General features: G+C 63.7%; 107 protein-coding genes, 1 tRNA gene and 1 pseudogene (2 of these 109 running past the window's edge). 49 read left to right on the forward strand and 60 right to left on the reverse strand.

From position 1 onward, the window contains the following. The 7 genes from M8523_RS10860 to M8523_RS10890 all read left to right on the forward strand — a co-directional run. A protein-coding gene (locus M8523_RS10860; protein ID WP_282584884.1) for a PAS domain S-box protein crosses the window boundary here: on the forward strand, positions 1-983 show its 3' end. The gene continues 1,849 nt to the left of window position 1, outside the view; only the last 983 of its 2,832 coding nucleotides appear in the window; its start codon lies beyond the left edge, outside the window; the stop codon is at positions 981-983. Between the two features lie 80 nt (positions 984-1,063). Further along, the gene (locus M8523_RS10865; protein ID WP_282584885.1) at positions 1,064-1,483 is read left to right on the forward strand and encodes a response regulator; all 420 of its coding nucleotides are present in this window, start codon (positions 1,064-1,066) and stop codon (positions 1,481-1,483) included. A 131-nt stretch (positions 1,484-1,614) separates the two neighbouring features. Further along, positions 1,615-2,463, forward strand: a complete 849-nt coding sequence (gene pdxY / locus M8523_RS10870) for a pyridoxal kinase PdxY (RefSeq protein WP_282584886.1) — start codon at positions 1,615-1,617, stop codon at positions 2,461-2,463. A gap of 122 nt (positions 2,464-2,585) precedes the next feature. After that, positions 2,586-2,834 (forward strand): AbrB/MazE/SpoVT family DNA-binding domain-containing protein, encoded by a 249-nt coding sequence (locus M8523_RS10875; RefSeq protein ID WP_282584887.1) that lies wholly within the window; start codon positions 2,586-2,588, stop codon positions 2,832-2,834. Then, on the forward strand, positions 2,827-3,258 hold the full coding sequence (locus tag M8523_RS10880) for a type II toxin-antitoxin system VapC family toxin (RefSeq protein ID WP_282584888.1): 432 nt from the start codon (positions 2,827-2,829) through the stop codon (positions 3,256-3,258). The genes M8523_RS10875 and M8523_RS10880 overlap by 8 nt, the downstream gene beginning before the upstream one ends. An 11-nt stretch (positions 3,259-3,269) precedes the next feature. Beyond that, the gene (locus tag M8523_RS10885) at positions 3,270-4,175 is read left to right on the forward strand and encodes a 50S ribosomal protein L11 methyltransferase (RefSeq protein WP_282584889.1); all 906 of its coding nucleotides are present in this window, start codon (positions 3,270-3,272) and stop codon (positions 4,173-4,175) included. Between the two features lie 65 nt (positions 4,176-4,240). Beyond that, on the forward strand, positions 4,241-5,062 hold the full coding sequence (locus M8523_RS10890; RefSeq protein WP_282584890.1) for a glutamine amidotransferase: 822 nt from the start codon (positions 4,241-4,243) through the stop codon (positions 5,060-5,062). Between the two features lie 140 nt (positions 5,063-5,202). Here the strand turns inward: M8523_RS10890 and M8523_RS10895 are convergent, their stop codons facing one another. The 3 genes from M8523_RS10895 to M8523_RS10905 all read right to left on the reverse strand — a co-directional run bounded on the left by M8523_RS10895 (position 5,203) and on the right by M8523_RS10905 (position 7,679). Continuing rightward, positions 5,203-6,102: a DMT family transporter gene (locus tag M8523_RS10895; protein WP_282584891.1), complete on the reverse strand. Its 900-nt coding sequence runs from the start codon at positions 6,100-6,102 to the stop codon at positions 5,203-5,205. Between the two features lie 424 nt (positions 6,103-6,526). Then, positions 6,527-7,054: a translation initiation factor IF-3 gene (gene infC / locus M8523_RS10900; protein WP_282584892.1), complete on the reverse strand. Its 528-nt coding sequence runs from the start codon at positions 7,052-7,054 to the stop codon at positions 6,527-6,529. 181 nt (positions 7,055-7,235) lie between these two features. Beyond that, positions 7,236-7,679 (reverse strand): DUF3597 domain-containing protein, encoded by a 444-nt coding sequence (locus M8523_RS10905; protein WP_282584893.1) that lies wholly within the window; start codon positions 7,677-7,679, stop codon positions 7,236-7,238. 152 nt (positions 7,680-7,831) lie between these two features. On the opposite strand from M8523_RS10905, the gene zwf reads away from it, so the two are divergent. Then, complete coding sequence (gene zwf / locus M8523_RS10910; protein ID WP_282584894.1) at positions 7,832-9,292, forward strand: glucose-6-phosphate dehydrogenase; 1,461 nt, start codon at positions 7,832-7,834, stop codon at positions 9,290-9,292. On the opposite strand, the gene M8523_RS10915 is transcribed toward zwf, so the two are convergent. The 20 genes from M8523_RS10915 to M8523_RS11010 all read right to left on the reverse strand — a co-directional run bounded on the left by M8523_RS10915 (position 9,293) and on the right by M8523_RS11010 (position 28,835). Then, complete coding sequence (locus M8523_RS10915) at positions 9,293-9,760, reverse strand: DUF6165 family protein (RefSeq protein ID WP_282584895.1); 468 nt, start codon at positions 9,758-9,760, stop codon at positions 9,293-9,295. A 7-nt stretch (positions 9,761-9,767) separates the two neighbouring features. After that, positions 9,768-10,034, reverse strand: coding sequence for a flagellar biosynthesis protein FliQ (gene fliQ, locus M8523_RS10920; protein ID WP_282584896.1), 267 nt, complete (start codon positions 10,032-10,034; stop codon positions 9,768-9,770). Continuing rightward, on the reverse strand, positions 10,031-10,480 hold the full coding sequence (gene flgD, locus M8523_RS10925; protein ID WP_282584897.1) for a flagellar hook assembly protein FlgD: 450 nt from the start codon (positions 10,478-10,480) through the stop codon (positions 10,031-10,033). The genes fliQ and flgD overlap by 4 nt, the downstream gene beginning before the upstream one ends. 38 nt (positions 10,481-10,518) lie before the next feature. Beyond that, positions 10,519-10,926 carry a flagellar biosynthesis repressor FlbT gene (flbT, locus tag M8523_RS10930; protein ID WP_282584898.1) on the reverse strand — a complete coding sequence of 136 codons (408 nt, stop codon included), beginning with the start codon at positions 10,924-10,926 and terminating at the stop codon, positions 10,519-10,521. A gap of 9 nt (positions 10,927-10,935) precedes the next feature. Beyond that, complete coding sequence (gene flaF, locus M8523_RS10935; RefSeq protein ID WP_282584899.1) at positions 10,936-11,283, reverse strand: flagellar biosynthesis regulator FlaF; 348 nt, start codon at positions 11,281-11,283, stop codon at positions 10,936-10,938. Positions 11,284-11,319: 36 nt separating this feature from the next. Beyond that, positions 11,320-12,366: a flagellar hook-associated family protein gene (locus tag M8523_RS10940; RefSeq protein WP_282584900.1), complete on the reverse strand. Its 1,047-nt coding sequence runs from the start codon at positions 12,364-12,366 to the stop codon at positions 11,320-11,322. 10 nt (positions 12,367-12,376) lie between these two features. Beyond that, complete coding sequence (flgK, locus tag M8523_RS10945) at positions 12,377-13,882, reverse strand: flagellar hook-associated protein FlgK (protein ID WP_282584901.1); 1,506 nt, start codon at positions 13,880-13,882, stop codon at positions 12,377-12,379. Between the two features lie 37 nt (positions 13,883-13,919). Next, complete coding sequence (locus M8523_RS10950) at positions 13,920-15,155, reverse strand: flagellar hook protein FlgE (RefSeq protein WP_282584902.1); 1,236 nt, start codon at positions 15,153-15,155, stop codon at positions 13,920-13,922. A gap of 46 nt (positions 15,156-15,201) precedes the next feature. After that, on the reverse strand, positions 15,202-15,819 hold the full coding sequence (locus M8523_RS10955; protein WP_282584903.1) for a transglycosylase SLT domain-containing protein: 618 nt from the start codon (positions 15,817-15,819) through the stop codon (positions 15,202-15,204). Next, positions 15,755-17,470 carry a flagellar hook-length control protein FliK gene (locus M8523_RS10960; RefSeq protein WP_282584904.1) on the reverse strand — a complete coding sequence of 572 codons (1,716 nt, stop codon included), beginning with the start codon at positions 17,468-17,470 and terminating at the stop codon, positions 15,755-15,757. The genes M8523_RS10955 and M8523_RS10960 overlap by 65 nt, the downstream gene beginning before the upstream one ends. Continuing rightward, entirely contained in the window at positions 17,467-18,639 is a 1,173-nt protein-coding gene (locus M8523_RS10965) for a MotC family chemotaxis protein (protein ID WP_282584905.1), read from the reverse strand. Before M8523_RS10965 ends, M8523_RS10960 begins: the two co-directional genes overlap by 4 nt. Next, positions 18,636-19,901, reverse strand: coding sequence for a MotB family protein (locus M8523_RS10970; protein WP_282584906.1), 1,266 nt, complete (start codon positions 19,899-19,901; stop codon positions 18,636-18,638). The genes M8523_RS10965 and M8523_RS10970 overlap by 4 nt, the downstream gene beginning before the upstream one ends. After that, complete coding sequence (locus M8523_RS10975; protein WP_282584907.1) at positions 19,901-20,572, reverse strand: hypothetical protein; 672 nt, start codon at positions 20,570-20,572, stop codon at positions 19,901-19,903. The genes M8523_RS10970 and M8523_RS10975 overlap by 1 nt, the downstream gene beginning before the upstream one ends. Continuing rightward, a complete protein-coding gene (fliF, locus tag M8523_RS10980; RefSeq protein WP_282584908.1) occupies positions 20,569-22,308 on the reverse strand; it encodes a flagellar basal-body MS-ring/collar protein FliF in 1,740 nt (579 codons plus the stop codon). Before fliF ends, M8523_RS10975 begins: the two co-directional genes overlap by 4 nt. Before the next feature lie 101 nt (positions 22,309-22,409). Next, the gene (locus M8523_RS10985) at positions 22,410-23,933 is read right to left on the reverse strand and encodes a CgeB family protein (protein WP_282584909.1); all 1,524 of its coding nucleotides are present in this window, start codon (positions 23,931-23,933) and stop codon (positions 22,410-22,412) included. A gap of 62 nt (positions 23,934-23,995) precedes the next feature. Further along, positions 23,996-25,123: a DegT/DnrJ/EryC1/StrS family aminotransferase gene (locus M8523_RS10990; protein ID WP_282584910.1), complete on the reverse strand. Its 1,128-nt coding sequence runs from the start codon at positions 25,121-25,123 to the stop codon at positions 23,996-23,998. Then, a complete protein-coding gene (locus M8523_RS10995) occupies positions 25,120-25,611 on the reverse strand; it encodes an acyltransferase (RefSeq protein ID WP_282584911.1) in 492 nt (163 codons plus the stop codon). Before M8523_RS10995 ends, M8523_RS10990 begins: the two co-directional genes overlap by 4 nt. Position 25,612: 1 nt before the next feature. Next, positions 25,613-26,779: a DegT/DnrJ/EryC1/StrS family aminotransferase gene (locus M8523_RS11000; protein WP_282584912.1), complete on the reverse strand. Its 1,167-nt coding sequence runs from the start codon at positions 26,777-26,779 to the stop codon at positions 25,613-25,615. Continuing rightward, on the reverse strand, positions 26,776-27,798 hold the full coding sequence (locus tag M8523_RS11005) for an NAD-dependent epimerase/dehydratase family protein (protein WP_282584913.1): 1,023 nt from the start codon (positions 27,796-27,798) through the stop codon (positions 26,776-26,778). Before M8523_RS11005 ends, M8523_RS11000 begins: the two co-directional genes overlap by 4 nt. A gap of 2 nt (positions 27,799-27,800) precedes the next feature. After that, the gene (locus M8523_RS11010) at positions 27,801-28,835 is read right to left on the reverse strand and encodes a Gfo/Idh/MocA family protein (protein ID WP_282584914.1); all 1,035 of its coding nucleotides are present in this window, start codon (positions 28,833-28,835) and stop codon (positions 27,801-27,803) included. Positions 28,836-28,968: 133 nt separating this feature from the next. On the opposite strand from M8523_RS11010, the gene M8523_RS11015 reads away from it, so the two are divergent. Continuing rightward, on the forward strand, positions 28,969-29,619 hold the full coding sequence (locus M8523_RS11015) for an acetyltransferase (RefSeq protein WP_282584915.1): 651 nt from the start codon (positions 28,969-28,971) through the stop codon (positions 29,617-29,619). A gap of 27 nt (positions 29,620-29,646) precedes the next feature. Here the strand turns inward: M8523_RS11015 and M8523_RS11020 are convergent, their stop codons facing one another. Genes M8523_RS11020 through M8523_RS11030 form a run of 3 tightly spaced genes read right to left on the reverse strand, consistent with a single transcriptional unit; the run spans position 29,647 to position 32,736 of the window. Next, positions 29,647-30,621 carry a phytanoyl-CoA dioxygenase family protein gene (locus M8523_RS11020; RefSeq protein WP_282584916.1) on the reverse strand — a complete coding sequence of 325 codons (975 nt, stop codon included), beginning with the start codon at positions 30,619-30,621 and terminating at the stop codon, positions 29,647-29,649. Positions 30,622-30,670: 49 nt separating this feature from the next. Next, complete coding sequence (locus tag M8523_RS11025) at positions 30,671-31,873, reverse strand: DUF5666 domain-containing protein (protein WP_345894241.1); 1,203 nt, start codon at positions 31,871-31,873, stop codon at positions 30,671-30,673. Then, on the reverse strand, positions 31,870-32,736 hold the full coding sequence (locus tag M8523_RS11030) for a DUF6502 family protein (RefSeq protein WP_282584917.1): 867 nt from the start codon (positions 32,734-32,736) through the stop codon (positions 31,870-31,872). Before M8523_RS11030 ends, M8523_RS11025 begins: the two co-directional genes overlap by 4 nt. 153 nt (positions 32,737-32,889) lie before the next feature. Between M8523_RS11030 and M8523_RS11035 the strand changes: the two genes are divergently transcribed. Further along, positions 32,890-33,102: a hypothetical protein gene (locus tag M8523_RS11035; RefSeq protein WP_282584918.1), complete on the forward strand. Its 213-nt coding sequence runs from the start codon at positions 32,890-32,892 to the stop codon at positions 33,100-33,102. On the opposite strand, the gene folK is transcribed toward M8523_RS11035, so the two are convergent. Together folK and folP are read right to left on the reverse strand one after the other, a co-directional pair. Then, the gene (gene folK / locus M8523_RS11040; protein ID WP_282584919.1) at positions 33,091-33,618 is read right to left on the reverse strand and encodes a 2-amino-4-hydroxy-6-hydroxymethyldihydropteridine diphosphokinase; all 528 of its coding nucleotides are present in this window, start codon (positions 33,616-33,618) and stop codon (positions 33,091-33,093) included. The two genes, M8523_RS11035 and folK, sit on opposite strands and share 12 nt — an antisense overlap. Then, entirely contained in the window at positions 33,615-34,457 is an 843-nt protein-coding gene (gene folP / locus M8523_RS11045) for a dihydropteroate synthase (protein ID WP_282584920.1), read from the reverse strand. The genes folK and folP overlap by 4 nt, the downstream gene beginning before the upstream one ends. Positions 34,458-34,900: 443 nt before the next feature. Between folP and M8523_RS11050 the strand changes: the two genes are divergently transcribed. Next, positions 34,901-35,365, forward strand: coding sequence for a peptidoglycan-binding domain-containing protein (locus tag M8523_RS11050; RefSeq protein WP_282584921.1), 465 nt, complete (start codon positions 34,901-34,903; stop codon positions 35,363-35,365). 61 nt (positions 35,366-35,426) lie between these two features. Here M8523_RS11050 and M8523_RS11055 read toward each other — a convergent pair whose 3' ends face one another. Beyond that, positions 35,427-35,630 (reverse strand): DUF1289 domain-containing protein, encoded by a 204-nt coding sequence (locus M8523_RS11055; protein ID WP_282584922.1) that lies wholly within the window; start codon positions 35,628-35,630, stop codon positions 35,427-35,429. Between the two features lie 12 nt (positions 35,631-35,642). Further along, entirely contained in the window at positions 35,643-36,524 is an 882-nt protein-coding gene (locus M8523_RS11060) for a 2OG-Fe(II) oxygenase (protein ID WP_282584923.1), read from the reverse strand. Positions 36,525-36,953: 429 nt separating this feature from the next. Between M8523_RS11060 and zapE the strand changes: the two genes are divergently transcribed. Then, a complete protein-coding gene (gene zapE, locus M8523_RS11065; RefSeq protein ID WP_282584924.1) occupies positions 36,954-38,126 on the forward strand; it encodes a cell division protein ZapE in 1,173 nt (390 codons plus the stop codon). Positions 38,127-38,129: 3 nt separating this feature from the next. Here zapE and M8523_RS11070 read toward each other — a convergent pair whose 3' ends face one another. Together M8523_RS11070 and M8523_RS11075 are read right to left on the reverse strand one after the other, a co-directional pair. After that, entirely contained in the window at positions 38,130-38,741 is a 612-nt protein-coding gene (locus M8523_RS11070) for an extensin family protein (protein WP_282584925.1), read from the reverse strand. A gap of 206 nt (positions 38,742-38,947) precedes the next feature. Then, positions 38,948-39,568, reverse strand: coding sequence for a tyrosine phosphatase family protein (locus M8523_RS11075; protein WP_282584926.1), 621 nt, complete (start codon positions 39,566-39,568; stop codon positions 38,948-38,950). Positions 39,569-39,760: 192 nt separating this feature from the next. Here M8523_RS11075 and M8523_RS11080 point away from each other — a divergent pair, with 192 nt between their 5' ends. Together M8523_RS11080 and M8523_RS11085 are read left to right on the forward strand one after the other, a co-directional pair. Further along, positions 39,761-40,447, forward strand: a complete 687-nt coding sequence (locus tag M8523_RS11080) for a CatB-related O-acetyltransferase (RefSeq protein ID WP_282584927.1) — start codon at positions 39,761-39,763, stop codon at positions 40,445-40,447. Positions 40,448-40,553: 106 nt separating this feature from the next. Next, positions 40,554-41,417, forward strand: a complete 864-nt coding sequence (locus M8523_RS11085; RefSeq protein ID WP_282584928.1) for a glycosyltransferase — start codon at positions 40,554-40,556, stop codon at positions 41,415-41,417. A 228-nt stretch (positions 41,418-41,645) separates the two neighbouring features. On the opposite strand, the gene M8523_RS11090 is transcribed toward M8523_RS11085, so the two are convergent. The 7 genes from M8523_RS11090 to M8523_RS11120 form a co-directional block, all read right to left on the reverse strand. After that, entirely contained in the window at positions 41,646-42,236 is a 591-nt protein-coding gene (locus M8523_RS11090) for a hypothetical protein (RefSeq protein WP_282584929.1), read from the reverse strand. 207 nt (positions 42,237-42,443) lie between these two features. Then, positions 42,444-42,860, reverse strand: coding sequence for a GtrA family protein (locus tag M8523_RS11095; RefSeq protein ID WP_282584930.1), 417 nt, complete (start codon positions 42,858-42,860; stop codon positions 42,444-42,446). Continuing rightward, the gene (locus M8523_RS11100) at positions 42,857-44,140 is read right to left on the reverse strand and encodes an NAD(P)/FAD-dependent oxidoreductase (protein WP_282584931.1); all 1,284 of its coding nucleotides are present in this window, start codon (positions 44,138-44,140) and stop codon (positions 42,857-42,859) included. Before M8523_RS11100 ends, M8523_RS11095 begins: the two co-directional genes overlap by 4 nt. A 4-nt stretch (positions 44,141-44,144) precedes the next feature. Further along, positions 44,145-45,077 carry an NAD-dependent epimerase/dehydratase family protein gene (locus M8523_RS11105; RefSeq protein WP_282584932.1) on the reverse strand — a complete coding sequence of 311 codons (933 nt, stop codon included), beginning with the start codon at positions 45,075-45,077 and terminating at the stop codon, positions 44,145-44,147. Beyond that, complete coding sequence (locus M8523_RS11110; RefSeq protein WP_282584933.1) at positions 45,074-45,811, reverse strand: SDR family NAD(P)-dependent oxidoreductase; 738 nt, start codon at positions 45,809-45,811, stop codon at positions 45,074-45,076. Before M8523_RS11110 ends, M8523_RS11105 begins: the two co-directional genes overlap by 4 nt. A gap of 11 nt (positions 45,812-45,822) precedes the next feature. Further along, complete coding sequence (locus M8523_RS11115) at positions 45,823-47,160, reverse strand: FAD-binding oxidoreductase (RefSeq protein WP_282584934.1); 1,338 nt, start codon at positions 47,158-47,160, stop codon at positions 45,823-45,825. Beyond that, positions 47,157-48,737 (reverse strand): UbiA family prenyltransferase, encoded by a 1,581-nt coding sequence (locus M8523_RS11120; protein WP_282584935.1) that lies wholly within the window; start codon positions 48,735-48,737, stop codon positions 47,157-47,159. Before M8523_RS11120 ends, M8523_RS11115 begins: the two co-directional genes overlap by 4 nt. 373 nt (positions 48,738-49,110) lie before the next feature. Here M8523_RS11120 and M8523_RS11125 point away from each other — a divergent pair, with 373 nt between their 5' ends. The 3 genes from M8523_RS11125 (at position 49,111) to M8523_RS11135 (ending at position 52,755) form a co-directional block, all read left to right on the forward strand. Continuing rightward, complete coding sequence (locus M8523_RS11125) at positions 49,111-50,796, forward strand: hypothetical protein (protein WP_282584936.1); 1,686 nt, start codon at positions 49,111-49,113, stop codon at positions 50,794-50,796. A 51-nt stretch (positions 50,797-50,847) separates the two neighbouring features. After that, on the forward strand, positions 50,848-52,053 hold the full coding sequence (locus M8523_RS11130) for an acyltransferase family protein (protein ID WP_282584937.1): 1,206 nt from the start codon (positions 50,848-50,850) through the stop codon (positions 52,051-52,053). Between the two features lie 372 nt (positions 52,054-52,425). Then, positions 52,426-52,755 (forward strand): hypothetical protein, encoded by a 330-nt coding sequence (locus M8523_RS11135; protein WP_282584938.1) that lies wholly within the window; start codon positions 52,426-52,428, stop codon positions 52,753-52,755. Here the strand turns inward: M8523_RS11135 and M8523_RS11140 are convergent. The 3 genes from M8523_RS11140 to M8523_RS11150 form a co-directional block, all read right to left on the reverse strand. Beyond that, positions 52,727-54,061, reverse strand: coding sequence for a hypothetical protein (locus M8523_RS11140; protein WP_282584939.1), 1,335 nt, complete (start codon positions 54,059-54,061; stop codon positions 52,727-52,729). The genes M8523_RS11135 and M8523_RS11140 overlap by 29 nt on opposite strands. 187 nt (positions 54,062-54,248) lie before the next feature. After that, complete coding sequence (locus M8523_RS11145; protein ID WP_282584940.1) at positions 54,249-55,742, reverse strand: right-handed parallel beta-helix repeat-containing protein; 1,494 nt, start codon at positions 55,740-55,742, stop codon at positions 54,249-54,251. 306 nt (positions 55,743-56,048) lie between these two features. After that, positions 56,049-57,605 carry an O-antigen ligase family protein gene (locus M8523_RS11150; RefSeq protein ID WP_282584941.1) on the reverse strand — a complete coding sequence of 519 codons (1,557 nt, stop codon included), beginning with the start codon at positions 57,603-57,605 and terminating at the stop codon, positions 56,049-56,051. 345 nt (positions 57,606-57,950) lie between these two features. On the opposite strand from M8523_RS11150, the gene M8523_RS11155 reads away from it, so the two are divergent. Both M8523_RS11155 and M8523_RS11160 read left to right on the forward strand, forming a co-directional pair. Continuing rightward, positions 57,951-58,955, forward strand: a complete 1,005-nt coding sequence (locus M8523_RS11155; RefSeq protein ID WP_282585097.1) for a diguanylate cyclase domain-containing protein — start codon at positions 57,951-57,953, stop codon at positions 58,953-58,955. A 78-nt stretch (positions 58,956-59,033) separates the two neighbouring features. Continuing rightward, complete coding sequence (locus M8523_RS11160) at positions 59,034-61,079, forward strand: NAD(+) synthase (RefSeq protein WP_282584942.1); 2,046 nt, start codon at positions 59,034-59,036, stop codon at positions 61,077-61,079. Positions 61,080-61,135: 56 nt separating this feature from the next. Here the strand turns inward: M8523_RS11160 and M8523_RS11165 are convergent, their stop codons facing one another. Continuing rightward, positions 61,136-62,023: a LysR family transcriptional regulator gene (locus M8523_RS11165; RefSeq protein ID WP_282584943.1), complete on the reverse strand. Its 888-nt coding sequence runs from the start codon at positions 62,021-62,023 to the stop codon at positions 61,136-61,138. Positions 62,024-62,126: 103 nt separating this feature from the next. Here M8523_RS11165 and tmpA point away from each other — a divergent pair, with 103 nt between their 5' ends. Together tmpA and tmpB are read left to right on the forward strand one after the other, a co-directional pair. Further along, a complete protein-coding gene (gene tmpA / locus M8523_RS11170; protein WP_282584944.1) occupies positions 62,127-63,284 on the forward strand; it encodes a 2-trimethylaminoethylphosphonate dioxygenase in 1,158 nt (385 codons plus the stop codon). Continuing rightward, positions 63,281-63,868 (forward strand): (R)-1-hydroxy-2-trimethylaminoethylphosphonate oxygenase, encoded by a 588-nt coding sequence (gene tmpB, locus M8523_RS11175; RefSeq protein WP_282584945.1) that lies wholly within the window; start codon positions 63,281-63,283, stop codon positions 63,866-63,868. The genes tmpA and tmpB overlap by 4 nt, the downstream gene beginning before the upstream one ends. Before the next feature lie 36 nt (positions 63,869-63,904). Here the strand turns inward: tmpB and M8523_RS11180 are convergent, their stop codons facing one another. Continuing rightward, the gene (locus M8523_RS11180; RefSeq protein ID WP_282584946.1) at positions 63,905-64,234 is read right to left on the reverse strand and encodes a hypothetical protein; all 330 of its coding nucleotides are present in this window, start codon (positions 64,232-64,234) and stop codon (positions 63,905-63,907) included. Between the two features lie 112 nt (positions 64,235-64,346). On the opposite strand from M8523_RS11180, the gene M8523_RS11185 reads away from it, so the two are divergent. The 3 genes from M8523_RS11185 (at position 64,347) to M8523_RS11195 (ending at position 66,601) form a co-directional block, all read left to right on the forward strand. Further along, entirely contained in the window at positions 64,347-64,886 is a 540-nt protein-coding gene (locus M8523_RS11185) for a Dps family protein (RefSeq protein ID WP_282584947.1), read from the forward strand. A gap of 87 nt (positions 64,887-64,973) precedes the next feature. Beyond that, the gene (locus M8523_RS11190) at positions 64,974-65,879 is read left to right on the forward strand and encodes a PhzF family protein (protein WP_282584948.1); all 906 of its coding nucleotides are present in this window, start codon (positions 64,974-64,976) and stop codon (positions 65,877-65,879) included. Beyond that, a complete protein-coding gene (locus M8523_RS11195; RefSeq protein ID WP_282584949.1) occupies positions 65,876-66,601 on the forward strand; it encodes an NUDIX hydrolase in 726 nt (241 codons plus the stop codon). The genes M8523_RS11190 and M8523_RS11195 overlap by 4 nt, the downstream gene beginning before the upstream one ends. A gap of 36 nt (positions 66,602-66,637) precedes the next feature. On the opposite strand, the gene M8523_RS11200 is transcribed toward M8523_RS11195, so the two are convergent. The 3 genes from M8523_RS11200 to M8523_RS11210 all read right to left on the reverse strand — a co-directional run bounded on the left by M8523_RS11200 (position 66,638) and on the right by M8523_RS11210 (position 68,753). Beyond that, entirely contained in the window at positions 66,638-66,985 is a 348-nt protein-coding gene (locus tag M8523_RS11200) for a hypothetical protein (protein WP_282584950.1), read from the reverse strand. Between the two features lie 72 nt (positions 66,986-67,057). Then, positions 67,058-68,158, reverse strand: coding sequence for a branched-chain amino acid aminotransferase (locus M8523_RS11205; protein WP_282584951.1), 1,101 nt, complete (start codon positions 68,156-68,158; stop codon positions 67,058-67,060). Between the two features lie 130 nt (positions 68,159-68,288). Continuing rightward, on the reverse strand, positions 68,289-68,753 hold the full coding sequence (locus M8523_RS11210) for a DoxX family protein (RefSeq protein ID WP_282584952.1): 465 nt from the start codon (positions 68,751-68,753) through the stop codon (positions 68,289-68,291). Positions 68,754-68,865: 112 nt separating this feature from the next. On the opposite strand from M8523_RS11210, the pseudogene M8523_RS11215 reads away from it, so the two are divergent. The 12 genes and pseudogenes from M8523_RS11215 to M8523_RS11270 all read left to right on the forward strand — a co-directional run bounded on the left by M8523_RS11215 (position 68,866) and on the right by M8523_RS11270 (position 81,305). Continuing rightward, a pseudogene (locus M8523_RS11215) lies at positions 68,866-69,716 on the forward strand (oxidoreductase). A gap of 35 nt (positions 69,717-69,751) precedes the next feature. Next, positions 69,752-70,804, forward strand: coding sequence for a DUF2332 domain-containing protein (locus M8523_RS11220; protein ID WP_282584953.1), 1,053 nt, complete (start codon positions 69,752-69,754; stop codon positions 70,802-70,804). Between the two features lie 91 nt (positions 70,805-70,895). Continuing rightward, positions 70,896-71,660, forward strand: coding sequence for a FadR/GntR family transcriptional regulator (locus M8523_RS11225; protein ID WP_282584954.1), 765 nt, complete (start codon positions 70,896-70,898; stop codon positions 71,658-71,660). 92 nt (positions 71,661-71,752) lie between these two features. Next, a complete protein-coding gene (locus tag M8523_RS11230; RefSeq protein ID WP_282584955.1) occupies positions 71,753-72,721 on the forward strand; it encodes a substrate-binding domain-containing protein in 969 nt (322 codons plus the stop codon). A 66-nt stretch (positions 72,722-72,787) separates the two neighbouring features. Then, the gene (locus M8523_RS11235) at positions 72,788-74,686 is read left to right on the forward strand and encodes a sugar ABC transporter ATP-binding protein (protein ID WP_282584956.1); all 1,899 of its coding nucleotides are present in this window, start codon (positions 72,788-72,790) and stop codon (positions 74,684-74,686) included. A gap of 11 nt (positions 74,687-74,697) precedes the next feature. Next, a complete protein-coding gene (locus M8523_RS11240) occupies positions 74,698-75,684 on the forward strand; it encodes an ABC transporter permease (RefSeq protein ID WP_282584957.1) in 987 nt (328 codons plus the stop codon). Positions 75,685-75,764: 80 nt separating this feature from the next. Further along, positions 75,765-76,754, forward strand: coding sequence for a D-erythronate dehydrogenase (gene denD, locus M8523_RS11245; protein ID WP_282584958.1), 990 nt, complete (start codon positions 75,765-75,767; stop codon positions 76,752-76,754). Positions 76,755-76,807: 53 nt separating this feature from the next. Next, positions 76,808-78,067, forward strand: coding sequence for a 3-oxo-tetronate kinase (otnK, locus tag M8523_RS11250; RefSeq protein ID WP_282584959.1), 1,260 nt, complete (start codon positions 76,808-76,810; stop codon positions 78,065-78,067). Then, the gene (gene otnC / locus M8523_RS11255; protein ID WP_282584960.1) at positions 78,064-78,699 is read left to right on the forward strand and encodes a 3-oxo-tetronate 4-phosphate decarboxylase; all 636 of its coding nucleotides are present in this window, start codon (positions 78,064-78,066) and stop codon (positions 78,697-78,699) included. The genes otnK and otnC overlap by 4 nt, the downstream gene beginning before the upstream one ends. A 5-nt stretch (positions 78,700-78,704) precedes the next feature. Continuing rightward, positions 78,705-79,487 carry a hydroxypyruvate isomerase family protein gene (locus M8523_RS11260; RefSeq protein ID WP_282584961.1) on the forward strand — a complete coding sequence of 261 codons (783 nt, stop codon included), beginning with the start codon at positions 78,705-78,707 and terminating at the stop codon, positions 79,485-79,487. Positions 79,488-79,719: 232 nt separating this feature from the next. Continuing rightward, positions 79,720-80,493, forward strand: a complete 774-nt coding sequence (locus M8523_RS11265) for an SDR family NAD(P)-dependent oxidoreductase (RefSeq protein ID WP_282584962.1) — start codon at positions 79,720-79,722, stop codon at positions 80,491-80,493. Positions 80,494-80,555: 62 nt separating this feature from the next. After that, complete coding sequence (locus M8523_RS11270) at positions 80,556-81,305, forward strand: SDR family oxidoreductase (protein WP_282584963.1); 750 nt, start codon at positions 80,556-80,558, stop codon at positions 81,303-81,305. A gap of 4 nt (positions 81,306-81,309) precedes the next feature. Here the strand turns inward: M8523_RS11270 and M8523_RS11275 are convergent, their stop codons facing one another. Then, positions 81,310-82,833 carry a right-handed parallel beta-helix repeat-containing protein gene (locus tag M8523_RS11275; RefSeq protein ID WP_282584964.1) on the reverse strand — a complete coding sequence of 508 codons (1,524 nt, stop codon included), beginning with the start codon at positions 82,831-82,833 and terminating at the stop codon, positions 81,310-81,312. Between the two features lie 308 nt (positions 82,834-83,141). Between M8523_RS11275 and M8523_RS11280 the strand changes: the two genes are divergently transcribed. After that, entirely contained in the window at positions 83,142-84,323 is a 1,182-nt protein-coding gene (locus M8523_RS11280) for an aldose 1-epimerase family protein (protein WP_282584965.1), read from the forward strand. Between the two features lie 13 nt (positions 84,324-84,336). On the opposite strand, the gene M8523_RS11285 is transcribed toward M8523_RS11280, so the two are convergent. Beyond that, positions 84,337-84,747: a hypothetical protein gene (locus M8523_RS11285; RefSeq protein ID WP_282584966.1), complete on the reverse strand. Its 411-nt coding sequence runs from the start codon at positions 84,745-84,747 to the stop codon at positions 84,337-84,339. Between the two features lie 203 nt (positions 84,748-84,950). Between M8523_RS11285 and M8523_RS11290 the strand changes: the two genes are divergently transcribed. Beyond that, positions 84,951-85,355 (forward strand): host attachment family protein, encoded by a 405-nt coding sequence (locus tag M8523_RS11290; protein ID WP_282584967.1) that lies wholly within the window; start codon positions 84,951-84,953, stop codon positions 85,353-85,355. A gap of 241 nt (positions 85,356-85,596) precedes the next feature. Here M8523_RS11290 and M8523_RS11295 read toward each other — a convergent pair. Both M8523_RS11295 and M8523_RS11300 read right to left on the reverse strand, forming a co-directional pair. Beyond that, positions 85,597-85,672 (reverse strand) — tRNA-Lys (locus M8523_RS11295). Between the two features lie 106 nt (positions 85,673-85,778). Continuing rightward, a complete protein-coding gene (locus tag M8523_RS11300) occupies positions 85,779-87,338 on the reverse strand; it encodes a 2-isopropylmalate synthase (protein WP_282584968.1) in 1,560 nt (519 codons plus the stop codon). A 392-nt stretch (positions 87,339-87,730) separates the two neighbouring features. On the opposite strand from M8523_RS11300, the gene M8523_RS11305 reads away from it, so the two are divergent. Further along, the gene (locus tag M8523_RS11305) at positions 87,731-88,240 is read left to right on the forward strand and encodes an NUDIX domain-containing protein (protein WP_428350320.1); all 510 of its coding nucleotides are present in this window, start codon (positions 87,731-87,733) and stop codon (positions 88,238-88,240) included. 63 nt (positions 88,241-88,303) lie between these two features. Next, positions 88,304-88,981, forward strand: a complete 678-nt coding sequence (locus M8523_RS11310) for a DedA family protein (RefSeq protein WP_282584969.1) — start codon at positions 88,304-88,306, stop codon at positions 88,979-88,981. 182 nt (positions 88,982-89,163) lie between these two features. On the opposite strand, the gene M8523_RS11315 is transcribed toward M8523_RS11310, so the two are convergent. Next, positions 89,164-90,165, reverse strand: coding sequence for an alpha/beta hydrolase (locus M8523_RS11315; RefSeq protein WP_282584970.1), 1,002 nt, complete (start codon positions 90,163-90,165; stop codon positions 89,164-89,166). A 197-nt stretch (positions 90,166-90,362) separates the two neighbouring features. Here M8523_RS11315 and M8523_RS11320 point away from each other — a divergent pair, with 197 nt between their 5' ends. Further along, a complete protein-coding gene (locus M8523_RS11320) occupies positions 90,363-91,481 on the forward strand; it encodes an OpgC family protein (protein ID WP_282584971.1) in 1,119 nt (372 codons plus the stop codon). Between the two features lie 51 nt (positions 91,482-91,532). Here the strand turns inward: M8523_RS11320 and M8523_RS11325 are convergent, their stop codons facing one another. The 5 genes from M8523_RS11325 to M8523_RS11345 all read right to left on the reverse strand — a co-directional run bounded on the left by M8523_RS11325 (position 91,533) and on the right by M8523_RS11345 (position 97,354). Then, complete coding sequence (locus tag M8523_RS11325; RefSeq protein ID WP_282584972.1) at positions 91,533-92,525, reverse strand: ABC transporter ATP-binding protein; 993 nt, start codon at positions 92,523-92,525, stop codon at positions 91,533-91,535. Between the two features lie 109 nt (positions 92,526-92,634). Next, the gene (locus M8523_RS11330; protein ID WP_282584973.1) at positions 92,635-93,645 is read right to left on the reverse strand and encodes an ABC transporter ATP-binding protein; all 1,011 of its coding nucleotides are present in this window, start codon (positions 93,643-93,645) and stop codon (positions 92,635-92,637) included. Beyond that, positions 93,638-94,615 (reverse strand): ABC transporter permease, encoded by a 978-nt coding sequence (locus M8523_RS11335; RefSeq protein WP_282584974.1) that lies wholly within the window; start codon positions 94,613-94,615, stop codon positions 93,638-93,640. The genes M8523_RS11330 and M8523_RS11335 overlap by 8 nt, the downstream gene beginning before the upstream one ends. Then, positions 94,615-95,658 carry an ABC transporter permease gene (locus tag M8523_RS11340; RefSeq protein WP_282584975.1) on the reverse strand — a complete coding sequence of 348 codons (1,044 nt, stop codon included), beginning with the start codon at positions 95,656-95,658 and terminating at the stop codon, positions 94,615-94,617. The genes M8523_RS11335 and M8523_RS11340 overlap by 1 nt, the downstream gene beginning before the upstream one ends. Before the next feature lie 10 nt (positions 95,659-95,668). After that, positions 95,669-97,354 carry an ABC transporter substrate-binding protein gene (locus M8523_RS11345; RefSeq protein WP_282584976.1) on the reverse strand — a complete coding sequence of 562 codons (1,686 nt, stop codon included), beginning with the start codon at positions 97,352-97,354 and terminating at the stop codon, positions 95,669-95,671. 292 nt (positions 97,355-97,646) lie between these two features. Between M8523_RS11345 and rpsT the strand changes: the two genes are divergently transcribed. Together rpsT and M8523_RS11355 are read left to right on the forward strand one after the other, a co-directional pair. Further along, positions 97,647-97,928 carry a 30S ribosomal protein S20 gene (gene rpsT, locus M8523_RS11350; protein ID WP_282584977.1) on the forward strand — a complete coding sequence of 94 codons (282 nt, stop codon included), beginning with the start codon at positions 97,647-97,649 and terminating at the stop codon, positions 97,926-97,928. A gap of 200 nt (positions 97,929-98,128) precedes the next feature. Then, positions 98,129-100,741 (forward strand): PAS domain-containing protein, encoded by a 2,613-nt coding sequence (locus M8523_RS11355; RefSeq protein ID WP_282584978.1) that lies wholly within the window; start codon positions 98,129-98,131, stop codon positions 100,739-100,741. 79 nt (positions 100,742-100,820) lie between these two features. Here the strand turns inward: M8523_RS11355 and M8523_RS11360 are convergent, their stop codons facing one another. From M8523_RS11360 to M8523_RS11370, 3 genes are all read right to left on the reverse strand, one after another. Beyond that, positions 100,821-101,252, reverse strand: coding sequence for a hypothetical protein (locus M8523_RS11360; protein WP_282584979.1), 432 nt, complete (start codon positions 101,250-101,252; stop codon positions 100,821-100,823). 135 nt (positions 101,253-101,387) lie between these two features. Beyond that, positions 101,388-102,569, reverse strand: a complete 1,182-nt coding sequence (locus tag M8523_RS11365) for a GNAT family N-acetyltransferase (RefSeq protein ID WP_282584980.1) — start codon at positions 102,567-102,569, stop codon at positions 101,388-101,390. A 12-nt stretch (positions 102,570-102,581) separates the two neighbouring features. Next, positions 102,582-103,526, reverse strand: a complete 945-nt coding sequence (locus M8523_RS11370; RefSeq protein WP_282584981.1) for a hypothetical protein — start codon at positions 103,524-103,526, stop codon at positions 102,582-102,584. Between the two features lie 252 nt (positions 103,527-103,778). On the opposite strand from M8523_RS11370, the gene M8523_RS11375 reads away from it, so the two are divergent. The 6 genes from M8523_RS11375 to M8523_RS11400 all read left to right on the forward strand — a co-directional run. After that, the gene (locus M8523_RS11375; protein WP_282584982.1) at positions 103,779-104,888 is read left to right on the forward strand and encodes an endo-1,4-beta-xylanase; all 1,110 of its coding nucleotides are present in this window, start codon (positions 103,779-103,781) and stop codon (positions 104,886-104,888) included. Between the two features lie 149 nt (positions 104,889-105,037). Further along, entirely contained in the window at positions 105,038-107,296 is a 2,259-nt protein-coding gene (locus M8523_RS11380) for a GumC family protein (protein ID WP_282584983.1), read from the forward strand. Further along, a complete protein-coding gene (locus tag M8523_RS11385; RefSeq protein WP_282584984.1) occupies positions 107,293-108,582 on the forward strand; it encodes a VpsF family polysaccharide biosynthesis protein in 1,290 nt (429 codons plus the stop codon). Before M8523_RS11380 ends, M8523_RS11385 begins: the two co-directional genes overlap by 4 nt. Beyond that, entirely contained in the window at positions 108,579-109,655 is a 1,077-nt protein-coding gene (locus M8523_RS11390; protein WP_282584985.1) for a glycosyltransferase, read from the forward strand. The genes M8523_RS11385 and M8523_RS11390 overlap by 4 nt, the downstream gene beginning before the upstream one ends. Positions 109,656-109,825: 170 nt before the next feature. Further along, complete coding sequence (locus M8523_RS11395; protein ID WP_282584986.1) at positions 109,826-111,895, forward strand: WecB/TagA/CpsF family glycosyltransferase; 2,070 nt, start codon at positions 109,826-109,828, stop codon at positions 111,893-111,895. A 178-nt stretch (positions 111,896-112,073) separates the two neighbouring features. Then, positions 112,074-112,550, forward strand: partial view of a manganese catalase family protein gene (locus tag M8523_RS11400; protein WP_282584987.1) — the 5' portion only. 447 nt of this gene lie beyond the right edge of the window; 477 of the gene's 924 nt are visible here — the first part of the coding sequence; it begins with the start codon at positions 112,074-112,076; its stop codon lies beyond the right edge, outside the window.

Here is a 112,550-nt window from a genome sequence, read left to right on the forward strand (position 1 = left end):
AAGTGGCTTCGATCTTCGAACGCTTCAGTCAGGCCGACGGCTCGATCACCCGGAGATACGGCGGCACCGGCCTCGGCCTCGCGATCTGTAAGCGACTGGCGGAGTTAATGGGGGGCACCATCGGAGTTGTCTCTGACCTGGGCCGAGGATCGACGTTCTTTGTCGAACTTCCGCTCAGCGTATCCGAAGCGGCGGCGACGCGGCAGGTGGCCCCTGCCGAAGCGACATCAGGGCCTCGGCGCGTGCTTCTCGCGGAGGACAATCCCCTCAATCAGATGATCATCACCGACATGCTGCGGCAACGCGGTCACACGGTCACGGTCGTCGGAGACGGTCAGGCCGCGATTGCCGCCATGGAGGGCGGCGTCTTCGATGTCGTTCTGATGGACGTGCAAATGCCCGTGCTCGATGGCTTTTCAGCCACGCGGGCCATTCGCGCCGCGCAGGCGGCCAGCGGGCATGTGCGAACGCCGATCGTCGGATTGACCGCGAGTGCCATGCATGAGGATCGCGAACGGTGCCGCGACGCAGGCATGGATGTCCATGTCGCGAAGCCGATCGAGTGGCACAGGTTGTTCGCCACGATCGAGGAGTTGATCTATGCAGCTCGAGGCACGGTCGAGACACCGGCCGCCACGGCGGCGGCACCGGGGCCTTTGGCTCTCGACATAGACGTCCTGCATGCGTTGCGCGAGGTGATCGGCGCCGAACGCTTCGCGATAATGCTCGACGCTTTCGTCCTTGAGCTCCAACAGCGCATCGTCGAGCTCGATCACATGGCAGACCCGGATCTCGCCGGCTTGGCCCACGGGTGGACCTCGATGGCGGGCCATTTCGGCTTTACGGAACTCCAGCAAGTCTGTGGCGACGTCGAAATCGCCATCCGGCGGGGCGGGTGCCCGCGCGGCAGCGGCCTGCTGCAATCCGCGGCCCGTCGAGCCATCGCGGCTGCTGCATCGCTGCCACGTTCAAAAGCCGCCTGAAGACTTTCGTCGCGATTCGGGTCTTCGAAAGGAAGCAATGTTACACTTGAGATGATTTGGAGCGAATAAGGGTTCGACCAATGCAGATCGAGGCCTTCCGGCTGTTCGTCATGGTGGATGACAGCGACAATGAGCTCTTCCTCACGAAGTCGATTTTCCAACATAGTTTCCCGAAGATTGCGTTTCTGTGTGAGAAGAACCCGGCCGCCGTCATCGACATTATCGGACGCTACAAAGCCCTCGGGGTCGCAGCCGCGCAGATCTGTCTGCTGATCGACATTCGAATGCCAAAGATGAATGGGTTCGAGCTGATCTATCGCGTTCGGAATGACATCGAGACCTACGATTGCTGTATTGTGATGTTGTCGTCGTCGCGTGCGGCGGACGATCGCGACCATTCCGAAGCCATTGGATCCGACAGCTTCATGGCAAAGCCGTTTTCGGTGCCGAAGCTGAAGGTCGCCATTGCGGAGCGTAAGGTGGCCGAGCGCCTGGTCTGAGTGCGCACGACTGATGCGAGACCTGGGGGATAACAAGGGCGACTTGCGCCGTCGCCGTCCAAGCGCGTAACAGGACCATTCGTCCAGGGACGATCCAGGGTCCCCGGATGGCCAATCTGGCGGTCCCGCGCATGAATATTCTTTCGATCCAATCCCACGTCACTTACGGCCACGTCGGCAACGCAGCCGCGACCTTCCCGATGCAGCGGCTCGGTCACGAGGTCTGGCCGATCCATACGGTGCAATTCTCCAACCATACAGGGTACGGCGCCTGGCGCGGGCAGGTGTTCGATGCCGGGCTGATCGGCGAATGCGTGGCCGGCATGGCGGAGCGCGGCGTTCTTGCCGCCTGCGACGGCGTCCTGTCCGGCTACATGGGGTCGGCCGACACCGGAATTGCCATTCTGCAAGCCGTTGCCACGGTCAAGTCGGAGCATCCCGGCGCCCTCTACTGCTGCGATCCCGTGATCGGCGACATTGGGCGTGGCATTTTCGTGCGGCCCGGCATCGCGGAATTCATGCGCGACAAAGCCGTGCCGGCGGCGGATATCATCACCCCCAATCAATTTGAGCTCGAGCTCTTGTGCGGCGATGCAGTCGCGTCGCGTGAAGCGGTGCGGGCCGGCCTTGCCACCGTCCACGCCTGCGGACCGAAGGCTATTCTGGTCACCTCCTACTTGGGTGAGGATACGCCTGAAGACAGCATCGACCTGTTGGCGTCGAGCCCTGAAGGTCTGTGGCGGGTCAGGACCCCGCGGCTCGACATTTCTGTCAATGGAGCCGGCGATGCCATTGCGGCTCTGTTCTTCGTCCACATGCTGGACACCCGCTCAGTCCCAGAAGCTTTGGCGCGGGCATCAAGTTCGATCTATGGGCTGCTGCGCCGGACAGCGGAAGCAGGATCGAGGGAAATCGCCCTCATTGGCGCTCAGGACGAATTTGTCAATCCAAGCACAATGTTCATGCCTGAAGCGATCTGACAATTCTGAATTTCCGCCATACCGGCACCGTGGCATGAAAATGATCGATTGTTCGTGCCATTATGATACTATTTGGCGCGCTGCGTGATTTGTCTCGCTGCGAAAGCCTAAAGCGATATGCCATGGTCAGAGAAATTGCCAGAATCGCTGAAGGTGGCAGGATTGTCATTCCCGCCAAAATGCGGAAAGCTCTGGGTGTCGACAAGGGCGACGCGCTGTGGCTTGAATTGCACGGCGATGAACTGCGCCTGAAGCCGGCACGCTCCGCGCTGCGGCGCCTTCAGCAGAAACTGCTGGACTATGCCCCGAAGGGCCGGCTTGCGTCTGAGGAACTCGTTGCGGATCGGCGCATCGAGGCCGCGCGTGAATGACCGACGCTATGTTCTCGACGCGTCGGCGCTGCTCTGCCTCCTGTTCCAGGAGCCTGGGGCGGACCGGGTCGAAGAGGTGCTCGACACTGCCGTGATGTCCGCGATGAATTACGCGGAGGTCGTCGCCAAGCTGGCGGACCGCGGTGTGCCGCCCGAGGTGCTCGACCACGATCTGGCTGATCTGGATTTGACGATCTTTCCCGTCGACCGCGAGCTTGCCGAGAAGGCAGGCCGGATCGGCGCCGGTCCGGCCCGTAGCGGGCTGGCCGTCGGCGACAGAATCTGTCTGGCCCTGGCGCAACGCCGTGGCGCCGTGGTTCTGACTGCCGACCGGGGTTGGGCCGCAATCGCGGCCGGTATCGGCGTCGAGGTCGAGGTTTTGCGTCCGGCCAATCGCGGGGTGACGAACCGGCCGGCAACGTGATACCGCAGGCCATGCTCGAAGGCCTCCCGCCCAACAATGCCGCGACCGTGCTGCGTCTCACCTGCAGTGAAGCGCAGGCGCGGACCGCGGCCGACGTCATCGTCGAATTCTTCGATCCGGCAGAGACGGCCGCCGCCGCGTTCGAGGATGAGGACAGTCCTGCCGATCCAAAGCCCTGGGCGCTGGAGGTCTTCTTCGGTCATCCGCCCGACGAGGTCTATGTCCGCGGGCTTCTCGAAGGTGCGGTCGGGGCGGAGTGTGCCCAAGGCGCCGTCTTCGGTCAGGTCGCCGAACGAGATTGGGTCGCCCGCTCGTTGGAAGGCCTGCATGCCGTGCGGGCCGGCCGCTTCCTGGTGCATGGCTCGCATGACCGACCGTTCGTGCGGTCCCATGATGTCGCGCTGGAGATCGAGGCAGCACTCGCCTTCGGGACCGGGCATCACGGCACCACGCGCGGCTGCCTCATCATGTTGGATGGGCTGCTCAAGCGTCGCCGGCCCCATCACGTCCTGGATCTTGGAACCGGCACGGGCGTCTTGGCCATGGCGGCCGCCAAGGTCTTGCACCGCCCGGTCCGCTGCGGCGACATCGACCGGATCGCGGTCGAAGCCGCGGCCGCCAACGCCCGCCAGAACGGGGTGGGGACGAGCGTGCGGCCGGTTGTCTCCGTGGGCACGCGACATGCCACGCTCCGGGCCGGCGCGCCCTACGACTTCATCTTCGCCAACATCCTGGCAAAGCCGTTGCGTCTGTTGGCGCCGGAGATCCGTGCCGTCGCGGCCCAGGATGCTGCATTGATCCTGTCCGGACTGCTGCCGCGCGACGTTCCCGGAATCCTGTCGAGCTATGCGGCCCAAGGCTTCGCGCTTCGCCGCCGCCTGACCCTGGAAGGCTGGTGTACGCTGCTGCTCGGATAAAACGGCACGAAGACTGCATGAGGAGAGCAGGGGCTGCGATGAAACGGGGGAGGTTCGATCGAACGATGTTTCTGAACGCTGACGAATTCAGCCTGTCTCCGCCCTCGCGGAAGCCCGTTCTCATCTTTCTTCATCAGGAGCATTCGTCGCCGGCGAGGATCGGCCGCATGTTGCGGGCGCGGGGCTATCCGTTGGACATCCGGCGACCGCGTTTCGGTGATCCGCTGCCGGCCAGCATGGCGGATCATGCGGGCGCGATCATCTTTGGCGGTCCCATGAGCGCCAACGACCCGGACGATTACATTCGCGCCGAGATCGACTGGATCGGGGTGCCGCTGCGCGACAAGGTTCCCTTCCTGGGCGTCTGTCTCGGGGCGCAAATGTTTGCACGCCATCTCGGTGAGAAGGTCTTTCCGCATGCTGAAGGACGGGTAGAGGTGGGCTATTACCCGATCACGCCGACCGCCGAGGCCGAGCGCATGTTCGGCGACGGCTGCTTTCCCCGCCGCGTCTATCAGTGGCACCGCGAAGGCTTCGATCTGCCACGAAGCGCGTCGCTTCTGGCAACCGGACTCGATTTCGAAGTGCAGGCCTGCCATATCGACGAGCGCGCCTTCGCGCTCCAATTTCATCCCGAGGTCACCTACGCCATGATGTGCGCCTGGACCGTCAAGGGCCATGAGCGCATGGAACTTCCCGGGGCGTGGCCCACGCGGCAGCACCATCTCGACGGGTGGTTCGCGCATGATGGGGCTGTGGCGCGGTGGCTCGACGCCTTCCTGGGCTTTTGGATCACGCGGGGGCGCGAGAGCTCTCGGCCCGGTCACGCTGTCGCGGCCGAGCATGCCTTCGGGGCGAGTGCGCGAGAACCGCTGGAGGTTGGTTGATCAGCGATCGTTCTGGAACTGTATACGCATGCCTTCGGGAGCGCACATCGCGACGTCATTGGAGCGGTTTGGGAGCCTTCCTGACATCATGAGTCAGGAGGCTTATCCATCGCACGTACCTCTCGGCGCACGTTGTCCCATCATGCGATTGGGGCTTCGCAGTGGGGGTCCTGCGGCGCGAGGCGTTCGCGCAGCCACACCAGCGCACCGCTCGCAACGATAAGACCGATGCCGATGCACATCTCGTGGGTCGGTATATCGCCCCAGATCAGCCAGCCCAGCAAAACGGCCCAGATGATCGACGTATAGTGGAACGGCGCCAGCACCGAGGCCTGGGCAAGGCTCAGCGCCTTGTTGATACTGATGAAACAGATCATCGAAATGAACCCGACGAGCAGCATCAGGCCGCAATCCAAAAGGCTGGGCTGAACCCAGGCTCCGAGGCTCGTTACGGCTCCAACGACGGCTGCGCCCATGAATTGCCACGCGACGAGACTGAGCCAATGCGTCTGCCGCAATCCGCGGGTGATGACGATCGCGGTCGCGAACATGAGGGAGCCAGCGAGGGCGATGAACGCGGCCGGAGACAGGGAGGCGCCAGAGGGGTGAAGCGCCACCACGACCCCCGCAAATCCCACAACCACCGCCAGAGCCTTCCAAGGGCCGATCGGCTCCCGCAGCGTCAACATGGCCAGCAGTGTCACCAAGAGGGGAGCCGCGAGATAGAAGGTCATCACGTCGGCGAGGGGAAGGCTGCGAGTTGCGAAATAGAACGCAAAGCTGTCGCCGGCCATGATCAGCACCCGGATCGCGTGGAGACCCAGTTGGTTCGGTCGTCGCAAACTCGCCGGATCGCGGACCAGCATCGGCACGAGAAACAGACCCGCGCCGCAGGAACGGATGAGCATGATCTCGCCCACCGGATAGCCGGTCACCAGCCACTTTCCTAAGGCGTCATTGACGGCGAAAAAGAAAACACCGGCCGAGAACAAGGAGATCGCGAGACTGGTCTGTCGGGATGCGGTCGCTTCAGGTGTCATGCGCCCTCTATAGCGCCTTGCCGTCGCATCCGCGAACCGCAACGGATTCGCAAAACTATTTCGAGAATATTCCGTTTTGATTCCAATTGCACCGGCGATCCGCGACTTTGTAATAGTCCGGGTCACACGGAGAGGAGTCCGCTTCACACATTTTCACGCAGCTGCCGCCGTGGCTCCAAGGGGTCGGCAGCGCATCGACAGGCGTGCCTGGAACGGAGAGGCGCGGATCCTGAACCGTATGGCGATATCCCTGTGCCGAAGCCGAGGATGCCGTCACCGACACAACCATCATCATGAAGATCGCGCGAACCCGTGTCACTGCGTGAGCACTCCACCCCGGATCGGGAGGAGCAGACCCGACATGCATCTGCGCCGCCACTAGATCTTTCAACCCTTGACCAGGCAGTTCCGTTCCGACGCGGGCCTACTTGGGTGCCAGAACCATGACCATCTGCCGGCCTTCCAACGAAGGCTCGGACTCGACCTTGGCGATCGCCAAGGTTTCGGACTTCACCCGATCGAGCAACCGGAACCCGATGTCCTGATGGGCCATTTCGCGGCCGCGAAACCGCAGCGTGATCTTGACCTTGTCACCTTCGTCGAAGAAGCGCTGCACGGCCTTCATCTTCACGTCGTAATCATGCTCGTCGATGCCGGGACGAAGCTTGATTTCCTTCACTTCGACGATCTTCTGCCGCTTCCGTGCCTCGGCCGACTTCTTCTGTTCAAGAAAGCGGAACTTGCCGTAATCCAGAACTTTGCAGACAGGCGGATTTGCGTTGGGCACGATCTCGACGAGGTCGAGGCCGGCCTCTTCGGCCACGCGCTGGGCTTCGAGGATGTCGGTGACGCCGCGGTTCTGCCCGTCCGCGTCGATCAGCTGTACTTCACGTACACGAATGTCACGGTTGATCCGGGGTCCCTCTTTCTGGGGAGCCGCAGTGGCTTTCATAGGTCGACGAATGGGGTCCTCCTGGCGTGATCGCTAACAGCAAACGCGAAACATCCCCGCAGCAGCACTGCGGGGCTCAATTGAGTAAGATTGTCTCACCGCCAGCGCAAGTCAATCCCCTCTCGCAAAGAATGCGGAGGGACCTGCAGAAAATCGGCTGCCGGCCGGACGAATCCGGCGTTCACTTCAGATCGTCGGGGACCTTGCCGCCATTGGCGGCGAGCTTCTGCATGACCTGCTTGTGCAGCCAGATGTTCATGCTGGCCGAATCTTCCATCGAGCCCGAGTAATGGAGTTCCTTCGCAAGTTCCTGACGATTCGAGAGGCTGCTGTCGAGATCGAGAAGCTTCATGAGATCGACGATCGAATGTTGCCAGTCGAGCTTCTGCGACGACTTCGACGCGAGATCTGTCAGCACCGCTCCGACATCGACCGGCGCCTGGGCCGCCGTCCCGCTGGACGCCGGGGGGGTGGCACCGCTTGTCTGCCCCGGTGACGGCGCGGCCGAGCTTGGATTGTTAAACGAGCTGGGGGCTGGCGCGGCAGGCGAGGAAGGCGCGCTCGGCGCCGGCGCGGCGCTGGCATGGTTGAAGATCTTGTTCATGATCGAGCCGAAAATGCTCATGGGGTTTGGTCCTCCTCGTTGCGTTGACCCTTGAACTCCTGAATGCGGCGGTTTGTTACACGCGTGACACCACGCCAGGGTTTGTTGGCATTTGAGCGACGTGAACGATAGAGTTCGTTATCGACCTCATGGTCGCTAGAGGAAGGAACAGAATGACGAGCCGTGTCATCCCGGTCGAGCCGTTCACGTTGGTCGTATTCGGCGGAACCGGCGATTTGTCCCGCCGCAAAATCCTGCCGGCGCTGTTCCACCGGGACGCCGCCGGACAACTCCCCGTAGAAGCCCGCATCATCGGCGTCTCCCGGCGCGTCTTGGACCGGGAAGCCTTCAGGGGCTTCGCCCGGGAGGCCCTGACGGATCACGTGGCCGCCGCGCATCTCGACATGAGCCTGCTTGAGAAATTCCTCGAACGGATCGACTACATTGCGGCCGACGCGACCGAGGACGAGGGATGGAGCCGGCTCGGCACGCTGCTGGAGCAGCGCGACGACATCAAGGTGTTCTATCTGGCGACCACGCCGGAACTCTTCGCGCCGATCTCGAAGCGCCTGGGCTCGCAGGGTCTCGTCGGACGCAACACCCGGATCGTGCTCGAAAAGCCGATCGGTAAGAATTTCCAGTCCGCCCTCGCGGTCAATTCCGAAATCGGCAAGGTCTTTCCTGAGGACAGCATCTATCGGATCGATCATTACCTCGGCAAGGAAACCGTCCAGAACCTGATGGCGTTGCGCTTTGCCAATGCGTTGTTCGAGCCGCTGTGGACAGCCGCGCGCATCGACCACGTCCAAATCTCGGTCGCCGAGGAACTCGGGGTCGAAGGGCGCGCGGGCTATTACGATACGGCCGGAGCCATGCGCGACATGGTGCAGAACCATATCCTCCAGTTGCTCTGTCTCGTCGCCATGGAGCCGCCGACCTCCATTGCCGCGGATTCCGTGCGCGACGAGAAGCTCAAGGTCTTGAAGGCCTTGAAGCCGATCAATACGTCGAATGCGTCGGTCCTGACGGTTCGGGGGCAGTACCGGGCCGGCGCCTCGGCCGGAGGCGCCGTGGCGGGATATCTCGACGAACTCGGCCACCCGAGCACCACCGAGACGTTTGTGGCCATCAAGGCGGAAATCGGCAATTGGCGCTGGAACGGGGTTCCGTTCTACCTGCGGACCGGCAAGCGGCTGCCGTCGCGCGTCTCCGAGATCATGGTGCAGTTCAGGGCCGTGCCGCATTCCGTATTCGACAGCCCGCCCGAGCCGAACCGCCTCGTGATCCGGCTGCAGCCCGATGAGGGCGTCAAGCTTTGGCTGATGATCAAGGATCCGGGACCGGGCGGCATGCGGCTCCAGCACGTCCCGCTCGACATGAGCTTCGCGCAGGCCTTTAGCGTGCGCAATCCCGACGCCTATGAGCGACTGATCCTTGACGTGGTCCGAGGCAACCAGACCCTGTTCATGCGGCGCGACGAGGTGGAGGCGGCCTGGACCTGGATCGATCCGATCATCGAGGCATGGCAGTCCTCGAACGAAGCCCCCAAGCCTTACGTGGCCGGCACCTGGGGCCCGTCGGCGGCTGTCGCCCTCACGGAGCGGGACGGACGCAGCTGGTACGAGGGCGCCTGATCAGGCGCTCGCGGCATAGGACTTCTCTTCGACGATCGAGGCGCCGGTCAAGACATTGATCTCCTTCTTGACGGCGGCGCGGCGGTCATTGGTCTTGTAGACGGCGCGGGCGAGCGCCACGAAGGCCGGGCCGAAATCCCTTGCCTTCTCGCAAGCCCGGATGTCGTCCTCGATCTCCCAGAGCTGTGTGTTGATGCGCATCAGCTCCCCTTCGAGCCGCTGCAATTCGGCATGCTGTGGGAGATGGATCTGGCGGGCGCGGTCGAGGGCGGCGAGTTCATAATGCACGTTGGCGAGGCGGGCGGGGTCGCCGATCCGCTCCGCCTTGATGCGCAGAATCGTGATCTTGTCGATCAACTCGCCGGCGCCGATCTCGACCATAAGGGAGGCGGCCGGGCACGTCTCACGCGACACCGCGATGGGTCCTGCTTCACGCGAGCCGTGATCCTCAGGAGTGTAAGGCATCATTCTACCCTCATCGTCCCGTCTCGATATGCGCATAGACCTCTTCGGTGAAGATGAAGATATGCGACCCGATGAATGTCGCGGTCAGGCTGAGCACGACCAGCACCGCGATGATCTTCGGCACGAAAGTTAGCGTCATTTCCTGAATCTGCGTCAAGGCTTGGAACAGGGCCACGATCAACCCGACCACCATGGCGGCCAGCACGGCCGGGCCGGCCGCCAGCACGACCGTCCAGATCGCGCCTTGGATCAGATTGAGCGCGTCCGCCTCGTTCATGAGCCGGTGCCGGTCGCTGTTCCTGTCGTGGTGCCGCTGACCGTGATCGTGTTGTCGAGCGTGATCTTCGTGCCGTTGGCCAGCGTCGCCTTGGCGGTGCCATCCGTCGCCAAGGCGACGGATTGAACCACGCCCGAGACACTGCTGTTGGACGAGGACGCGATGGTCTTGCCGATCAGGTTCTCGGCCTGAGTGAGCGATGAGGTCGTCAGCAAGGTGCTGAGCTTGCTGTTGGTCTGCACCCCTTGCTCGACATTCGAGAAGGACGCCAGCTGGCTCATATACTGGGTCGGGTCGGTCGGGCTGGTCGGGTCCTGGTTCTTCATCTCCTGGATGAGGAGCTGCAGAAAGGAATTGTAGTCGACGGTCGGGCTCGAAGAACTCGTGCTCGACGCGCTTGATCCAGCCGAGGAGGACGAGGTCGGCGAGGTGACGGGGGTAACCATGGGTGAACCTCGTTAATCGCGCGCGACGGCGCTTCCGCTTAAGATGCTTGCGCGAGCGCGGGCCGTTGCCCGTCGATCAATTGCTGCTCGTTCGGGAGAAGCGACCGGATCACCTTGAGGGCCTCGAAATGGCGCTTCCGGGACACGAGCCCCGAGATGCGGGCCAGACCTTCCAGGATCGTCACATCTCGATAGACACCCGCCATGGCGATGCACTGCTGATCGAAGACCGTGTGATTGATGGCGAGATCGGTCGGTTCCATCAGCATCAGCTGGACGATGTAGTAGAGCTGCCGCATGGGTGTGGTCGCCTCGGCCTCCCCCATGACGTGCGCCTGAAGCAGGAACACGGCATCGTTCAGAAGCTCGATCGAGACCTTGCGGTCCGGCTTCAACACGGCCCCGTTGATGTAGATCTTTTCGTTGGCTCGAAGCGTAATGTGCATCTCTATGCCTTATGCCAATCCGTCCCGGATGATGCCGCAGATGTCGGCTAGCGACGTGAAATCACGCGACTCGCCCGCGGAGATCCGCGTGACTTCCGCAATGACGCCAAGCCCAACCGAAATGAGGTCGGCGCGTAATTCAGGTGGTAGATCGTTGTCGGGGCTGCTCAGCGACTTGATGAAGATGGCCCAAAGCTGCGACACGAATTCGAGTGCTTCGTTCTCCTGCTGCGAATGCGGTTCGCCCTTTGCGGCCGCGTGCAGGAGGTCGACCGCGTGATCGAGCGCGCGCCGCTCGGCGGCACGCGAATCCGTCACACTGTCGGCAAGAATTTCGGAGTAGGAGTATTGATACATTCCGGTCCCACGGCCTTTGGTGTCGAACTCTGTCGATTAGCTCAAGTAGTTGACGAGGCTTAGCTTCTGTAGCTGTGCCGTGACTGAGTACGACGCGTTGAGTTGGGTTTGCAGCTGGGAGAGCTTTGTGGCCAGGTCGTTCTGATCGACGCCTGCCATCGAATCGATCTGCGTCGTGATGATGTCGCTTTGCGCCGACATGGCCGTATTGGCGCTGGTCACGGCATTTTGCGAAATCCCCACGCCCGCCTCCATACTGGTGAGGCCCGACAAGGCGGAGTTGACGAGGGTCACGGCGCTCGAAAGCGCGGCCTGGCTCGCTCCCGAGCCGAAATTGGTGCCGCCGAATTCGGTGATCATCGAATAGGCCTGCGCCAATTGGCGGAACGGCGCCGCATTGGCCGAGACCGATGTAGCGATCGTCTGGTTCGGGTAGATCTCGTTCGCGAGAGGCGTGTCCGACGCCGAGGACCAGGACGTGCTGTAGCCTGTCGTCGAGAACAAAGACGCGAAGCTCCCGTCAAGGAAGCTCTGCATTGCGGTGCTGCTGATGCCATTTGCATTCGCGGACGTCTGCGAGAACCCGAAGGCGCCCGAGAACGCGGTGTCGATGGCCGCCTTGTTGGCGGAGGCTGGCGATTGCACATAGGTGGTCACGGGCTGGACCGCCGTGTTGATGCCGGCAAAGATATACTCGCCCGACACCGATGTATTGAGAGCGCCCGTCAAAGCCGTCAGTGAACTGATGGCGTTTTGCTGCAGCGTCGAGGTGAAGCCGCCATCGCTCGACGCCGTCGTCAGGGCGGCCAGAAACGAGGATGCGTTCGTACGGATCGAATCGAGCGCCGTCGTCGTCGTGGACAATCGGGTCGCCGCCAGCGTGTTGTTGGTCTGATAGGTGGTCAGATTGGCCTGCTGTTGCTGCAGGCTGACCAATTGGCTCGACAGGGATCCGAGCTTCAAACCCACGTCGGCGTGAACGCCGCTCGAGAGCTCGGTCTGAGCATCCGAGAGCTGATTCTGAATCTGCATGACACCTTGGCGGCTCGCCATGGTGATCGAGCTGGAGGACACATAGACCATGACGCGCCTCCTACTGCATGGCCGTGATGAGGGTGCTGAACATCGACTTCACGGTCGACATCAGCTCTGCGGAGGCCGAATACGAATGTTCGAGATCGAGCATGAGCGACAATTGATCATCAAGGTTAACGCCCGTTGAATTCGAGAGGCTCGTGGCCGCCTGCGTCGCGACGGCGGTGGTGCTTGTCGTGGTGGACGTGGCGGTCGATCGAGAGTTTTCGAGCCAGCTCACGGAGGATCCAGCATAGCCGGCGAGCGTTCCCGATGAGGCGCCCCCCGACGCGGGGTCGAAATTTTGGGCGGTCTGGAGGTTGGTCACCAGGCTGTTGAGACGGGTGGCATAAGCCGCCGCCCCAGCGGGGTTGCCATTGTAGGCGGTATTGGTGGGATCACCGACGTTGCCGTCCCGCATATTGGTGAGCGCTCCTCCTTGCGAAGGATCCGCGTTGGCATTGACCTTGATGTTGGCCGCGAGCCCGGTCTGCCCGTTCGTCGGCATCGCGGGCGCACCCGAATAGGTGAACAGGCCTGGAATGGTGGGAGCGCTGCCGCCGGTCTGGTCGCTGTCCGCAAAGGTCGTGATCAGGCTGCTGGCGATTTGGTTCAGCTGGTTCTGGTATTGCACCGTCGTGCTGTCGCGCAGCTGGGCAAAGCCCGCGATGCTGCCGCTCGTCAACGGCATGACCGAGGACGGGCCGGTGATCGGGATCCCGTCCACGATGACGGCGTTGCCGACCGTGTTGTCCGCGAAGGCGGCCGTCGTCTGGAACGACACCTTGTTGGGGGTCCGGTCGAACAAGGTGACACCGCTGTCGGTGTAGATCGACATGCTGCCGTCGATGCCGGTCGTGGTCGTGATGCCCATGTCCGTCGACAGGGATTTCAGGATCGCGTCACGCGTATCGAGAACATCGGTGATGTCGGCACCCGTGGCGGTGCCCTTCACGATTTGCGTATTGACGTCGGTGAACCGGCTCAGCAGCGAATTGACGTTGTCGACCGCGTTCGAAATGTTGCTGTCGGCCTGCCCGCGCACGTTCTGGACCGTCTGAGAGGCTGTGTTCAGATTGGTGGCCAGCGATTGTGCGTCGGACAGGAAGGCCTGCGCGAGCGACGGATTGTCCGGCGCTCCCGCATAGCTGGTCAGGGCGGTGGTCATCGTCGTCAACAGATCGGCCGGGGAAGTACCGATCCGCGTCGTGCTTTTGTCGCTTTCGCTGGTGGCCGCGCTCGTGGTCAGGCTGACTGTCTGTTCGAGCTGGTCGAGACCGTCCGAGAGAGCCTGGGCCGCCTGGGAATCCGATGTCGAACTCAACAGCCGGTTGAACAAGGCCGGGTTGGACGCCCGGGTGACTGTTACGTCCGCGGCGCCGGTCGACGTGGTCGAAAGGCTTGCGATCTTGCGCGAATAATTCGGGTCGTTGACGCCCGCGATGTTTCGCGACAAGGCCGTCGTCGAATTCGCGTTGGCCTGGAGGGCCGCTTGCGCGATGCTGAGAGAGGCGGACAAGCCCATGGTTTAACTCACCTGGCGACCAGCGGACGACCCTGGCTTAGGACGTGTGGATGTTGTTCAGCGTGCCGAGGAGATCTGACGCCGTCTGCAGCACCTTGGAATTGGCCTCGTAGCCGCGCTGCGCCGCGATCATGTCGGTCAGCTCCGTGGCGAGATCGACGGTGGACCCTTCAAGCGAGGACGATTCGATTAGGCCGGTGCCGTTGCTACCCGGCGTCGACACGATCATCGATCCTGAGGCCTTGTTGACCGTATAGGCATCGCCCGAGACGGTCGTCAGCAGGTCGGGGCTCGCCACGTTGGCGAGGGCGACCTGAAAAGCCGACTTGGTGGTGCCGTTGGAGTAGACTTGGTTCACGGTCCCGTCCGGCCCGATCGTGATACTCGACAGCGAGGCGGGGGCCGAGCCATCGATGTTCTTTGCGTTGGTGACGAAGGCACTGTCGAGCTGGGTCGATTTGCTCATGTCGATCGAGATCGTGTTCCCATTGGGCACCGAGAGCGAAATGGGGCTGCCGCTCGAATAAACACCGGTCGCGGGATTGAACGCGAGCGTCTGGGTAGTGAGCGCAGCTGACGAGTATTGGAAGTTGCCGGTGCCCGTCGTGGCCGCATCAGCATGATTGAAAACGGAGACGCTCCAGTCACCGGTCGTATCCGCTTTGGACATATAGACGTCCAACGTGACCGGGGTTCCGAGATTGTCGTAGGCGGTGAGTTGGGTCATCGACGTGTAGGTCGACGATGTAGCATTGGCCGACGGGAGATTGGCGGCCGCCACGACGCTGGCTGACGAATTCAAATTGACCGACAGGGTCGCGGCCGTGGAGGCACTCGCCACCAGCGCCGTGCTGCCTACATTGATGGTTGTTAGCGTTGTACTGCCGGTAGCATACCCCATCAGCGTGTAGCCTGCGGTGTTCTGCAGCGTACCGTCCGTTTGCTTGGTGAAGGAGCCTGCTCGGGTCAGCACCTGGGCTCCCGAACTGTCCTCGCCGACGAAGAAACCGTCGCCCTTGATGGCCAGGTCCGTGGCCGATGTCGTCGACGTGATGGTGCCCTGGTCGGAAATACCATAGCGGACATTGGTGATCACGCCGCCCGACGAATAGTCGCTCGTGCCGGTGTTCCCCAGCAGAGTCTCGAATTCCGTCGAGGCGCGCTTGTAGCCCGTTGTGCTCGAATTGGCGATGTTGTCGCCGATGGTGCCGAGCTTGTTGGCTTGTGCCGCCATGCCGGACACTGCAGTATTGAGGGCGCCGAAAAGACCCATGATGTGTTTCCCGATGTTTGGCCGAGTGTGAGGGGTCGAGCTTGCGTCAGGCTGGCACGGCCGTTGGCTTGCCCTGCGCGCGGGGCTCGCCGCAAAACGTGCGTGCGTTGTCGGTCCAGGCGCCGAAGCCGCTCTTGACCATCTTGCCGATGACGCTGCAGACATATTTCTTCTGGGCGGGATTGTTGTTGGGTCCCGCGTTGTAGCGGGCCACCGCCAGCGTCCATGTCCCTTCGCGCGCGCGCAATTCCTTGAGAAAGCGAGCCGCATAGTCGATGTTGTGCACGGGGTCGAACATCTCGGTGACCGAGCTGAACTTGTCGCCGTGGTATTTGTAGTTGATCTGCATGCAGCCGACGTCGATCAACTTGGCGCCGTTGCGCCGCGCCGTCTCGAAAGCCGCGAGGCCTTGTTCCAGGCTGCCGTTGATTGAGGACCGGCCGTCGATATTCAACGAATAGGGTTGCAAGCCGTTGCGCCCGCCGGTTTCATTGAGGCCGACGGCGTAGAAGACCGCCAGCGGAATGCTGTAGCGCTGGGCCGCTGCCGCGATCTGGCTTTCGCAGGACGCGCCCGCGAAGGCAGAGCCCGTCGAAAGGCTAGAGATAAAGACTGCCGTCCAAACCACGCGCAGGCGGGAGAGAAGGCGTGGCGGTTGGGTCATCGGCGTCGCTCTGGTTGGTGTCCTGGAGGGTCGACCGGTTTTGACCTTGCGCCTGCCGGCCGTTCGAAGAGGTGTCGGACGAAGCGGCGTCCTGACGGCCCGGAGTGTTTTGATTTTGCCCGCCGGTCGAGGCGGAGTCGCCGGAACCGGACGTTTGGCCGAGAGTGCCGATCTGCAGGTTCTCGTGCGAACCCCCCATGGCTTCCACGGCTGCCGTCAGCAAGTGCTTGTCCTTATCGAGCAGGTGCAGCGTGTCCGGATTGCTGACCGCGATGCGGATCTCCATCGTGTCGGCCTGCAGCCGCATCGTGATGGAGACCGGCCCGAGATGGCCCGGATTGAGGTTGATGGTGAGGGTCTTGAGGCTTGACGTTCCCGCCGACTGCGGTGGGCCCGCATCGGCTGAGGCCGTCGTAGTGCCCGCGGAGTGCCGAGCCGCAGTTTCGGCGACGTCCTTGCCGAGCGATTGCAGGGCTGTGACCACCTGCTGGGCGGGCGTTGCCACGACCGACGGGTCGTTTGATGCGGCCGCCACGACGGTCGATGCGAGGAGCTTGTCCTTGCCGCGTTTGCCGGAGGCGCTGTCCGAGGATGCCGGCGACGCCGTGGGGGATGTTTCCGGCGGGGCGGACTTCCCCACCCCCTTCGTGCCGGCCCGCAGGGGTGCGGTCGGGCTGGGACGCGTGCTGGTCTGAGATGCGGGGCGAACCGCCGAAGCCGCCGGGGCGGGGGCTTCGAGGCTTGTCGCGCTTTGCGGCAGCTGAGGGGTCGCCGCCACGGCCGCAGCCTGCGCCGCGTCGGAGGGCGGTTGCGACGATTGCGGTGCTCCGCCGTCCTTCGGCTTTGTGTCGGCTTCAGACTGGGACTGTGCCCCGAGCGCGCCGGTGGCCAGCTCCGAGATCGTAGGCGCCGAGGTATTCGAAGCGGCCCCCGCGCCTGGTGCGGTGCTCGTCCCCGCCATCGGCCCGCTTGTGCCGGAAGCCGCGATGACCACGGCCGCGCTGGAAGACGCCGCCACGGAGTGTGACGCCGCTTCTTCCGTCTCAGTCCGGACCTTGGAGCCGTCGGACGCGCCGGTCGTGGAAGCCAGGGTCGTCGCCGCGGTTTGAAGGCTCGTTCGTCCGTCGGTGCCGGTCGGCTGAGCCGGCAGCGATCCCGCAGTTTGATTGATCGGATTGCCGGAGGAGGCAGCGCGTCCCGGCTGCTGGACGATCGCCTGGAGGGCTGCGGCAACGGTCTCCGAGCCGGCGATCGCCGGGCCAGCCTCGGAGGCCGCGTTCGGTCCAGCCGCCGGAGTCTTTGCCAATTGGGGCACCGCTGGAGCGGTCGGGGTCAGGGCGGCTTGCGCCAGCGCCGAAATATCGAGCGTGGCCGTCCCGGCTGAAGTGGCGGTCGACGCGGGCGGGACCTCGTCGAGCGTCTCGGTGTCCGGCTCGTCGGAGCCGGAATCCGCCCGTGCCCGTTTGCCCGAAAAGGCCTGTCCGACGCTTTCCTGCGAGGATTTCGGATCCGCGACGGTCGGCTGGGTCGCTACGCGGTTGAGCACGCCCGCAAAGGCGGCATTGTCCCCGGGGTTGCTCTTGGCAGGGTCACCCGTTGAGCCTGACGACAAGCTTGGTGGAAGCGCCGTCGCGACGCGAAGGCCGCTCATTTGTCGGCTCCCTTCAACACCTTGTCGCTCGTGTCGAGTGCCGCGCGGGCATGCGCCAGGAGCCGGGCGCTCGGATCGTCGTTGGCGAGATTCGAGTCGCCACCCGTTCCATCGCTGCTGTTCTTGGCGCTCACGATGGTGCCGACCGCGAGCGCGGCATCACGCAAGCTCGCGTCGTCGGCGCTCAGCTTGGATTTGTCGAGCACCGTCAGGCGCGTCAGACCGTCATCCACACGATCGGAGGCTACGAGGACCGCCGCGGAATAGAGGTTGGCGCGTGCCTGATCCGGCGTGCCCTGGGCGGCCAGCGCGTTCGCCTTGTCGGAGGCGAAGCGGGCCGCGTCCGTCCGGCCATTGACGATCGCTGCCTTGGCCATAGCCAGATAAAAGCGGCGCGCCTCGTCGGGCCGCATCTCGCGCACCACGGGATCCATTTTGCTCAGCATCGCCACATCGCCTGCCGTCGCCATTCTCAGCGTCGCGATCGCGAAACGCTCGCGGAAGTTCTCGGCGTAGACGGAGGATCCGAAGCGGTGGAGGTACTGCCGGGACAGGAGGGTCACCTTGTCGATCTGACCCGTGTCCGCCAGCATGAAGATCTGCCGCCGCAAGGCTGCTTCCTCGACCAGTGTGCCAGGCATGAGAAGGCGCGCGAGGTCGAGGAGTTTGTCGGCTTTGTCGGGAGCCTTGCCGGCGATGAGACTTGCCTTGACGAGCGCCAGGTGCCCCCCGAGGGCGTTGGGCAGGCTCTTCGGATCGATCGGGTCTAGCAGCGCCGTCGCGATTTCTTCTTCGCCCTCGCCATACGCCAGGGCGCCCTTGATCAGACGGTCGGTCGCTGGCGTGAGCTTGGCGCGCTCCAGGACGGTGCGGACCACCTCGGGCTTGCCGCCGCTGAGAATGAACAGCACGGCGGCCCGCGAATTGCGGGGATCGCTCCAGGCTTCCGCATCCGCCGACAGAAAGACTTCGGCGATATGGGCCATCAGCTTGCCTTGCGCGGCCTGCGCTGCCGTATTGCCGTGGGCGATCTGATCCTGAAGGCTCTGCAACGTGCGCATCTGGGCATAGGGCGCGTTGATCGATGTCGCATCCTGGTCGGCCCGGGCCGTTGAGAGGGTGCCGACGAGCGCCATGGCGCCAAGGAGCAAGCGAAGGCGTGTCGTCACGGCGTGGTCTCCCGCAGCAGGATCTCGATGCGCCGGTTTTCGGCGCTCCCAGGATCTTTCGGATTCTTGGGCCGGCGGTCCGCGTAGCCCTCGATCCGTTCGATCCGCGCATCGTCGAGGCCGCCTCGGACCAGCATGTAATGCGCCATGTCGGCCCGTGCGGTGGAGAGCCGCCAGTTGTCATAAGTGTCCGACTTGAACGGGCGGTTGTCTGTGAAACCCCGGAGCGTGATCGCGCCTTTCTCGGTCTTCAGCAGGCGGCCGATCTTCGCCATCAGCGCTACGGTCTGTGGCGAGGGCTCGGCCGAGGCGCTGGCAAACATGGCGAAATTGGAGCCGTCCGTGAGGGTGATCACGAGCCCTTCGCTCGTATGACGCACCTCCAGCTTCGGCTCGGGAGCCGGTTTCGCGCCAGGGGGAGTGTCCGATTTGGTGGCGGCTGCGATCCTGGCTTCGAGCGCTGCAACCTGCGCCTTCTCCTGGGGTGTTTCGGCCTGGGTTTTTGCGGTATCCGCCTTCCCGGCAGCGTCAGCCTTCGCGGCAGCATCCAGCTTCCCGGCAGCCCCGGACTTATCGCCTGCCGGTGACTTTGCGGGTTCTGGCGCTTTTGCGCTTGGCTCAGGCGACGGTGCGATCGCGTCGGCAATCTCTTTGGCGAGGGCCGCATCCTGTTTTTCGGAAGAGGCGGCGGCCGGCGGGGCAACCGGTTCGAATGGGTCGCGGTAGGCTTCGCCTCCCTTCAGTCCGACCGCACCGGCGCCTCCCTTTGCTCCATCCGTACTGGCCTTCTTCGACATTTTCGGCTGCGCATCGTTCTTCGCCGCGATTTCGGCCAGGACCGCGTAAGGATCGCGAAACATCTCCGCTTCGTGTTTGGCGGTCTTGTCGGGCTCCTTGTTCTTGTTCTCGGCGGATGCGTTCGACTCGACCGGCTTTTCGGATTCCGCAGCTGTCGATGACTGGGTCGGGCTCTCCTTGGTCTGACCGTTCGCATATTTCATGATGCTCTGCGCGTCGGCCTTGAGGTCCTGCATGCCCTTCGGCTGCGGCGTCGAGTCGACGAGCTGAACCGGATTGAAGTAATGCGCGATCACGGCCTTGGTCTTGTCGCTGGCCGAGATCAGCCACATGACGAGGAAGAAGGCCATCATGGCGGTCATGAAGTCCGCGAAGGCGATCTTCCAGGCGCCGCCGTGGTGGCCTTCCTCGTGGTCCCCTCCGCCCCGCTTGATGATGACGACTTCGTGGTGCCCCTCGCTCATCAGCGTGCTCCCAAGGCGGTGTCGAGTTTGCGGGCCCAGGACCGCAATTGCGAACGGATGCGCGTGTCGCCCATTGTGATCGTGACGTCAGGCGCATGAGCCGCCTCGAACGCGAGAGCCGGTTGCCCTGGATAGGCTTGCCGGATCGCCTCGATCAAATCGTCCGGTCCCGACACCATGATGGCGCCCTGCGGCGGATGGCCGGAGAGAAGCGTGTCCAACGACCCGCGCAGCTGGTCGAGCATCTTGATTTGCGTCGCCTTGCTCAGGAACGGCTCCAACAAAGGCGCCAGCGCCTCGGCGAGACGGGTCTCGAGTTCGGCGAATTTACTGGCGATCAACGTCGCCAAGGCGACGCCTTCCTGCTCCGCCCAATGCTGCCGTGCCTCTGCGAGAGCCGCTGCGTGTTCGGCTTGCAGAGCCTCGATGGTCGCCGACATATCGATCGGCGCTACGGTCTCGGGCAGGATGGCCGGGTCGTCCGGTTCGGGCTCCGGCTCCGATAGATCCGATGGCGCTTCGGTGCCAAATGACAAGCCGTCCTCATCCGCGCCGAACGGCAGGTCGATCGCGAAGGGATCGGGTTCCTCGGTGTCAGAAACGTCCGACAAGAGAGCTGACGGCATCCCCGGGCGGAATTCCGTCAAGTAAAGGCCGATCGGACGCATCATGCGGCGGCTCGCCTATGGATCCATTGCTTCAAGATGGCGGCCGCCTGCCCTTCGTCGAACTCGATCATCTGTTCGAGCCGCTTCTGGGGCGTCCGGCGAGGGCGGCTCGTCAGATCGTCGATGAGGCTGCCGTCGCTGGTGTCCCAGGATGGCGTCATACCGCCTATGGGAGTCAGGCCGCCCATATCCATGGCCGCGAGAGGATTGTCGGCCGCAAGCATGGGGCCCGCGTCGCCAAAGTTCATGCTGCTTGGATCGGGCAGCGCCATGGCGGTCGAGTCCATCCCGAGCATGGGCAGGTCACCGCCCTGCGGCCCCGTCAGCTCGGCCGCGGAGGGCGCCGCCAGCACACGGGTCAGCGGGCGGACCGCGAACAGCAGGATCAGGAGTGTGACTCCCAGGATCATACCGGCATTGATCAGCGTGCCGGATTGGCGCAGCAAGGCGTCCATGAAGCTCGTCGACGGGATGGCTTCCAGATCCTTGCCGGAATCCACGAAGTCGACCGCCATCACCTTGATCGTATCGCCTCTGGGCTTCTCGAACCCGGCCGCCGATGAGGCGAGCTGTTCGATTTCGGCCAGCTTTTCGGGCGGAATCTCACCGCCGGCCTTGAGGCCGAGCGACTGGAGCAGCGCCGTCTTGTTCAGAACCACGGCCACCGACAAGTGCTCGATTGCATAGCCGGCACTGACTGTCGTCACCGTCTTGGACGACACCTCGTAATTGGTGAGGTCTTCCTTCTTGGTATTCTCTTCGTTCGATTGCTTGCCATCGGAGCCGGTCGGCTTGGCCTGCGGCACATTCTGGCCCGCCGTCGTGGGGGTCGCCGACGAGCTGTTCTGCGAGACCTGGGTGTCTTTCACCGAGCGGGTCGACCGTTCGACCCGGCCGTCGGGGTTGTAGGTCGTCTCCGCCACCTGCTTGGTGTCGGTGTTGAGCTTGGCCGCGACGCTGATCTGGATATTGCTGACGCCGAGCGAGGGGGTGAGAGTCTTGCGGATGTTGTCCGCAATGTCGGCGCTGACGGTCTTTTCGAGTTCGAGCATCTTGCCCGGCGCGGCGTTGCCGGTGTCGTCACCCGAGGCCAGCACGGTACCGTCGGTGCTGAGGACCGTCACGGCATCGGCTGTCATTCCCGGAACCGCAGCCGCCACGAGGTGGCGGATCGCGCGGGCCGCATGCGCATCGTCGACGGTCGTGGCGCGGATGAGCACGGAAGCCGTCGCGGGCTGCTTGGTGCGTCGGAACGAACCTTCGTCGGGCAGGACGATATGGACGCGCGCGGCTTTCACGCCGGCCATCGACTGGATGGTGCGCGCCAGTTCCCCTTCGAGCGCCCGGACCCGTGTGATGTCCTGCATGAAGGAGGTCAGCCCGAGCGACCCCATTTTGTCGTAGAGTTCGTAGCCGGCATTGCTGGAATGCGGCAGGCCTTTCTCCGCGAGCAACATGCGGGCCTGGGCGGTCTGCCCGTAGCGCACCATGACGCTCGTCCCATCGGCGCTGACGTCGAAGCCGATATCGGCGTCGCGCAACGCACCGCCGATGCTGCTTACGTCCTGCCGGTCGAGCCCGGCATAGAGCGTCTCCATTGAGGGACGACTGAGATAGTAGCCGGCCACGCCCGTGAGGGCAAAGACCGCGACCCCGATCGCCGCAAGGGCCCCGAGCTTGCGGGGGCCCAGCTGAAGCAGATTGGCCCAAAGCCGCTGCAACTGCTCCATCGCGTTCACTGCTTCCGAACCGAAGTAACCATGCGGCTACTTTGGTCAGTCAAGCTTGCGCGGGGGTTTCGCGATCGCACGGGCGCGATCGTTCGACTCCCGAGAGTGCCTCACGCGGCTGCTTGCAGCCGCTGCGACACCGATCCCGCGCCAGGGCTCGCCCGATTGGCCATGAGCACACGCCGCACGAGGTCACACCATTGGGTGAAATCCTCCTCACCAAGCCAATGAACCGACAGGTGATCGTCGTGCCGCCGCTTCAGAAGGCCGCCCTCCGGCGTCGCTTCATCCGTGCAACCGTCATCGAGGAGCCACAGCACGCGCCGAAGGCCGACATGACGTGACGAGCCGGCCTGCTCTCGCATCGTGGTTTCCAGAGCCGTGTGACCAACGAGGCGCGCGATGAGCATCAACCACGCGATTTCGACAGGATCGAGCATGTTGAGTGCCTCCATCCTGCGCCAGATCACCTGTGCGGCCGTCGGTGCATCTCCCTGGAGGAGGCAGAGGATCGCCATGAGGAAAAACGGCTCGGCCACGTGCTGAGCCCATTGCGAGGCTTCGCCGAGCGCCGCCTCCGCCTCCTTGAGGCCGTGGCCCGTCAGAATGGCATTGCGTGTGGCCCGCAGGCGTGCAGCCATATCGCTGTCCGCTTGCGGCATGGCCATCACGGAGCTGCTCGACGGGGTCGGGGTCATGCCCCGGAACGGTCCATAGCGGCCGATCTGCTGCACCACCTGGCCTGGCTTCAGTTTCAGTCGACATTCGAGCCAATCGAGCATCAACCGCCAGTTGCGCCGCGTGTAGCGGGTCCGCACGAGCGTCGCGCCCGCGTCGCAGACGCGTCGGTATTCGGCGGGAACGCGCGCCAACAAATCGATCTTGGCGAACAATTCGGCCCCGGAGCCGAGCAGGCAGTTCTCCATATCGACGAAGCCGTAGCTCTTCAGCGCGTCGGAATGGGGGGCGAGCAGGACCGCGCCCGAGGCTGGGATTTCGAGATGCTTGCGGACGCCGTAATCGAGCCGCGTCGTGTCGGCGGCGGAAAAATGGCTCTGGTTGAGTACGCGCGCATAGGCTTCGCCCTCGACCACGAACGGCTTGCTCTTGCCCTTCTGATAACCGGGATGCGCATAGATCAGCGTCGGGAAGACGAGCGGGATCTCGGCCAGGAGTTGCGCCCGCCAGGGGTAGAAACCCGGCAGCAGATGCCCACCGAACACGCTGACCGGGATGGTCTTTTCCAGCCCGTAATCGCGATAGATCGCATCGTCGATGAACAGGGGTACGAGATAGCAGGGCCTGTGCCGCAGCTCAGGGAGGTGCTGCCGATAAGCTTCGCTCGACATGAACACGGCATCGATGCCGAGCTCCTCCGCCATGCGCAGCGTCAGGGGCCGCATCGGATCATGCGGATCCGAGTTGAAGTAGAGGAGGCGCGGGATGTTCGGATAAGCGCGCGGGTTGACGATCTGGACCGGCCAGGGCCGCCCCCAGTGCAGCGCATCGGCGATGATGAGATCCGGCCGGAACCGCTCGCAGGTCTCCTGTAGATCGAAATCCATGTCGACCGAAAGGATATCGGCGTGCAGCGCGAGGGTCTCGACCCATTCGTCGACGGCAGAGTTCAGCATCGCCGCGGAATCGGGGTTCAACCGGGGCCGGATGCAAAGAATGCGACGGCGCGCGGTTCCATTCATCGAAGCGGGTCCTGGGAGCCGAAGAAATGCCGGACGGCGGTGATCACCCGATCCTGTTGCCCGCTGCTCATGCCGGCGAAGATCGGCAGAGACAGACCCATGCCGGCGAAATCCTCGGCAACCGGGAAAGCATCCTGGCCGGTGGCCCATTGCTTCAGGCAGGGCTGGCGGTGCAGCGGGACGGGATAGTGCAGGCCGGTCTGGATGCCGGCGGCATCGAGCGCGGTGCGCAGGGCGTCGCGCCGCTCTGTGCGCACGACATAGAGATGGAACACATGATCGCCGTGCCGGGCGCGCGGCAGGCGCAGCGGCAGCTCGCGGAAGGCCGAATCGTAGCGGGCCGCGATCGCCCGCCGCTCGTCGGTCCAGCGGGCCAGGTGGTCGAGCTTGTGGTTGAGAATGAGGCCCTGGATGCCGTCCATCCGGTAGTTGAAGCCGACATGGGCGTGCACATAGCGCTCCGCCTGCCCGTGCTCCCGCAGCATTTTCAGGCTCGCGGCCGCCCCATCGTCATCCGTGATCACGAGGCCGCCTTCGCCGGCGCCGCCGAGGTTCTTGCCGGGATAGAACGAGAAGCAGCCAAAGGCGCCGTGGGTGCCGAGCGCCTTGCCTTCGTAGGAGGCGCCGATCGCCTGGGCCACGTCCTCGATGACGATCAAACCCCGGCGCTGGGCGAAGCGGCGCACCGCCGCCATGTCGGCCGGCTGGCCGTAAAGATGCACGGGGATGATGGCCTTGGCGCCGGCGCCGATTCGGCGTTCGGCATCCGCGATGTCGATCGTTCCGGTGTCGGGCTCGACATCGCAGAAGACCGGCGTGGCCCCCGCATAGATGACGCCCCAAAGTGTGCCGATGAAGCTGTGGGCGGGCACCAGCACCCGGTCGCCCGGGCCGATGCCGGCGGCCAACACGGCCAGATGAAGTGCCGCGCTGCCGGAGCTGACCGCCACCGCGTGACGGGCGCCGAGCAGGCTCGCGATCCGGGTCTCGAACTCCGTCACCCAGGGCCCGAGACAGAAGGCGCTGGCCTCGAACAGCCGTTCGAGGTCGGGCAGGGCCCGTTCGCGGATCTCCCGCCACTGGATGGAAAGATCGGCGAAGGGGACGAAGCTGGTCGCAGTCATGGCGCGGGACCTGAGGAACGAAGCGTTGAACCGATAATGCGGGCCGGAACCCCGGCGACGATCGCGTGCGGTGGCACGTTTTGGGTCACGACAGCCCCGGCTGCGACAAGGGCGTGATGACCGACCGTAATGTCGGGCAGGATGGTGGCGTGGCTGCCGATCGAGGCGCCGCGTTCCACCAGGGTGGGAAGGCAGGTCCAGTCGGCAGCCGTTTGCAGTGTGCCGTCGGGATTGGCGGCGGCGGGAAAGCGGTCATTGGTGAACATCACCCCATGGCCCACGAAGACCTCGTCGGCGATCGTCACGCCCGAACAGATGAAGCTGTGCGACTGGATCTTGCAGTTGCGGCCGATGACGACATCGCTCTGGATTTCGACGAACGTGCCGATCCGTGTTCCCGCGCCGATCTGGCAGCCGTAAAGATTGACGAGATCGGGGTGGTAGACGACCGCACCCGCCTCCATGACGACGTCGGCCTTGATCGGCATGTCAGGCGCCCATCGCCCGGCTGAAGGGTTGCGCCTCGGAGAGGGCTTCCTCAAAAGCATCGATGACGGTGGTCTGTTCGGCTTCGGTCATGCCGTTGAACAAGGGCAGCAGCAGGTGGCTGTCGCGCACGGCCTCGGTGCGGGGCAGCGCGTCGCGCCGCGCCTGCGCCCAGGGGGCTTCCTTGTGGCTCGCCATGACGGCGCGCCGGGTCGCGACGCCACCGTCGAGCATGGCTTGCATGACTGAATCGCGATCGGCATCCGGGGGCAGGCCGATGCAGTAGCTCTGCCAGTTCGAGCGCGCCCAGGCGGGCTCCTGCGGCGCGATCACGCCTGCCACCTCGGCCAGGCGCTGGGTGTAGCGGGCCGCGATGGCGCGGCGTTCCGCCACGATCGCGGGCAGGCGTTTCAACTGCTCCCGCCCGACCGCCGCCTGCATGTCGGTCATGCGGTAATTGAAGCCCGGCACGTCGTAGGTTTCGGTGAGGATGCGGTTCGAGGCATGCCGCAGGAGATCCGACAGGCTCATGCCGTGCTGGCGGAGGAGACGGCAGCGCGCATCGATTGCCGGGTCCCGCGTGGTCACCATGCCGCCCTCGCCGGTGGTGATCACCTTGCGGGGATGGAACGAGAAGCAGGCCGCATCGGAATGCGGGCTGCCGATCTTGGCCCAGTTGTCATCGACCATGACTTCGGCCCCGCTCGCGCAGGCCGCATCCTCGACGAGCTTGAGGCCATGCTTCGCCGCCAGGACGCCGAGCCCCGCGAGGTCGCACGGCATGCCGATCTGATGGACGCACAGGATCGCCACCGTGCGCGGGCCGATCAGGCGCTCGACCGAAGCCACGTCGATGTTGAAGCCCTCGGCCTCGATATCGGCGAAGACCGGCTCGGCTCCGCACATGTGGATCGCATTGGCGGTCGCGATGAAGCTGTGGCTGACCGTGATGACTTCGTGACCCGGCCCGACTCCGACCGCGAGCAGCGCCAGATGCAGCGCCGTGGTGCAATTCGACACCGCGCAGGCATGCGGCGCGCCCACGAAGGCGGCGAATTCGGTCTCGAAGGCCGCGACCTGGGGTCCTTGCGTGAGCCAGCCCGACCGGACGACTGCGGCAGCGGCTTCGGCTTCTTCGTTGCCGACGAAGGGTTTTGTGATCGGGATCATGCGGCGCTCGCGATCGGCATGGCGGTGGCGGTCTCCTCACGCTCGGCCCGCCACCAGCGAACGAGTTCGTGCAATCCTTCGTCGAGCCCGATCGTGGTCTCAAAGCCGAGCAGCCGCTGGGCCTTCTCGGTGGACGCAAGCCGGCGCTCGACCGGATTGATGGCGCGCGGCGGGTGGTGTTCCACGGTGAGATCCGGCCGCCCCATGGTGCGCAGCAGCGCCTCGGCGAGGCCCTTCAGCGACACCTCCCGTCCGGCCGCCACATTGAAGGCGGTCGCATCCGAGGCGGGCGCGAGCGCGGCCAGCACATTGGCGCGGGCGACATCGCGCACTTCCACAAAATCCATCGTCTGCAGACCGTCGCCGAAGATCAGCGGCGGCAGCCCGGCCTCGATGCGTTCCATCCAGCGGATCAGGACTTCCGTATACTTGCCGTGGATGTCCATGCGGGTGCCGTAGACGTTGAAATACCGCAGGGCACAGCTATTCAGCCCATACATGTCGTTGAAGGCGCGCAGCAGGCTTTCGTTCAAGAGCTTGAAGCCGCCATAGAGGGTGCGGTCGGAATAGGGGGCCGCGGCCTCGGTGGTCGGAAATTCCGGTGCGAGGCCGTAGATCGAAGCCGAGGAGGCCGCGACGACCTTCTTGATGCCGTGCGCCACGCAGGATTGCAGAAGATCGAATGTCGCGCCCGCCATCACGTCGAAGGCGTGGCGGGGCTCAGCGGCGCAATGGGTAATGCGGAGAGCCGCCTGATGGAAGACGATATCGCTCTCCGCCACAAGCCGATCGAGGAGCGCGTGATCGCGGATGTCGCCCTCGATGAGGGTCGCACGGTCCGAACCGAGCGCTTGCGCGAGATTCGCGGGCCGGCCGCGCACCATATTGTCGAGGGCCACGATCCGGCAGTCCGCCTCCGCCAGCAGGGCATCGATGATGTGGGACCCGACGAAGCCGGCACCGCCGGTGACCAGAATGCGCTGCCCGGCGAGGGCGAAGGGCTGGGATGGTTCGGACATGTTCACTCCGCCGCAACGGCTCTGAGGGAGGGTTCGGTGCGGCTTCGGACGCGCCGCAGGCTGAGGTCGAGCGCGGCCTGCGCCCATTCGAGGGTGCGGACGATTCTGAGACCCTGACGCCCGTCCATGCGGGAGCGCGTCCGGCCAAGGATCACCTGCCTAAAATGTTCGACGACATCGACAAGCGGTTCGCCGGCGGGCAGGCGGGGCGACAGCACGGAGCCGATGCGGTAGCTCGGCAGGATCTGTTCACGCTTGGCCTGCGGCTGCAGGCTGATGCCGGAATCGTAGATCTTCAACGGCTCGTCGCGGTTGAGATCGTCCCAGACCACCATCTTGGCGCTGCCCCCGACCGCGATGCGCCGCACCTTGACGGGCGACATCCAGCTCAGGTTGAGGTGCGCCACCATGGCGTTGGGGTAGTGCAGGGTGAGGTAGCCGATGTCCGGCACCATCGGGTTGACGTGGCAATAGCCGCTCGCCTCGATCTCCACGGGTTCGGACCCGAACAGGTGGTCGATGATGGAGAGATCGTGCGGCGCAAGGTCCCACAGCACGTTCACGTCGGGTTGGAACAACCCAAGGTTGATGCGCTGCGAATCGTAATAGGAGATCTGCCCCAGCGTCCCCGTGCCCATCAATTCGTTGAGCACCCGCACAACGGGGTGAAACAGGAACGTGTGGTCGACCATCAAGGTCACGCCGGCGGCCTCCGCCTGCTCCACGAGGTCGGCCGCCTGATCGCCGGTGCGGCAGAGCGGCTTCTCCACCAGCACGTGCTTGCCGGCCGCGATGGCCTGAGCGGCCAGCGGATAATGCGACGACACCGGCGTCGCGATGACGACCGCGTCGACCTCGGGCAAGGCGGTCGCGAGGTCGCCATAGACCTGCAATCCTGGATGGGCGGCCCGAAGCCTGGCCTGGGTATCCGGATTCTGATCGACCACGGCCTTGAGATGCAAGTCCGCGTTATTCGACAGCACTCGGAATAGGTTCTTCCCCCAATAACCCATTCCGCACAGGGCAACTTGGATCATTTTTTTATCCGGCAATTCTTACTGCCTGATATTTAAAGGGCTTGGCTTGTCCGAAGCTGTCGGGTGACACTCCTGCCTTCAAGACGCGACGGTGGCATCTGATCTGGATGAATGACGGGGAAAGTGCGATCGAATGGGCGATCTCGTGATCATCGGGGCTGGTGGGAGTTCTCGTGACATCATCGACCTTGTCGGCGACATCAACCGGCACGCTTCCGATGATGGTCAGCGATGGGAGATCCGCGGCCTTCTGGACGACGATCAGAGCAAGCTCGGCCAAATCATCTGCGGCGTTCCAGTCATCGGCTCAATCTCCAAAGCTGCAGACGTGCAGGCTCACCTCGTGGTCGGTATTGCCTCTCATCGCAATCGGCGGGTCAGGAAAGCGGTCGTTGAGCGCTTAGCTCTCGATCCGGCGCGCTATGCGACTTTGGTGCATCCTTCAGCTTCGGTGTCGAGCTGGGCCAGGATCGGCGCCGGAACTGTCGTGCTGCAAAACGTCGTGATCGGTCCGCAAGTCACGCTCGGCCGCCACGTGCTGATCAGCGCAGGCGTTACGATCGGTCATGACACAGCGATTTCAGACTATGTGTCCACGGCGTCTCAGGTTGGCATTGCTGGAGGCGTTGTTATCCGTGAAAGCGTCTACATCGGCATTGGCGCCTGTCTTCGCGAAGGCGTTGAGGTCGGTGAGGGATCCCTCATTGGGATGGGCTCCGTTGTGACCCGTAACGTCGAGGCTGGCCGGACGGTCGTCGGGAATCCGGCGCGGCGCCATTCATAGCTGCCGCTCAAAACGCCACCCGCAAGCTCACTCCCACACCGGCGCCGGCGGCAGGAGGCGGGCAACCATCGGCAGCGACTCTCGCCACAGCAGGCAGTCGCGTTGGCGGTGGAGCAGGGGCTCTGCCAGTTCGCGGATCTGGGCGCGGGAGATGGTGCTCCGCTCACACCGGAAGGGGCGCAGCGGTACGCGATGGAAATAGTTGAAATAGACGGCGCAGCGGTCGTGTGTCGTCGCCGGCTTGCCGCGGTGGTAATGCGAGGCCGTGTCGGCGAACACGACCGTGCCGGTTTTGCCCATGCAGGTCGTGACGTCCCGGTCTATCCGGAAATCGGCCAGCCTACGCTCAAGCTCTTCCTGCGTCAGGATCGGAAACTTTCCCCGGACGGTGCGGTCATGTTGCGGCAGTTTCCGGCGCAGCACCTGCAGCGGGCCGCCGCCCTCGTCCACATCATTGAGATAGACCGCGATCTTCACCATGTGCCGGTCTTCGACGTCGCGGTGCCAGCGCCTTGCCGCCACCTGCCGTCCGTCGGCCTTCGTGAAGAAGATGTTGATCCCGTCGTAGCCGATCGGGACCCCGAGGTAATTTTCGACGATGTCCAACAACCGGTCGTTCAGGCCCCAATAGAAGATCTCGCGGTTCGCCATCACGTCGGCGGCACCAGCCTGGAACGATCGCGCGCGGGTCGGGTCGCGCGTCCCGTCGCTGACGTAGCGCGCATAGAGCGCACGCCCGCGATCGAGAAGCGCGTCCGAACCGGTGAGCCCGAGGGTATCGAGCGAGGTGATGTGGACCCCGGTTCGCTTGAGGTCGGCGACGATCGCGGCATCCGCCGGGCTGAGGTCGGGGACCCGCTCCTTGTGGGCTTCCCGCGCCCGGCCATAGGCGGCACCAGCCCGCGACGCGACAGGGGGCCAAGCGATCAACCGAGATCCGAGATTGGCCGGGACTTCGAGAACTTTGTTGAACGCGACCCTCGCCAAATTCGATCCACTCATGCGTCCCCCATTCACGCGAACCTGGCCCGCAAGCCATCCGATCCGGCCTTCACGGTCGTCTCCCCCCAGGAGGACCACCTGCCGGCCCGGCGCCAGGCGGCCCTCCCGGGCCGCTTACGCCTGGACCACTCGGACCATTAAATCTCCGACCGGCGGACCCGTTCGGTCCAGGACCTCCCAATGGTCCAGTCGGACCTTGACCTCTATTGTCGAACGATGGATCGGGACCTAACCCTCCATCTTTTGGCGAACTTGGCCGCATCCCCGGCGGGTTTCGGCGATGGCCGAATCCTGGCTCTGAGGGCCGGGACAACCCGCCGGTCCTCGCAGGGTCGCTGACAAATTGTAGCGACTCGACATGGATCTGACCATCGGGCTCCACCCGTGCCGAGACAAAGGCCCGTGCTTCAACGGCCTCGTTGGTCAAGGAGGCGCCGTCCGCGACGGGCAAACCGGACGCGAGATCGAGGCTTTGCATGTCGCCGGCCACGTAATCTTCGATCGACAAGCGTGATGGCCGTTGCGCCATGAGGGACAAAAGATCGGCGGCTGCCGTCCCGGCCACAAGCGTCGTCCCGGACAAGCGGCCGGACACCAGAATCCGACGATCGAGGAGCGCAGGATCAAGACCCGCGATCACCTGAGCCCCGATCCTGATCGTTTCATCCGCAGCCTTGTACGGGAAGCCCGCAACCCGGACTTGGCCGCGACGTCGGCGCTCGATCAGGCTGGCCACCACCGTCCCATCATGGCGCCGCAGACCACTGACGGCCACAAAATCCCCCAGCTTCCAGCGCCACCGCGAATGCCTCAGGGTCTCTCCGGGCACGACCGTTTGCCCGAGAATCCGCATCGAGTCCCGCGCCACCGCCTCGACCGGGCCAACAACCTCGCTCAGAGCCACAACAGACCGCGTGTCGAGATGGTCACCTATATGCCGGGCCAGAACCTGGACGACATGCCCAAGCTTCAGGTCAGCCATGCGCGCATGCTGGTCATCGATGTGCACGGCCACCGACTTTGGGAAGGTGATCCGCAGGTCGTTGACCACGATGCTGCCGAACCGCCGGATGGTGCCGACGACACCCGTGCCACCGATGCCGCGGTCTCCATTCAGGTCATCCTGTGGGATGGCGCCAGTGCCGCCGATGCCTCGGTCATCACCGGCCGCCGCCGACCCGGCACGGAGCATCGAAGCCCAGCCCAACAGCCGAAGCAGCCGGCGTCTCGACCACGTTCCGCGCTGCCTCATCCCTCCTGGACCTCGGCCGGATGCGCCGCCGGAGGCTCGATCTGCTGCCCGGTGGGCTCGGCGAAGACGTAGACCCCGAAATTCCAGCGCCAGGAACCGCCGCCATCTGAATCGCAGAGCGTGTGCGCGGCGCGGTTGGCCGTTTGCAGCGACTCGAGGGCCAGTTGCCGCGACGTGTGTTCGAGCTGACGGGCTGCCGCTTCCGACAGACCATCGTAATGCACGGCGCGTTCCAGAAACCGCGGCGACCGGCCTTCGATATTGGCCACAGCAGCCGCAATATGGTCGTGCAGGTTGCGCCCGAAATAATGCATCTGCTGAGGGTCGCCGCCGCGCGGCACGAAGGCCGTATCGAGCAGCCTGACCCGGTCGCGCTCGTCGATGGCCACAACGCCGCGATCGAGCCAGTCGTCGAGAACCGCACGCGGCCGGACGTCTTTGGTCACCATCTCGACCAAGGTGTCGAAGGAGGGCTCGCCGGCCGGGGCCACGCGCGGCAGAGGAAGCGGATGCCCCTGCTCGTCCGTGAAGCTGGAGGCGGCGAGCCAGCAAGCCAGGATCCGGCTCGTCCGGGAGAGGGTGACGGGCGTGGTGCTGACGGGCGCGCCCGACCCGCGCAGACGCCGAACCTCCTTGCGGTGGATCCCGGTCAGAAGGCTCACACGACTGTCTGTCTGGCTCTTTCCCGCCAATCCGAAATCATATTCGGCGACATTGACATAAAGCTCACGTAGGAGATCGGCGATGGCCGGAAACGTGATGCCCTGGCGAATAAAGAGGCGCACAAGCGGGCGTAGCAGCCGCGCAAGAGCGGGTTGCAGCTTTGAAACGTCCAAATCTGGAGGTTGGGTTGGGCCAGTCACAATTTCAGAATAGCGCTCGCATGCGGATGAGACAACATTCGTGGGAATTTTCTCCACGCGGTTGAGGAAGCTGCGCCTCGTGCCAGCCTTGGATGCTTGGCATCGGCGGGCGCATTCAACGGCCTAATTCGACCACCGGGGGGCTCTGACTTCATGCTGACGCTCTTCGGCCTGTTTGCGGTTACGGCCATGCTTGTGACCTATGCGTTCGAGGCGCGCGATCCGATCCTGACGCTCGCTTTCGCGATCGCCTGCGCGCTTGGGTCCCTCTATGGCTTCCTCCAGGGGGCGTGGCCGTTCGGCCTCGTCGAAGCGGTCTGGTCGCTCGTGGCGCTCCGCAAATGGCACGCCCGGTCAAGGCTCTGAGGTGTTCGCGCGAGGTCGCGAAACTTTTTCGACGATCTCGACCCCGGCCGTGCCGACGGTCGCCGCGGCTTCTGCAATCGTCCGGCTGCCGATGCTGTGGCCCGGCCGGATTTCGGCCAGGGGCGTCAACACGAAGGCGCGGTTGAGGATCTCCCGATGCGGCAGGGTAAGGCCGGGAGTCTCCATGGCGAGATCGCCGTAATAGAGGATATCGATATCGATGACGCGCGGGCCCCAGCGGACCGTGGTGGTCCGTCCAAGCTGGGTCTCGATCGACTTGACGGCGCTCAGCAGGTCGTGAGGTGCAAGCCGAGTCCTTCCGACCGCGCAGGCGTTCACGAACCAGTCCTGCTCGACCACATGGCCCCAGGGCGCCGTGCGGTAGAGGGAGGACGGCATCAGATCGAAGACTGTCCCGGTCGACTCCAACAGCGAAAAGGCCTGTTTGATGACGCCGATCTTGTCACCAATGTTGCTGCCGAGACTGAGCCCGACCTCGGCCGGCGCTCCCGTCACAAGCGTGCCTCCGCGATGGCGCGGGTGACGCCGAGGGCGGTGACGTGCGCGGCGACATCATGCACCCGCAGGATCGCGGCGCCCGCCGTTGTGGCCATGACGTGGGCCGCGAGCGTCCCGATCAGCCGGTTCGCCGGATCGTCGCCCACAAAGGGCCGCAGAAATGATTTGCGGGACGCTCCGACCAGGATCGGCAAGCCGAACGTATCGGTCAGGATTTCGAGATTGGCGAGCACCTGGATTTGCTGCTTCTGCGTCTTGCCGAAGCCGATTCCGGGATCGAGGATCAGCCGGTGACGCGGGACACCGGCCTCCGCCGCGATGGCCAGCGAGCGCTCGAAAAACCACCGGATGTCGTCGAGGATGTCGATCGACTCATCGGGCATTTGGCGGTTGTGCATCAGGATGGCCTGCGCGCCGGCAGCCGCTACGACTCCAGCCATCGCGCGATCGCCCTGGAAGCCCCAGATGTCGTTGACGATGGTGGCGCCTTCGGCCAATGCGGCCTGGGCAACCGAGGCTTTCGTGGTGTCGACCGACACCAGAACCGGCACGCGACCTCCGAATGCCTCCGGCAAGCCTTGCAGAACCGGCATCAGACGGCGCAATTCCGTTTCGGCCGAGATCGGCGTAAAGCCCGGACGGGTCGATTCGGCGCCGATGTCGAGGATGTCGGCCCCTTCGGCCACCAAAGCCCGGGCCTGATCGATCGCGCGCTCAGGGTTCATGAATCGGCCGCCGTCCGAGAACGAATCCGGCGTGACATTGAGGATCGCCATGATCCGCACGGGCGTCCGGCCCGTCCGCAGCTGATCGACCTTCGGAACCTCGTGCAGCATAATGGACCCGACCACAAAACGTGCAGGCGCGCCGCACCCCGGTCGCGTTCCTAGCATATTGCAGACGCGTCGCGATCCCGGCGTTCGAGCAAACCGAATGTCCGACATCGTCGGGTCGGAACATCAAGATCGAGCCTGCCGAAATGATCGAGCCGCCTATCCATTCGGAGAGTGCGAGAGGGCAGGGGCGCGCACATGATCGTTAAATTGCGGTTTCAAGGTATTTCAAGTCGTCAAGCCTCGCTATCGACAGGTAGCGAGGCTTTTTCGTGCCTGTCGATGGCGGCCGGGCGACTGGCTCCTGCGGCGAGTCCACCAAGTCTCCATATGGCGCGACTTCGGGTTGGTGACGACGAATGACGCTCAACCGATTGCACATACGGTGATTTTTGCTCCGCCGGGCAACCATCCCCGGCCTTGCTGCATTGCCAACGCAGACGCAGGTGGGAGCGCTGGATGTCTGTGCATGCGGCCTGTGCCTGGCTCGGGCTCGTCGTCGCCCTGTTGCCGCGCGCGGCCATTGCGGGACACGCCTCGGCGCCCGCCTTGACCTTCGACAAAGTCAACGCGGCCGCTTTCTCGCCCTTGCCCGATCCGCCCGCCAAAATCCCCAACCCGAGGTCGTTCGGGCCGCGGTCCTGCTGGATCGGGCGCGATTCTCGCCAGGCGCGATCGATGGCATCGATGGCGACAACTTCCGTAAAGCCGTGGGAGTCTACCAGAAGCAAAAGAGCCTAGACGGGACTGGGCATCTCGATCAGGCGACCTGGGACAAACTCGTGGCCGACTCTGCTCCCGTACTCGTTCGCCGTAAGGTCACGGCCGCAGAAGCCAAGGGACCGTTCGTACGGCGGATCTCGGCCAAGATGGAGGCGCAGGCTAAACTCGCGCGGCTGTCCTACACATGAGCGTAGCTATATCTCAGATGCCCTTTCGTGCGGCCCACTCGCTCCGAAGCAGCCTGACGACTTAACGGTTAGGCAATTCTCGAACGATCGCCCGACGCTCGCGCAGCGACAGACTCGACCAATTCGCGATCTCCTTGGCGGAGCGCCGACACCCGGTGCAAAGCCGGGTGTCCATGTCGAGGGCACAGATCTTCTTGCAGGGATTCAGCTCTTCCTCCTCCCGTCGACGAGCAGCCTTGTCGCGAAACAGGAAGCCAAACTTCATCCCCGGGTCGCTCTATTTGCCGTTAAGCCCGGTCTTTCGCGCGATTTTTGCGAGACTGTTGATGGCGAAGGTCGGCAGGAAGGTTCGTACGGCCGATTTGACGTAGTGGATCGGCTGTTTCTTGTCGAACTCCGTCACGCCCTTCCAGCGCACGAAATTGCTGTAGTCGAAGTCTGAGACGCCCTTATCGGTCGTGTAATAGTACAACGCCATGGAATTGCGCCGCATATGGGGAGGGCATACGACAGGATTCGGATGCCCATGCCAGCTCTTGCCAGCCGTGTAGAAGATAACCATCCGGTTGAACAAGGGCTTGACAGTTGTGACGCACTCAGTCGCGTCTTCGTTCCAGAGTTCCAGGCCGCCGCCGTAGGATGGATCCCAGTCAGGCGAGCAGTAGTAGATCATATTGATCAGCTGGTTCATGTCTTTGTTGGGATGCCGCGAGGCATCGATATGCAGCATCAGGCGGCCGCCATTCCCCGTCGAGTGTAAGCCGCAGCCAAAGTGGTTCGGATCCGGGGCCAAGTGTTTGAATCCCGTCAGACGATCGAGGAAGCTGCAGAAAATCCCCGACTGCAATTGCATCATCATAAAACGGATGTAGTCGGGAAACTTTTCTTCGTCGCTCGTCGCGACCTTCTCGATATGCTTGTCACCGGTATGCTTGGTGTCTCCCGGTCCCGCGAGCGTCCAATCGATGTCGTCGATGCCCGGGAAGCTTTTCCCCAAGCGCATCGCGATATCTCTCGGAAAGAAATCGTCGATCACGACGTGAGGGAAGGGCGCTGCGGTCTTAAAAGACTCATGCAGCTTGTCCGCCAAGGCATTCATCTTTGCTCGTGAGAAGAAAAACAAATCCTCCGCAAGAACGTTTTGAGCATGAATGTTCATCTATCGCACCCAAATCGAGAGTTTGGGACATTCATCTCAGGTGACTAACGGTAAGTCAAGACCACGTAATGCCTGTCAAGCTCAAGGTGTTGGCAAAATTGAAGTTTAGACAATGCGTCTGGGCGGTGGCGAGGGTACCCAAAGATCCTCCATTCTCAATACATGGGTCGTCAACCCGTCTGGCATCAACGAAAGCCTACCGACCCCCCATCCAATGCGGCGTGGATTGCCTTTGGTGTTATTTGTCCTTTCAGTTGAGCGGGATGCTGCTTCAGCGCCTCTGCGGGGGTCTCTCCTGGTGTCAATGATATTGGCCAAGCCTACGCTTCTGCAAACAGGGGCACGTGTTCGGGTTCTGCTGTCCGCTTGACGCGCGACCTGCCACGGGGTCTGTCCCCCGCGTCGATCGATGTCTTTGCGGTGTGATCCTTGAGCCCTTCCGTTGTCGCCAGCTACCGAGCCCGCACCGCCAAGCAGAACTGGACCTTCGATCCCGCCCAGGCCGAGGTGGCGGCGCGGCTTGATGAGGTCGCCGCAGCCGTTGCGGCAGCCGCGCCGGCCAATAAGGCCTCGGCGCTTGGATGGCTGTTCGCCGGACGTAGGGCCGAGGCCCCAAAGGGCCTCTATATTTTCGGCTCCGTCGGGCGCGGCAAGACCATGCTGATGGATCTGTTCTTTTCGCTGGTCGCCATTCGCCGCAAGCGCCGAGTGCACTTTCACGCCTTCATGGCGGATGTGCATGCGCGCATCCACCAGTGGCGGCAGGAAAAGAAGCGGCACGCCGTGAAGGGTGACGACCCGATCGCGCCGGTGGCCGAAGCCCTCGCCCGGGAGGCCTCGCTGCTCTGCTTCGACGAGTTCGCCGTCACCGATATCGCCGATGCCATGATCCTCGGACGGCTGTTCAAGGCGTTGTTCGCGCAGGGTGTGACCGTGGTGGCGACGTCCAATGTGGCGCCGCGCGATCTCTACAAGGATGGGCTCAATAGGGCGCTGTTTCTGCCTTTCATCGACCAGATCGAATCCCGCATGGATGTCGTGCAACTCGATGCCGAGCAGGATTATCGTCTGACCAAGCTCACGCAGGCCGGCACCTGGTTCATGCCCGACGATGCGGAGGCGGAACAGGCGCTCGACCGGCTGTTTCTCAGTCTCACCGGTGTTCCGGAGGGCCGGCCTGTTTCTCTGCCGCTTCTCGGCCGGTTCATCCGGGTTCCGTCAGCGGCCGCGGGGGTAGCGCGTTTCGCCTTCGCAGACCTCATCGAGCAGCCGCTCGGCGCCTCTGATTTTTTGGCAGTCGCGCAGGCCTTTCACACGGTGCTGGTCGACGGCATCCGGGTCATGGCTGCCGGCGAACGCAATGTGGTCAAGCGCTTCATCACCATGATCGACGCCTTCTATGACGGCGGCATCAAGCTGATCGCCTCGGCGGCCGATGTCCCACAGAACCTCTACCGAGCCGAGACTGGCCGCGAGGTCTTCGAATTCGACCGGACGGTATCGCGCCTGATCGAGATGCAGTCGCAGAGCTACCTGGCCCAACCACATCGCGGCGCCTCGCCCTTTCCCTCGGGTGGTACCGGCGGGATCGTCGAGACGTAAACTCTACTGGCAAATCTTGGCATTCCCTTTAGCGCCGCGCGGCTGCAGGTCGAAATGCCAGTGCGTCTCGTGGAAGGAATCGGCGCCGGGGCCGAGCGCTGTGTGGAAGAAGCCGCACCCGCCCGCGCGGGCGGCCCTATCGAAGTCGCGTTCCGTCTCGTCCTTGGGGTTCCCGATCGCCAGATGACGCCCGTTGGCGAAGGCCAGATCGGCGATATCGACCGCGAGTCCCTGGCCATGCGCGCTGATCTTCGCGCCTGGAATGTGATCACGGGTCCGGCATTCGAACCCTGGCCCGGTGCCGATCGCCGTGACGGCGGTGCCGAAGACACCACGGGTCAGTGGCACAAGAAGCGTGCGGAGATAATCGGTGAAGACGAGCGCCGTTGCGCAGGCAAGCGTCGGCCGATCCGGGAAATCGATCGGCAGGCCGCTTGCCGGATCGAGGCCCGTCAATTTCACCGCGTCGGCTACGACGCAGAGAGGCTCGGGTTGGGGCCCCACGCCGGTAGGCTCGAAGATCACGCCGGCCGCCTTCAATTGCGCCTGGCAACTCGGCTCGATGGCCGCCACGGGGGGCGGCGCGACCGCCGGCGTGTTGACGGGGGCCGGCACGACAACGGGCTTCTTCGGCGGCGCCGGGGGCCCCTGTTCCTCTTTCGGTGGTTCGAAAAAGTGTGGGCGTGGCACCGGCAGCGGTGGATCGGGCCTCGGCACGGTCAGATCGGCGCGAGAGGGCGTCGAGGCTCTCGCCGGTTCATGAAGGAAGACCGTGCTGGCCAAGGCCGCAGCCCCTGCGGAGAGAGCCGCTCGCATCCGGCTCAGGGCGTCATCAATCCCAGCTCGCGCGCGCCGACCGCCGCCATGGCGACCTCGTGAGAGCGGGCGTTGGCGTTCATGAAGGTCGCGATCTCGGGTGACCGCGCGAGTTGTCGGGCATAGAGCCGGCCCACGGCAGCGGTAAGTCGTCCATCGCGCCCGAGGCGCTCGTCGGCAAAACCGATCATCCGCGAGTTCGGCCAGGCCTTCTCGCGCGTGGCCAGGATGCGGCCTAAAATCGCGTCCTCATCCTCATGCGGCGCCGCTTGCGCCAGAAGCATCGCCATGGCGGCAGTCGAGCGCGAGATGCCCATATGGCAATGCACCAGCAGATGGAGGTCGTCCCGCGGCTCGGGCTCATGCAGAGCCTGGCCGAATGCCAGGATCGCGTCGACGTGCTCCGGCGTCGGCAACTCCACCGTGCCGCTGGGCTCGATCGCATCGTGGAACCGCAAGGTCATCCGATGGTGCGCGTCGTAGGCGTCGAAATCGGCCGGGTCCGGGACCTCGGGATCGAGAATCGACAGCACATGGGTGACCGCGCGCTGCCCATGGTCGCCAAGTTCGGAGAGGCCGCAGATCGTCAGCAGGGAAATGGGTGGAAGGGGAGCTTCGGTCGGCATGGAGGCGGGTTCCTGGAGTCGGCCGCAGACCTCATAACCCAAAACGAACGCCCCGACCAAACGATCACGCCTTCGCCGCGCCATGCCTCGGCCGAATCCATCATGTAAGTCCACGTGGTGGCGACGAGTGACCCGTGCGATCGTATCCGAAGGGGTGCCTTTTCGACGCGTCCCTGCCATAACGGAAGCATGATGGCAGTGCTCAAAGCCGCCTATACGGCGCTCATTCTCTACCTGATGCGAAGGCGGCAATTCGACAACGTCAAGTTGCGAACCTATTTCCGGAAGCATTATGGGATCGACGTCGGCCTGTATTCCTACGGATGTTTCGACCGCTGGCGGATGCCAGGTCCGTTGCGGGTCGGGCGCTATTGTTCGATCGCCGGCACGGTACGCTCGACCAACAACAACCACCCGATCACGGCCCTGACGACCCACCCCGTCCTCTACGAGCGGAAATTCGGCGGCATCGAGGTCGACCACGAATGGCAGGGCCGGCTCACCATCGGCGACGATGTCTGGATCGGTCACAACGTCGTCATCCTTCCCGGCTGCCAAAACATCGGACGCGGCGCGATCGTGGGAGCGGGATCAATCGTCACCCGGAACGTCGAGCCTTATACGATCGTGGCCGGCAATCCGGCCCGCAAGCTTCGGGACCGGTTCCCTCCGGACCTGATTGCCACGATCGAAGCGAGCCGCTGGTGGGAGCTCGACATCCCGGCTTTGCGGGCTCTGATTCAACAAGACCGCGCGCTCGTTTATCATCCAACCGCTGAGAGCCTCGCGGCCTGGATGGCAGCGGCGCAAGCCCAAGGCAATGGGGAACCGACCGCGCCGGGTACGGTGCGCCGGGAGAGCGACCGAAGTTTGCCTTGAGGGTCCAGATCGGCTACCCCCTTCCGTAAGGTTACAGCCTCGGTCGACGGACCGAGGCTGGTCCCATTTCGGTAGGCTCTGGTGTGCGGAAGTCTCGAGAGGTGTGATGCAGCAACGCGCCAGAGTCGTTCACGTCATTCTCACGCGCTTCAACTGTCGCTTCGTCGACAAGGATTTTCCGGCTCGCACCCAACCCGGTTGGCTCGAGAGCCGCTTCGAGTTGTTCGAGCGGTACTGCCTGCCGACCATGAAGGCGCAGACCGATCAGAATTTCGAGTGGGCAGTCTTCTTTGACGCGCAGACGCCGGACCCCTTCATTCGCCGGGCACGTGAGCTCTTCAAGGATCATCCGAATTTCCACATCCGTTTCCTTGAGGTCTATACGGGGCAGCACCTGAAGGACGATCTGAAGCTCCTGCTGGCGGATCGGTGTGACTGGCTCGTGTCGACGCGACTCGACAATGACGACGGGTTGGGCGCGACCTTTGTCGAACAGGTTCAGCGGCAGGTTGCCGCCGGTCGACGCGAAGCCATCAACTTTGCCAAAGGTTTGCTTCTCGGCCTGAAGGGGCTCTACGTGAGCCGTCAGGCCAGCAATGCGTTTCTGTCGCTGTCTGAGCCGTTCGATGGATTCGAGACGGTTCTGTATTGCCCCCACAAGGAAATGAGCCGGTTCGTGCCGATCCGGGATGTCGAGGCGCCGCCGCTCTGGCTGCAGGTGATCCATGGCGGGAACATTTCCAACAAGCTGCGAGGGCGGCGGATGCTCCGCGCCAAACTGCCCTCCGGCTTCGAATCGGTACCTGAACTCTCGACGCCGACCGTCAAAGAATCGGCCATGGTTGTGTATGTTGAGAACATGACCGTCGCCTTGGTGTGGGCCGCCAGGGACTTCGCGGCGCAGGCCTACCGCCGCCTTCGCGCGCTGTTCAGGAGGCAATCGCCAGATTTGATCAAGCCGGTCCGCTGACGTGGGTCAGATCCGACGCGACTTACTACATGCTCGTGCCCGGGCTTCTTGCACGGGATGCCGGTTGAACGGCCGGGGAAGCGGTTCCTTATGCTCCATTCGTCGGGCGACCCGGCGGTGAGCATCTGCTCATTCAGCCCGCGCGAGCGCTCACTCCAAGCGTTGGCGGGTACCTGCCGAAGCCGGTCGACCTCAACTCTCCAGTGCCATTGCCCGACAGCCCGCGTGTCAAAACATGCGGCAAGCGTAAAAGCGGACCAGGCTTCTTCGCGATCCAAATCCCTGTTGGAGGCTGCCTTCGATGAAGTTATGGCCCCCGGCCTGAGTGATGGTCGGTCCGCCCGTCAAGGTCTGCCAGCCCGCGCCATTGCTGGGCCTGACAAAGGCAATGTGGCCAGACTGCTTGGGGTTCGGGTTTTTATAGGACGCAACGGTAAGTCGTCCCTCGTCCGCCGACGCTTGTGCCTCGCGTTCGCCGGCGAGGGCTCTCCAGCCGAAGGCGTGGCCTAAGTCTCGCAGCCAGTCGGCTTGCGCATTGGCGAGAAGCTGCTGGCCATGCTCCGGCGGACGCAGGATGTAGACGCCAACCCGCATCGCAAGAGCCGCCACGAAAGCGCTGCAATGGGTATGTGCGTCGGTCCCGCCTGGCTTTGCCTTGTTTGCTCGTCCCGTTTCCCAGTCGACATTCCACCCCGACAGCCAAAGATGATCGACCCCACTGGAGTCGAACAGGTCCTCAGGACGCCAGTCGCCGCTGCGGGACGGGTGCCGGCCGCGAGACGACAGACTATGTGCTGCCTCAAGATATGTCGCGATCACGTCGACCCCCCTCAATCCGGTGGGTCTACAAAATCACAGCGCCAGACCGAAGTCTGTGCGACGGCTCACGTTGCAGCCTTGACGGCTTGTGCCGTCCTGGCTGCACTCGGGCGCAAGGAACACCTCCATCTTTCAGCAGGCAGGGAGGTGGCACCAATGGGCATGCTGCGACCGGCGCCCGATTGTTCCTCTCAGCGCAGAAGGGTCTTACGCCGTGCTAAAGGTGAAATATTTGTGCCCGGCATAGCTCGTAACGATCGGGCTTAGCACGCCGATGATATGGGCTGTCGTCTCCACGTGCCACGTATCGTGAAGGGCGGGGAGCAGCCAATCGGCCAGCACGATGCTGACGATCCAGACCTGGACGAGAGCCGCGAGGTTGATGAGGCAGAAGCGCAACGTCTCGGCATGCGCGGCCCGTCCCGATGTTTCGAAGACGAGAACCTTCATGGACAGATAGGCGGTCATCATGCCGACCAGATAGGCCAGCACGATCGACACCTGGTAGCTCAGGACCTGCGAGAACAGGATACGGGCCATGATGTTGCAGGCCGCCGCGAAGCCGCCGCAGAGGGCGAATCGGAGAAACTGCGAAGGAATGAGGGCAATGGCGCGGTCTCTCATACCGGGATCGCCTCAGCCATCATGCGGCCGTAGCGGATGCTTTCCGACACGCCGCGGTCTTCGGGATAGTAATAGCAGGTGTCGGCGATCTGCAGCCCGGCGATCGGGGTCTGGATCGGCGGGAGCTTGTCGCGAAAGTTCGGCTCGCACACCGGCTGGGCGTAGCGCAGACGCCCCACGGTCGAGTCGATCAGGTCGTCGGGTTTGATGTCGGGGGCGATCCGCCGGATGTAGCCGAAGGCCTCCTCGACGAAGCTGGCGTCGTCCCAGCTCCATTTCGGGTTCGTGGTCGGCATGTAATAGGGCACGTAGATCACCGTGTCCTTGACAGGCCGCAGGTTGGAAAATTCGATCAGGCCCGGGATCTCGATCGTGGGGTCGACGATATTGAGCCAGAAATTCTTGGAGACTGAGCGCTTCAGCTTGAGCAGCAGGCACACGACGCCGATGTTGCGGATCGCCGCATAGCGGGCTTTCCAATCCTCCGGCATGTCGGGCACGAGCTTGGCGATGAGCGGGGTCGGCACCGTCGAGATCACCGCATCGGCGGGGTAGGTCTGGCCTCCGGCCTCGACGCCGCTCACGCGGCCGTCGGCAGTCTTGACGAGCGTCGCCGGCGCACCGAGATGCAGCCGCCCCCCCTTTGCCTCGAAAGCTCGAACCAGCGCGTCCACCAGGGTCTGCGTGCCGCCCTCGATGTAGCCGAGTTCCTCCTGGAAGATCGATTTTCGCGAATTGCCGATCCGCTTGACCCGGGTTGCGATCCAGGACGCCGAGATGTCGTCGGCCAGCTCATAGAACTTCAAATGGAAGAGACGCTTCCACAGCGTCTCGTAGACCTCCCGTCCCGATCCGCCTTCGAGCCATTGCCGGGCGGTCAGGTGCTCGATGCCGTCGAAGGTGCGGCGCTTGGTCGTGTAGAACATCTGCAGACCGGTGCGGATCTTCGCCCAAAGGCTAAGATGCGGGAAGGTGAGCAGCGAGATCGGATCGCCCCACGGCCTGATCTTGCCGCCGATATAATAGCCCATCTTGGTCGGGCGCCATTTCATGGCCTCGGCGAGACCGAGTTCCTTCATCAGCGCGAAGGTCGGTGCGTCGGATTTGCAGACGAAATGGTAGAAGCGCTCGATCGAAAGCCCGCCGAAGTCGAGGTGGGCCGCCATGCCCCCCGCTACGCTATCGGCTTCGATGAGGTCGACCGAATGGCCGAGGGTCACGGCGCGATGGGCTGCGGCGAGACCCATGGGGCCTGCACCGATGATCACAAGACGAGCCATGGTCTCAGAAATCCAAAGTGATGGGGGCGTAGCGCGGATCGAGGTAGGTTTCCTCCAACGCGGCCTTCAGAGGCGTCGCGGTCACGCCGAAGCGGGCAGGCCAATCGATGACCGGGAAGGTTTCAGGAATGATCAGCGCTTCAAGTTGCTTGGTCGTGAAGGGAGGATTCTTGTCGACCAGCGCGTAAACCGTGAGCAACAGCCAGAACAGGCGATAGGGAATGTAGACGATCCTGGCCTTGGGTTTCACGATGTCGTGGATGAGCTGGATCAGCGCCCCATAGTCGATCTGCTCGCGACCCGAGATATCGAACGTGCCGGTGGGTTTTGATTCCAGGCAGGAGGCGATGATGCTGGCGAAATCGCCCACATAGAGCGGCTGCCGGATGAAGCGCCCGTTGCCGGGGATCGGGAAGACCGGTGCCTTCTCCATGAAACGACGGAGCCATCCCAGATGCTTGCGGTCGAACCATCCAAACATCAAGGTCGGGCGCAACGCCACATGCGGGATTTCCACCGTGTCGATGAAGCGCTCCTGCGCGGTCTTGCTCTGCGTGTAGAAGTCGTTGGCTTTGGAATTCACGACCGACGACGAGATATGCACGAAATACGGCACATTGTGCTGGCGCATGGCGTCAACGATGCGCTCGGTCGCCCGTACGTTATTGTCGATGAATTCCTTTTCGACGAGACCGCCGATCTGCGCCTGGTTCAGCACCACGGCATCGGCGCCCGCGAAGGCATCCGCCCAGTCGCCCGGCTGCGCCAGATCCGCCTGGATGATCTCCAGGTCGGGATGCATGCGCTTGAGCAGCGGCGTGTTGGTCGGATGCTTGTCGATGCCGATCAGGCGCATGTCGCTGCGAGGCGCGAGGCGCGCGAACAGGTTTTGGCCGACCAGTCCGGCCGCGCCCGTGATGACGATCTTTCGGGTCATATGTTCATACGGTTGAAGATGAAGGTGGGCAGGTGGCGGATGATCAACATGATGAAGCGCCAGTGCCAGGGAGCGTAGAGCACCGGGCCGCCCCGGTCGGCCGCGCGTCGAACCACGGCGGCCACCTGTTCGGGGGTCGCCCACAAAGCTCCCTTGCGGTTGAAACTCTCTGTCATCGGCGTGATCGTCGGACCGGGTTTCACCACGACGACACGCGGTCCCTGACCGGCGAAGCGGTGCGCGAGCCCTTCGACAAGCGTGGCGAGGCCGGCCTTGGCGGCGCCATAGATGAAATTCGCGCGCCTGCCGCGATCGCCGGCGACCGATCCGATCACCACGAGCGAGCCACGGCCGAGCTTCTCGAGCGCGCCCGCCGCGGCCAGGGTCCAGGCGGCGGCCGAGTTGAAGTTGATGCGCAGGATCTCTTCGGCCTGGGCCGGATCCCGTTCGGCCGGCCCCTGATCGCCCAGGATGCCGTAGGCGAGGATGATGTGATCGACGCCGCCGATCTGCGCCACGAAACGTGCAAAATCCGCCTCGATGCCATGCGGATCGGCAAGATCGCGAACCGCGACCTCGGCCTTGGCGGCGCCGCGGATCAGAAGATCGTCCCGGATGGCGAGCAACCGATCCTCCCGCCGCGCCACGAGCAGCAGGTCGGCGCCTTCTTTGGCGTAAAGCCGGGCCGTGGCTTCGGCAATCGCCGAGGTCGCGCCGAGGATGATAACCCGCAAAACCACTCCTCCTATGCGGCAGCCTGCATGCGGCGCCAAAACCGCGACGAGAATTGAGGATCGACGTGGTGCTCAAACGCACCGAGAGCCGGATAGCCGGACCGGAACAGATCCGGCGGCAGGCGCCCATCCTTGGCCGGGTAGAGCCTGCCGCCCGCTTCTCGCACGATGGCGTCGAGCCGATCAAGCAGGGAGAGCGTGTCGGACCCGCGATTGGGAAAATCGAGCGCCAGTGTCGTGCCCTCCCGTGGGAAGGACAAAAGGCCCGGAGAGACGCGATCGCCGAAGGTCTTCAACACGGCCAGAAAAGAACCCTGACCGGCCGCCGCGATGGTTTGGAGCATGGCGCGGGTCGCCTCGCGCGCCGCTGACGGCGGCACGACCGACTGGTATTGGTACATGCCGCGCCGCCCATAGATGCGGTTCCAGTGCCGCAATGCGTCGAGCGGATAGAAGAACGACAGGGCGGGGACGACCGCCTTGCCGGCCTTCATGCGCGAGCGCCAGTTGTAGAGCGTGTTGAATGCCCGGACCGAAAGTCCGTTCAGCGCCAGTTCGGGAAATTCGAAGGGCACCGCCGGCCCGGTCTTGTCGGCGAGCAGGCGCGTGCCGGTCGGTGCATGCCGGCCGCGTGAGAAGATGCCACGGCCGAGGCTCGCGCCAGTGGCCAGGCAATCCACCCAGGCCACGGTGTAATCGAAGCCCGCCTCGCTCTCGGCCGCGATGGCGAAGAAGCCATCGAGATCGTCGAACGGGACGGTTTCGGTGTCCATCAAGGCGCTGCCGGCCGGGATGACCTCAAATTCCACCCAGGTGATGATGCCAGTGAGGCCGAGCCCACCCACCGTGGCGGCGAAAAGACCGGTCGGGTCGTCGGGTGTCAGTTCCCATTCTACACCGTCCGAGCGCAGCAAGCCGAGCCGGCGCACCCAGCACCCGAAGGTGCCCGCGCCGTGATGGTTCTTTCCGTGGACATCGTTTGCCACCGCGCCGCCGAGGGTGACGAAGCGGGTTCCCGGTGTCACAGGAAGAAAATGGCCCGACCGCAGCAGGATCGGCAGCAGCGCGTCGAAGGTCATGCCGGCCTCGGCCCGCATTGTCCGGCGGGCCGGATCGAAGGCGATGCCGCGGTCGAGACCCGTCATGTCGATGACGGTCTGGCCGCCATTGAGGCCACTGTCGCCGTAGGAGCGCCTGGCCCCGATGGCAAGACAGGAGCGGCCCGCTGCGGTGTCTTCCCGAAGCAAGCCCGGCAGATCCTCGCGCCAAAGGGGACGCGCCACGTCCTGGGTTTCGCGAATGACGCGACCCCAGGACAGCACGCCCTCGGTCGGAGCGAAGCGGGTCACAGAGCCAGGAAAAAGAAAACGGCCGTCGCGGCGCCGATCAGGAGACTGGATTTGTCGCGCAGGGCGAAGCTGACCGGATCATCGTTCATCTGTCCTCTATGGGCCAAGAGCCAGATGCGGCCCACCCAAATCGACAGAATAACCGGGATCCCCCACAACATCTTCGGGTGATGATAAACGACCCCGCGCTGGGCTTCCTGGGCGATGAACAGGACCATGATGACAAGGGAGGCGACCGAGCTCGCGACACCCAAGGCGAGTGTCAGGGGCTCATCCTCGACACGATACCCGCGCCGCTCGAGACTGTGGGACACTTTGGAGCCGGCCCGGATGATCTCCGTGTGGCGCTTCGCTATGGCGAGCGACACGAAGAAAAACACCGAAAAGGTCAGCAGCCACTCGGCGAGGGGTTGGCCGAGGAGCGCGATGCCCATCACGAGCCGAGTGGTGAACAGGATGCCGATCACCAGCGTATCGAGCAGCGGAATGCGTTTGAGGCCGAACGAATAGGCCAGGGTCAGCGCCAGATACGAGGCCAGCGCCAGGGCAAAGGCATGCGACAGCAGCAAGGCCCCGATAAAGGCCAGGACGAGCGCACAGCCCGCCATGGTAAACCCGGCTCTGATCGACATGAGCCCGCTCGCCAGCGCACGGTGCTTTTTCGACCAGTGCCGCCGATCCGCCTCCAGATCGGCGATATCGTTCATGAGATAGGTGGCGGAGGTCACCATCAGGAGACAGCAGAGGCCGAGCAGCACATGCAGGATGGCCGACGGATCGGTCCAGCCATGGCTGAGAATGAGAGGCACGAAGATGAGCGCGTTCTTCGACCAGTGATGAACCCGCAAGGCCTTGAGGAGGGGCCGGATGCCGAGGGGCTTCGAGCGGAACTCGGCTTCGATCGGCTTGCCGAGGCGCCGCGCCTCGCTGGCGACGCCCGGCGCCACACCGGCCAGCACGATGCCGCGCGCCTTGGCCCACACGGCGAGGTCCGCTGCGCTATCGCCCGCGTAGACAAAACCATCCGGGAAGGTGCGGTCCAGATAGTCCGCCTTGGCGGCTCCCTTCAGGTTGATCACATCAGAGCCAACCGCGGAGTGAAACAGACCGAGCCGCCGCTCGATCGCCTCGACGATGGTGCGATTGGCGGCCGAGCAGAGGTGAATCTCACGCCCCTTTGTGGCCTCGTCGCGCAACCATTGCACCAGATCCTCACGTAGCGGAAGGTGTTCCGCCGAGAAGGCGATGCGGGACGACAGCCCCGCCTTGAACGCCGCGCGTCCCTGCTGCAGCAGGGGAACGGCTCGGGCCAGCCCCGAAGGATTGGTGAAAAGACCCACGGCGAGATGCTCGTAGAGCGAGTCGGTCAGGATCAATGTGTGATCGAGATCCACGATGAGCGGGTAGATCCGAGAGTCCGGTGACAACACAGACTGGCTTACCTTTTCGTTGCTCTCAAGTGGCTGCATATAAAGCCAGATCCGCCAAGTCTCAAAGCGCAAAAATATCGCACAAATCTGCGCGTGCGCAGAACAGTGTACTATCGTGTTTTGCCATAAAAATAGGCCCGCTGTCAAAACCTCAACCGACTGACGTGGACACCTTCTTGCGAGACAGATTTCGGAAGCGCAAACGACAGCTCGGCCGATTGCATTGAACCGCCACGCCGATTTACCTTGCTGGGCTGGTCTGCCCGGCGCGTGTCACTTCCCCGTCACCCTCTGATGTTGTGCCGATTCGCTGACAGCAGAGTCGGTTGCGTCACCCCGATCGCTGTGGCAAGTCTCGTAACGGAATGAGAGATCGGATGATCCACGTCGAAGACCAAGAAATGTCGTGTCTCACCGATCTCTTGAGTCGCCAAGCAGCCATATTGTCTCTGTGCCGCACCAATCTCTGGGATAAACCCCGTACGTGGCCTCACCTTCGGGTCTCTCGCAGAGAGCAGGCATGACGCCGATACCGTCACGCGTAAGCGGCCGATTGTCTGCGACCCTTACAGAATGGGTTCTTCCCCTCATCGTCTTGGGCCTCGTGTTCGCGGTCACCGTCGGGATCGTCGGTCCGTTCGGAAATTTCCCGCTGAATGACGACTGGTCGTTTGGCAGCACGACGCAGCGCCTATTCGCGACCGGCATCTGGGCTCCGACCAGCTACCCCAGCATGCCTTTGATCACCAACGCGCTTTGGGCGCTGCCGGTGTGCAGTGTCACGGCCTGCAGCTTCGATGATCTCCGCATCGCCACGCTTCTGGCGGCCGTGCTGCTGTTCGTCGCAACCTTCGTGCTGATCCGGTCGCGGGGCTCGGTGGCAGTGGCGATCGTCGCAGCCGCGACGATGATCTTCAATCCTATCGGTTACACACTCTCGTTCACCTTCATGACCGACGTCCTGTTCTGGGCGCTGGTCACCATCAGCGCGATCGTGTTCATCGCGTCGCTCGAACGAGACTCGGTCTTGCTGGCCGTCGTGGGCACCCTGGTGTCCATTGCTGCTACCCTATCCCGCCAACTCGCGTTGGCGGTGCCCTTGGCCTTCGGTCTTGTCTGCCTGTTGCAGGCGGGACCATGGCGGCGCAAGAGCCTCGTCGCGGTCGTCCCGGTCCTCGTTTGCGGCGCCGTGCTGGTGGGCTTCGATCACTGGCTCGTGGCGACCGGCAAGGTTCCGGCGCAGCTGACGGCTCAGTCCGAAGGTATCCTGCAATCCTTTCGGATGCCGGGCCTGCTGGCGAAACGTGTCGCCGAGAATATGGCCACGGCCTATCTCTATATGGGACTGTTCAGCCTGCCGGTATTGCTGCTGACGCGCCGTCCCGATTTCGAGCCGCCGAACGTCTGGCTCCGCCGCGCGCCGCGTCTCCTCGCCTGCGCGGCCGTCGTCCTGACGGTGGCGATCATGGTGGCAGCGCATCGCATCATGCCCTTCGGCAAGAACATCCTGGTGCCCGAGGGGGTGGGGCCCCTCACGTTGCGCGACGCCTTCGTGCTCGGCCTGCCGAACGTCCCGCGTCTGCCCGCGGCGTGGTGGATGGCCGTCACGTTGCTCGGCCTCGTGGGAACCTACGCTCTGGTGGATCGCCTGTCGCTCTTCCTCGTCGCGACCGCCCTCCGCTTCCCGAGGGAGCGCCTGAGGCCGGACGACGCGAGCCCTCTCTTCGCCGTGCTGGCCGTGCTGGCCTACACGACGCCCCTGCTGGCGCTTTCCGCCTACGACCGCTATTTCGTGGCCTTTCTGCCCTTGGCGTTCTTCGTTATCGTGGCGACCGCGAGTCCGGCGCCCGTGATGCGCTTCCGTTTTGGTGCCGCCGCCGCGATCCTTCTCGCGCTTACAGTGTTTTCCGTCCTGGCCCTGCACGATTATTTCGCCTGGAATCGCACCCGTTGGACGGCAATCGCAGACCTGCAGGCCGCCCATGAGGCCTCGCCAGAGACGTTGGACGGCGGCATCGAATATAACGGACTCTTCTCCTACGACCCCTCCTACACGCCGACTCCGAACAAGAGTTTTTGGTGGGTAAAGAATGATGACTACATGATCACCTTCGGCCCGGTCGCGGGGATGACGGTGCTGAAGCAATATCCCTATCGGGCCTACCTGCCGCCGTTCGAGCGATCGATTTTTGTCCTTCATCATTGATGACCGGGATTTTGCCAACGTCGAAGGAGTTCGCCTAGTGGGGCAAGCACGATGACAACCATCCTTCCTATCATCGGCCTCATTCTCATGATGGCGACAAGCTATGCGCTGGCATGGTGTTTTTCCCGGTCGCAGCCGGTAGCCAATCAGGCTGCAAGAACCGGATGCCTCGATGGATTGCGTGGTTATCTCGCTCTGAGCGTCGTCGCGCATCACTTTCTGCGTGTGTGGAACGACGCGCGGTCCGGCAGCATGGTCGCGCCGGATGGAAACATCGTGTTTCAGAACCTCGGACCGACGGCTGTCATGCTGTTCTTCATGATCACGGCCTTCCTGTTCTACAGCAAGATCGTCGCGGCTCGTGGTACGTTGGACTGGCGCGCTCTTTATACGTCCCGGTTCTTTCGGCTGATCCCTGCCTATTGGATCGTCCTCGCCGTCATGCTCATCTTGCTGATGGTGTTGCAGGACTGGAAGCTGCAGGTGTCGCCGTCGCGGTTCTTGTCGGAAGTCGCCCGATGGATGCTGTTCACCTTGCCGGGTGGGCCACCCATCAACGGATACCGGGAGACGGGGAGCCTGCTCGCGGGCGTGATCTGGACGCTCAGATACGAGTGGCTGTTCTATCTTCTGCTTCCGGTCCTGGCCCTCGTCGTGTGGCACTTGGGTCGCACGCAAATCCTTCGCCTCGGCATGCTCGTCGTGGGCGCCCTGGTGACGGCTTTCGGCCCTGCCATCGTTGTGTTCCATTTCTCGTCGGCCTTCGCGCTTCCCTTTCTTCTGGGTATGATCGCCGCCGAATTGAACGGAATCCGGAGTCTCAGGAGCTTCGCCCGTGATTGGCGAGGGACGTTGGCGGGACTCGCCTGCCTTGGCCTCCTCCTCACTTGTGCCCCAGACGAGAGCCTTACGTGGCGCGCCCCCTTCCTGATCGTCTTCTTTCTGACGGTCGTTGCGGGAAATAGCTACTTCGGTCTCCTGGCGCGGCGGCCGAGCATCCTGCTGGGAGACGCGAGCTACAGTATCTATCTCCTCCACGGGCTAGCCTTGAACGCAATGCCTCTCGTCTTCGGGGCAACGATCTACGCGGACGCACAGGGACTGACGGGCTGGCTTCTCCTCCCGCCAATTGCCGCCACGATCGTGGTTCTGGCGATCCTCAACTATCGACTCGTGGAAGCGCCGTTCATCCGAATGGGAAGAGACGTTCTGCGAGCCCGGCGGGAAGCGCCCGTTCTGGCGAAGATCGCGCCTTAAGATCATGCATTTTCGTACTCCCCACCACTCTATGAACCGTCGAGCGCCTTCTCGTCCTCCTCATCTTAGCTCGACTTTGCGCATTTTGCCGGTGTCGCTGGTCCGCCCTGGCGGCCGCCCGCATCCCGTTCCTGATGCTGGTCGGTTGGTTCGCGGCTTCGGGACCTGTGGTGATCGGCCTTGAAGACACCATTGAGCATTGGGCGTCGATGGGTTGCCAAGATCAAGGCCCGTGGCATCTACCGGGACCCCGTAAGGTCGAGCCACGGGCACTTTTTCAAGGCCAGCGGATTGCGCTGGCTGTCGGCCATGCTGCTGGCGCCGGTTTCCTAGACCGGTCGTATCTGGGCGCTCTCTTTCCTCACCGCGCCGATGGCGTCGGTACGCAGGGTCAGGCATAAGACGCTGGTCGACGGCGCCCGCCAGATCATGCTGCAGATCGCCCGCTGGCTTCCGGGCCGCCCCATCGTGATCGTGGCGGACAGCATCTTCTCGGCCATCGATCTGCTGGCCGCTGTGTGGAACCGCGTCAGCGTCGTCACGCGGCTCAGGTTCGATGCTCGCCTGTTCGCGCCCGCGGAACCGCGCGAGGCCGGCGCGATCAGGCGACCACGGCGCAATGCCGAGCGGCTTCCGACATTGGCCCAGCGCCCCCTCGAGCCGCGGATAACGCTCATCGTCCACGATCCACATTACCGATGAAAGTATCAGGTAGCGTCAGGGATATTTGCGACGTCCCATTTCCCGGCGGAAGCCGTATTTCAGAAGGCGGGATAGTGGCCGGCCATATTTCGACCACACAGGCTCGAACACTTGAGCACTGATGTACCTGTTCCGCCCAGGACGGCCCGGTGAGGAATCGCTGCGGCCAGCTCGACAACAGGCGTTGTCCCACCCCATTTGCTGCAATGATAACAAGCAGCAGCGTGGAGAATGCTCTGATCGCTACATGATTAGACGTCGAAAGAAGCAAGAGCGAAATGACAAGACAGCTCGCCCCGAAAAAGAAGTATCGACTACCGACTAAAGGCGCTGTTTCCAATACGGAAGCACCAGGGATTGATCCAACAACGTTCAGCGCGGTCACCAGGACCCACAAGCCAACAACGTAAAATATTTGTGACCTCAACCTTGATTCGACGTGTTGCCTCCAGGCAAATAAAATCAATGTGCTAAATAAAAGGCAAATCAATATCGAGAAATAATGCATTCCGACCCAAGTAGTTACAAGACTGGTTGCCTTAACGCCAACTATAGGCTGAAAAATGGTGCCAGCGATGATGGACTGGACGATCGCCAAACTATGCAGGTCATACGACCTGTTGGAAAACTCGGTTGTTAGGATAGCTAGTAGCTGCACACAAGTCGATAGCGCGAGCAATCCCCCCAAAGAGGCAAAGACAACCGATCGACTCAAAATGCCTTTCGCTATAAATCCCGGTGCAAGCATACACGACGGGACGCCGGTCAATCCGCACAACAATGTCCATGCACAAGCGATACCGAAACGACGCCTAACTATATCTTCATTGAGAAGAAGAACCATTAAAACGCTAAGCGAGCATAACCACTGTATATTTGTCGATGTTAGCCAGACTTCGTAACTTTCGGGCAGAAAGAACCAGCCAGCCAAAAAAAAGAGCGCGAATCCGGGAGCATTAGCTACACCCATCGCCCAGTATGCGAGCTGCATGAACAAAACACCACTGACTATAAACGCCGCGTAAGTGGTCACGTATGGCATCAGATCAACATACGACCTGATGGCGAACCAGCATGCTATTGCATTGATAAGTTGTACAGACCCACGATAATTATAGGTGAGCGCCTGAAGGAAGCTCTTTGAAGCCATGTCAGGCATGAATACGGACCCCTCTTCAGCCCATAACCGCCCATGCAGCATAACTTCAGGCATTTTGGTAAAGGAAAGAATGATGAAGAGCGCGGTCATCAGCATCCATCGTCTGCTGCTTTGGCTAGTGAATGCCACATAGATGCTGTCGAACATACGTCTCCATTCCAGATTATCGCCTACCCGTGCACAAAGCCGCGACTAAGCGTCAATACGCGATTTGCTGGCCACTTACAAACTGTTGCGCTCTGGTTCCTGCTCGGCTGCAAAACGTCAAGAGGGTCGTAGGCATCGTCTCCTTTTTCAGACGCTGCCTACGGCCGACGAATTTCCTAAACTTTTCTTAATTCGAGTAGGCTCCGATGTCGACAGGGACTTTCCTTGTTTTTCCAGTGATATCGGTCGTTGGTGCCTTGGCTGGAGAGCCTGCCCCGATGCCTGCGCTGCCGCCTTTCAGCCTCAGGTCATAAGCGCCATTTGCATTGTCCAGTTTGACAAAGAGCGATGATGGAGTAGGGACAAGAGTAGTCTGTGTGGATGGTTGGCCGGACTTTACCAGCGCCACGGTTATGCTACCCTCCTTGCCGATGAGCTTCGATGTGAATATATTGTGGTCATAGCTTACCCCGGGTTCAGCAACGGCCAGCACTGGAGCAATATTATTTCTAACAAGTATATTGGACGGCAGTGACCCATCTTTTCCATGTGAAATCCACAGCAAGGCCTGCGTTGAGCCGCTTGAAACAACAGTATTATTGATTACCGAGCTGTTTTTTGCACCAAATACAGCAATTCCATTATTCGTATCTGTCACAACAACATTATTCTGGACAATGAGGTTATCCCACTTCCCGTCGAAGATCGAGATGCCTTGCAGGTAGCTGTCTGGGTCATTCAATTTGATGATCTTGTTGTCTTCGATTCGAACGTTCGAGTTCGTTGTATAAGCGCCATTCACAAGGTTCGACCAGCCCTGAATAGCATCAGCATGATATCCGTTTAGCTTGTTGATATTTCCATTCGTAAATGTATTGCCACGAACCGTTATATTGCTATATGTTATGTCGATACCGTCAGTCTGGAAATAATCGACAACGTTGTTGGCGAAAAAATTACTGTCCTTTCCCATCATGGCGCCATTAAATACGTTATAAATCTTGCTGTTGGTCAAGCTAACGCACGAAACTCTTGAGGAAAACGTGGTGAAGTAGGGCTTCAATATCCAGTCTGCATCCGACCAGCCTCTAGTATCGTCAGTTGTAGAAAACGTGTCATTGGAAAACACAACATTATTCGAAATGCCCGTGTAATCACCGTCTCCAACCGTCACTTGTCCGTCCAAAGGTTTCTTCTTGACGTCGGTATTGGTGCTCGGGCTCCCTCCCTGGAATTTTATGCCCTGAAAGACAAACTTGGCAGAACTCACGATGTTCATTTGGCGAATGACGGGGGTTTGGCCCGGTCCGGCCATGACCCAAACGAAATCTGTATTGAAGGAGTTCAGAATCTTGAGTGTGCCGTAGTTTCCACTCATGAGGATGACAACATCACCTGCTTTAATCGGACCTGATGGGTTCACGTCTCCGTACGATTGGTTCTTATTCGACCACGCTTTTGCCGACAGAAGCTTGTTGCTCATTCCGATGACGGCCGTTAGGTTTTTCCAGGGCTTTGCCGCCGACCCATCACCTTGGTCCGAACCTTTTACAGGGTCGACGTAGAAATTGCGGTGACTTGGTTTAATGCTCGGCACTGGGCACCCAGGATAGACTTCAATCGCTTGGGCAATGGCAGGACAAACCGCCATGAACATACCTGCTGCCAGGACTCTTTTCAACAACGCAACCTCCGCATGTTAGATGCCGTGTTATAGAACGTAGTTCTGTCGGCCTCCCTAACGGAATTACGACGTGTTGTAACAATGCTTCAGATATTGAGGCCTTCTGTCCCAGGAACCGCTTTTGAAGCCGGGAGGCACCCCTAGCGTACCTCGTGCATAGGTTAACGGCATGTGTCCAGTCGAGACGCATTCCTAAGCCAATTGGACCCACGTTCGGAATGGTCAAACCTGACAACACTCCCCTCGGTAGATATCTTCGCGGTTCAGACGAGGTGCAGTTGCAGGCGAATCCATTAAGTCCAATCAGGGCGCTCCTGTTCGGTAATTCACTTGCTCTGGTGCAGTGTTTCCGGACGTTGTAACCCGCTGCAGCGCGAAGACAAGCCCGATTAAGATCAATAGTAGCGTATTGTTTTCGGTTTGAGACGTTGTGGTTCGATCGACCGCATACGCAATCAACGCACACCCAATGGCTGCGCCGGTTGCAGCAAGCGGTGATTTATTGGTTATATAGATACGGAAGCTGATCCAGACTGCAACGGCGATCATGCCGAAGAACAGCCCGAACCCAAGCACCCCGTTGTCTAGAAGGAGATTAATCCGGTAGTCGTCCATTGTTGCTTGGCCGCGGCCACCTGTGACGAATTCACCTGCTACGCTCGCTGTACCAAACCCGTGGCCCCACAATGGGCTCTGAAAGATTTTTGGCCATGCAGTCGCCCACTGCTGTACCCTGCCCTGGTCGCTAAGCTGGGTTGTGCCATTCCCGAAAACCATCACATGAAATTTGTTTACAAATGTGACTGCAGCTGCGACGATGGTTACGGTACCGGAAGTTAGAAATAGCGCAATGCCACCAGATAGACTTTCCGGATGTAAACGGATCTTTCGGATTGCCCAAATAATCAAGAAAACGCTTAGAGCCACCATCGAACAGACGTAACCTCCTCGTGATCCTGAGTAGGTCAGCGACAGAAAACCGGCAATAAAGCTGACCAGTCCCAGGAGACGGTGTCGCCCGGAGTCTCCATGAATCAAGAAATAGGCGGCCACAGGCGCTACCATCGCCACCATCTCAGCCCATGACAGCCCAATGCTATATGCCGCGGTCGCGCGATAGATGCCGTCGCGGAATGAACCCGTTTCCGCGCCTGCATACATAGGAGTGTTTTCAATTATGTAGGCACGACTGGACGCCGGAAGGAGCTGAAACATAAACGGCTTCTGGACGTGAAATTCGATGCCGCCGAGCACGAAATCGATGATCATACAAAAAAGCATGACCTTGAGCAGCCCAACGATGTTAGCACCTTTCTCGACGAAAATTATAACGGCGAGGAATGGCAGATACCAAGTCATTGTATACTGAACGAGAACGTTTATGGTTGAGCTGGGAGCGACAGAAACGGGAAACGTCGCCACGATTAGTGCGTAATAACCTGCAGTCATATAGAAAAGTAGAGGTGCTGCCTTTAAGCGGTTAATCAACAGCGTTCTATATTTAGATGAACCGCAGATGGTTATGACAAGTGCGCCAACGAAGATGTAGAGGAAGAAACGCCGAACCGAAATGAAAGGTACACCCGGAATTATGATTGCGAGATAGAATGGAGTACAGACAGTAGCTACGAGGAAAGGGACAAACGAGCGGCGTGCCAGGCGACTAGGAACAGACCGTAGATCTGGCAGAGTCCAGAGCAGGATGAGGCCTGCCAAACCGACAATCCCAAACGGTACGCCGGCGGGGAACAGCACGCAACCGACGCCGACCACAAGACCGATGAACGCCAGGCTCCCCGCGATCAACGTCTTGCGGGCGGCCCAGCCCGTTGTTGCGAGAACGGACGACAGCATGCTCATTCGTGCCTCTCCGGACGCCTCCTGACGTTGCGTCAGATGGCGCGACCATACATAAACGGCACCTCCCGTCCAGCGCGCATGCGATCGGCACCAAACGTGGTTATCGGAATCCTGTCTCCACCGGACCTCGGCAAGAGACTATGGGGCTACCGCTGTTCTCCAAGATTGCGGGATTGCACCGGCCTCTCGATAGGGCATGACGCGGGTTTGGTCGCGCCGAGCGGCTCACAAGCCAATAAATTCACACGTCAGTGCTAGACAACTTAGACTGAGCAATTCAAGCTCGGCTCTCCGCCGAGTGCCAGGACGAAACGCGCGTGATACATCCGAGACTGCCGGCACGTGATGCAGCCTGACGCCGGATCGATGGGGGATGTCGCGACGCTTCATCGCGAAAAACGGTTGCACGAGCAGGCTTTTAGGCTCGTCAACATGGGCGCCTGGGAATGCGACCTTGAGACCGAGCAGCTGGCGTGGACCGATGGCGTCTACCGGCTGTTCGACATCGAGCCCGGCGCGCCGCTGAAGCGATGCCCGATCCTCGAGATGTATTTCGAGGAGTCGCGCCGACAATTGGAGGCGATCCGGGCAGAGGCCATTCGCCTGGGACGCCCATTCGCGCTCGACGTCCGGGTGCGGACGGCCAAAAATGAGAGCCGTTGGCTGCGGATCACGGCCGATGTCGCCTTGGAGCGAGGGCGTCCCGTTCGGCTGTTTGGCGCCAAGCAGGACATCACACGCGAACGGGAGGAATGGGAACGCCTGCGCCACATGGCCGAACGTGATCCGCTGACGGGACTGGCGAATCGCCGCCTCTTCGACGCGCATTTTCGGGAGATGGTCAGCGACGGGATCAACCATGCCTTCGTGTCGGCGCTGGTCCTGATCGATCTCGACCGGTTCAAGCAGGTCAATGACCATCTCGGCCATGCCGCCGGAGACGAGTGCCTGCGTCAGGTGGCGATCCGGCTGCAAAAGGCACTTCCGGATGCCGCGCTGATCGCCCGCCTGGGCGGGGACGAGTTTGCCGTACTGCTTCGAGCGCCGCTCGATGCGGCCGGGATCGCAAGATTGCTGAAGCGGGCGTCCCTCGCATTGTGCCGGCCGCTCGCCTGGAACGGCACTCACATGGACTTCGGCGTCTCGATCGGGGCCGCAGTTCTGCGGCAGCCGCCTGGCTTTAAGCTCTCGAACCTGTTCAACCGCGCGGATGCCGCCCTCTATGCGGCCAAGGCAAAGGGCGGAAACAGCGTCAATATCGATGGGGCCGCCGTGACGGTAAAGCCCTCCCGCTTCGGCCGCGCCCGGATCGATCCGCCGCCGTTGACCGGCGGGCCAGTCATGCCTTGATGTTTTTCGGGCTGCGGGTATCTCGCCCTTGAACAGAGGACGCGTTTCGCGCCATCTCCAGACTGGAGGAGCCATCCGATGAGCTTTCGGTCGATCTATGCCCACGGCTTCGCACGCGTCGCCGCTTGCACCACCTCTGTGGACCTCGCGAACCCGGCCGCGAATGCCGCCACCATTCTGAAAACCTTGCAGGCCTGCCATGCGCGGGGGGTCGCGCTCGCACTTTTTCCGGAACTCGGGGTCTCGGGCTACGCCATCGACGATCTCCTGATGCAGGATACGTTGCTCGCGGCCACAGAAGCCGCACTTGGCACGATCGCGGCGGGTTCGAAGGATCTTCTGCCGTTGATCCTGGTCGGCGCGCCCCTGCGGCATGGGTCGCGGCTCTACAATTGTGCCGTCGCGATCCATCGCGGCGCCATCCTGGGCGTCGTGCCGAAGACGCATCTGCCCAACTACCGGGAGTTCTACGAGCATCGCCACTTCGCCTCCGGCGAAGGCCTGGAAGGCGAAGCGATCGAGATCGGGGGCGCGCTCGTGCCCTTCGGTCCGGACCTCCTTTTCCAGGCGGCGGACCGGCCCGACTTCACGGTGCATGTCGAGATCTGCGAGGATGTCTGGATTCCGATGCCGCCGAGCGGCGTCGGGGCCCTTGCGGGCGCCACCGTGCTGGCGAACCTGTCGGCCAGCAACATCACGGTCGGCAAGGCCGACACCCGCAAGCTGCTCAGCCAATCGCAATCGGCCCGCTGTCTCGCGGCCTATCTTTACGCCGCCGGCGGCCGCGGCGAGTCGACCACCGACCTCGCGTGGGACGGTCAGACATCGATCTTCGAGAATGGCGTCACGCTGGCCGAGAGCCCGCGCTTCCCCGAGGGCGATCAGATGACCGTCGCGGATCTCGACCTCGACCTCTTGCGCCAGGAACGCATCCGGCAGGGAACCTTCGAAGACAACCGGCGCCATTTCGGCATCGGAAGCGGCACGTTTCGAACCGTGACGTTCACGCTCGATCCTCCGCTGACCGATATCGGATTCGAGCGGCACATCGAGCGCTTCCCCTTCGTGCCGGCCGATCCCGCGCGGCTGAACCAGGATTGCTATGAGGCCTACAACATCCAGGTCTCGGGACTGCAGCAGCGGTTGGAGGCAATCAAGACCAACCGCATCGTCATCGGCGTCTCGGGCGGCCTTGACTCGACGCATGCGCTGATCGTCGCCGCCAAGGCCATGGACCGGCTGGGCCTGCCGCGTTCCAACATCCTGGGCTTCACCATGCCGGGCTTCGCCACCGGGGAGGAGACCAAGGGCAATGCCTGGGCCCTGATGCGCGCGCTGGGGATCACGGCGGAGGAACTCGACATCAAGCCGGCCGCCCGGCAGATGCTCGCCGATCTCCGTCATCCCTTCGCGGACGGCAAGCCGGCCTATGACGTCACGTTCGAGAACGTGCAGGCGGGTCTCCGCACCGACTACCTGTTCCGCCTCGCGAACCACAGGGGGGCCATCGTGCTCGGCACGGGCGACCTCTCCGAGCTGGCGCTCGGCTGGTGCACCTACGGGGTCGGCGATCAGATGTCGCATTACAACGTCAATTCCGGCGTGCCGAAGACGCTGATCCAACACCTGATTCGCTGGGTGATCAGCTCGGGCCAGTTCGAGGGCGAGGTCAATGCGACGCTCGACGCGATCCTGTCGACCGAGATCTCGCCCGAACTCGTGCCGGCCGCGGCCGGCGAAAAGCCGCAGAGCACGGAAGCCAAGGTCGGGCCCTATGCGTTGCAGGACTTCAACCTGTTCTACACGCTGCGCCACGGGTTCAAGCCTTCCAAGATCGCCTTCCTGGCCCTGATGGCCTGGGAGGACGTCGAGCGCGGGTCATGGCCACCCGGCTTCCCGGCGGACAAGCGCGGGGCCTATGGGTTGCCGGCCATCCGTCACTGGCTGACCGACTTCCTCAGCCGCTTCTTCGGTTTCAGCCAGTTCAAGCGCTCCGCCATGCCGAACGGCCCCAAGGTCTCGGCCGGCGGTTCCCTTTCGCCGCGCGGCGACTGGCGCGCCCCGTCGGACGGGAATGCGAAAGCCTGGCTCCAGGAGCTGGAGGCCAACGTTCCGAAGGCGTGAGATCGCCCGGCGACGAGGCCAAGCGGTTTGCGAATTCCTCCACGGGCCGACTAGGATCATCCGGTGCTTTGAGGATGAGGCTCCGTGGCCTCGTGCAGCAGCCAATCGAGCAACTCATTTTCGGCGCGGCCGAGACTTCGCCCGGCCGCGTAGGTGACGAAATGGCCGGCCTGGTGGGACAATGCGATTGTCGAGAGCGCGATCAGGCTGCCGTCCGCCAGGGAGGCGCTCGCGAGTGCCTGGGCTCCGAGGAGCACGCCGGATCCATGGCGCGCTGCTTCATAAGCGATGATGAAGCTGTCGCATCGCAGGACTGTCTCCCGCGCGGGTGACAGGCGGGCCGCGGCAAACCAGTCCGGCCACATCTCGCGCGCGCCGGTGACCGAAAGCAGCGGCAATGTCGTCCAATCGCCGCTAGGTCCGATCCTTTCGATGAGGCGCGGCGCGGCCATCGGAAGCAGCCGCTCCATGGTCAACCGATGGCTGCTGCGACCGGGAAACGACCCGGTTCCGAAGCGCAGATCGAAATCGGTCGCGCTTGCTTCATAGTCGGCCGGAACCGACATGGTCGTCAGCGTCAGGCGGATGCGCGGCAGGGCGGCCTGAAGCCGGACCAGCCTGGGCGCGAGCCACAGCGCCATGAAGGAAATCGGGCCACAGAGGGTCAATGTCGCGCGACGGTCCGGTCCGAAGAGGGCTTGCGTGCTGCGGCCCAACGAGCCGAATGCGGCCTGCACGTGCGGCAGATAGGCGGCGCCATCCAGGGTCAGCTCGACGCCTCGGGGAAGGCGCCGGAACAGCGGCCGGCCCAGTTCCGCCTCGAGCAGTTTGATATGCTGACTGACGGCCGCCTGGGTCAGGCCGAGCTCATGTCCGGCCGCGGTGAAGTTCAGGGTTCGCGCGGCGCATTCGAATGAACGGAGCCGGTCGAGGGCAGGAAGCATCTGAGCCAATCATAAGAAAAACATTGTCTCAATCCAGTAATCGATTGTTTGTGTGATGTCTTGCCACAAGGCACAAGAGTCTCATCGATCATGGAGACATCTGATGCGACCTCAATCAGTGAGCGTGACCGGCGGTGGTTCGATCGTGTGGATCACATGGCCGGATGGAATGGAGGCTCGCTTCCATGCGATCTGGCTGCGCGACAATGCGCTCGATGCCGAGACCCGCAGCGCCGGCAACGGCCAGCGTCTGATCACCATCCTCGACGTGCCGGCTTCCACCGCCGTCATGGACGCGAAAATCTCACCGAAGGGCGATCTTGCCGTCACCTTTGGGCCGAATGGGCATCGAACGTCTTTCCCTTCGGCTTGGCTGCGCGACCATGTTTACGACACGTCGAAGGCTGCCGAGCCCGGATGGGTCTCGCCGGAGACCACGGTTTGGGACGCAGGTCTTCAGACAAGCGTGCCGAAAGTCTCCTACGCGGCAGTCGTTCGACAGGCGCCCGTTCTCCGCGATTGGCTCACGGCCGTACGGCGGTATGGCTTCGCGGTCCTGCGGGACGTGCCGCGCGAGACGGGCAGCTTGGCCGAGGTTGTCAAACTCTTCGGGTTCGTTCGCGAGACGAACTACGGCCGCTGGTTCGACGTGCGAGCCGAGGTCGACCCGAACAATCTCGCCTTCACAAACCTCGGCTTGCAAGCGCATACTGACAATCCCTACCGCGACCCCGTACCCACCCTGCAACTGCTCTGCTGCCTGGAAAACACGGTCGAGGGAGGTGAATCGAGCGTGGTCGACGGCTTCATGGTGGCCGAGCGCCTGCGCCGCGAAGACCGTGATGGCTTCGCGCTCCTGACCCGCTTTCCTGTCCGCTTCGACTATGGCGGTCCGGCGGGCATTCGGCTCCGCGCCAAACGTCCGATGATCGAGCTTGGCCCGGATGGGGAAATGATCGCGGTGCGGTTCAACAACCGGTCGGCCGCTCCCTTCACGGACATTCCGTTCGAGGCCATGCCGGCCTTCTACGCCGCCTATCGCCGTTTTGCCGAGATCGTCGAGGACGAGAGCATGCAGGTCACCTTCAAGCTTGAACCGGGCGAACTCTTCATAGTCGACAACACGCGCGTGTTGCACGCCCGCAAAGCCTTTTCGAGTTCCGGTACCCGGTGGCTGCAAGGGTGCTACGCCGACAAGGACGGGCTGCTCTCGACGCTCGCGGCTCTCGAAACCTCAACGACGGATAGGGTCGCGGAATGACCACAACGGTTCTCGATCGCACCACGATCGTCCCCTTCCTGGCGGACATCTTCGAGCGCCGAGGCGCTGAAGACTATCTCGGCGAGCCCGTGACGATGGCCGAACACATGCTGCAGGGCGCGTGGTTCGCCGAACGGGACAAGGCCAACGACGACCTCATCGCCGCGGCGCTGCTGCATGATATCGGTCATTTCACCAGTGAGTTCGGCGCCTATTCGCCCGAGGATACCGAAGACAGGCACCATGACGACGCTGGCGCCGCGATCCTGGCGCCGTTCTTTCCACCTGTGATCACCGAGTGCGTCCGGTTGCACGTCGCGGCCAAACGCTATCTCTGCGCGACCGATCCGCACTATCACGCCAAGCTGTCTCCGGCGTCGGCGCATTCGCTCGAACTGCAGGGCGGCCCGATGAACGAGACCGAGGTGGCGGCCTTCGAGGCCAATCCGTTTTTTCGCGACGCCGTCCAGGTTCGCCGATGGGACGAGGCCGGCAAGGTCGCGGGACTGAAAACCCGTATGTTCCGCGACTACGCGCCCTTGCTGCAAGGTGTCGTCGACCGTCATCTTGGAAGTCGGGGGTGAAGACACTGCCCGACGCGGACCCGGCCGGGCGCGCCGCTACGGTTTTGCGTGCCGTTTGCATGTCAGGCCCGCAGGCGTACAGGCGATGCCCGGGGTCGAGCACGCGGCATGGCCGTCGCTCGACGCGCAAATGACGCAGCCGTTGGTCCACTCCAGGCAGCCCGGATTCTGCCGGCCATATCCTTGAATCGACAGCGGCGACCCTTGTTTCAGGGCCGGCGTCTTGAAGCTATCGGCGCTGGCCGGCGTGAGGCCCATCGCGAGCATCGGGATGAGAAGCAGACGGCGTGCAAAAAGGATCATGGTCCCGGTATAGCCTGAGCGGTCAGCGTCGGCACGGCCGATGTTTCGTTTTCCGGCGTTCATCCTTGTCCATCGGGGTTGCAGCTGAGGAACCTTCCTGCCCGGCGGCGCGTCTGAGGAGCGATGCTACGCCTGATGGACGTGGTGTCGTCCGACCAGCAATGAGGGGGCACATATGGCGACTTCCACCAGCAAGCAGGCGACGGATCAGGATCCGGTCGCGCTCCGCACGCCGAACGACCTTGGGGACAATGCCACGAGCGCGATCGCGGCCGAGGTGAACAAGCTCGTCGCCGACGCTTTCGCGCTTTACGTGAAAACGAAGAATTTTCACTGGCACATGTCCGGGCCGCATTTTCGCGACTATCATCTGATGCTCGACGAGCAGTCGGAGCAGATTTTTGCGACGACCGATCCGTTGGCCGAACGCGTCCGCAAGCTCGGTCAGAAGACCCTTCGGTCGATCGGCAACATCAACGAGATCACACGCGTCAAGAACAACGATGCCGATTTCGTGTCGCCGCTCGACATGCTCAAAGAGCTCTGCGCAGACAACAAGGCGATGGCGGCCAACATGCGCAAAGCGCATGAAATCTGCGACGACCACAAGGACGTTGCCACTGCGAGCCTGCTCGAAGTCTATATCGACGAGACCGAGCGCCGGACGTGGTTCCTGTTCGAGGCGATCCAGGGCGCCGACCCGACGGGCCACTGACCAACGCGTGAGAGGCGTGGCGCTTCCCGCTTGTCCTTTGAACGGCGAGCGTGGAGAAGGGACAGACGATCAATCGGTGACCCTCGCGTGCGCCATTCCTATCATGTCGTAGATGTCTTCACGGATACGGCGCTGGCCGGTAATCCGCTTGCCGTCGTTCTCGATGCCGGGGATATTCCGAGCGATCGCTGCCAAGCCATCGCCCGGGAGTTCAACCTCTCCGAGACCGTGTTCGTGGAAGACCCGCGCGACCCGGTCAACACCGCCAGATTGCGCATTTTCACGCCGATGCGTGAACTCCCGTTTGCCGGGCACCCTACGGTCGGGACTGCAGCACTGCTCGCGCTGCTACGGGCGCCTGAAATCCTTCTCCGGCAAGATCTCTCCGTCGTGTTGGAGGAATCGATCGGGCCGATCGAATGCACCGTGCGACGTGTCAGGGGGCAGGTGCGGGCGAGCTTCACGCTGCCGAAACTCCCTGTCCGGAGCAGCGAGGCGCTGACGCCCGAAGTGCTGGCCCGCGCGCTTGGCCTGCCCTCGGAGGCGATCGGGATGGACGGGCATGCCGTGGGCGTCTTCTCGGCGGGCGTCCCGTTCCATTGCGTTCCCGTGCGACCAGGTGCGATGGCTCAATGCCGGCCGAACATTGCACTCTGGCCGGACCTGCTCCCTCCAGACGGACCGCAAGCGATTTTCGTCTATTCTCGGGACATCGAGGCTCCCTCGTCCGCCTACCGGGCCCGTATGTTTTCGCCGGCCTTCGGCATTGGTGAGGACCCGGCGACCGGCTCGGCGGTTGCGGCTTTCGCGGGCGCCGTGATGGCCTACGAGCGGCCTACCGATGGAGATCATACGCTGGTGATCGAGCAGGGCTACGAGATGGGCCGCCCCAGCCTGATCACGCTCGGGTTGAATGTCGAGAATGGCGCGCTCGTCTCCGCGTCGATCGGCGGCGGCACCGTGCGGATCGCCGAAGGGACGCTGCACCTGTGAGGCCTCACCGGATCGTCGAAGCGAGCGGGGTCGAATGCGATCTGATCGACGTCCCGTGGGACTTCGCGCGCGAGCGCGCGGACGACATCGAGCGCAACTGGCGTGCCCGAACGGCGGCGACCCCCGACCTCTTCAATGGCCGCGTGCTCTTGCTCCATGACGGCGACCTGCAGCCGGGCGACGATGGCCGGCCGGTGTTTCGCGGCCATTGTTTCGAGACGGAGTTCAAGCCCTTCCTGGCCTGGCGCGATCTCGGCTTCCCGCCCATCGGCGTGCGCAATTGCTTCGCCATGGCGGCGCTGGAGAGTGCCGACGGTGCCTTTATTCTCGGCGAGATGAACACCCATACGGCGCCGGCCGGGCAGATCTACTTCCCCTCCGGCACGCCCGACCATAAGGATCTCGTCGGCCGAAGGCTCGATCTCGAGGCCAGCGCGCGCCGCGAACTGGAAGAAGAAACCGGCCTCCGCCCGGAGGAGCTCGCGTTCGCCGACGGCTTCACTCTGCTGATCAGCCCCACCCGGCTCTGCTGCATGAAGCGCATCCTCTCCCCCGAGACCGCCGATGTGCTGGTCGCCCGGATCCATCGCTGGCTCGCGCAGGACCCCAAGCCGGAACTCGCCCGCATGCATATCGTGCGCGAGGACGCCGACATCACGTCCACCATGCCGGCCTTTATGGTTGCCTATCTCAAGTACCGGTTCGGCACCGACGAAGACTGAGCTCGCAGCCGATATCGCCAGACAGACGCTTGCAACTCATTGAGGATAGCCGTGCCGGGCTTTCGAGCTGCGCACCAGGGCGGAGGCCTGGGCATCATGGCCGGCCGCACAGGCCGCGGCCGCCTGGGCGATTTCGCTCTGGATGCGATGATAGACCGGCAGGCCGATATTGCCGCTCCGATAGTCGTTGTCCTGGATCGCCTGCCAGCGCGCGACCTCGCCCGAACAGCCCTGGCCCTCAGGCAGTTGAAATCCCTGCGGCGTGTAGGGCTGCGTCGCGTAATTCGGGTTCGGATCAGCCGCCGGCTGACCGGCCGCCCCGTGGACCGCACAGGCCAGGGCGATCAGGCCACTGCAAACGAACACAATGGGACGATACGCCATGAGAGCGGCTCCTGATTCGGAGCCGCCAAATTAAACGCCCCGACGCGCGACTCCAAACGCGTCGGCCCCGTCTCAGAACACTCTGTGGACCCAACCATAGGCATCTGCCGCCGCACCGCGCTGCAGATCGGTCAGGGACCGCCGCAGGCTCTGGGCCACCGAATCGTTTTCGCGCCCTTGGGCCATGCTGAACGATCCGGCGCCGTCCTTGACCTCGCCGATCGGGGCGATCACGGCGGCGGTGCCGCACGCGAAGGCCTCGCGCAGCCGGCCGCTCTCGGCGTCGGCACGCCATTGCTCGATGCTGTAGGGTTCTTCACGCACGTCAAGCCCGCTGGCCCGCGCCAGGGTGATGATGGAATCCCGGGTGATCCCGGGCAGGATCGTGCCGGACAGGGGCGGCGTGACGAGCGAGCCATCGTCAAACACGAAGAACACGTTCATGCCGCCGAGTTCCTCGACCCAGCGCCGCTCGATCGCATCGAGGAACACCACCTGATCGCAGCCCTGCCGCATCGCCTCGGCCTGGGCCGGCAGGCTCGCCGCGTAGTTGCCGCCGCATTTCGCAGCGCCGGTGCCGCCCGGCGCCGCCCGCGTATAGCTGCGCGAGACCCAGACCGAGATCGGCTTCGGCCCGCTCTTGAAATAGGAACCGACCGGCGACGCGATGACCATGTAGAGGTAGTCGCTGGCGGGCTTGACGCCGAGGAACGCTTCGCCGGCGATCATGAAGGGGCGCAGATAGAGACTGCCGCCCGGGGTGGTTGGGATCCAAGCCCGGTCGATCGACACGAGCTGGCTCACGGATTGGATGAACATGTCTTCGGGCAGCGCCGGCATGGCCAGACGCTCGGCCGAGTTGGCGAAACGCCGCGCATTGGCGTCGGGCCGGAACAGCACGGCGCCGCCGCCCTCGAGGCTGTAGGCCTTCATGCCCTCGAAGATTTCCTGGGCGTAGTGGAGCACGGCCGCCGCCGGATCCATGGTGATCGGCCGGCGCGCCTCGACCGTGGCGTCATGCCAGCCCGCATCGGTGTTGTAACGGATCGTCACCATATGGTCGGTGAACACCCGGCCGAAATCGGGATTGGCCAGAAGAGCGGCGCGTTCCGCGTCGGCCACGGGCGCATGGTGGGGGATGGTCTTGAAGGCCGGTGCGGACTCACCACTCATCGAATTGTCTTTCTCGAATAGGTCAGTGTTGCTGTCTTATCTACCACGCGTTCAGGCAGTCGCGCTAGGCTGCGACCTTGTCAATCGGAAAAATCTTTGGGTCGACACGGGTTGTCGCGTGGTGCTGTGATCAAGGGGTCTGAAGACGCGCCCCAGGAAGGCTGGCCGCGGTGTCAGAGCGGCGCTTGCGAAAGGGCCAGTCGATCACCCCGGCACAGAACAGGGCCCACCACACGAACACCGGCTGAAAGGCCAGGCGCGGTCCGTGATACCACCAGCTGTGCGGCAGGCTCGGGATATCGACGTTGCCGAAGGCATGCTTGATGTTGGCCGGGTAGACGCAGACCGCATAGAGCGCCAGCATGATCCCGGCGAGCCAGCGCGTGCGGGGAACGAATAGACCGAGACCACCGGCGATCTCGCACACCCCGGTCGCGATGACGGTGGCGCGGGGCGCCGGCACCCAATCCGGCATGATCGGCAAAAACGCTTCGGCCATGAAAACATGAACGAAGCCGAAACCGATGTAGAGAACCGCCATCAGGCCGAGAAGGACCCAGCGGGCTCCGGCATGGGGCAGATCGTTCAGGTTCATCGTCGGACCTTTCTGGCTGGCGCGGGTGGGCGGGTCGTCTCGTCTTCGACCATGCGGCCCTAAGTCCGAGTCGAGGCGGCGTAGCGCCCCTCCGGGATAGATGGAACACAAGATGGCATCGTCGACAGAACCCGTATGGTTCATCACCTCGGTTGCTCGACCGATTTCGGTCTCGAACTCGCCAAACTGGTGCTTGCGCGTGGTTGGCGGGCCGTCGTGACGGCGCGTGACAAGGACCGGGTGGCGGACCTCGCAGAGGGTGCGGACGGCCGTGCGCTGCCGCTCGCGCTCGATGTCACCGATGCCGAGGCGGTGCGGGTCGGCGTCGAAGCCGCGCTGGCGCAATTCGGCCGGATCGACGTCCTGGTGAACAATGCCGGCTATGGCTATCAAGCGAGTGTCGAGGAGGGGGAGGACGCGGAAATCCGCGCCCAGTTCGACGCCAACGTGTTCGGCTTGTTCGCTCTGACCCGCGCGGTTCTCCCCGGCATGCGGGCGCGCCGGCACGGCCATATCATCAACATCACATCCGTGGCCGGCTTGGTCGGCTTTCCGGGATCGGGCTATTATGCGGCGAGCAAGCATGCCGTCGAAGGCTGGTCCGACGCGCTGGCGGTCGAGGGCGCCCCGCTCGGCATCAAAGTCACCTGCGTGGAGCCGGGCCCGTTCCGCACGGATTGGGCCGGGCGGTCGCTCAAGCAGACGCCGAACCGCATTGCCGATTATGCCGAGACGGCGGGCGCGCGTCTGAAGATGACTTCGGACGGCAGTGGCAAGCAGGCGGGCGACCCCGTCCGCGCCGCGCAAGCCATGATCGATCTGACCGAGCAGCTCAACCCGCCGCGCCATCTCGTTCTCGGCGCCTGGGGGCACGATGCCGTGACCAAGAGGATGCAGGAGCGGCTGACCGAGATCGAGAGCCTTCGAGACAAGGCTCTTGCAACCGACTATCCCAAGGACTGAGCGGCGGGAGGACGAAAGGCGAGGCCAACGCGGCGATGACAGATGCGCGATCTCTCGTCCTTTCCGCCTTCGCCAAGCAGGTGGAGTGGTGCGTCCGACTTGGCTCACCCTTCACGGCTTCGCTGCTGCGGCTCTTAGCCGACGACATTGCCACGGGCGGCGTCACCGCGATGGTCGTGGCCGACTGGCCCGGCGATCCGCTCAGCGATGCCCTGCCGTTGCGACTCGCCGGCGCCTTGCATGCGCTGGTGCTCAAGGGCCTGGCGCCGAATTTGGCGGATGTCTATCCGCCACATCCCACCACAGAGGTACGTCTCCGTGCGGCGGCGCTCCAGGCCCTCCGAGCGCATGAGACCTTCGTCGCCACCTTCCTTCAATCCCCGCCGCAGACCAATGAAGTCGGGCGCGCTGGCGTCCTGGTCGGCGGCTTTCTGACGATCGCGGCGAACACCGGCCTGCCGCTTCGGTTGCTGGAAATCGGCGCGAGCGCCGGGCTCAATTCGGTGTGGGACCTGTTTCACTACCGGCTGGGCGGAGCCGAATGGGGCGACCCCAGCAGCCTCGTGCATCTGACGCCGATCTGGCACGGCGCGATCCCTCCGGTCAGCGCAGCGATGGGCATCGTCGAGCGACGCGCCTGCGATCGCGCGCCAATCGACATTGCCGACCCCGACCAGCGGCTTCGCCTGAAGGCCTATGTCTGGCCCGATCAGACGGACCGATTGGCGCGGCTCGACGGCGCCCTCACACTTGCGCTTCGTCACGGCATCCGGGTCGAGACGGCAGACGCCGCGGACTGGGTACAGGCGCGGCTCGCCGAACCCGCGATCGCCTGCGCGACAGTGCTGTTCCACTCGATCATGTGGCAATATATGCCGGCACCGACGCAAGCCACCATCGCGGACACCCTGGCGCGTGCAGGGGACGGGGCCAGCGAGACGGCGCCGTTGGCCTGGCTCCGGTTCGAGCCGGCTGAGGGAACAATGCAACTCCGCCTGAAGCTCTGGCCCGGGGGCGAGGACCGGCTTCTGGCGGAGGCCCAACCGCACGGAAGCGAGATCTCCTGGCTTCCAGACAGCAAAGATTAGCTGGACCGGCGGGTGCTGACGATTGACTTCCAATCCGCCCTTCGTCTATCTCAACTGGTCTGCTGGATGGTCCAGCAGGTCAGAGCGACCGATGCGTTCCTCAGCCCGCCTCTCCGAGCCGTTGGCCCTGCGCGATGTCCCGAGCTTTCGGGACACGATCGTCAAGCGCTCGATCAAGGATCAGGTGGCGGACAAGATCGCCGGGCTGATCGCGTCCGGCATCCTGCAGATCGGCGATGCGCTCCCCGGCGAACGTGAACTCGCCGCCGCCCTAAATGTCAGCCGCGAAACGGTGCGAGGGGCCATTCAGATCCTGGCGTTGCGGGGTGTGTTGGAGGTGTCTCAAGGCGCCCGGACCCGCGTCGTGCGTGCGGAGGTTGGCCGGATCGCCATCGGCTTTGCCACCGCGCGGGCGATCGACGCCTATGATCTCGATGCGGTTCATGCCGCGCGCATCCTGGTCGAACGGCAAATCGTGGGGGAGGCGGCGCAACGGATCGATGCCGCGACGCTCGCGACGCTCGACCGGCTCATCGCCGCCCAGGAGTCTGCCCTCGACGACCCGGTGCGATTCCTGATCAGCGACCGAGAATTTCACCTGACCATCTACGGGGCCGCGGCCAATCCGCTGTTGGGCGATTTCGCGACCGACCTCTACGCCTACATGATGGAGCGTCGTCGCGTCGTCGTCGCCGGTCCGGGCGCCATCCTGCGGAGCACGCAGGATCACCGTGCCATCCTGGAGGCGTTCCGCCGCCACGATGCCGAGGCCGCCGTGGCGGCTTTCGCGGTCCACACGGAACGGATTTACGAGACGACGCGATCGGTGCTGGAGGTTCGCCCGGCATCCGCTTAAGACACGAGACGGCCTATCAAAGCCGTCGGCAACCCGCGCTCATAAGCGGGGGCAAGAAATCCGTCCCCGACGGTGATGAAGGAGAGGAAACGATGGAACGTCGAACAGTTCTGAAACTTGGGATCGGCCTCGGTGCCGCGCTGGGGGCACTGCGCCCCGCGATGGCGGCCGGCAAGGAGATCGTCTATATCACGCCAGGTCTCGACCTGCCGTTCTGGCGCGCGGTCTCCAAAGGGGTGGAGACGGCCGCGAAGGCCAAGGGCTACGCGTTCCAGGCGCTCGATTCCCACAACAGCGCCCAGACGCAACTGCAGAACGCCCAGGATTCGATCGCCCGCAATGTCGCCGGCATCGTGCTCTCGCCGACCGATTCCTCGACCGCCCCGAGCGTGTTGACGATCGCCAAGCGCGCCGGCATCCCGGTCGTCATCGCCGATATCGGAGCGAATAGCGGCGACTACGTCTCCTATGTGGCGTCGAACAATTACGAGGGCGCTCATGGTGTCGGGCTCGGCCTTGCCGCGGCTCTCAAGAAGAAGGGCTGGGAGGCCGGTACGGTCGGCATCGTGGGTATCTCTCAGGCCCGCAAGAACGGCCAGGCCCGCACCAAGGGTTTCCTTGACGGCCTGAAGGAGGGGGGCTTCACCGGCAAGGTCGCGGAGATCATGCAGATGCAGTCCTACACGACGGATGAGACCTACAAGTTCACGCAGGATCTGCTCACCGCGAACCCCGGCATGCGCGGGCTCTTCATCCAGACCGACCAGCCGACGCTCGGCGCCCTCCGAGCCATCAAGGCGGCGCGACGCACCGGCGAGGTATTGGTGGCGGCGTTCGACGGCATTCCGGAATTCGTCGACCTGCTGAAGTCCGGCGATGTGGTGGTCACCGGCATGCAGCAACCCTTCCTCATGGGGAGCACTTCGGGCGACTCGCTGATCGAGGCCATCGGGGGCGGCAAGCCCGAGCATGAGATCACCGTGCCGATCCTGGCGGTCACGAGCGAGACGATCGACGCGCAATTGCCGACGATCAAGAAGACCGTTTTCGGCGACGTCTGATCGCTTTCATGCCCGGACCGGCGAAGGCCGGTTCGGTGCAGGACCCTCGTTTTCGCCGGATCGCTCGTGAACGCACCCCTTCCGAAAGAGCCGAAACCTCCGCTGCTCCTGGCCCGTGGCATCACCAAGGCCTTCGACCGCACGCAGGCGCTTGCGGGCGCGGATTTTGAGCTGAACGAGCGTGAGATCCACGGCCTGCTCGGCGCCAACGGCGCCGGCAAGTCGACTTTGTCCAAGATCATCGCCGGCCATCAGAGCTTCGATGACGGCGAGATCACCTACCGGGGCTACCCGATCAAGCTGCGTTCGACCCGCGACGCGCTGAGGATCGGCATCGCGATCGTCATGCAGGAAACGAGCCTCGTGCCCGACCTGACCGTGATGGAGAACATTTTCCTCCCCGAACTCGGCCGCTCGGGCTGGCTCGACTATGGCAGCATGCGCAAGCGGGGGCTCGAACTGCTCGCAAGCCTCGGCCAGGCCGATGCACTGCCGCTCGACTGGGAGGTGCGGCGCCTGTCCTCCGCGCAAAAGCAGATCGTCGAGATCGCCAAGGCGCTCGGGGTGCGGGCCAAGCTCATCATCTTCGACGAGCCGACCGCCTCGCTGAGCCCGACCGAGGTCGACCGGCTGTTCGATATCATGACCCGCCTGCGCCTGTCCGGGCGCGGCCTCGTCTTCGTGTCGCATCGCCTGGAGGAGGTCTTCACCATCACGGACCGCGTCACGGTCCTGCGGGAAGGCCGCACGGTCATGAACGCGAAGCCGACGACCTCGCTCAACCAGGCGGAGTTGATCCGCGCCATGGTGGGCGCGGAGATCGGCGCCATCTATGCGGCGCCGCACGTGATGACGAGCGACGTCAAGGCGCCCGTGGCCTTGGAGGTTCGCAATCTTGCCGCGGGGGCCGCCGTTCGCGACGTGTCGTTCACGGCTCATCGGGGTGAGATCCTCGGCCTCGGCGGTCTTGTCGGCGCGGGCCGCTCGGAATGCGTCGAGGCGATCTTCGGGCTGCGCCCGCGTACCGGCGGCACGGTGCTGTTGGACGGCAAGGCCTTGCGGCCCGAAAACCCGCGCGCGGCCATCCGGGCCGGCATGGGTTTCGTGGCCGAGGATCGCCGGACGCAGAACATCGTGCCCGATCTCACCGTGAAGGAGAACCTGCTGCTCGCCTATCTCGGGGCGCACAGCGGGCTCGGGTTGGGCTATGCCAAATGCGAGAAGAAGGTTGAGCAGTTGCTCGGCCGCCTCGGCCTGCCGGCCCATCGGCTGATGGATGCCTCGATGCTCAATTTTTCGGGCGGCATGCAGCAGAAGATCATTATCGCCCGCTGGCTGCTGCTCGACCCCAAGGTGCTGGTCCTCGACGAGCCCACCAAGGGGGTCGACATCGGCACCCGCGCGTCGATCTATTCCATGCTGCGCGATATCGCGACCGACGGCGTGGCGGTCGTGGTCGTGTCCTCCGACTTCGAGGAACTGCTGGGCCTGAGCGACCGCGTGATCGTGATGAGCGACGGCCGGTCGGTCGCCGACCTGCCGAGCGCCGTGCTCGACGAGGAGAAGCTCACGCTCCTCGCGGCGCCCCGGACCTCGATGGCCCGCAATACGGCCCTGCTGCAGGATCTGACGCGCGAGAACGGCGGCGCGGGCTTCTGGGCCTTGATCGAGGACGAGCGCGTGATCTGCCTCAACGCGGTCGTGTCCGATCGGGGCGCCGACCCCGGCTTCAAGGCCGGTGAGGCCCGTATCCTCGCCGAGACGCGCATTCCACGGGCGCTGCGGCGACGCGAGTGCATCTTCGTGACCGAGGCGGACGCGACCCGTGCCACCCTGCTGGTGCCGATCAGGAGCCCGCGCGGGCATGACATGGGCTGGGTCGGCCTCAGCCTGCCCAACGACCACAAGATGCCTCCTCCCGAAGCCATCAAGTTCCGCATCGACACATTGGCGGCCTCGCTATGACCACGCGCGACATGACCAAAGACTCACCACCCGCAGGGATGGACACAAAAGGCCCCTCGATGGGCCGGAGCCTGGGACGGCGGCTCGAAGTCCGCATGCTCGTGCTTGCGCTCCTGATCGCGGTCGTTCTGTCCTTCCTGTCGCCGTTCTTCCTGACGCGCTCCAACATCTTCAACATGCTGGATCAGTCGGTGGTGATCGGCATCGTGGCGGTCGGCATGACCTTCGTGATCCTCACGGGCGGCATCGATCTGTCGGTCGGGTCTGTGGCGGGGCTCACCGGCATCATCCTCGGCCTGTCGCTGCAGCATATGTCGATCCCGCTGGCCATGCTGGTGGCGGTCGCGGCGGGCGGCGGCATCGGCCTTCTGTCGGGTCTGCTCATCAACCTGTTCGGCCTCGCGGCCTTCGTGGTGACGCTGGGCATCATGGCGATCGGCCGCAGCCTCGCCTACATCTTCTCGGGCCAGCAATCGATCTCGACGATTCCCGAGGCGATGCAGAACATCGTCTACACGAACGTCTTCGGCATTCCGTCGAACGTGCTGTTCCTGCTCGTTCTCTACGCCCTGGCCTGGGCCTATCTCACCTATACCAAGGGCGGACGCACGATCTACGCGGTCGGCTCGAACAAGGAGGCGGCGCGGGCCGCCGGCCTCTCGACCCTCTTCTATTCGGTATTGCCCTATGTGCTGTCTGGAGCGCTCGCGGCGGTCGCGGCCACCTTTTCGATCAGCCAGCTGCTGTCGGCCGACCCTCTCATGGGCAACGCCATGGAGCTCGACGCCATCGCGGCCGTGGTGATCGGCGGCGCGAGCCTCTACGGCGGCCGCGGCTCGATGATCGGCACGCTGATCGGCGTGTTCATCATGGTGATGATCCGCAACGGTCTCAACCTGATGGGCGTCTCACCCTTCTGGCAGGGCTCGGCCATCGGCACGATCATCATCGTGGCGTTGCTGGTGGAGCGGCTGGTCAGCAGCCGGGTCAACCGGTGATCCTCGCGTCTCTCCCATGCCCTCGCCCCGCCATGACGAAGGTGGGGTCTTCAAACCAAACCCAAAGGACCTGACGTTCCATGCATATCCTGATCATCGGCGCCGCCGGCATGGTGGGCCGCAAGCTCACCGACAGGCTCGTCAAAGACAAGACGCTCGGCGGCCAAGAGATCTCGGCCCTCACGCTCGTCGACGTGGTGGCGCCCGCCAAGCCGGCGGGCTTCGCCGGTGCGGTCGAGACCATCACGGCCGATCTCTCGGCGCCCGGTGAAGCCGAGAAGCTCGCGGCTAAGCGTCCCGATACGATCTTCCACCTCGCGGCGATCGTGTCCGGCGAGGCGGAGGCCGATTTCGACAAGGGCTATCGCATCAATCTTGACGGCACCCGCTTCCTGTTCGAGGCGATCCGCCAGCAGGGGGTGCAGCAACGGTATGCGCCGCGCGTGGTCTTCACGTCCTCGATCGCTGTCTTCGGCGCGCCCTTCCCGGACAAGATCGACGACGAGTTCTTCTCGACGCCGCTCACCAGCTACGGCACCCAGAAGGCGATCGGCGAGCTTTTGCTCAACGACTACTCTCGCAAAGGCTTCTTCGACGGCATCGGGATCCGGCTGCCGACGATCTGCGTGCGGCCCGGCAAGCCCAACAAGGCCGCCTCGGGCTTCTTCTCGAACATCCTGCGCGAACCCTTGAGCGGCCAGGAAGCAGTGCTGCCCGTCTCCCCCGAGGTGCGCCACTGGTTTGCGAGCCCGCGTGCCGCCGTCGGGTTCCTGGTTCATGCCGCGACCATCGACACGGCCCGGCTCGGCTGGCGCCGCAACCTCAGCCTGCCGGGCCTGTCGGCGACCGTCGGCGAGGAAATCGAAGCGCTGCGGCGGGTGGGCGGCGACAAGGCCGTCAACCTCATCCGCCACGAGCCGGATGCGACGATCGGCAAGATCGTCGACGGCTGGGCACGCGACTTCGACGCGAGCCGCGCCGAGTCGCTCGGCTTCAAGGCGGAACGCTCGATGGACGAGATCATCCGGGCCCATGTCGAGGACGAACTCGGCGGCAAGATCGGCGGCTAGAGGCAAGCCCTTCTCCCGCTGGCGGGAGAAGGGCATCACCTTGGATATGACCCATGCTTCTCGGCTGTATCGCGGATGATTTCACGGGCGCGAGCGACCTCGCCAACACGCTCGCCAAGAACGGCATGGCCACGGTGCAGTTCGTCGGCGTGCCGCGTGGGCGGGAGTCTGTTACCTGTGAGGCCGGCGTTGTCGCTCTGAAGACGCGCTCGATCGCCCCGGCCGAGGCCGTGCGACAGTCGCTGGAGGCGCTTCACTGGTTGCAAGCTCAAGGGTGCAGCCAGTTCCTGTTCAAATATTGCTCCACCTTCGATTCGACCCCGGAGGGCAATATCGGCCCGGTCGCCGAAGCTCTGCTCGACGCGCTCGACGTCAAGGTCGCGGTCGTCTGCCCCATCTTCCCCGAGACGGGCCGCACGCTCTACCAGGGGCATCTTTTCGTGAAGGATCGCCTGCTGAGCGAGTCCGGCATGGAAAACCATCCGCTCAATCCGATGACCGACCCGGATATCCGACGCTGGCTGAGGCGGCAGACGCGGGGGGAGGTCGGCCTCGTCTCCTACGATATCGTCCGCCAGGGCGCGGCCGCCATCAGGGACGCGCTTGACCACGAGGCCGGTGCGGATCGGCGCCTCGCCGTCGTCGATGCCGTCACCAACGACGATCTCCGGGCCATCGGTGCCGCCATCGCGGACCACGGGCTCGTGACGGGGGGCTCCGGCATCGCGGTCGGCCTGCCAGAAAATTTTCGAAAGGCCGGGAAGCTCGGAGCCACTAGCGCGGCCTTTACGGGCCTGAAGGGGCCTGGGGTGGTTCTGTCGGGCTCCTGTTCGACCGCTTCGCGGGCCCAACTGGCGCGGCACCTCGACCGGCACCCCGGCTTTGCGGTCGAGCCCGAGGCGGTGCTGTCGGGCGCGACCACAGTCGACCAGGCGCTCGCCTTCGTGCGCGACCACATCGACCTCGCGCCGGCCGTGCATTCGACCGCCGATCCGGACCGCGTCGCCGCCGCGCAACAGCGGTTCGGGCGCGAGCGGGTGGCCGGAGCGATCGAAAGGTTCTTCGGCGCGCTCGCGCACCAGCTGGTGCGCGCGGGTGTAACGCGGCTGGCGGTCGGCGGCGGCGAAACGTCGGGCGCCGTCGTCACGGCCCTGGCGCTCGATCATTTCGCGATCGGTCCCGAGATCGACCCCGGTGTCCCGGCCCTCGCCAGCCGAGGCAGCGGCCGGGAGATCCGCCTTGCGCTGAAGAGCGGCAATTTCGGCGCGGTCGATTTCTACGACAAGGCCCTGCGCGTTTTGGAGAGGGCATGACCGAAGCCGAAGTGCGTGAGCGCCTTGTCCAGTGGGGCCGGCTGCTGTTCGGCCGCAATTTCACCGTCGGCTCCTCCGGCAATATCTCGGTGCGCCTTGAGGACGGCTTTCTCGTCACGCCGACCAATTCCTGCCTGGGCCTCCTCGACTCCACGAAACTGTCGAAGCTCGACCCGGAATGGCGCCACGTGTCTGGCGACAAGCCCACCAAGGAGCTGCCGCTGCATCGCGCCTTCTACGAAGGGCGACCGCAAACCCAGGCCGTGGTGCATCTCCATTCTACCTTCGCGACCGCGCTCTCCTGCCTGGCCGACACGGATCCCGCTGACGCGATCCCGCCAATCACGCCCTATATGGTGATGCGCGTCGGCCGCGTGCCCGTGCTGCCCTATACCGTTCCCGGATCGCCGGATGTCGCGCCCCTCGTCCGTGCGGTGGCGCCAGACCATGCCGCCGTCCTGCTCGCCAATCACGGACCAGTGGTGGCCGGCCTGTCGCTCGATGCCGCCGTCTTCACGGCCGAGGAATTGGAGGAGACGGCCAAGCTCGTCGTGCTGACGCGCGGGTTGAACGTCCGCCACCTCGATGCCCACCAGATCGCGGCGCTCGACGCCAGCTTCAAGCTGAGGTGAAACCCATGCCCCGTTTCTCCGCCAATCTTGGTTTCCTGTGGCCGGACCTCCCGCTGCTCGACAGGATCGATGCGGCGGCCGCGGCCGGCTTCAAGGCGATCGAGCTGCATTGGCCCTACGACGTGCCGGCGGCCACCGTCCGCGAGCACTGCGACCGGCACGGGCTCAAGCTTCTCGGGATCAACACGGTGCGGGGCGATGTGGCGGCGGGCGAAAACGGCCTCGGCGCGCTGGTCGGGCGGGAAGCCGAGTTCCAGGCGGCCGTCGATCAGTCGATCCGCTTTTGTGTCGAGGCTGCCGGGACGGCGATCCATTGCATGGCCGGCAAGGTCGCGCCGGAGGACCGCACCACGGCCCGCAAAGTGTTCGTCAAGAACCTGCGGGAGGCTTCGGCCAAGGCCGAGCCGCATGGCCTCACGCTGCTTCTGGAACCGCTCAACACACGCGATGGCCCCGGCTATTTTTACGCCACCTTGGCCGAAGCCGCGATCGTGCTCGGCGAGGCTGACAGGCCGAACATCAAGCTGATGTTCGACGCCTATCATGTCGGCGTCATGGGCGAGGATGTGATGGGAGCGTTGGAACGCTATTATCCGGCGGTTGGTCATATCCAGATCGCGGCCGTGCCGACGCGGGCCGAACCGGACGAAGGCAGCTTCGATTTTCGGTCGTTCTTCGCAGCCGTCGACCGGCTGGGCTACGAGGGCTGGATCGGCGCCGAGTACAAGCCACGCGGCGGAACCGATGCCGGGCTGGGCTGGGTGCAGAAGCTTGAGGTGAGCCTGTGAAGGCCGCCGCGGAAGCTATGGGGTCCTTCGCCCTGGGGAGCTCGTTCCGCAGCCTGCCGTCCATCGGGGCACTGAGTTTCACTTGTCTGCGGATGCAGTGTGGCTTCACGCCTCTCCCTTGTGGAGACTACGGCATTCACACCTCTCAGCGGAGCTTCGTGGAATTCCCCTCTCCCTTGTGGAGAGGGGAGAGGGGGGCGCCCTTCCGGGACCTAGAGCTGGCGTGGGCGTGATGGCATTTTTTGCAGTCACTTTCGGCCTATCGGGCAAGGTCGCGGCCGTCACGGGCGGGGCAAGCGGCATCGGACTTGCGACCGCGCAAGCTCTGGCGCAGGCCGGCGCCACGGTCGTGATCCTCGATCGCGCCTCGATCGATCAAACCGCGCTTGAGAGCCTCTGCGGTTCCGGCCGGCACAGCGCCTGCGTGACCGACGTGGCCGACGAGGCGAGCGTGGACGCCGCCATGGCCGCGATCGTCGAGCGGCACGGCAGCCTCGACATTCTGGTCAACAATGCGGGGCTTGCCCTGCGCCAGCCCGCTGTCGACCTGTCGATCGAGGCCTGGGACAAGGTCGTGGCGGTCAACATGACGGGTGCGTTTCTCTGCGCCCGGTCGGCGGCGCGCCACATGATCGCGCAAGCGAATGGGGCCGCTATCGTCAACGTGTCGTCCATCATGGGGTTTTCGGGCGGCGGCCTCTATCCGAATATTTCCTACCAGACCACCAAGGGTGCGATCGTCAATATGACGCGGGCGCTCGCGGTCGAATGGGCGCCGCATCGCATCCGGGTAAATGCCGTGGCGCCGACCTATGTCCGTACACCTTTCATCGCGCCCTTGCTGGCGCAGCCCGATCTCGTTCGCCGGATCGAGGACATGACGCCCCTGCGCCGCCTGGCCGAGCCCGAGGAGGTCGCCGCCGCAATCCTGTTCCTGGCGGGGCCCGGGGCCGCGATGATCACAGGCCACACGCTGCCGGTGGACGGCGGATTCCTGGCACAGTGACGGACTGAAACCCTTCTCGCTTTTGCACGGGAGAAGGACCAACACCCAGAACGGAGACCAACATGCCCGACCAGAAGAAAATCGCCCTCGTGACGGGAGCCGGCACCGGGATTGGCCGGGCTGTGGCGCTCGCGCTCGGCAAGGCCAGCTACCAGCTCGTGCTGACGGGGCGCCGCAAGGAGGTGCTCGACGAAGTCGCCCAGGAAGCCGGGGCAGGGGCCGTGGCCATCCCGGCGGATCTGAACGATCCCACCTCGGTCGCGGCATTATTTGCCGCCATCAAGGCGCAATTCGGCCGGCTCGACGTGTTGTTCAACAATGCAGGCACCAATGCGCCGGCCATCAACCTGGAGGACCTCTCCTTCGCGCAATGGAAGGCGGTGATCGACACAAACCTCTCGGGCGTGTTCCTGTGCACCCAGGAAGCCTTCCGGATCATGAAGGACCAGAGTCCGCGCGGCGGTCGCATCATCAACAACGGCTCCGTCTCGGCCACCGCGCCGCGTCCGAATTCCGCGCCCTATACCGCCTCGAAACACGGCGTGCTGGGCCTGACGAAATCGACGGCGCTCGACGGCCGCAAATACGACATCGCCTGCGGCCAGATCGATATCGGCAATACCGAAACCCCGATGGCCGCCAAGATGAAGTCGGGCGTGCTGCAGCCCGACCTTTCGACCAAGGTGGAACCCACCTTCGACGTCGCCCATGTGGCCGACGCCGTAGTCTACATGGCCGGGCTGCCGCTCGATGCGAACGTGCTGACCATGACCGTGATGGCCACCAAGATGCCCTTTGTCGGGCGCGGCTAAGCCCTCAGTGCACGTAGGCGCCTGCGTCGACCGGCGCGGTCCGGGCCTTGCCCAGGATATCGAGAGCGGGCGCGGCGCTGGGGCTTCCAAAGCCGATGGCCGGGCTCGACGATCTGAGCCGCTCGTCAAAGCTGCCCGCCGTGGTATTGAGCGTCATGAATCCGGCGAGAACGGTGGGGAGCACCGCATTGGCCGTTCCGACCGTACCCGAGGTGAAGACGGTCGACTTTCCACTGACCGGGATCGTGATCTTCAGGGCGGCGATATTGTGGTCGAAGGTCGTGTTGCTGTCCTGGACGACATATTGCGTGGCGATATTGTTCCGTACGACGACACCGCTTGAAACCGTTCCGTCCTTCGCGTTCTGAACCGTGATCCAGCTCGGCTGCGCTGCCGGGTCGCTGGCGATCACGGTGTTGTTGATAATGCGGGAGTTCTGTGCGCCGAACACCGCAATGCCGTGCCAGGTATCGACATTGACGACATTGTTCTGGATCACGAGGCCTGTCCATTTGCCGTCGAAGATCGAGATGCCTTGCATGTAGGACGTTGCCCCACTGCCGGTCTTGGTCAGAATGTTGCCGTCGATGACCACATTGCTGTTGGTTGCCGCAACCCCGTTGCTGATGGCGGACCAGCCTTGGATGCCGTCGGCGTGGTAGGGATCGGCCGCGCTGTTGACGCCGCCTTTGATCGTGTTGCCTTTGATGAGCAGGTCGCTCCCCTGGATATCGAGGCCGTCGTTCGAGAAGGCTTCGATCAGGTTCCCTTGGAAGAGGTTCTTCCCGGCCGAGACATAGGCGGCGTTCAAGAGATTGTAGAAGTGATTGTCGACCGTGCTCACGCAGGAGACTGCAGCCCAGAGACCGATCGAGAAGGGTTTGTTGATCCAGTCATAGCTGTTCCAGCCGCTGGTGGAATCGGCCGCCGAGAAGCTGTTGTCGCTGAACACGATGTCGGTGGTCAGACCTTCCCAGTCTCCCCGACCGGCCGTGACGAGGCTCAAGGGCGATGGGCTGGCGGTCTTGGCCCCGGTGGCAGTTGTGGCGAGCCCCTGGAATTTCAGACCCTGGAACATCCATTTGCCGGAACTGATGATCGCCATCTTGTCGACGACAGGGGTCGCGCCCGGGGCCGCCGCCACCGTGATGAAGTCGCTGTTGTACATGTTGGTCACGGTCGGGGAGCCGTGATTGCCGCTCTTCAGGAGAATGAGATCGCCGGCCTTGATGGGCGCCGTCGGATTGGCGGGGTGAAGCGCCGTGTCGGTGCCCGCGTTGAATTTCGAGCCCGCATGACCCTGCGTCGAGATGAGTTTGTTTGCGGGGTTCACCACGTCTGCCAATGTCGACCAAGGCTTTGACGCGGACCCATCCCCCGACAAACTGCCATTCACGGGATCAACATAGAATGTGTGATGCGTCGATTTCAACGCAGGGACTGCACAGCCCGAATAGACCGATGCCGCATGGGCATATATTGGCGCCAGAGCCGTCAAAGTGAAAGCAAATGCGGGCGTGTACTTCATCAAAGCTCCTGGTTTGCTGCAGGACGCAACGTCAACAGAAGATGTGAACAAATGATGAAGGCCGGCCCTCGGCGATGTGCGAGACCGCGTTCCAACGGTCGCTGGCCGTTGAACATTCGAAACAATTCGCTCGTGAGAAAGATCGAACAACACGGTCGAGAGCAATGGATGTCGGCTTGAATCCGGCCTCCTGCCTGTCCGAATCGAGCTCGCGCGGCCTGCATGACAGCGTCGTCGGCGACCGGGCGTGGCATAGGTGCGCACAAAGTTGTATCGGGTCGCGAGGCCAGTACCCGAAAGGATCTTCGATGACATCACTCTATGGCCGAGCGCTCTCACGGCACGATCTCGCGCGCCGCGCCGGCGCCCTCGCGCAATTCGCCGGCGTGCGTCTCATGACATTGGGGGACGGTGTCGAGCGCGGGATCCGGATGCTGGAGTTTCGCACGGGATCGGGATTGCGATTCACGGTGATGGTCGACCGCGGCATGGATCTGGCCGAATGCGAGCACAAGGGGCGCGCCATCGGCTGGCACTCGCCGGCCGGCTTCCGCAACCCCGCGCTGCACGAACCCGAAGGGGAGGGCGGGCTCGGCTTCCTGCGGTCGTTTTCGGGGCTGCTCGCAACCTGCGGGCTCGATCACGTCGGCTTCATGGCCGAGGAGCCCGCGGATCAGTATAATTATGGGCCGCGCAAGACCGTCCGGCATTCCATCCATGGCCGGATCAGCATGGTTCCGGCCCGACTGACCGGCTATGGCGAACGGTGGGAGGGCGACCGCTGTATTCTCTGGGCCGAAGGCATCGTGCAGCAGGCCGCCTTGTTCGGCGAGAACCTGCATCTCCTCCGGCGCATCGAGGCCGATGTGGGCGGCGACACGATCCGGTTGCACGACCGGGTGGTGAACCAGGGTTTCTATCCGACCCCTCATATGCTGTGCTACCACGTGAACGTCGGTTACCCTGTCCTGAGCGAAGGATCGCGTTATCTGGCGCCGGTCGCCGATGTGGTCTGGGCCTCGCATGCGGACGAGGCCTATCGTCGGCAGGATGTCGGCTATCGGACGATGCCTGCGCCGCAGGACCGCTTCCACGAACAGGTGTGGCAGCACGAAATGGCGGCCGATGCGGAGGGCCGCGTGCCGGTCGCGCTCGTCAACGATGCCCTGGGACTGGGCTTCATGGTCGAGAGCCTGGCACACCAGCTGCCCTGCTATTACCAGTGGCAGAATTTCCAGGCCGGCGCCTATGCGATGGGGATCGAGCCCGCCACCAACCATATTCTCGGCCATGCCTATGCGCGCCAGCATGGCGAGCTCATCACCTTGGCGCATGGCGAGGAACGCCGCTACGACCTCGTTCTTCGGGTCCTCGACGGCGCCGCGGCGATCGCGGCCGAGGAAGCGCGCATCCGGATGATCGCCAGGCAGCCGGACGATGATTTCCCGGCGCCGTCCAACCGCCACCGGGCGCTGCCGGCGGCGGATTGAGGCGCCGTCGTCATCACTGCAGGATGCGGTCGTGCAGCCGCGCGGCCGTCGCCGAAATGGCGCCGGGTTCCAACACCCATTTGGCCATGAGTACGCCGAGGCACACGGCCGCGGAGCCAAGGATCCAATTGCTGGCGCTGTGACGCCAGTCACCGGGGCGCCGCCGGAGCGCCTCGATGGCGGCGACGCCGATCAACAGCGTGACCATCTGCCACCGGCTGCGATGGTGCTGCACGACAAAGCGGGTCACTAAGCCCAAGGCCAAGTAGATGAACCCGCTTCCGAGAACGGACAGGACCACCGCACGCCTGGCATCCGGGGGCAGCCAAAAACGCAAGCCAAGAGCAGAGATCGTCATCACGCCCAGGATCGCGCAGATCATCCCGAGGCGGGAGGGCGCTTCCGCGTCCAAGTGAAGGATCAAAGCCGTGCCTTTTCTGGCTTCTGAACTGAACAGTCAAACGTTCGAACACGTATCTCGCAGAATCCTTGCAAAGTGCCTCTCGTCATCGGGCGGGTTTTCAGTTTCGGGGAAACCTGAGTGTGGTCGCACCTTCCTGGCTTGGTCTCGCGTTGAAGTCCGTTCCCTGAGCGGCGATCCGGCGCTCATGCACACAGGATTTCGCGATGATACTTTCCAATGGCACCACCGTGGCCGTTCTCGATGGTGAGAAGGTCAAGCTCTTCCGCAATACGGGTCATGAAGACAGTCCAAAGCTGACCGCGCTTCCCGACCCGACCGTTGAACAGGACAATCACGGGTCGGGCGCCGGGCATCACAGCAGTTCGGCCAATCCCGATCACGGTCAGCTCGAAGAGGACAGCCATTCCGCCGGCGTCGCCGCCATGCTCAACAAGGCCACCATCTCTGGCGAGATCAAGCAGCTCGTGGTGATCGCCTCGCCGCGTGCCCTTGGCGAGTTGCGAAAACATTATGGAAAGCAGCTCTCCGGCGTACTGGCCAAGGAGATCGACAAGGATCTCACGGGACATTCCGTTTCGGACATCGAGAAAGCCATAGCGGCCGCATAGCCCGTCTGGCCTGGGCCGCGAGGGCGTCCATCGAGGTAGCGGATGAACGACTGACCGCGTACCAATTCTCTCCCTTTGTCCTGGCCGAGCTTCGGTCGATCAAGGGCGCGTCTTTGGAGGCGGTCTGTGTACGTGATGAGCGGAGACCAGCATTTTGGTCTCGCTTCTCTCGTATTTCCCGACTTGGATCCCGTGACACGGGGAAATGCTTGGCGTCGAAGCTAAGTCTTAAATTTCGCGATGGTGGGCGCACAAGGGCTCGAACCTTGGACCCGCTGATTAAGAGTCAGCTGCTCTACCAACTGAGCTATGCGCCCATCGCGGTCGGTGCCATGCACCGTCGGTGAGGGGCGTTTAGCCCACCGCACCCGGGATGTCCAGCATGGCCGGGCAAAAAATGCCGGCCATGTGGAAAAGAGAGGCTTAGCCGGCGACGGCCGCGACCGCCTTTTGGCGGCCCGACAGCTTATTCAGGGCCGCCACATAGGCGCGGGCGCAGGCTACAAGCGTGTCGGGATCGGTGCCACGCGCCGTCACCGATCGGTTCTCGTGCTTGAGGCGTACCGAGACTTCTGCCTGCGCGTCCGTGCCGCCCGTCACGGCGTGGATCTGGAAGAGGTCGAGATCCGCCTCGTGCGGCACGATCGACCTGATAGTTCCGAAGATCGCGTCGACCGGCCCGTTGCCGGTGCCTTGGCGCGTGTGGTGGACGCCTTCGACGTCGAGCGTCAAGGTCGCGCTCTGCGCCATGGTGCCGGCGATCACGGTCAGGGCGACGAGCTTGATGTGGTCATGCGCGTGGACCATCTCCTCGTCGACCAGGGACACCAGATCCTCGTCGTAGACGTGTTTCTTGCGGTCCGCCAAATCCTTGAAACGCTTGAATGCGTCCTGCAAGGCGTTGTCGCCCAATTCATAGCCGAGTTCGCGCAGCTTTTCCTTGAACGCATGGCGGCCCGAATGCTTGCCCATGACCAGCGAGGTCTTGCTGACCCCGACGCTTTCGGGCGTCATGATCTCGTAGGTCGAGGCATTCTTCAGCATACCGTCCTGATGAATGCCGCTTTCATGCGCGAAAGCGTTCCGGCCCACGATGGCCTTGTTGTATTGCACCGGGAAAGCCGTGACGGCCGACACCTGCTTCGAGGCGCGGGTGAGCCAGGTGGAATCGATCCCTGTCGCATAGGGCAGGCCGTCGCCGCGCGTCTTGATCGCCATCACGACTTCTTCCAGCGCGGCGTTGCCGGCGCGCTCGCCGATGCCGTTGATGGTGCATTCGATCTGTCGCGCGCCGCCCTCGAGCCCCGCCAGGGAGTTCGCGACCGCAAGGCCCAGGTCATTGTGGCAATGAACCGAGAAGATGGCCTTGTCGGCCTGCGGCACGCGCTCACGCACTTGGCTGAACATCGCGCGATATTCATCCGGCAGCGCATAACCGACCGTGTCGGGCAGGTTGATCGTGGTGGCGCCGGCCCGGATCGCCGCCTCGACGCAGCGACACAGATAGTCGATCGGCGTCCGGGTGGCGTCCATGGCCGACCACTCGACATCATCGACGAGGCCGCGCGCCTGGGTCACGGTGCGGCTGATGATGTCGAGCACCTCATCTTCCGACTTGCGCATCTGGTGCGCCAGGTGAATGGGCGAAGTGGACACGAATGTGTGGATGCGCGGGCGCTTGGCATGGCGGACGGCGGCACCCGCGCGGGCAATGTCGGCCTCGATGGCACGGGCGAGACCCGCCACGGTGGCGCGTTTCGTCTGACGGGCGATTTCGGAGACGGCCTCGAAGTCACCTTCGGACGCGATTGGGAATCCCGCCTCGATGATGTCGACGCCCATGTCGTCGAGCATGACGGCCGTGCTGAGCTTATCCTCGAACGTCATGGTGGCGCCGGGACATTGCTCGCCGTCGCGCAAGGTGGTGTCGAAGATGACGACACGATTCGAACTGCTGGATGCGGTGGTGGATGATGATGACATGGAAGAAGGACCTTAGAAACGGCCCATGAGAGGGCCTTGCTGACCGAAGCTTGAGGCAAACCCCTGAGCGCCCAGGCCGAAGCCCAGCCGGCTCTCAGGGGCGGCTAAGAAGGAGGTCAGCGGGTCGCGCAACGGCAAGCGCGAAAGACGCGCCGTGTTCCATTGCATCAAAGGGGGCCTGTGCCGCCACTGTCAAACCCTTGTCGAGCGTAAGACGCCCGTGCGTGTCTCATACCGCCGGCGGCCCCGATTGGCAACCGGCGCGTTGCGGGCCTCTAAACTCGAGGTGAACGTTTCGCTCGGGGTTTCTCGGCGAGGCTTCCTGGCCTGCATCAAACCCGGAGGGATGAATTCGGCTTGGCGTGCGGGCGTCTCGGGATCATGTTCGCAGGATGTCGCATCCACGCACCGGCCGACCTTCGGGCCGCTTTCAGCTTCCAGCCTGGCTGACGCCCGCGGTCACTCGCTCGATCCATTTCGGCGCCCGGTGGATGCGCCCGCTCACCCTGGGGGTGAGGGCCGCGATCTTCGATGAGGCCGGCCGGGTCTTCCTGGTCAAGCACTCCTACGTCCGTGGCTGGCATCTGCCGGGCGGCGGCGTCGAGCCGGGCGAGACCGCGGGCGACGCGCTCCGGCGCGAGGTTCGGGAAGAGACCGGCCTGGAGATCACAGGAGAGCCTGCCTTGCACGGCGTGTTCTTCAACCGGCGCGTGTCACGGCGCGATCACGTGCTGGTCTATGCGGTGCGGAAATTCAGTATGAAGGAGACGGCGGCGGGCGGTCTCGAAATCGTCGATCGCGGCTTCTTTCCGCCGTCGGCCCTGCCGGCCGATGCGACGCGGGCGACGCGGGCTCGGCTCGATGAACTGGTGCACGGCACTCCGCTCGATCCCGACTGGTAGTCCCGCGTGCCGTGACGAGACCGCCTGTCGGCGCCGCTTTCCTGTCGCCTCGGAGGCATTTCGATGGCACAAGCGGCGCAGTGCAAGGGACGGAGTGGACGCCCGGTGTTGGAATCGATCATCGCGGGGCTGGCGTCGGTCATCACGGCCTTCATCAGTGCAACGGGGCACGTCGGGGTCGCGATCCTGATGGCCATCGAATCTGCCTGCATTCCGCTGCCCTCGGAAATCATCATGCCGTTCGCCGGCTATCTGGCCTCCACGGGCCGGTTCAGCCTCTGGGCGCTGGCGACCGCGGGCGCGATCGGCTGCAACATCGGCTCGGCCGTCGCCTATGAAATCGGCGCACGCGGCGGCCGGCCGGCCGTCGAGCGCTGGGGCCGGAGGGTGTTGATCACGCGCGGCGACATCGATTGGACCGAGCAATTCTTTCGCCGCTTCGGCGGCATCACGGTCTTCGTGTGCCGGCTTCTGCCGGTGGTTCGAACCTTCATCGCGCTGCCGGCCGGCATCGCCCGCATGCCGCTCCTGCCGTTTCACCTCTACACGTTCGTGGGCTCGTGGATCTGGTGTTACCTGCTGGCCTGGATCGGTGCCAGCCTCGGCGACCAATGGGACAAGAACCCGGAACTGCGGTCGACCTTCCATAGGTTCGACGCCGTCATCGTGGCCCTCATCCTCATCGCGGGTGGTTGGTTCGTCTGGCATCGGCTGGGCGCCTTGCGCCGCGAGACGCGCTGAGAGCTGCGCCGAACAGGAACCACGGACCGCCGCGTTTGCATCGAAGCACGCGAAGGGTGATCGGTCGAGCCGAGGCATGAACCGCCAGAACAGGTCCTCTTGATTGCTTCGCTACACTCGCAAGGTCGGCCACGGCCGATCGCTGCATCGAAGCACTGGTTCGGCGAAGGCAGAAAGATCCGTTAAGCCGGCGGCTGGATCATATTGTGATCGATGAATTGCAGCGCGTCACCGAGGGAGGATTTCCAGCAATCCCAATTGTGATCGCCGTCCGTCACCCGGAAATCGATCATCCGGCCATCCATCCGCATCGTCTCGAAAAACGCGATCGCTCCGCGCCAGAGCAGGTGACTGTCGTCGTCCCCTACCGTGAGATAGATGCTCGGCAGGTTCTTCTTGCTCTCGACGGCGCGTTCGAGAAGCGTGAACACGTTGGCGGCATTGAAGCGACGGGCATCGAACGGCGTCCCGAAAGCACCCCCGAAATGGGCCCCGTCGGGTGGCAGCACGATCCCGGTCGTCACCGTATCGTTGTCGGTCTTCTGGAAATAGGCTCCACGCATGATTTCGAGATCGCGGGACGTCTTGTCGACGGCCGCCGACGGGATGTTCTGCCAGATGGCCGGCGAGAGGGCCGCGATGGCACCGTAGCGCGCGGGCTCCGACAGCCCGAGGCGTAGCGCCCCGAACCCGCCCATGGACAGCCCGGCGATGGCCCGATGCGAGCGGTCACGTCCGACTGGAAAAGCCGATTCGACCGCCTGTTCAAGATCGTGGGAGATCGCGGTCGCGTAATTGCCTGGGCCCTTCACGTCCCCCGAATCGACGTACCAGGAATTGCCGGCGCTCGGCATGACGATGAGCAGTGGTTTGATGTCGTTGTCACCGATCATCTTGTCGACGGTGGTGCGCAAGCGCCCGAGACGGTCCCAGTCGGTGGCGGCGCCATTCAGCCCATGCAGCAAATACAAGACTGGCCAGCCCCCCTTGGGCGCATCGCCGGCCGGCAAGTAGACTTGCGCGGTCTGCTCCTGCCCCAGTGCGGGAGACGCGTAGCGGAACGTCTGGATGGTTCCGGCCCAAACCGGCGCCAATCCGAAGACAAGCGCGACCAAAACGGCGGAAATCCGAAACAGGCCACGCAAATAGAGAGTCATCGAGAAGCGTCGTCCCAGTTCAGCCATTGTTGCGATCCAGGCTCCTTTCCGAGCCGTCGGCGAACAGATGAAGCCTGCAGAGTCACCCGTTTCAACCTGATCACGAATTTGTTAACCCTGAATTAGGGCAGGCGTTTGTTGACCGCACGTGCAAGCTTCAAAAGCATCGAATCTTGCAAGCTGCATGACAGTGGTAGCTTGCCGTTGATCCCAGAGACCCTCGCATGAGTCGCCCCGGCCGTCGTGATAGCATCGATTTTTGGCGGGGGTTGGTCCTTTCCTTCATTTTCATTAATCACATTCCAGGCAATCTCTTCGAGATCCTCACGCCGAAGAATTATGGCTTTTCCGATTCGGCGGAGGCCTTCGTGTTTTTGTCGGGTGTGTCGCTCGCTTTTGCCTACGCGAACCGTTTCGCCGACGGACGGGCTGCCCAGGTCATTCAGAGCCTCAGTTGGCGCGTCGGCAAGCTCTACGGAATTCATATTTTCCTGTCGATCGCCGCTATCGCGATCTTTGCCACGGGCGCGACCCTGGGCCAGGACGACGGGCTGATGAACGTCCACGGCCGCGAGCTCTTCGCCGATGACCCCTGGGCCGCTTTGGCGGGGCTCCTGTCGCTCGGCCATCAGCTCGGCTATTTCAACATCCTGCCGCTCTACATCGTGCTGATCGCGCTGCTGACCGTCCAACTGTCGATCGCCCGGATCGCCGGACCCTGGCCGATGTTGGCGGCCGCCTTCGCGCTCTATGCGGCGGCACGCCTGTTCGGATGGAATATTCCGACCTGGCCCATGCGGGGCACTTGGTTCTTCAATCCGCTCACCTGGCAATTCCTGATGGCCACCGGCCTCGCGAGCGTGATCCTCTTGCGCGGCGTAGCGCGGCCCGCGAACCCGCCATTGCTCGTCGCAGCCGCCCTTGTTCTCTTCGGTGGCGCCCTCAGCGTCACGGATGGGCTGTCATTGCTGCCCGGGCTGCAGGATTGGACGCGTGGCTGGGCAGACCTCGATAAGACATCTCTCGGACTCGGGCGCCTGGTACATTTCGCAGCGCTGGCCTACCTGCTCTACGGCCTCGGTGTCGCGGCCTGGTTCAAAAAATGGCCGATCTATGCGCCGCTGTGCCTGTTGGGGCGCAACAGCCTGACGGTCTTCGCCATCCTGTCGCTTCTCGCGGGCGTCGGTCAGGTCTTCACCACTATCCTCGGCCATACGGCGGCGCTCGACATGCTGTTGATCGGGAGCGGACTCGCGATCCTGCTCGGCGCCGCGTGGCTCTCGGAAGCCTGGTCTCTGCCGGAGGCGTTCGATCGTGCACGCCTGCGCGTCGGCCACCGCTGACCGGTTTTCGCAACGGTCAATTCAGGTGGATCGATCTCGGCCGGTCCAGCTTCAGACCAAGGGATAGTGGCACGCGGCCAACTGGCCCCCCGTCATCGGGCGCAGCAGGGGTGGTTCGACCCGGCAGCGGTCCTGGGCCTTCGGACAGCGGGTGTGGAAGCGGCAGCCAGGCGGCGGCTTGAGCGGGCTCGGCACATCGCCGCGAAGAATGATACGCTCGCGCCTCGCTCCGCTCACATCCGGGACCGGGACGGCTGAAATCAGCGCGCCCGTGTAGGGATGGGCCGGTTGGGCGAAGATCGTGTCGGTCGACCCCGTCTCGACCACGGCCCCGAGATACATGACGGCGGTGCGGCGTGACATCTGCCGGATGACGCTGAGGTCATGGGCGATGAACACATAGGTGATCCCGAGCCGGTCCTGCAGGTCCATGAACAGATTGACGATCTGCGCCTGGACCGAGACATCGAGGGCCGAGACCGATTCGTCCGCCACCACAAGCGCGGGGTTCAGCGCGAGTGCGCGGGCGATGCCGATGCGCTGGCGCTGGCCGCCCGAGAATTCATGCGGGTAGCGGTCGAGGTGGTCGGCCTGCAGACCGACCAGGTCCATCAGTTCCACGAGACGGGCGCGGATCTCGGCCCGGCTGTGCGCTTTCCCGTCCGGTCCGGGATGCACCTTCAGGGGCTCGGCCACGAGGTCGCCAACCCGGCGGCGCGGGTTGAGCGAGGAAGCAGGGTCCTGAAACACCATCTGCATGCGAGGGCGCAAGGGACGTAAAGCCCGATTGCCGGTCGCCGTGATGTCGCGGCCTTCGAACAGCACCGTCCCGCCGGTCGGCCGGTAGAGGCGCATGAGGCAGCGGCCGAGGGTCGACTTGCCGCAACCGGATTCCCCGACGAGGCCCAGCGTCTCGCCGCGTTGCACCGTTAGCGACACATCATCGACCGCACGCAACACCTGCGGCCCGCCGGGCGAGAAGCGGCCGCCCAGCTTGAAATGCATGCTGAGGTTCTTGGCCTCGATGAGCGGGGCCGAGGTCATGGGCCGAGCCTCGCTGCCGTACATATGGAAGCCGGACTATCCCTTCTCCCCGCGAGCGGGGCGAAGGAAACACGGCGATTTTCGTCGCGGTCAAAAGGGAAGCACGCATTCATGGGCGCTGTACCCCGACCGGCTCGAGCAGCGCCTCCGCCCGGTAACACGCGATATCCTGCTGCTCTTTGCGGAACAGCGGAGGATCGATGCCGCAGGGCTCGTAGCGGTAGGCGCAGCGGGGGGAGAAGCGGCAGCCGGGCGGTCGGTTGGCCGGGGAGGGCGGGGCGCCCGGGATCGCGATGAGCCGATGCGGCCGGACGCCATGCATGGGTGGGATGGAGCGGAGCAGACCCTCGGTATAGGGGTGGCCCGGATGCATGAAGACGGGCTCTTTCGGGCCTTCCTCGACGATGCGCCCTGCATACATGACCATCACCCGATCGGCGACTTCCGCCACGACGCCCATGTCATGGGTGACGAGGATCACGGCCGAGCCGTGGTTGCGCTGCAATTGCTCGATCAGCCGCAGGATCTGAGCTTGCACGGTCACGTCGAGCGCGGTGGTGGGCTCGTCGGCGATCAGCAGCGAGGGGTCGCAGGAGAGCGCCATGGCGATCATGGCCCGCTGCCGCATCCCACCCGACAGCTGGTGCGGGTAGCGGTCGACCTGCACCTCGGGCGAGGGCATGCCCATCTCGGCGAGCAGCTCGATGGCGCGGGTGCGGGCCTGTTTTTTGGTCAGCTTGCGATGCGCACGCAGCTGCTCGGCGATCTGCCAGCCGATCGTGTAGACGGGCGTCATGGCGCTCATCGGGTCCTGGAAGATCATGGCGATCTCGTTGCCCCGCACGGCCTGCAGCTTGTGGCGCGAGAGGCCCACGAGTTCGCGGCCCTTGTAGCGGATCGAGCCGGTCAGGATCGCGTTCGGGTCGGTGATGAGGCCCATCACGGCGAGCGAGGTCAGCGACTTGCCGGATCCGGATTCACCGACGAGCGACACGAGTTCGCCGGGCCGGATCGCGAACGACACCTTGTCGACCGCCGTGATGAGCCCGTGCTCGGTGCGGAACGAGACCGTCAGGCTGTCGACGCTCAGCAGCGGTTCGGAAGGCGTCCGGTCAAGCACGGCTGGTCCTCACGCGTGGGTCGAGGGTGGCGTAGAGGATGTCGACGACCGCATTGGCACCGACCACGAAGACGGACGCATACATCACGGCCGCCATGATCATCGGGAGATCGAGGTTGCCGAAGGCGTTGAAGGTGAGGAAGCCCACGCCCTGCAGGCCGAAGACATATTCGACGAGCAGCGTGCCGCCGCCGACAAGCGCCCCGAAGTCGAGCCCGAATAGAGACACGAAGGTGACGAGCGACGTGCGCAGCGCGTGGCGGATGAGAATACGCCGTTCGCTCAGGCCCTTGGCGCGCGCCGTACGGATGAAGTCCTCCTGGTAGGCCTCGACGAGGCTCGCGCGCAGCACCCGGCCATAGAGTCCGATGTAGAGGATCGCCAGCGTGATCCACGGCACGACCAGGGCCTTGAACCAGCCCCACGGGTCCTGCGTCAGCGGCACATAACCGAGCGCCGGCACCCAGGAGAACAGCCAGGTGTCATGGTAGCGGCTCTGCGTGATGAGGTTCGCGACCTCGCCGACCCAGAAGACCGGCATGGAGACGCCGATGAGGCCGAGCACCATCAGGGTCTTGTCGACCCAGGTGCCCCGCATCATGGCCGCCGTAACGCCGATCAGGATCGACACCACCACCCAGAGCACCGCCGCGCCGAGCAGCAGCGAAAAGGTGATCGGCAGGGCCTCCAGGATCGAGGGGATGACCTTCTGGCCACGATTGACGAAAGAGGTGAGGTCGCCGGTGATGAACAGGCGCTTCATCAGCAGCAGATACTGCACCCATATGGGCTGGTCGAAGCCGAAATCGTGACGCACCGCGGCGAGCACCTCGGGCGAAGCGTTGCGGCCCGCGATGCGGGCGGCTGGATCGGCTCCGGGCGTCACGAAGAAGATGAGGAACACCAGGACCGAGATGCCGGCCATGACGAACAGCATCTCACCGAGGCGGCGGAGGAGGATGAAGCCCATCAGTCTTTCACGCGGAGCTTGGCCCGGGGATCGAGCGCGTCGCGCACGCCGTCGCCGAAGACATTCAGGGCCACGACGGTGATCACCACCGCGATACCGGGCAGCACGGCCACGAGCGGACGCGTGTAGAGCAGGCCCTGGCCGTCCTCGATGATCGTGCCCCACGAAGCGGCCGGGGATTGCACGCCGATCGACAGGAAGGACAGGGAGGATTCGGTGATCATGTTGAGCGCCATGGTGAGCGGCGCGAAGACGATGAGGGTCGAGGCCACATTGGGCAGGATGTCGACCACGAGGATGCGGCGCTGCGGCACGCCGAGGCCGATGGCGGCAAGCACGAACTCGCTGCGCTTCAGCTGGAGAACTTGCCCGCGGATCGGCCGCGCCACGTAAGGGATGAAAATGAGGCCGATGATCAGGATCGGCAGCAGCAAGCTGTCCGACGAGATCGTGATCGGGCCGATGACGAGGCCGTGCGAGATGGTGACGATCGAGAGCGAGATCGCGAGGAGGAAGACCGGAAAGGCCCACATGATGTCGAGCAGGCGCGACAGCACGATGTCGACCCAACCGCCGAAGAAGCCCGCCACGATGCCGACAAGGCCGGCCAGCACCAGAGTCAGCACGGTCGAGGAGCCGGCGATGAGCAGCGAGTTTTGGCCGCCGTAAAGCAGGCGCGCCATCACGTCCCGGCCCTGCGTGTCGGCGCCGAAGAAATAGGCGCCCGTATAGGTCGGGCCGATCGGTGTCGTGCCGAGGCCGAGCCCCTCCGTCTCGGCCTGCATTACGGCGACGTCCTCGCCGTTGACCGTAATGGTGCCGCTCAGGTTGGAACTGAACGGGTCGGTCTTCGACACGTAGGTCGCATAGAGTGGCGCCATCAAGCAGACGACGACAATCAGGACAAGAACACCGAGCGCCGTCATGGCGGCCTTGTCCTGGCGGAGCTTGCGGAAGGCGGTGGCCCAGGGGCCGCGACTGACCTGGACCCGCCCGGGTGCCGCCGCCGCGGGAGGCGCGACGGCTTCGGTGATGAGGGTCACGGGATCGGCTTTACTTCACCCAGGCTTGTGAAAACAGCATGTGGAAGCTGTCGTTGAACATGAAGTTGCCGACTCGCGTCGAGATGACGTCGACGCGCTTGGGCTGGAAGAGGGCGGCGGCCGGAGCCGCATCCGTGATCTCCTTGTCGATCTTCGCCCACATGACGTCGGCCGCCTTCGGGTCGGTCACGGCTGTCGCCAGGGCCTGCTTCATGTCGCCGTCGACCTTCTTGTCGCACCACCCCGAGATGTTGATCGAGGAATCCGAAGCCGGGTGGAACGAGTCGCAGCCGTAGAGCACGTTCAGGAAGTCCGACGGAGCGGGATAGTCAGCGTACCAATCGGTCACGCTGATCTGAACATTGTTGTTGGTGTTCTGGATGTAGGTGAATTGGATGTTGTGCGAGACCGTCTTGAGGCTCGCGTCATAGCCGAGGTCGCGCAGCACGCCCTGCATATAGGTCGCGATGGATTTCGGGATCGCCTTGTCGTCGCCGATCAGCGTCACCTTCTGGCCTTTGGTGCCGGATTCCTCGATGAGTTGCTTGGCCTTCTCCATATCGGGCGCGGTCCATTTTGTGCCCGGGCTCTTGGTGAAGGGGCAATAGGGCTCATAGCCCGCCATGCCGACCGGCAGATGCTGGCAGAGCGGCGCGGCCAGGTTCGGGCCACCGAAGATGCCCACGAGCGCTTTACGGTCCACCGCGTAAGCCACGGCTTGACGCGCCTTCGCGTTGTTGAAGGGCGGCAGGTTCACGTTCATGGGCACATAATAATAGGCCGACAACGTGTGGACCTTCACCTGCTTGGCGTATTTTGTCCCCAGTTCGCCCAGGCGGTCGCTCGGCGGATCGTCGAAGGTCCAGTCCGCCTGTCCGTTGAGCACAGCCGTCAGGCCCGCCTGATCGTCGAGGCCGAAGTTGTAGTCGAATTCATCGATATAACCATCCGGCTGGGCGTCGACGCTGAATTCCTTGAAGTTCGGGTTGCGGACGATCTTCATGCCATGGTCCGGGTCATAGCTTTGGATCATGTACGGCCCGGTGGCGGCGGCCGGTGTCGTGCCGAGATCCTTCGGGGACGTGTCGGCCGGCAGAATCGAGGCATGCGGCACGGCCAGCTTGTCAAAAAATTCAGCATCCGGCGTCGTCAAGTGAAACGTGACCGTATGGGCCTTCTCGTCGCCGATCACGCCGTCCTTGAGCGAACAAGTCGCGCCATCCTTCAGGCACGCCTCGGCGCCCACGATGCCGTTATAGAAGGAGCCCGCCGTCGGGCTCGACACCTTGAAGATGCGCTCGAAGGAGGCGACCACGTCGGCGGTGGTGATCTCCTTGCCGGTCGAGAATTTGAGGCCGGGGCGCAGCTTGAACACATAGGTCTTACCGCCGTCCTCGGGTTTGGGGAGTTCCTCGGCAAGATCGGGCACGATGGTATTGCCGGCCGCGCCGTCCACTTTCTTGAAGGCCAGCAGCCCGTCGTTGGTCATGCTGAGCAATTGCCAGAACTGCAGTTCGTAATTGATCATCGGGTCGATCGTGCCGGCCGAACCATGGGCGTTCAGCTTCATCACGCCGCCGCGGTGCTCTTTCATCAGCGCGTCGCGTGACTCGGCGGCCTGGGCAGAGGACAGCGTTGTGGCCGCCAGCAGCAGCGATGAGGCCAGCGTGGAAAGCCGGCGGGTCTTTGGCTTCATGATCAATCCTTGAGCAACGCGAGCGCGCATGAACGAGCCCTAACACCGGATGCAGCGCCATTCGTCAAGGATGATGCCTCATGGAGCATCGCCGCAGGCTGTCGCGGCGTCAGGGGTAGCCGTTTCAGGCAATGCGCGTGCCAGATGCGGGCTTGCTCGATCGTCAGCCGAGATTGTGTTGACGTCGCCCGGCCAAAACTGGTAGGAGCGCGGCACTCAGGCGTCTTCGGGCGCCTTGTCGTTTTTCGGATGATGGCTGCCGTGCAGCCGACGGCTTCAGGATTTTAGGACGATGGCGAATACCTCCTCGGCAAAAAAGGCCGTGCGCAAGCTCGAACGCCGCACGCGGATCAACCGCATGCGCCGCAGCACGATGCGCACGCAGCTGAGAAAGGCCGAGGAAGCCATTGCGGCGGGTGACGCGACAACCGCCAAGGCCGTTCTGACGGCCACCGAGTCGGTTGTGATGCGTTCGGTTCAAAAAGGTGTGATCCACAAGAACACCGCCTCGCGCACCGTGTCGCGCCTGACCAAGCGGGTCAAGGCACTCGCTGACGTCGCCGCGCAGGCCTAACCGGCAATCGCTGCCAATTGACATGCCCTCGCTCGATGGAGCGAGGGCATTTTGATATCTTGATGTGTAGGGCCACAGCGCGCCGGTGTGCATTTGGCGGGAAGGGTCGTGAGCCGGACACGACTCGGGCTTGACGATCTGCGGTTGAGTCCCTCTTTATCGCTTGAGCCGCACAGGCCCGCAGTTTATCCCCCGGAACCATGACCGAGCTCTCGACATCGCGCGGAGCGAGCACCAAAGCCTCGCTCGAAGCGAGCCGGATCGCAGCTCAATTTGCTGGCGTGGCTGGGAACACGGATCCGTTTGTGGCGGCGGTCCTGGCCACACCCATGCCGATGATCATCACCGATCCTCGCCAACACGACAATCCCGTGGTGTTTGCCAACGACGCATTCTGCAGTTTCACCGGCTATTCGCGCGCCGAGATTCTGGGCCGCAACTGCCGTTTGCTTCAGGGGGCCGAAACCGACCCGGAAACGGTGGCTCGCATCCGCGCAGCGCTCGGCGAGGCGCGCGAGATCGAAGTCGACATCCGCAACTATCGCAAATCCGGTGAGTCCTTCTGGAATCGTCTGCTCGTAGCGCCCGTCTATGATGCCGATGGCGCTTTGTCCTATTTCGTCGCGAGCCAGGCCGATGTGACGGCGGAGCGGGAGCGACGTGACACTTCCGTACGGCGTGAAGCCGCCCCGAGGGCGGAGCCCGCCGCCTCGCCGCATGAGCAGCGGGAGGATCGCGAGAACGAATTGCGCTTCGCTCTCGAGGCCGGGCGGTTCGGAGCCTGGACGCTCGATCTGACAACCGGAACCCTGAGTGCATCGCCTGCCTTCAAGGAAAATTACGGACGGGACTCGGATAAGCCGTTCACCTTCGCGGATTTGCGCGCGGCCATCCATCCCGAGGATTGCGGCCGCGTCGACGCGGCCCTGGCCGAGAGCATGACCCAGGGCGGCGACTACAACATCGACCATCGTTGTATCGCCCCGGCAGGCGATATCCGATGGGTTGGAATGCGGGGGCGCCCGATCTACGCCGCCGATCGCCGGCCGCTGCGGATGAGCGGTGTGTCGATCGACCTCACCGAGCAGAAGCGGGCCGATCGTTTGCGGCAGGCCCTGGTCGAACTCGGGGGCTTGTTTCGCAACAGCCAGGACCCGGGAGAGCTGTCCTTCGCGGCCGGGCAGGTGTTGGGCATGACGCTCGGCGTCACGCGGGCAGGGTTTGGCGAGGTGGACGCGGCGACGGACACCATCGTCGTCCTTCGGGATTGGACGGCCCCATTCGTCGCCACGCTGGCCGGAGCCGCGCATCTTCGCGACTACGGGTCTTTCGTCGACGATCTGAAGCGGGGTGACACCGTCGTTGTGTCCAATGCGGCGATCGATCCGCGGACGGCCGGCTCCGCAACCTCTCTCGAGGCCGCTGCGGTGCAGGCCATGATCAATGTGCCGATCATCGAACAGGGTCGCCTCGTTGCCCTGACGTTCGTCAACAATGCCGTGCCGCGGATCTGGCACGACGACGAGGTCCGGTTCGTACAGGAAGTGGCGGAGCGGACGCGCGCCGCCGCCGAACGCCGCCGCGCCGAGCAGAACCTGGCCAACCTCGCGGCGTCGCTGGAGCAGCAGGTCGCGCAGCGCACCCACGAATTGTTGAACGCCGAAGAGGCCCTGCGGCAATCGCAGAAGATGGAAGCGATCGGCCAGCTGACCGGCGGCGTCGCCCATGACTTCAACAATCTGCTGACCGTCATCCGGTCCTCCGTCGATCTCATGCGACGGCCCAATCTTTCGGAGGAGCGACGTCGCCGCTACATCGATGCCATCGCGGATACGGTCAACCGGGCCGCCAAGCTCACCGGGCAGCTCCTGGCCTTCGCGCGCCGTCAAGCGCTCAAGCCGGAAGCGTTCGACCTCCGCGAACGCCTGGCCGGCATCGCCGACATGCTGGATGCGGTGACGGGCGCCCGTATCCGGGTGATCACGCAACTGCCAGACGAGGCATGTTTCGTGCGCGCCGACATCAGCCAGTTTGAAACGGCGCTCGTCAACATGGCCGTCAATGCCCGGGATGCGATGGATGGCGAAGGCGCCCTCACGCTGCGTCTCGTCCAGACGGACGCCATGCCGGCCATTCGCGGTCATGCGGGAACGACCGGCCGCTTCGCGGCGGTGTCGATCACCGATACGGGCGAGGGGATCGCCACTGGCGATCTCGTCCGGATCTTCGAGCCTTTTTTCACCACCAAGGGCATTGGCAAGGGAACGGGTCTCGGGCTCAGTCAGGTGTTTGGCTTCGCCAAACAGTCTGGCGGCGATGTCGACGTCATGAGCGAGGCGGGCCGCGGCGCCACTTTCACGCTCTACTTGCCGCAAATCGAGTTGGTCGACCCCGAGAAGACCGAGGGGCTGGCCAGACCCGGCTTGGCGCCGGGCGGCGGGGGGCGGCGGGTCCTGCTGGTTGAGGACAATGTCGAGGTCGGACGCTTCTCGACCCAGGTGCTGCAGGATTTGGGTTACAAGACGATCTGGGCCATGACAGCCGCCGATGCTCTCAGCAAACTCGACGGCGGAACGATTGTCGATGTCGTGTTCTCGGATGTCGTCATGCCGGGAATGAGTGGGATCGAAATGGCCAAGCAGATCCGCAACAGCCATCCGGACCTGCCCGTCGTGCTGACCAGCGGGTACAGTCATGTGCTCGCCGAAGAGGGGGCACACGGTTTCGAGCTGCTGCACAAGCCGTATTCGGCCGAGCAACTCTCCACTATCCTTCGCCGCGCGACGGCGGGGAGGCGATCGAGGAGCGACTAGGAGACAGTCGCGATGACGTGGCTCGCGACCGACATCGAAGCGGTCGCACCCAATCCGCCCCTCGTTTAGTCGGGAGAGGCTATCTGCAGACCCGACGGGTCCTGTAATCGACGACTTGCCCATCTTCATCGTAGACCGGCCGTCTCACGAGGTGGCACACCGGTTCGTCGTCGGCTTCGGCATCATAGGCGGCGGGAGGCGGCCCGTAACGGGGTGGCGGTGGCGGTGGCGGTGGCGGGTCATAGCCAGGCGGCGGCGGATACGCAGGCGCGGCTTGCCCCTGGCTACCCAGAATGGCACCCCCCACCAGACCGCCGATAACGCCGGCCCCGATGGCCGCCCCGACGCCGCTGTGATGCTTTTTCTTCTGGGGCTGTGGCGGCTGTCCCTGTCCCTGCGGTCCAGGCGGCGGGCCACGGCCTTCTTGGGCCATGACCGGGGCCGCCGTTACGGTGAGAAGAGCGGCGGCGACAGCGGCGTGGACGCTTGATCGTAAAGTCGAACGGAACATGCCGACGTTCCTCCTCCGGCGCATGTGATTATGAGACTCGCACTTTCGCAGGTCGGTGCGGTCAAGTCACCTGCCGATCGTCAAGGCCAAGCGCCACGGGGTTGTCACTATGCCATGCACGGCACTCGTCAACCCTCAGTGCGACACAGTCTCGGGTTTCGTCCCCCTGACACTCTGCACCAGCCGGCGAAGTCTGTCGTTTTGTCGCGCCCAGGCACGCCATCGTGTCGAGGTGGCCGAAGCCCACCCACGCATCGATAGCGCCTGATGCAGCTCGCACATGGCCAGAGGCGTGACGCCGATCCTGCGTTTGTAACTGTAGTCGCCGATGGTGAAGTCGAAGGCCCGAAACCCCTCGGCATGCAGCATTTTCATGGTGCGCTCGATCACCATCCGGCCGGGTGAGAAATTCTTCCATTGCGGGCCGGGCGTCGCCAGCCGCGTCATGGCGTAGTGCGTGCCGTCGGTGAGGCCGAGAAGCGCCGCCACGACCTCGTCGCCGATCGTCAGCGCGGTGAGAATGGCCGTGCCGTCGCGCAACCCCTCGGTGACGATCGCGCGATAGAAGCTGCGCGCCGGTTCGGCGTCGAGAGCGTAGGGCAGGCCGAGTTCGGCGATGCGTTCCCGTTGCAACCGTTCGAGTTCGGCGTAGACGCGCTCCGCCTCGTGCCCCGCAGCGTAGCGACGGAACGTGGCCCCGGGATGTTTCTCGAACACGCGCGCCGAGCGTTCCAATTCCTTCCGGAAGGTGCGTTCAAGCCCCCAGTGCCACTCGTCCCATGTACCCGGAACGTGGAGAATGTTGCCGATGAACTTGGACGGACTGGCGCCCGGCAGCGTCGCCAGCGGATTGGCCCGGCTGTCGACCGTCAGCGGCATCTTCTCGAAGCGAAGCAGGTCGGCCCGGGGGAGCGCTTGACGAAGCGCGGCCCAGAGTTCGTTCGGATCGAGACCGTCCGGGAAGCGCCGTCCAAGGGCTGGCGCATTGTAATCCGTCAGACCGCAGTCCGCGAAGGCGATGACATGGCGGCCGCCCTCGCGCAGGCGAACGAGTCCGAGCCCGAGAACGTCGGTGCCTGTCAGCGCCTCCTGCAGGATCACGATGAGGGGCGTGATGTCGGGGCCCGCGCAATGGCGGTACCAAGCCCGCAGCCAGGCGGTGCGCTGGAACGGCAGCGCGTCGGCATGGGCCGTGAGGCGCTCCCACCGCGCTTCGACGGAGGTCCAATCATCGAACGCCGCCGCGGTAAGGGCCACGCCGCCGCGCCGTGCCTCAGCCGGAAGGGCTTGGCCGAGGGAGGCTTCGGTGCTGTTCATCCTCCGGCCCGCCTATTCGGCCGCCTGCCGCGGCAGTTCGATGATGACCCCGGGACGCGCGCGGTCGAGCATGAAGGTCGACGGCTTGCGGGGCTTGTTCTCGCGCTTGACCCAGGGTGTGTTCTTCAGGGCTTTTTGGAACACGGCCTTGGCCCAGAAACCCGGCCCGGACGTGGCGCGGCTCTGCGGTGCGAGTCCCAACTTGTGGCGCATGATGCCGTTCGCCACCGTCACCATATGGCTGCGCCGGATCTCGTCGGTGAAATATTCCATCGTCATCGACACGTTGAGGCAGTCGTGGTTGTCGACCCGATGGGGGGCGTTGAGCGGCCAGTGCAGCATCTGGCCGGGTTCGAGGTCATAGACGGTCGCGTGCTCGTCGTACCAGGGCTGATAAGGCATGTTCACCTCCACGCCCGATAGCGCGATGCCCTCGACATGTTCGGGACGAATGAAGGGCGGCGCGGTCGGGTAGACGTAGACCCGCTTGACGCCCCGCATCTGCCACAGGCATTGGCCCGGCAGATCGGCATGGTAGAGGGTCCGCGAGCCCGGTGAGGAAATCAGAATGCCGATCTTCTCCCCGTACATGCCGTAGTCGGGCATGTGGGCTCGCAATTCGGCGAAGATGGCATCGCGGAGCGCGGCGTAACGCGGATCGACGGCGCCCACGTCGCGCAGGTTGATCCAGATGCGCGACCGCGCGACGGCCTCGATGGCTTCGATCCCGGGCATGCCGCCGAGTTCGCCCTCACGCCAGGAGCCCCGCTCCGTGCCCTGCTCACCCCATTGCACGAGGCTGTAGCCGTCGCGTGGATAATGATCGATGAGGGCTCCGAGTGCCTCGTTGGAGAAGAGCTCCGAGCGGTCGAGTCGATGCGACAGGCGCAGGGGCGTCTGGCCCCAGAGGTCGACGTGACGGGGCTCGAAACTGGTAAAGATGGGGTCGGTCGGCATGAGCGAAGTTTTCCGCGGAGAGAACAGGCGCAAAGGCCGTTGTGGCCGCAAATTATTCAAAGGGAGGAAACGGCGGAGGCCTTTTCCCCGGAGTGGTCAGAGGAGCGTGAATCGGTCCGCGATCATTTTACGATTGTGGGGTCGCGACCCGCGCCGGCGGTCGAGCCCGGCATGCCCTTTGCTGCCTGCCGACCTAAGCGCCGACCAGTCCCGCTTCGGGACGGCCGACCCCGCCACTAGGAGGAAGGGCCCATGTCTCTTTCCACGCGCCGCGCCGTTCTGAGCGGGCTTGCCGCCACTGCCGCGCTGCCATGCGTTGCGCCAAGCCACGCCGCAACGACGCTGCCCGCGGCAGCGAGCCTGCGCGAGCATGCGGCACGGGCCGGATTGGTCTATGGCGCGGCCATCACGGCCGAGAACTGGACGATGCCGGAGCTAAGGACGCTCTACGAGCGGGAGACGCGGCTCATCACCACCGACCTCGACCTTAAATTCGCGTCGCTGCGGCCGTCGCGCGAAGTTTTCGCGTTCGAGCCTGCGGATACGCTCATCGGATGGGCGCGGCGCAAGGATCTAAAGGTGCGCGGCCATACCCTGATCTGGAACGAATACAATGGCGACTGGCTCAACCGCTGCTCGGCGCGCGAAGTGGAGCGGATCTTCGACGAACATATCGACACGGTCGTCAGCCGTTATGCCGGCCGGATTCATTACTGGGATGTCGTCAACGAACCCTTCTGGCCGGATCACGGCAAGCCGGGCGGATATCGACAGGGACCCTGGTACAATGCGCTCGGACCTGGTTACATTCCGCGCGCCTTGAAGCGGGTGCGGGCGATCGATCCGCACGTCAAGATCTGCATCAACGAAGCCCACTGCGAGCTGGAAAACAGCTGGGGCAACGGCATCCGACCGTGCCTCGCGCGGCTCGTGACCACGCTCAGGCATGACGGGGTCCCGCTCGATGCCGTCGGACTGCAGGGCCATCTCCAGCCAAGCCTGCCGCATGACGACGCGCATTTCGTGGCGTTTCTGCGGGATCTCGCCGCGACGGGCGTCGACCTGCACATCACCGAATTCGACGTGAACGACGTCGGTTTTCCGGAGGCCATTGCGACGCGGGACGCGATGGCCGCGGCACGCGCGACCGCCTTCCTCGATGCGGTGCTGGCGGTTCCGGCCGTGAAGATGCTGGTGACGTGGGAACTGCAGGACAATTGCAGCTTCTACTACCGTGACGTGCTGGCGAAAGACCCGACCGCGACCCGGATGCCGCGTCCCCTCCCGTTCGATGAAGCAGGGCGGCGAAAACCCCTGTGGACCGCCATGGCGGCGGCTTTCGACAAGCGCGCCGCGAGCTAGAGGCCCGGCTTCACTTTCCCCGCAGCGCTTAAGCTTTTGTAAGACATGTTTGTTAAGGCTTGCGTCATGGATGTTCGGGCGCAGCAGCCTGTCCCACTGGCGCGGTCGGCTTCGGCCGGCTCCAGAGCCGAACCAGGATATGTCGCACCATGCGCGTCGCGAAGGGATCTGCCGAACGTGTCGCCGACCCCGTGGGTGAGGACGGTGCCTTCGTGGCGGCCGATAGCCTTCTTGCTGGCTCGCACGACCGGCGGCGCGGTGATCTCGGCGACATTCTCGGCATCGTGCGGACCCGTTGGCTGACGGTCGTGGCCGTGACCCTCGTGGTCCTCGGCCTCGCGCTCGCCTATCTCGCGGTCGCGCCGCGCCTCTACACCGGGGTGGCTTCGATCCTGATCGATGCCCGCAGCCGCCAGCCGGTGGGTGACGGCAGCGCCGCCAGCCTGAATTCCTATCCCGATGCCATCCTGGTGGAGAGCCAGGTCCGGTTGATCTCGTCCGACTCCGTGTTGCGGCGTGTCGTGACGGGCGAGAAGCTCGCCACGGACGACGAGTTCGTGTCGACAGCACCGGGGCTTCGCACACGCCTCATGGCTGCCCTCGGTTTGGGGGGGCAGTCCGACACGAAGCGCGAGGACCCGATCGCCCGCGCGGTCGGCGCGCTGGCGGATCGTATCGCGGTAAAACGGTCGGAGCGGACCTATATCGCGGATATCGAGGTCAAGTCGCACGATCCTGCAAAAGCCGCCCGCCTCGCCAACGCGGTGGCGAATGCGTATTTTGCCGATCAGCAAGCGGCCCGCAACGAGGCGGCGAGCCGCGACAGTGACTGGATCCTGTCGCAGGTCAAAGAGATGCAGGCGGGACTGCAAGCGGCCGAAACACGGGCCGAGACCTACCGGCGTGAGCACGGTATCATCGATGTCAACGGCAAGATGCTGAACGAACAGGATCTGTCCGAGGCGGCCACCGGCCTTGTCCAGGCGCGCACCAAGGCTGCCGACGCCAAATCGCGGTTCGATCAGATCGAGCGCGTCATCGCATCGGGACGCGCCGCCGATACCCTACCTGACGCCTTGAAGTCGCCGGCCATCGACAAGCTGCGCTCCCAATACGCGGAGATCAGCCGCCAGCAAGCCACGTTGCGGCAAACCCTCGGGGCCCGCCATCCGGCCCTGCTCGAATCGGACCAGCAATTGCGGGACGTCCGCCGCCTGATCGCCGAGGAACTCCGGCGCATCGAAGCGGGGCTTGCCAACGAATATCAGACCGCCCAAGCCAATGTCGGGATGTTGGAGAGCCAGGTGCAGGGTCTCAAGGCCGTCACCGCAACCTCCAACGAGGACCGCGTCAAACTCGACGAGTTGCAGCGCGACGTCGAAGCCCGCCGGGCCGTCTACGATCGCTTCCTGCGGGCGCGCGACACCGTCAAGGAACAGGCGGCCGACGCACCCATCGGCCGGCTGATCGCGCCTGCCAATACGCCCACTTCGGCCTCTTCGCCCAAAACCCTCGCGGTGCTGGCGCTGGCGGGCATCACCGGGGTTCTCTTGGGGGTCGGCATTGCTCTGGTGGCCGAGACGCTGACCAAACGGCGCGCGCTCCCGGCCGTGCGGGAGCCTGCCTCAGGACCGGATCGGGCCGCGACGGCACCCGTCTCGGACCTCGTCATGATCGGGGTGGTGCCGTCGCCGTTCGGCGTGCACGAGCCTGTGGAAAGCCGTCCCTGGCTTGTCGACCGCCTGCGCACCTTGTGGCCGACCGCGGGAACGATGCCTGGAGAGGAGGCCGATCCGGCTTTCCTGGCAGCCATCGCGGCTTTGCCGATCGATTTTCGGCGGGACGACAGCCTGCACGGGATCGCCTCGATCGTCGTCACCTCGGAACCTGGCAACGAGGCCCGCACAGCTCTTGCGCTTGGCATCGCGGCCCGGGCCGCAGAACTGAACCTGCGGGCGATCGTCGTCGATGCCGACAACGGGCGGACGCTCCTGCGCGACCTCATCGAGCCGGGCGCCCAGGCCGACCTCATCGATCTTAGCGGACACACCCGCATCTGCTACCGCAGCGCGACCGCGTCGGGAGAGTCGATCGGGCTGGTCCCGAGGCTCGCCGATGAGGCGCGCGTCACGGAGCGGATGCGCGACCTCGACGGTGTCCGCCACATCGAAGGGTTGCGCGGTCATTTCGACGTGATCGTGTTCGACGGTCCGCCTCTGCCGGAGACCGGACGCCTGCGGGAGGTCGCGATCTCGGCGCACCAGATGCTCATCGTAGCGGCGCCCGGGACGGCGCGCGCCGAGTTGGAGGCCGCGGTCGATCGCTTGAACCTGCCAGGCCCGCTCGCCGTCACGGCCGTGGTGGCGTCGCCGATCATCCTGCGCGACCCGGCGAGCGCGGCCGCGTGACGTCGTGGCCCATTTCCGGCTGGCCGGCGGCCGCGACGCTGGCCGGCATCCTGCTGACGCTGCTCGTCCCGCCGGGGCTTCTCGACATCCTCGGGCTGGGCTACTCGACGCCGATTGGCGCCCCTTGGGAAAAGGTGCATCCCGGAAGCGATCTCATTCTGCTCGGTCTTGCGGGGGCCGCACTGCAAAGCGGGACACCGCTCGCATGGGTGAGGAGCGCGATCGGCAGGTTTCCCGGCATGGTGGTGTTCCTGGCCACCACGACGTTCCTGATTGTCTATATCATCACTGTCCAGCAAGCGCCCTTCACGCCGCTGATCGATACGTTTCTCGTGCCGGCCCTCCTTCTCCCTGTCCTGGTGGATCTCGACGAGAACTGGAAGGATCGGCTCGAAGCCCTCTTGCACGGGTTTGTGGCCATCAATGCGGTCCTGGGGATCGTCGAATATGTCAGCGGCTGGCGGCTCATCCCTCTTGAAATCGCGGACGGCTCAGGCGTGACCGAGGCCGAGACCAGGGCGGTGGGCTTCCTGGGCCATCCTCTGGCCAGCGCCGCGATGGCGGGCCTTTATGCCGTGGTCCTCATGACGGGTGGCGGTCGGCGGTTGCCGGAAGGCTGGCGGCTGCCGGCACTCGGCCTGCAACTCGTCGCTCTGGCGGCGTTCGGGGGCCGCACCGCCTTGGTCATGACCTTGCTGTGCCTCGCCGTGACGTCGTTCGTCTGGACCCTGCGCTTTCTGGCTGGGCGACAGATCGACATCCGTGTGGCTGGCCTGGCGCTGCTGGTCGTCCCACTCGCGGTGGCCGCCTTGGCGGCCTTGGCGAATTCGGGGTTCTTCGACGTGATCCTCGACCGGTTCGTCGACGACAATGGCAGCGCCAAGGCGCGCGGCATCATCTTCGACCTCTTCGCCTTCATGTCCTGGCAGGACCTTCTCTTCGGCCCGGCCCGGGACTACCTCGATTCGCTGCAACACCTGCTCGGTATCGAGGTGGGCATCGAGAGCTTCTGGCTTGGATTCCTGTTCTTCTACGGCGTCTTCCCCTCGTTCATATTCTTCGTGGGCCTCGCGGGCTTCACGGCCGAGATCATGCGCCGCACCCGGCCGCTGGCCTGGGTGTCCCTCGCCTTCTTCATCAGCATCATCTCGACCTCGATCAGCCTTTCCGCGAAAACCACCATGTTGGGCCAATTCGTGACCGTTCTTCTCATCCTCATGCCACGCGGCGCGGCGCAAGCGACGTGGCGCATGCCGGATGTCCAGCGCGGCTGGGCTGTGTCGTGAGTGCGCCCGCTCGCATCTATGTCGATGAGACCCATTGCGGCCGGCATGTGACGGGACTGGAGCGGATCACGCTCGAACTCTTTTCAACCGCGGCTTTGGCCCCCTTGCCGATCGTGCCCGTCCGAGCCGGGGGGCGCAAATCCATGATGCTGCGGCAGAACACGGATCTGCCCTGGCGGGCGCTGCGGGACAGGTCGTCGCTGGTCCTCTGCCCGGGCTTTCCGCCCTCGATCCCGCTGATGTTGGCCGGCGGCGATCGGGTCATCCCCTATATCCACGATCTGTTTCTGCTCACGCGGCCGCAAGATTTGAACCGCCGCGCCAAGCTCTACATGGTGACCCCGTTCCGTTTCGCGGTGGAACATGGCCGGCTGTTCCTGGTGAACTCGCAAGCCACCGCCGACGATTTGCGGCGGTTCTGCCGGGCCGATGCCGACATCCTGCTGTATCGACCCCGCGTCCGGAACGTGTTCGACATCGCGGTTGGCGACCGGGTGACGCGGCCCGCCCCGCCCGGGGCATTGAAGCTGATCGCGGTCGGCACCGTGGAGCCCCGCAAGAACCTCGCCGCGGCGGCGGCGATCCTGGCCGCGCTCCGGAACACCAGCCATCCCGGGGCCACGCTCGACATCGTGGGCCGGCCCGGCTGGGGCGTCGACCTCGCGGCTCTTGCGGCACATCCTGGCATTAGGCTGCATGGGTACCAACCCGCCGAGGCGGCCCGTCGGCTGATCGAGGAGGCCGACGCCCTCCTCTCGACTTCGCATGATGAGGGTCTTGGCCTTCCCTTGTTGGAAGCCCAATATACTGGGCTTCCAGTGATCGCCCCGCAAGGGGCCGTGTTCCGTGAAGTCTTGGGCGACAGCGGCCTCCTGGTTGATCCGGCCGACCCTGGCGGAGCCGCGCAGGCGATCAGCCAGGCCCTGGCCGGACCCGATTGGCGTGCCCGCCACGTACGATTCGCGGCCGACAATCTGGCCCGCTGGAACGCTGCCGCCGAGACCGACAGGGCGCGGGTGATTGCTGCGCTGCAAGGCCGCCTTGTGCAATGCGAGGCAAACCGGAAGGGTTAAGGCGGTTTAATAAATTTCTGCTAAACATTCCTGAAAGAATAGTGCCGATTTTCTGACCTTCATCAAAGTCAGAATTTGCCTTAGACAGCAAGATACAAGGGCGGATACCTAGCCTTTGCTGGCAGTGACGCGCATGGTTTAGGGCGAAAAGTCTTGAACCGGAATGGATCATGTCTGTCAGGTGCGTTGAAGCTCCGCTGGCGGTCGTCGACAACCAGATCATCAATGTCGCGTCGATGCAGAACCTTGTGGCGCGACTCGTCGAGCTGTGCCGTCAGGATGAGGGGTTTACGTTATTCACGCTGAACCTCGACCATCTGGTCAAACGGCACCGTGACCTCGACTTTAAGGCTGCCTATGCGCGGGCCACGCTGGTCAGCGCCGATGGCTGGCCGGTCGCCGCCGCCGCTCGGCGTCAAGGCGCCCAGGTGGATCGCGTGACGGGCGCCGATCTCGTGATTCCTGTCTGTGCTGCCGCGGAACGCGAGAACATTCCGATCTATTTGTTCGGCTCCTCTTCCGACTCGCTGGCCGCAGCCGCTGCGGCGCTGATGAAGCGCTTCCCCGGCCTCGACATTCGCGGGATGGAAGCGCCCCCGATGGGCTTCGTCCCCACGTCGTCCGAAGCCTTCGAAATGGCCGAGCGGATTTCTCAGTCGGGTGCCCGCCTCTGCTTTCTCGCACTCGGTGCCCCGAAGCAGGAGATCTTTGCCGACGCGATGGCGGCACGATTTCCGGGCATCGGCTTCCTCTGCATCGGGGCGGCACTCGACTTCGTGTCCGGACGTCAGAAGCGGGCGCCGCACTTCGTGCAAGCCACCAATTTCGAATGGTTCTGGCGCCTGTTGAGCGAACCCAGGCGCCTGGGGCGGCGCTATGCCGAATGCGCCCTGTTCCTCGGGCAGATGATGATGCGTCCCACACCACCAGTGGCCGATCCGAACCCGACCGGGTCCGCCGGAGCCTGGAGCCGGGACGTCAAGGCAGAGGTTGCGGCTCCTTTCCGGCTTTGCGTGATGCATCCGATGGATCCACGCGGATCGAAGCTCGGGGGCATCGAGACCCATGTGCGGCAGATCCTCGCCCGCCACCCGGACGACTTCTCGATCCTGTTCGTCGGCGTGGACGAGTTCGGCGACAGCCCGCTCGGTGTCGTCAAGTCCGTCAGGATCGCACATCGGCAGATCGATTTCCTGCCGGTGGCACGGATCGATGCCGCGGCCATCAACCTGCCTGGCAAGAGCATCGGGCAATCGACGACCTTCCGGTTCGCCTGTGGCATCCTGCGACACCTGCGGGCAATCCGACGCGCCAGTGGAGTCAGGGGAGCGTCGGTCGACCTGCAGCGTTTTGAATTCGCAACCCCGGCCCGGCTGATCGGATTGCCGGCCGTCCAGATGGTGCATGGCGAGGGGGACAAGAGCCAGGCCATGGACAGCCTGATCAAGCGCTTCTGGTTCATCCACCGCGCCAATGAATGGCTGGCCCTTCATCTCGCCCGGCGCATCTTGTGCGTGAACCCCAATATCGTCCGCCGACTGGAGCGTCTCTATCCCGATGTCGCGCGGCGCGCCGAAGTGATGACCGTATCGGTCGACACGTCAGTCTTTGCCCCGAAGCCGTTTCCGATCTGGGATGGGACATTCCGTGTCATGTTCGCGGGCCGGCTGGACAGTTTCAAGGATCCACCGCTCATGTTCCGCGTGCTCGCGGGGCTGCAGGCACGGCTCGAGGGCAAGGTTGAGTTCCATTATGTCGGGACCACCGATCCGAGCCGCTATGCCGAGTTCGCGGCGATCGAGTCCTTCACGGTTCGGCATGGCTACCAACCCGCCGCCGAGGTGGCGCGCATCATGGCGGGATGCCATGCCGGTATCCTCACCTCCTTCTTCGAAGGCATGCCGTGCTATCTTCTCGAGATGCTCTCGATCGGACGTCCTTTCGCGGCGATCCGGCTGCCGCAATACGATCCGCTCATCGTTCCCGGACTGAGCGGTCACCTGATCGAGCGGACCGATCCGGATGCGTCCTGCCTTGACGATCTCGTTGCGGCCTTTGTGACACTGCGCGATGCGCTGGCGGCCGGTTCCCTCGATCCCATGAAGATCCATGGCCTCGTAAAGCCCTACTCGATCGAGGTCCAGATGCAGCGGATGTTCGCGCTCCACCGCGCCCTGCAGAGCAAGCCGAGCATCACGGGGCGCCCCAGCATCGGCCAGGCCGAGCCCCAGAATTCCTGACCGCCGGGTCTCTGCGGGCGAGAGCCGCGCAGAGACCCGGCATGTCGGTTGGACCACGCCTTTTGGCAAGGATCTTGTTCTAACCGCGGCCGGTTCAGGTTGACGCACCCTTCGATGGCGCCGGACCCGATCTCACCATGAGACGTTGGTCGAGAGATCCATCGAAAGGAAAACGCATATGTTCATGCGAGTCGACAAGCTTCAGGCAGAGCTTCCAGCGCCTAAAAAAGCCGATCCCAATGCGGCGGCAGCACTTCAGGAGCTGATGGGAGGCAAGTATGGAGAAATGTCGACCCTGAACAACTATATGTATCAGAGCTTTAACTTTCGAAGTAAGTCAAAGCTGAAGCCTTTTTACAATCTGGTTGCCAGCATTACGGCTGAAGAACTTGGCCACGTCGAGCTCGTTGCAAACGGCATCGCCATGCTGGCCAATGGCCCCGACAATCCGAAGAACGAGAAAGGGGGCGCCGACATTTCGGATGCGCCCTTCGCCGACATGCAGGACATCCGGCTGGCGGCGTCGTTTCTCTCGAATGGCGGCGGCGCCATGCCCATGAACAGCAACGGGGCTTCCTGGAACATGGATTTCGTCACCACAACCGGCAATGTGGTGGTCGATCTCTTGCACAATTTCCACCTCGAATGCGGTGCG

The sequence above is a fragment of the Lichenifustis flavocetrariae genome, from assembly GCF_026130545.1.
Taxonomy (GTDB): Bacteria; Pseudomonadota; Alphaproteobacteria; order Rhizobiales; family Beijerinckiaceae; genus Lichenihabitans; species Lichenihabitans flavocetrariae.

What these genes read in the sequence shown, in the direction of transcription:
- M8523_RS10865 (WP_282584885.1), top strand. Translation starts at nt 1,064, where the DNA reads ATGCAGATCGAGGCCTTCCGGCTGTTCGTCATGGTGGATGACAGCGAC.
- pdxY (WP_282584886.1), top strand. Translation starts at nt 1,615, where the DNA reads ATGAATATTCTTTCGATCCAATCCCACGTCACTTACGGCCACGTCGGC.
- M8523_RS10875 (WP_282584887.1), top strand. Translation starts at nt 2,586, where the DNA reads ATGGTCAGAGAAATTGCCAGAATCGCTGAAGGTGGCAGGATTGTCATT.
- M8523_RS10885 (WP_282584889.1), top strand. Translation starts at nt 3,270, where the DNA reads ATGCTCGAAGGCCTCCCGCCCAACAATGCCGCGACCGTGCTGCGTCTC.
- M8523_RS10890 (WP_282584890.1), top strand. Translation starts at nt 4,241, where the DNA reads ATGTTTCTGAACGCTGACGAATTCAGCCTGTCTCCGCCCTCGCGGAAG.
- M8523_RS10895 (WP_282584891.1), bottom strand. Translation starts at nt 6,102, where the DNA reads ATGACACCTGAAGCGACCGCATCCCGACAGACCAGTCTCGCGATCTCC.
- infC (WP_282584892.1), bottom strand. Translation starts at nt 7,054, where the DNA reads ATGAAAGCCACTGCGGCTCCCCAGAAAGAGGGACCCCGGATCAACCGT.
- M8523_RS10905 (WP_282584893.1), bottom strand. Translation starts at nt 7,679, where the DNA reads ATGAGCATTTTCGGCTCGATCATGAACAAGATCTTCAACCATGCCAGC.
- zwf (WP_282584894.1), top strand. Translation starts at nt 7,832, where the DNA reads ATGACGAGCCGTGTCATCCCGGTCGAGCCGTTCACGTTGGTCGTATTC.
- M8523_RS10915 (WP_282584895.1), bottom strand. Translation starts at nt 9,760, where the DNA reads ATGATGCCTTACACTCCTGAGGATCACGGCTCGCGTGAAGCAGGACCC.
- fliQ (WP_282584896.1), bottom strand. Translation starts at nt 10,034, where the DNA reads ATGAACGAGGCGGACGCGCTCAATCTGATCCAAGGCGCGATCTGGACG.
- flgD (WP_282584897.1), bottom strand. Translation starts at nt 10,480, where the DNA reads ATGGTTACCCCCGTCACCTCGCCGACCTCGTCCTCCTCGGCTGGATCA.
- flbT (WP_282584898.1), bottom strand. Translation starts at nt 10,926, where the DNA reads ATGCACATTACGCTTCGAGCCAACGAAAAGATCTACATCAACGGGGCC.
- flaF (WP_282584899.1), bottom strand. Translation starts at nt 11,283, where the DNA reads ATGTATCAATACTCCTACTCCGAAATTCTTGCCGACAGTGTGACGGAT.
- M8523_RS10940 (WP_282584900.1), bottom strand. Translation starts at nt 12,366, where the DNA reads ATGGTCTATGTGTCCTCCAGCTCGATCACCATGGCGAGCCGCCAAGGT.
- flgK (WP_282584901.1), bottom strand. Translation starts at nt 13,882, where the DNA reads ATGGGCTTGTCCGCCTCTCTCAGCATCGCGCAAGCGGCCCTCCAGGCC.
- M8523_RS10950 (WP_282584902.1), bottom strand. Translation starts at nt 15,155, where the DNA reads ATGGGTCTTTTCGGCGCCCTCAATACTGCAGTGTCCGGCATGGCGGCA.
- M8523_RS10955 (WP_282584903.1), bottom strand. Translation starts at nt 15,819, where the DNA reads ATGACCCAACCGCCACGCCTTCTCTCCCGCCTGCGCGTGGTTTGGACG.
- M8523_RS10960 (WP_282584904.1), bottom strand. Translation starts at nt 17,470, where the DNA reads ATGAGCGGCCTTCGCGTCGCGACGGCGCTTCCACCAAGCTTGTCGTCA.
- M8523_RS10970 (WP_282584906.1), bottom strand. Translation starts at nt 19,901, where the DNA reads ATGAGCGAGGGGCACCACGAAGTCGTCATCATCAAGCGGGGCGGAGGG.
- M8523_RS10975 (WP_282584907.1), bottom strand. Translation starts at nt 20,572, where the DNA reads ATGATGCGTCCGATCGGCCTTTACTTGACGGAATTCCGCCCGGGGATG.
- M8523_RS10985 (WP_282584909.1), bottom strand. Translation starts at nt 23,933, where the DNA reads ATGCTGAACTCTGCCGTCGACGAATGGGTCGAGACCCTCGCGCTGCAC.
- M8523_RS10990 (WP_282584910.1), bottom strand. Translation starts at nt 25,123, where the DNA reads ATGACTGCGACCAGCTTCGTCCCCTTCGCCGATCTTTCCATCCAGTGG.
- M8523_RS10995 (WP_282584911.1), bottom strand. Translation starts at nt 25,611, where the DNA reads ATGCCGATCAAGGCCGACGTCGTCATGGAGGCGGGTGCGGTCGTCTAC.
- M8523_RS11000 (WP_282584912.1), bottom strand. Translation starts at nt 26,779, where the DNA reads ATGATCCCGATCACAAAACCCTTCGTCGGCAACGAAGAAGCCGAAGCC.
- M8523_RS11005 (WP_282584913.1), bottom strand. Translation starts at nt 27,798, where the DNA reads ATGTCCGAACCATCCCAGCCCTTCGCCCTCGCCGGGCAGCGCATTCTG.
- M8523_RS11010 (WP_282584914.1), bottom strand. Translation starts at nt 28,835, where the DNA reads ATGATCCAAGTTGCCCTGTGCGGAATGGGTTATTGGGGGAAGAACCTA.
- M8523_RS11015 (WP_282584915.1), top strand. Translation starts at nt 28,969, where the DNA reads ATGGGCGATCTCGTGATCATCGGGGCTGGTGGGAGTTCTCGTGACATC.
- M8523_RS11020 (WP_282584916.1), bottom strand. Translation starts at nt 30,621, where the DNA reads ATGAGTGGATCGAATTTGGCGAGGGTCGCGTTCAACAAAGTTCTCGAA.
- M8523_RS11025 (WP_345894241.1), bottom strand. Translation starts at nt 31,873, where the DNA reads ATGAGGCAGCGCGGAACGTGGTCGAGACGCCGGCTGCTTCGGCTGTTG.
- M8523_RS11035 (WP_282584918.1), top strand. Translation starts at nt 32,890, where the DNA reads ATGCTGACGCTCTTCGGCCTGTTTGCGGTTACGGCCATGCTTGTGACC.
- folP (WP_282584920.1), bottom strand. Translation starts at nt 34,457, where the DNA reads ATGCTGCACGAGGTTCCGAAGGTCGATCAGCTGCGGACGGGCCGGACG.
- M8523_RS11055 (WP_282584922.1), bottom strand. Translation starts at nt 35,630, where the DNA reads ATGAAGTTTGGCTTCCTGTTTCGCGACAAGGCTGCTCGTCGACGGGAG.
- M8523_RS11060 (WP_282584923.1), bottom strand. Translation starts at nt 36,524, where the DNA reads ATGAACATTCATGCTCAAAACGTTCTTGCGGAGGATTTGTTTTTCTTC.
- M8523_RS11075 (WP_282584926.1), bottom strand. Translation starts at nt 39,568, where the DNA reads ATGCCGACCGAAGCTCCCCTTCCACCCATTTCCCTGCTGACGATCTGC.
- M8523_RS11080 (WP_282584927.1), top strand. Translation starts at nt 39,761, where the DNA reads ATGGCAGTGCTCAAAGCCGCCTATACGGCGCTCATTCTCTACCTGATG.
- M8523_RS11085 (WP_282584928.1), top strand. Translation starts at nt 40,554, where the DNA reads ATGCAGCAACGCGCCAGAGTCGTTCACGTCATTCTCACGCGCTTCAAC.
- M8523_RS11095 (WP_282584930.1), bottom strand. Translation starts at nt 42,860, where the DNA reads ATGAGAGACCGCGCCATTGCCCTCATTCCTTCGCAGTTTCTCCGATTC.
- M8523_RS11100 (WP_282584931.1), bottom strand. Translation starts at nt 44,140, where the DNA reads ATGGCTCGTCTTGTGATCATCGGTGCAGGCCCCATGGGTCTCGCCGCA.
- M8523_RS11105 (WP_282584932.1), bottom strand. Translation starts at nt 45,077, where the DNA reads ATGACCCGAAAGATCGTCATCACGGGCGCGGCCGGACTGGTCGGCCAA.
- M8523_RS11125 (WP_282584936.1), top strand. Translation starts at nt 49,111, where the DNA reads ATGACGCCGATACCGTCACGCGTAAGCGGCCGATTGTCTGCGACCCTT.
- M8523_RS11130 (WP_282584937.1), top strand. Translation starts at nt 50,848, where the DNA reads ATGACAACCATCCTTCCTATCATCGGCCTCATTCTCATGATGGCGACA.
- M8523_RS11135 (WP_282584938.1), top strand. Translation starts at nt 52,426, where the DNA reads ATGGCGTCGGTACGCAGGGTCAGGCATAAGACGCTGGTCGACGGCGCC.
- M8523_RS11140 (WP_282584939.1), bottom strand. Translation starts at nt 54,061, where the DNA reads ATGTTCGACAGCATCTATGTGGCATTCACTAGCCAAAGCAGCAGACGA.
- M8523_RS11150 (WP_282584941.1), bottom strand. Translation starts at nt 57,605, where the DNA reads ATGAGCATGCTGTCGTCCGTTCTCGCAACAACGGGCTGGGCCGCCCGC.
- M8523_RS11155 (WP_282585097.1), top strand. Translation starts at nt 57,951, where the DNA reads ATGCAGCCTGACGCCGGATCGATGGGGGATGTCGCGACGCTTCATCGC.
- M8523_RS11160 (WP_282584942.1), top strand. Translation starts at nt 59,034, where the DNA reads ATGAGCTTTCGGTCGATCTATGCCCACGGCTTCGCACGCGTCGCCGCT.
- M8523_RS11165 (WP_282584943.1), bottom strand. Translation starts at nt 62,023, where the DNA reads ATGCTTCCTGCCCTCGACCGGCTCCGTTCATTCGAATGCGCCGCGCGA.
- tmpA (WP_282584944.1), top strand. Translation starts at nt 62,127, where the DNA reads ATGCGACCTCAATCAGTGAGCGTGACCGGCGGTGGTTCGATCGTGTGG.
- tmpB (WP_282584945.1), top strand. Translation starts at nt 63,281, where the DNA reads ATGACCACAACGGTTCTCGATCGCACCACGATCGTCCCCTTCCTGGCG.
- M8523_RS11180 (WP_282584946.1), bottom strand. Translation starts at nt 64,234, where the DNA reads ATGAACGCCGGAAAACGAAACATCGGCCGTGCCGACGCTGACCGCTCA.
- M8523_RS11185 (WP_282584947.1), top strand. Translation starts at nt 64,347, where the DNA reads ATGGCGACTTCCACCAGCAAGCAGGCGACGGATCAGGATCCGGTCGCG.
- M8523_RS11200 (WP_282584950.1), bottom strand. Translation starts at nt 66,985, where the DNA reads ATGGCGTATCGTCCCATTGTGTTCGTTTGCAGTGGCCTGATCGCCCTG.
- M8523_RS11205 (WP_282584951.1), bottom strand. Translation starts at nt 68,158, where the DNA reads ATGAGTGGTGAGTCCGCACCGGCCTTCAAGACCATCCCCCACCATGCG.
- M8523_RS11210 (WP_282584952.1), bottom strand. Translation starts at nt 68,753, where the DNA reads ATGAACCTGAACGATCTGCCCCATGCCGGAGCCCGCTGGGTCCTTCTC.
- M8523_RS11220 (WP_282584953.1), top strand. Translation starts at nt 69,752, where the DNA reads ATGACAGATGCGCGATCTCTCGTCCTTTCCGCCTTCGCCAAGCAGGTG.
- M8523_RS11225 (WP_282584954.1), top strand. Translation starts at nt 70,896, where the DNA reads ATGCGTTCCTCAGCCCGCCTCTCCGAGCCGTTGGCCCTGCGCGATGTC.
- M8523_RS11230 (WP_282584955.1), top strand. Translation starts at nt 71,753, where the DNA reads ATGGAACGTCGAACAGTTCTGAAACTTGGGATCGGCCTCGGTGCCGCG.
- M8523_RS11240 (WP_282584957.1), top strand. Translation starts at nt 74,698, where the DNA reads ATGACCAAAGACTCACCACCCGCAGGGATGGACACAAAAGGCCCCTCG.
- denD (WP_282584958.1), top strand. Translation starts at nt 75,765, where the DNA reads ATGCATATCCTGATCATCGGCGCCGCCGGCATGGTGGGCCGCAAGCTC.
- otnK (WP_282584959.1), top strand. Translation starts at nt 76,808, where the DNA reads ATGCTTCTCGGCTGTATCGCGGATGATTTCACGGGCGCGAGCGACCTC.
- otnC (WP_282584960.1), top strand. Translation starts at nt 78,064, where the DNA reads ATGACCGAAGCCGAAGTGCGTGAGCGCCTTGTCCAGTGGGGCCGGCTG.
- M8523_RS11260 (WP_282584961.1), top strand. Translation starts at nt 78,705, where the DNA reads ATGCCCCGTTTCTCCGCCAATCTTGGTTTCCTGTGGCCGGACCTCCCG.
- M8523_RS11265 (WP_282584962.1), top strand. Translation starts at nt 79,720, where the DNA reads ATGGCATTTTTTGCAGTCACTTTCGGCCTATCGGGCAAGGTCGCGGCC.
- M8523_RS11270 (WP_282584963.1), top strand. Translation starts at nt 80,556, where the DNA reads ATGCCCGACCAGAAGAAAATCGCCCTCGTGACGGGAGCCGGCACCGGG.
- M8523_RS11275 (WP_282584964.1), bottom strand. Translation starts at nt 82,833, where the DNA reads ATGAAGTACACGCCCGCATTTGCTTTCACTTTGACGGCTCTGGCGCCA.
- M8523_RS11280 (WP_282584965.1), top strand. Translation starts at nt 83,142, where the DNA reads ATGACATCACTCTATGGCCGAGCGCTCTCACGGCACGATCTCGCGCGC.
- M8523_RS11290 (WP_282584967.1), top strand. Translation starts at nt 84,951, where the DNA reads ATGATACTTTCCAATGGCACCACCGTGGCCGTTCTCGATGGTGAGAAG.
- M8523_RS11300 (WP_282584968.1), bottom strand. Translation starts at nt 87,338, where the DNA reads ATGTCATCATCATCCACCACCGCATCCAGCAGTTCGAATCGTGTCGTC.
- M8523_RS11305 (WP_428350320.1), top strand. Translation starts at nt 87,731, where the DNA reads ATGTCGCATCCACGCACCGGCCGACCTTCGGGCCGCTTTCAGCTTCCA.
- M8523_RS11310 (WP_282584969.1), top strand. Translation starts at nt 88,304, where the DNA reads ATGGCACAAGCGGCGCAGTGCAAGGGACGGAGTGGACGCCCGGTGTTG.
- M8523_RS11315 (WP_282584970.1), bottom strand. Translation starts at nt 90,165, where the DNA reads ATGGCTGAACTGGGACGACGCTTCTCGATGACTCTCTATTTGCGTGGC.
- M8523_RS11320 (WP_282584971.1), top strand. Translation starts at nt 90,363, where the DNA reads ATGAGTCGCCCCGGCCGTCGTGATAGCATCGATTTTTGGCGGGGGTTG.
- M8523_RS11325 (WP_282584972.1), bottom strand. Translation starts at nt 92,525, where the DNA reads ATGACCTCGGCCCCGCTCATCGAGGCCAAGAACCTCAGCATGCATTTC.
- M8523_RS11335 (WP_282584974.1), bottom strand. Translation starts at nt 94,615, where the DNA reads ATGGGCTTCATCCTCCTCCGCCGCCTCGGTGAGATGCTGTTCGTCATG.
- M8523_RS11345 (WP_282584976.1), bottom strand. Translation starts at nt 97,354, where the DNA reads ATGAAGCCAAAGACCCGCCGGCTTTCCACGCTGGCCTCATCGCTGCTG.
- rpsT (WP_282584977.1), top strand. Translation starts at nt 97,647, where the DNA reads ATGGCGAATACCTCCTCGGCAAAAAAGGCCGTGCGCAAGCTCGAACGC.
- M8523_RS11355 (WP_282584978.1), top strand. Translation starts at nt 98,129, where the DNA reads ATGACCGAGCTCTCGACATCGCGCGGAGCGAGCACCAAAGCCTCGCTC.
- M8523_RS11360 (WP_282584979.1), bottom strand. Translation starts at nt 101,252, where the DNA reads ATGTTCCGTTCGACTTTACGATCAAGCGTCCACGCCGCTGTCGCCGCC.
- M8523_RS11365 (WP_282584980.1), bottom strand. Translation starts at nt 102,569, where the DNA reads ATGAACAGCACCGAAGCCTCCCTCGGCCAAGCCCTTCCGGCTGAGGCA.
- M8523_RS11370 (WP_282584981.1), bottom strand. Translation starts at nt 103,526, where the DNA reads ATGCCGACCGACCCCATCTTTACCAGTTTCGAGCCCCGTCACGTCGAC.
- M8523_RS11375 (WP_282584982.1), top strand. Translation starts at nt 103,779, where the DNA reads ATGTCTCTTTCCACGCGCCGCGCCGTTCTGAGCGGGCTTGCCGCCACT.
- M8523_RS11380 (WP_282584983.1), top strand. Translation starts at nt 105,038, where the DNA reads ATGCGCGTCGCGAAGGGATCTGCCGAACGTGTCGCCGACCCCGTGGGT.
- M8523_RS11395 (WP_282584986.1), top strand. Translation starts at nt 109,826, where the DNA reads ATGTCTGTCAGGTGCGTTGAAGCTCCGCTGGCGGTCGTCGACAACCAG.